We start from the raw sequence: 111902 nt of genomic DNA, 5'->3' as shown, positions 1-111902 counted from the left end.
ATGGACCACCCCGCCTGCTTGTACTGGTCCACCAGGTCCGCCGAGCGCGCGTTGCCCATGCGCACCAGGTCCGCTCGCGCCGCGTCCAGCGTCATGCCCGGCTTGAGCCGCGCCATCACGCTCAGGAAGCGGTTGCCGCGCCGGGACTCTTCCTGCTGCGCCAGCGTGGGAGCGAAGGGCAACACCGCCTCCGTGTCCTCCGGGTAGACGCCACCCGGAGGCAGCACGCCCACCACCGTGTGCGGCACACCGTCCAATCGCAACTCACGCCCCAGCACCTCCGGGTCCTTCGCGAAGTGCGTGCGCCACGCGGCGTCCGTGAGCACGACGACCTGGTCCTGGCCCGGCGTCTCCTCTTCTTGCGTGAAGCCCCGGCCGAGCACCGGCGACACGCCCAGCGTGGGCAGGAACGACGCCGTGGCGATGACGACGCGCAGGCGCCGGGGCGACTCCGCACCGGTGAGCGTCATGTCGTCGGGCCGGAAGGCCGACAGGGACGTGAAGGCCTTCGTGTGCGTGTTCAGGTCCCGGTACTCGGGGATGGAGTTCGACACCTCTTTGAGGCCGAAGGCGTCGAAGTTCGGGGCCAGCAACACCAACCGCTCCGGCTGGGTGAACGGCGGCGGTGTGAGCAGCACGCCCTTCACCACGCTGAACACGGCGCTGTTCGCGCCAATGCCAAGCGCCAGCGTCAGCACCGCCACCGCCACGAAGCCGGGGGCGTTCTTCAGGGAGCGCCACGCGTAGCGCAAGTCACCGAGCAGGTGTTCCATGGCCGTGTCCCCCGCTTCAGCGCAGCTGTTCGTCCTGCACGACACTTCCGTCGAACAGGCTCACCGTGCGCGTGGCGATGCGCGCGTGCGCAGGGTCGTGCGTCACCATGCAGATGGTGGAGCCCGCCTTGTGCAGGTCGGACAACAACTGCATCACCGCCTCGCCGTTCTTCGAGTCCAGGTTACCGGTGGGCTCGTCCGCCAGCAGGATGAGGGGGTCTCCCGCCACGGCGCGCGCCACCGCCACGCGCTGCTGCTGACCGCCGGACAGCTGCCCCGGCAGGTGCCTCGCCCGGTGCGCCATGCCCACGCGCTCCAGGGCCCGCTCCACGCGTTGCTTGCGGTCCTGCGCGGGCAGTCCCCGGTAGGTGAGCGGCAGCTCCACGTTCTCGAAGACGGTCAGGTCGCCGATGAGGTTGAAGCTCTGGAAGATGAAACCGATGTGCTGGTTGCGCACCTTCGCCCGGTCCGTGGGCGACAGCTCCAGCACGCTCCGGCCATCCAGCAGGTAGCTGCCGCGCGTGGCGGTGTCGAGCAGCCCCAGCACCGCGAGCAGCGTGGACTTGCCGGAGCCCGACGGGCCGACAATGGCCACCCATTCGTTCTGGCGGATGGTGAGCTGGATGTTGGAGAGGGCATGCGTCTCCACCTCCTCCGTCTCGAACACCTTGGTGAGCCCGTCGAGTTGGAGCAGCGCCTTGCCCGGCACCGCGCCCGGGACCACGGCCTTCGCATCGCGGTCGTTCGTCATCGTCGTCATCATCGCAGCCTCACGCGCTCCACCGCATCCCACGCGGTCATGTCCGACAGCACCACCTGATCGCCTTCTGAAAGTCCCTGCACAATCTCCACCGCGTTCACCGAGCCGCGGCCCAGCTTCACGGGGATGCGCACCGCCTCGTCGCCTCCGGGCAGCAGCCGGAAGAGCGCCAGCGTGCTCTCCGCCTGGGCTCCCGCCGGACGGCCCACGGACAGCACGTCGTCCAGCCGCTCCAGCTCCACGGTGCCCTCCACGGTGAGGTCCGGCCGGGCTCCCTTGGGCAGCACGTCCGGCAGCGACACCTCCACGCGCACCGTGCCCTGGCTGGCCGCGGGGGCCACTCGCGCCACGGTGCCCTCCACCACGCCGTTGCGCGTGTCCACCTGCGCCTTCAGGCCTGGGAGGATGTCGCGCGCCTGTGTCTCCGCGATTCTCAGCTCCGCCTTGAGCCGCTCCGGCTTCACCACCTTGGCCAGGAGCACTCCGGGCGTCACCCACTGGCCCAACTCCAGTGGCAGCTCCTGGAGCACGCCGTCCTCGCCCGCGAGCACCTTCATGGACTCCACCTGCTGACGGCGGAAGCGCGCCACGGCCTTCAGCCGCTCCACCTGCTCCTGCTGTGAAGCCAGACGCTGGCGAAGGCTCTGGGACATGACGTCCAGGCGCTGGCGCTCCAACTCCAGACGTTGGCCCGCCTCCTGCGCCTTCTCCTGCGCCTGGCGCGTCTCCAGGTCGCCGACGAAAGACTTCTCGAACAGGGCCGTATTGGCCTGGGAGCGGCGGGTGGCGTCGGCGGACTCGACGGTGAGAGTGGCCACGGTGGCCTGCTGGGACAGCCGCTGCGTCTGGAGCAGCTCGCGCAGCTCCAGGAAGTCGCCTTCGGCGCTCGCGAGCTGGCGTTCGGCCTCCAGGGCCTGGAGCTGCACGTCCGGGTTGGACAGCTCCATGAGGAGCGTGCCCGCGGTGACGGTGGCGCCGGGCTTCACGTGGATGCGCTCCACACGGCCGGCGGTGTCGGCGGTGAGCCAGCGGATGGATTCAGGCACCAGCGAGCCGGTGCCCTTCACCTGGCGCACCAGCGGGCCGCGCTTCACCGTGTCCAGCCACACCGAGGCCTTGTCCACGGTGGGCGCGGCGGGGCGCAGCCGGGACAGGCCCACCGTCACCGCCACGAGCGCGGCGAGGCCCAGGGCGGCCAGGAGATAGGGTTTGCGGCGCGGGGCTCGGGCCTTCGGGATGTCCACGCCCCGGGCCATAGCGAGCCGTGTGCCAGGGCTTCGAGCCGGTGCAAGCGCCCGGAAACACGAGAGCGGCGGAGGGGAGGCCAGCGGCGTTGACCGCTTGCGCGAAGAGCGCGTCCCAGGAACGGACACCGCGAAGAAGTGTGCTGGGGGTGAATAGAAACAGCGTCAGGCCGTCTGCTTGCTCGATTCAATTCCCACACAATTTCGAGGAACACCCCATGCGCTCCACCGCCCTGCGGACGCGCGCCGGCATCCTGCTGGCCGCCACCCTGCTGCCCTTCTCCGCCTTCGCTGATGCCCTGTACCTCCAGCTCACGGACGTGGGCAGCGAAGTGGAGACCAGCGGGCTGAACGCGAGCACCGTGGCGGAGCGCACGCGCTACGGCATCGAGGAGGCGCTGAAGAGCGCCACCACGGAAGCCATCCTGATGGACCCCCAGCACGAGGGTTCGCCGGACGTGACGGTGAGCGCGAAGGTGACGCGGGCCGGAGAGAAGTACCGGTTGACGTATCAACTGGCCACGACGCACGCGCCGGTGCTCACCAAGACGCTGTCGTACGACTTCGTCAATCCCAGCCTGAGCGACAAGGGCTCGGTGGTGATGGCGCAGGCGGTGCTGACCGAGGCCCAGAAACTGGATGCCGCGAGCCAGGAGACGCCGGTGGCGACGGGCGAGGTGCCCGCCGCGGCGGACTCGGACTCGCTGGTGTCGGAGCGTTCGAGCAACGACGCGTCCCGTTATGAGGGCATGGCCGGGGACTCGATGGGGCGCGAGACGGAGAGCCCGCAGCTGCCTCCCCGGCGCGGTGGCCGGACGAACCTGGACCTGGGCCTGGCGTTGGGCTTCAACAGCCCCTCCGGCATCTTTGGCGGTGAGCTGGAGTACCGGGTGACGCCCATCCTGGGACTCAACCTGAGCGGCGGCACGGGCGCGTGGGGCTACCGCGTGGGTCCGGTGGCGCGCCTGTATCCGCTGGGCGAGGTGCGCACGAGCCCGTTCCTGGAGGCGGGCATGAGCTTCAACATGGGCACGACGTCGACGACCACGCTCACCATCGGCGACGAGTCCGAGGTGTACACGACGGAGAAGCTGTTCACGCCGGTGGCGACGCTGGCGGTGGGTATGCGTCAGTCGATGGGCCCCATGTACCTGGGCCTGCGCGCGGGCTGGGGCTTCCGCCTGCGTGAGGACAACTGGACCACGTCGGACGGCCGCGACCCGAACCTCTTCGACGCGCTCGATATCGGCACCAGCCAGCACGGCGGATTCCTGTGCAGCGTCACGCTGGGCATGTCGATCTTCTAGCGGTGCTACGGGCGGGGCGCGGGAGCCGGTGAGCCCGCGTCCTGCAACGTCAGGCAGTGATGACCTCCAGATGTCCTGGAGCCCGGGACCGGGGCCGGTCGCGCACGACGATCTGCACATCACTGCCCAGGAGGGTCAGGAAGCGGATCAGTCGCTCCGTCGAAAAGCCCGCCATGCGTCCACGCAGCAGGGCCGAGACCTTGGGCTGATCCACTCCCAGCAGCTTCGCCGCCGCTGCCTGGGTCAACTTCTTCCTGGCAATGATGTCCGCGATCCTCGCCACGAGTTCCGCCTTGGCCAGAGCTTCCTCTGGCTGAGCGACCTCCAGGGCCCGGAAGACATTCCCACTGCTGGCCGTGAACTTCGGTCCGCTCATTCTGGGTCCCCTTTCTCTGTTCGCATCGCAAGACAGATTCAGGGGCACGCCGACCAGTTACTGGCGATCTACGTCCCGGAAACCACACTCCTGGTCTACTGCTCACCTGAGTTTACGGGTCGAGTGGTTGGGGCTGTGCGCTTGCCGCTGCTTCCTGCGGGCAGCGATCCGAAAGACTACAACTTCTTGGACTTCGACGACATGAACCGGTGGCCTGTGGGCTGGCCCTGCGAGGTCGTCGCGGCGCCCCCTGTGACAAAGTGTCCACGCCTTGGAGACCTCGTGGCGGCGGAATTACCGCAGTACACGTTCGCCCAGTACACAGCGATGTTTGAGCACGGCCCGTTCCCTCTTCAAGACAAGATGGCCCGCAGGCTTGAGGCAGCGCTGCTCTCGCAGGAAATGCGCCCGTCGGATCCTCGGCGTGCGCATGCGATTCTCGAACTGAATCGTCGCTGACACAGACTCATCATCATGTCCGGAGGATCAGGCGGCGCTACGGGTGGGGTGCTGGCGCCGGTGAGCCCGCGTCCTGCCAGGAGAGCGGCAGGAACGGGGAGGGCCCGTTGCCCAGCGCATCAAGGGACGCGCCGCCGGGTTCTCCGGGCGTGGAAGGCACACCGGCATCCTCGGGCTTCGCGACATCGGGCTGACCGTCGATGAGCCGCCGGAGGATCCGGCCATCCCGGCGGATGGCGTAGCTCGCGCCGGAGTCCAGCGCGGGATGTGCGCGGCCACAGGCCTTCGGATCTTCATCGATGCGGATGAAGATGACGTCGCCCTGCCGGACGACGCGGTACTGCTGAGATTCCCAGCGGCTTCCACACGACACGGAGGTGTCTCGCGGTGGAAGCAGGTCCCGGGCGACGACGGTGAGTGCTCGCAGCGTGTCGCCATCCAGTTCGTACACCGTGCCTTCGGTCCCCAGTGAGACAGCGGGTTGCGCGAAGAACGGCGGGAAGGCGATGGAGGGGTCCTCCTCGGAGTTCACGGGAGACGGCGCGGTGGCTCTCATGCAGCCCGCCAGCACGAGCGCGGAGGCCAGGATGGAATAGGTCTTCTTCATGAAGGCTCCTGGCGGCTACTTCTCATCGATCCGGTAGTGCGTCTCATCCTGCCAGGTGACCGTACCCAGCACTTCCTGGCGCCATCCACCGCGGACTCCACCGGTCCACTTCTTCAGTTCGCCTGTCACCGGGATGTACTGGAAGAAACCGTCACATGAGGGATGGTCCAGGTCGTCGGAGTTCGAGAAGAACGCGACGATCGAAAGGGGGACCTTCCTTCCTCCCAACTCCATGACCCATCCGTGGACGCGTCCCATGGAGGCGATCATCCGGAGGTCGCCGTCGGAGAGATGTCCCTCATAGGGATGGTTGTGCAGCGCGAAGACGTACTTGAGGCTTCCTGACGGGAACCGGGCGTCATCGACAGTCTCGGGCAGCAGGCAACTGCGTCTGAGGTCCAGGTCGTCCTGCGCTGACTGGTCCGTCAGCATGCTCATCTCGTACTTGCCGACCGGCGTGTAATACAGCCAGGCGCAGTACTCCTTCGAGATGCGCCAGCGGACATTGAAGTCCTGGGCTGCCTTGCGTCCCGCGGTCGCATGGGGCTGGGAAAGAATCACGGGACACGCGGCCATCAACGCATCGGAGAAGGTGTCGAACGGGCCGAAGCCGGGCATCGGTCCCGGAAGACTTGCCAGCCTCTCTCCAGGCCTGCCCCGGACGACACCGGGCGTGGGCTGGGGCGCGGAGCACGACAGGCTCGCGAGCAGCCCTGTCATCCACAACCATCGCCAACGCATGGACATACACCCAGAGTATCCCGTCCAGGTAGGCTCGTGCCATGCCGGCCTCCCTGCTTGAAGTGTTCCTGGACCATGCCCGTCACGAACCCTCTCGCCCGCTGCTCTCCTTCGAGGGGACCACGTACACGCGGGGACAGATGGCGGAGCGAGTTACCGCGTTTGCTCGCGGACTCAAGGCCCGAGGACTGGCTGCTGGCGACCGCGTCGCGCTCTTCCTGGAGAACAGCGACGCGTTCGTCGTCACCTGGCTGGGTGTCCAGGCCGCTGGCTGCGTCGCCGTGCTCGTCAACACCGCGTACCGCCAGGTGGAGCTCGCTCACATCCTCTCCGACGCGGAGGTGAAGGTCTGCGTCACCGGGACCTCTGGCGCCTCGGAGCTCGCGCCTCTTCGCGACCAACTCCCATCCCTGCAATGGCTCATCACCGTGGAGCCGCCCCCATCCGGGCTCCCCGCGTCCCTCCCAACCGTGGCGTTCCAGGACGTGCTCACACAGGGCGCCGCATCCACCGCGGCCCTGCCCCTGCCCCGCGCGGAGGACCTCGCCGTGCTGGGCTACACGTCCGGCACCACCGGCCGCTCCAAGGGCGCCATGCTCCAGCACCGGCAGCTGCTCTCCAACGTGCGCGCCGTCACCGAAGCCTGGCACTGGACCGACGCGGATCGGCTGCTGCTCACCCTTCCGCTCTTCCACACCCACGGCCTCATGGTGGGCCTCCACGGCACCCTCTTCACCGGAGCCAGCGCGGACCTGCGCCGCCGCTTCGTCGCTTCCGAAGCGCTCACCGCCCTCCACGATGATGCGTCCCTCACCCTCTTCTTCGGCGTGCCCACCATGTACGGCCGCCTCCTGGAGGAGTCCCGCCGCACTGGCGTGACGCCGCGCCGCTTGCGCCTGTGGGTCTCCGGCTCCGCCCCCTTGAGCCCCCAGCTGTGCCTGGACATCGAGGCGCGCTTCGGCGCTCGCATCCTGGAGCGCTACGGCATGACCGAAACGATCATGAACACCACCCAGCCCTACGACGGCGAACGCCGCCCCGGCACCGTGGGCATGCCCTTCCCCGGCCAGGAGGCCCGCGTCGTGGATGTGCGCTCCCGCCAGCCCCTGCACCGCGGCGAAACAGGCGAAATCGAAGTCCGTGGCCCCCACGTCTTCACCGGCTACTGGCGCCGCCCGGACGCCACCGCCGAAGCCTTCGACGCGGACGGCTGGTTCCGCACCGGCGACCTGGGCGAATGGGACCCGGACGGATTCCTGCGCATCACCGGCCGGGCCCGGGAGCTCATCATCAGCGGTGGCTTCAACATCTACCCCCGCGAAGTCGAAGAGGTCCTCACCGCGCACCCCGCCGTCGCCGAGGCCGCCGTCCTGGGCCTGCCCGACCCGGACTTCGGTGAGCAGGTCGTCGCCGTCATCGTCCCCCACCCCGGCGCCCCCACCGACGCCCAGGCCCTGGTGGACTGGTGCCGCGAACGGCTCGCTGCCTTCAAGAAGCCGCGCCGCGTCGTCTTCACCGACGCCCTTCCCCGCAACGCCCTCGGAAAGGTCCAGAAACACATCCTCAAGGAGCGCCTGGCCGGCGCCCAGGCCACATCCACCGCCACCTGACCAACAGAACGCACACCGTCCCCTGGCCGAACTGGCGCGCGGACCTACCTTCTCCCGCGAGAGAAAATGGAGCCACCGCCTGACGTCCGACCCCGCCCGCCTCCCGTCCAGCCCGCCCCCGGCCTCCCGGCCGACAGGGGTCCCGGGCCGGGTGCGTGCGGTGGAGGGGGCTCGCGCATGAAGCGGTTACTCATCGTGGACGACGAGTTCGCCATCGTGGAGGCGCTCGAGGACATCCTGTCCCTCGAAGGCTACGACATCGTCACCGCGTACAACGGCGACGAGGGTCTCCAGCGGCTCATGACCTCCAAGCCGGACCTGGTGCTGTTGGATTTGATGATGCCGGTGATGGACGGCGGAGAGCTGCTGCGCCGCATCCGCGCCCATCCGGACCTGTGCGACCTGCCCGTGGTGGTGATGAGCGCGGGCCGCCTCACGGACGAGGAGCGCCGCGCCAGCTCCCACTTCCTCGCCAAGCCCTTCGAGCTGGACGACCTGCTGGGCACCATCGCGAAGCAGCTGCCCGCGGACGGAGCCCTCGCCTGAAGGCTGCGATTAGCCCGGCGTCGCGCGGAAGAGGACGTCGCGGTAGTACTGCAGCTCGCTGATGCTGGAGCGCAGGTCCGCGAGCGCGGTGTGCCCACTGGGCGGCTTGCGCGGCTCCACCAGCGCCGGGTACCAGGCGCGCGTAATCACCTTGAGGCTCGTCACATCCACCATGCGGTAGTGCAGGTAGCGGTCCACCATGGGCATGTGGTCGATGAGGAAGCGCCGGTCCGTGTGGATGGAGTTGCCCGCGAGGATGCCCTCGCCCAGGTCGCAGTAGTCCGCGATGAAGGACGTCACCTCGCGCTCCACCACGCGCAGGGACGACGTGGACGCGCGCACCTTCTCCAGCAGGCCGTTCTTCGTGTGCATCTCGCGCACGACGGGCTCCATGCGCTGGAGCATCTCCTCCGGCTGCCAGACGACGCGCTCGAACTCGCCCATGGGGCGCAGGTCCGGGCCGGTGACGATGATGCCCACCTCGATGATGCCGCAGGTATTGGGGTCCAGCCCGGTCATCTCCAGGTCGAGCCATACAAAGCGGATGTCACGGGAAGCCATGTCCGGAGGGTCCTGGTCGCGAAGAGGAAGACGCCCCCTATAGCAGCCCGGAGCCCCGGCGCACCCCCTCCGTGGACGAATCGTCCCGCCGCGCCCGCCTGCCTCCCTAGAAGTCCACCAGCGCCTCGGCGGTCCACACGCCCTCCGGCCCCTGGCGCACGGACACTTCGGTGAGCGACGCGCCCGTCACCGCCACGTGCGTGCCATGGCGAGCCTGTCCCGCGCGCTCGCCAAAGCCGTGGCCGAAGAGGTTCAGCCCGTCCAGCCGCACCACGAAGCACTGGAAGCGCAGGCGCCGTCCGGCCATCGCGCCCACCACCGCCCGCAGCCAGTCCGCGAGCAGCTGGTCATGGTCCGAGGACTGGCAGTCCACCTCCAGCTCCTCGTGCGCCTCCACGCTGCGCGGGTCCGTCACCAACGCGCAGAGTCCCAGCGCCGCCATCTCGAAGGCCTGCTCCATGGAGCGGCCCACGCCCCGCACCCCGAGCAGCTCCTCGCGCGTGAAGTGCTCCCAGTGCGTCCGGGGCCTGCGGTCATCCGCATGCACGGTTTCCACATCCATACGTCCTCCTCATGTCCTCGTCGTCATCCACTTCCGTTCCCGAAGCCCGTCAGAACCACCACCCGCCCGCCACGTCCGGAGCCACGCCCTGCGGCCGGGCGGGACTGGCCTCCCGGGCGCGCGTGAGCCAGCGCCGCAGCTCGTCCTGGGTGAGCGCGGGGAAGGTGTCGTAGGCCTCGGAGACCTCGCGCAGCGTGGGGTCCAGCGTCAGCGCGTGCACCGCGTCCGCGCGGCTCCGGACGAGCTCCAGCGCGCGAGGCGTCGCCACGCCCACCGCCACGATGCGCCGGCGCACGCCCTGCTGCTTCAGCGCCAGGAGCGCCGCGGTCACCGTGGCGCCCGTCACCATCCCGTCATCCACCAGCAGCGCCGTGCAGCCGCGGATCCGCGGCGTGAGGCCGCCTCGCAGCTGCCGGGCCTGATGCTCCACGTCGTCCACCTCCTCGTGCACGAAGCGCTGGAGCGTCTCCCCGGGCAGCTTCGCCTGGCTTGCGGCCTGGGGGTCCAGGTACAGCCCGCCGCCCTCCGTCACCGCGCCCAGCATGAGGCGGCCCCCCGGCACGCGCAGCCGCCGCGCCACCCACAGGTCCAGGGGAGCCCTCAGTGCCCGGGCCACCTCGTACGCCACGCGCAGCCCGCCGCGCGTCAGCCCCAGGACGCACACGTCCCCGGAGCGGTAGGGCGCCAACACCCCCGCGAGCTTCTGCCCCGCCTCCGCCCTGTCCCGGAAACGCATCGGTCTGCCTCCACCCCCGGAAGGTGCTCTTCCCTTCGGAGTGTGTCGGCGGAGGCACGTTCAGTGGCTCTCCTGGCGGCATGCCCGGGGGGCCAGGGCACCGCGAGCACCTCCCGCGCTAGGGTGCGGCCCATGACGCCCATCGCCCTCGTCGTCGGCAGTGCCAGTCCCCACCTCGGCCGTGCGCTCGCCCAGGCGTTCGGCGCGGAGCCGGTGGGGGTGAAGCGGGAGCGCTTCCCGGATGGAGAACTGCACATCGAGGTGCCCCCGGAGGAGGTGCGCGGCCGCCGCGTCGTCATCCTCCAGTCCTCCACCCCGCCCGTGGGCGAGAACCTGATGGAGCTGCTGCTGCTCGCGGACGCGTGCTGGCGGGCGGGCGCGGCCTCGATGGAGGCGGTGATTCCCTACGTGGGCTATGCGCGCCAGGACCGGCGGGCCCGGCCGGGCGAGCCCCTGGGCGGCCGTCTGGTGGCGGACATGGTGTCCCATGGCCGCTTCACGCGCGTGTTCACCGTGGACCTGCACAACCCGGCGCTGGAGGGCTGCTTCGGCGCCCCGCTGGAGCACCTGTCCGCGCTGCCACTGCTGGCGGACGCGCTGCGCCCCCACGTCACCGACACGACCGTGGTGGTGGCGCCCGACCTGGGCGCGGTGAAGCGGGCGGAGGCGCTGGCGAAGCTGCTCGGCCGTCCGTGGGCGGTGGTGCACAAGGCGCGGCTGAGCGGCAACGACGTGGAGACGCTGGGCCTGCTGGGCCAGGTGCGCGGCATGCGCCCCATCCTGGTGGACGACATGGTGTCCACCGGCGGCACGCTGGCGGCGGCGGCGAAGGAGCTCAAGGGCGAGGGCTGCGTGGACGACTTCATCCTCGCCACCACGCACGCCCTGCTGGTGGGCCCCGCGCTGGAGCGCCTGCACGGCGTGCCGGTGAAGCGGCTGGTCAGCACGGACAGTGTGGAGCACCGGCAGGACCTGCCCTTCCCCCACCAGGTGGTGACGCTGGCCCCGCTGCTCTTGCGCGCACTGCGGCCCGACGCGCGTTAGTCTGCCCGGCCATGTCCGACACGCTTCTGACGCAGCTCGACGCCGGGGTCTTCTCCGTCACCTTCAACCGGCCGGAGAAGAAGAACGCCTTCACCCACGCCATGTACGAGGCCGCCACCGCCGCCCTCCTGGAGGCGGACCGCCGCGACGACGTCCGGGTGGTCCTCCTGTCCGGCGCGGGCGGCGCGTTCACGGCGGGCAATGACATTGGCGACTTCCTGGAGCACCCGCCCACGGGCGAGGACGCCGCGGTGTTCCAGTACCTGCGCGCCCTGGCCGGGCTCTCCAAGCCCGTGCTCGCGGCGGTGGAGGGCGCGGCGGTGGGCATTGGCACCACCATGCTCCTGCACTGCGACTACGTGGTGGCCGGGGAGAAGACGCGCTTCAACATGCCCTTCGTCAACCTGGGCCTGTGCGCGGAAGGCGCCAGCAGCCTGCTGCTGCCTCGCATGGCGGGCTTCGCGCTGGCGTCGGAGCTGCTGCTGTTCGGCGACCCGTTCGACGCGGCCACCGCGCTGCGCGCCGGCATCATCAACAAGGCCGTCCCGGAGGCGCAGCTGAAGGAAGTGGCCACCGAGCGCGCTCGCGCCCTGGCCCAGCGTCCCGCCCAGGCCCTGAAGGTGACCAAGGCGCTCATCCGCGGCCCGCTGCGTGAGCAGGTGGACGCCGCCCTGAAGCGCGAAGGCGCCGAGTTCGTCCAGCGCCTCGCCTCCGATGAAGCCAAGGAAGCCTTCATGTCCTTCATGTCGCGCGGCCGGAAGTAGTCCTTCCCGCCGCGACGCGTGCAGCACTCCCGGGTCCGCGTGCATGTCACGCGGACCCGGTGTTGTTTCAGGGACTGACTACCGCGGCGCGGGCGGCGCCTGCGGAGTCTTGGCCGGCTTGCCGGTCAGGAAGGCCCCGATGCTCGCGCCCTGGGCCTCCTTCAGCGCGATGCACTGGTCCACGATTTCCAGCACCTGCCGCAGCACGCGCTCGGAGCCGGGCACCTTGTCCACGCGCGGCTCGAAGAGGGCGGCCACCTCCTGGCGCTTGCCCGCGTCGCAGTAGCCGGCGCCCATGTACGGCAGCCGCGAGCCCATGCCCTCCGGCAGCAGGCCCGGCTTGTCGTCGGTGCCCACCAGCGTGTCGAAGTTCGTCTTCAGGAACTCCACCGCGGTGTCCCGGGTGCGGGGGTCCCGGGACGCGCCCATCAGGAGCCACAGGTTCTCACGCATGTCCTGCTTCGGGTCGAGCAGCAGCTCCAGGTTCGCCTTCACCAGCTTCGGGTCCGTGGCGTGACTCAGGCCGCCCAGCAACTGCTGACGCTGGTAGCGGCTCGTCTCACCGCGCAGGGCCTCCATCAGCTTCGTGTGCAGGGCCGCGTCCCCGTGCTCCACCGCGATGGCGAGCACCGCGCCCACGACGTCCGGCGCCACCGCCTTGCGGTCCTTGAGCCACTGGTCCGCCAGCGTGCGCGCTTCGGCGATGAGCTTCGGGTCGTCGCCCTCGTTGCCGGCGAGCTCCAGCAGGCGCGGACGCAGCAGGCGCAGGTCCTCGCTCTCACCGGCGCGCGGCTTGAAGCCCAGCTTGCGCGCGCGCGGCCCGAAGGTGTCTCGGACGTAGCGGGCGCGGTCCGCGTTCTGCGCCTCCGGGAGCAGCCGCGACGACACCAGGTCCATCAGCTCCAGGCCCGCCTCCAGCACCTGCCGGTCCGGGTCCTCCGCCACGCCGGTGAGCAGCGGCAGCGCGTCCGCCGCGGGCATGAGCCCCGCCTTCGCCAGCGCCAGCGAGTCACTCAGCAGCACCACCCGCTCCGCGCGCGACAGCTTCGACAGGCCGGACTTCATCAGCTTCGCGTGCGCATCACCCGCCAGGCGCATGCGGTAGTAGCCCGAGCCGTCCGCGTTGGGGAACACCCACGCCGGGCATGCCTTCGCCTCCGTCAGGGCGATCTCCGCCTTCTCCTCCGTCATCAGCGTGCACGCGGTGGCGTCCTTGCCCGCGCCCGGGTACTTCACGCACACCGGCACCTTCCACGACTGCGCCTCCGGGGCCTTGGAGCCCAGGCGCATGTAGCGCTGCTGGGTGAGGGCCACGCGCGGCTTGCCGCCGTCGCACAGCAGGGTCGCGGTGATGAAGGGCGCGCCCGTCTGGTCCAGGAAGCTGTTCATCACCTGGGACACGTCCTTGCCGGACTCGGCGGACAGCGCGTCCAGGAAGTCCTTCGCGGTGGCGTTCTTCCCCGCGTGCGCGCGGATGTAGCGCTGGATGCCCTTCTGGAAGACGTCGCGGCCCAGCCACGTCTCCGCCATGGCCAGCACAGCGCTGCCCTTGCCGTAGGTGATGCCGTCGAAGGCGTTCTGGATGTCACCCGCGTTCTGGATGGGCTGGCGGATGAAGCGCGCGGCGACGAGGCTGTCCGCGTCCAGCGCGTCGTTGCGGGACTGCACGCGCTCGACCGGCGCATCCCACGTGGGCTGGTACGTCTCCACGATGCGCGGGGTCATCCACGAGGCGAAGGACTCGTTGAGCCACAGGTCGTCCCACCACGCCAGGGTGACCAGGTCGCCGAACCACTGGTGCGCCAGCTCGTGCACCTGCACGTTCGCGAACGCGCGCTGGCGCCACACGGCGTCCTCCTCCGGCTTCGCCAGCGCGAGGCGCGAGTTGAACGTCACGAGGCCCGGGTTCTCCATGGCGCCGCCCATCAGCGGCACCGCGAGCACGTCCAGCTTCTCGTACGCGTACGGGATGCCGAAGTACGCCTCCAGGCGCTCCAGGATTTCCGGCGTCACCTTCGCGGCCCACGCGCCTTCGCTCGCCCGGCCACGCGGCGTGATGATGCGCGTCTTCACCTGCTTCTGCCCCGCGTCGCGCGCGGGCAGGAAGTCGAACGGGCCCACGCCGAAGGCGATGAGGTAGCTGGGCAGGGGCTGCGTGGGGGCGAAGCGGTAGATGTGCCAGCCGTCCGCGCCCTTCTCGTCCGCGAGCTGCGGCGTGTTGGTGACGGCCACGTTGCCTTCCGGCACGTGGAAGGTGAGCTGCCACGGCACCTTGAAGCCGGGCTCGTCGAAGGACGGGAAGGCGCGGCGCGCGCCCAGCGGCTCGAACTGCGTGTAGATGTACCAGTCGCCGCCCTCGTTGACGCGGAAGGCGCCGGACGTCTCACGCTCGGACGCGGTGCCCGTGTACGTGAGGTGCAGCTTCGCGCCGCCCACGGCCAGCGGCTTCGCCAGCGTCAGGCCGAGGAAGTCCTCGCCGGAGGAGGAGGCCTTGAGCGTCTGCGTGACGCCGCCCTGCTCCAGCGTGGCCTCCTTCACGATGAGGCCCTTGCCGTGCATCCAGATGACGTTGGTGGCCTTGGCCACCTCCAGCATGACGTCGACGGTGCCTTCGAAGGACTCGGCCTTCGGATCCATCTTCAAGACGATGGCGTACTTCGTGGGCCGCACGTCCTCGGGCAGCCGCAGCGTGGGAGGCGTGGGCGCTGTGGCCGCCTGGATGGCGGGCGGCGTTTCAACAGCACCGGGAGCGGGAGCGTTACCCTGTCGGGCACCGCATGCCGCAAGGAAGGTTACGGTGGCCAGGGCCACCGGACGGAGCAGGTTGGGCATGGCCGCGCAGTGTGGACCAGAGCAGCCTGGCAAGGTAGCGACGAGCAAGCGGTGCGTGGCCTTGCTGTCAGGTCGTGTTCGCGATGGAGTGCGCCGCTGTGTCCGCTCCCCTTTCATCGCATCCGCTGCCATCGCAAACGAACACCCCCCCCGAGGGGAAAAGGCCGCCGGAGCACCTGCGCCGCATCATCGGCTCGCCGCCGGGCCCCCTCGTGGCCTTCCTGACGCGAGGCGTCTGGGCGTTGCTCACCGCGTTGTCACCGAAAGCGCGGGATGCGCTCGCACGCTTCGTGGCGAACCTGGCCTACACGCTGGGCATCCGCCGCAAGGTGGCGCTGGACAACCTGGCGCACGCCATGCCGGAGAAGAGTGAAGCCGAGCGCCACGACATCGCGCGGGGTGCGTACCTCACCATGGCGCGCGTGGTGGTGGAGTCGCTGCCTTCCGGCGACAGGATGACGTCGGACTGGGACCAGCAAGGCATCGAGGGCGAGGAGGCGTGGGCGGCGCTCAAGGCGCACGTGGCCACGGGCAAGGGCGCGCTGCTGGTGACGGCGCACTTCGGCAACTGGGAGCTGGTGGGCCAGATGCTGATCCGCTGGGGCATCCCGCTCAACGCGCTGGTGCGTCCGCTCAAGGGCGCGCTGAACACGCGCATCGCGGTGAACCGGTTGGGCGCGGGCGCGGGGCTCATCTATCCGAAGGGCGCGATTCAAGAGATTACGGAAGCGGTGAACCGCGGCGAGTCCGCGTACATGCTGCTGGACCAGGCGCTGCCCGCGAAGTCCGCGGTGTTCGTGCCCTTCTTCGGCCGGCTCGCGTCCACGACGCCCGCGATGGCGGTGGCCGCCGAACGCACGGGCGTGCCGGTGTTCGTGGTGATGGGCGTGCGGCCTCCCGGCCCTGGCGCGCGCTACAAGCTGGAGGTGGAGGGCCCCATCCTCCCGCCGCAGCCCGGCGAGTGCGCGGACCCCATCACCGAGCACACCGCGCGAGTCACCGCGGCGATGGAGCGCGCCATCCGCCGGCATCCGGAGCAGTGGCTGTGGCTGCACCGCCGCTGGAAGGTGCAGCCCCCGGAGCTCGTGACGGCGCCGTCGCCCGGCCTCACCGAGGGCCCGCCGCAGAAGTAGCCCGCAGCGCCAGGGCGTGGTCCGCCATGCGTGATGCCGGTGGCCCTCCCGGCTCCACCGAGCGCGAGGAGGCACCAGCGGTGCGACCCGGTAGGCCTCGTTACTCCACGACGACGCGGCGCAGGTGCGCGCCCAGGCGTGTCACCAGCTCGTAGTGAATGGTCTGCGCCCAGCCGGACAGGGACTCGGCGGACACGGACTCTTCTCCATCGCGGCCCAGGAGCGTGGCCGTCACCGGGCGCTCATCGGTCGTGGCGCGCGTCACGTCCACCATCAGGTGGTTCATCATCACGCGGCCCAGCACCGCGCACCGCCGCCCGTTCACCAGCACGTGCGCCTTGCCGGACGCGAGGCGCGGATAGCCGTCGTAGTAGCCCACCGGCAATACAGCGATGCGCGTGGGCTCCGGGCAGCGGTACGTGCAGCCGTAGCCCACGTACGCGCCCGCGGGCAGCCACTTCACCACCTGGCTCTTGCACCGCCACGACAGCACCGGCTTGAGCACCGGCAGCTCGCCCAACACCAACCGCGCGGACAGCCGTGTCTCCGGTGAGGGCCACAAGCCGTACAGCGAGATGCCCACGCGCGCCGCCTCGAAGCGCGCCCGGGGCAGCACCAGCGCCGCGGCGCTCGCGGCGATGTGCCGCTGCAACGGCTTCGCGGGCTTCAGCTGCGCGGTCAGGTGTCCCAGCGCGGTCTCGAACGCGTCCAACTGCGCCAGCGCATACGCCTGCTCCGTCACGTCCTCCGTGTTGGCGAAGTGGCTGAGCACGCCCACCGGTTCGAACACGTCCGGCGCGTCCGCGAGGAACTGCGTCTCGCGCGGCAGCTGATCCAACGTGAAGCCTTCGCGGCCCAGGCCCGTGTCGATGTGCACGTGCACGCGCAGGGGACGCGGCAGCTTCGCGGCGCGCAGGACCGGCACCGCGTCCGCCCAGGAGTGGTCCGCCACCACCGCGTCGATGCCCTCGCGAGCCAGCACGACAGCCTCTTCCGGGGCCACCGCGCCCAGCACCACCACCTGCCGCGCGGGCAGGCTGTGCGTGGACTCGTGCGTGCGAACCGTGAGCGCGTCCTGCGGCGCGATGAAGTAGAGGACGTCCACGCCCTCGTGCACCAACGGCAGCACCTGGGCCAGGCCGTGGCCGTAGGCGTTGCCCTTGAGCACCGCGCCCAGCGCTCGGGGTGTGGGGCCGGTGGACTCCAGCGCGCGGAACGCCGCCACGTTGTGCCTGAGGTGGGACGCGCTCACCTCCAACCACGAGGAGTACACCGCGTCACCAGGCCCGACTCCGAGCCCCACACCGACTTCTTCCACGTTCACACCTCCGCACCAGCCCACGTCCCGGATGGCTCTACCAGCAAAGCGCAGGCCATGGGCGGCCGTGGCCGGAGGGCCACGGAGGGTGGGACGCTGGCTGGATGCCACTCGGGCGGACGAGGGTGGAGAGGGGGCGCCCCGCACGGCCAGGGGGGCGTGTTCGGGTGGACACGCGCGGCGCGGAGCGTGTCCCGGGGGACACCTGACAGGTGGGAGCCTCTGCGCGACATGTCGGGTGACACCGCGTCGCGACAGGGGCCGGTGGTAGTGTCCTCTGCCGTGGCCGCACCTGAATTGCCCTTAGCCCAGGCTTTCATGACCGCCCGGGGAAAGACGGAGCCGGCAGGCGCCCTCTCCGTCCTCCAGGAGCGGCTGGCCCTGGCCCTGGACGCGGCCCGGCAGTCGTGGCCGGACATCCCCCTGGAAGGGTCGCGCTTCGCGGCGCATCTGGCGCGGCTGGTGCCCGCGGACGGCCACGAGGACGCCTGGGGCAAGCTGCACATGGCGGACGTGTACCTGGCCCGGGCGGCGGCGGATGGCCTGCCCTCGGCGCTGGCCACGTTCGAGGAGCGCCTGATGCCGGAGGTGGACGCGGCGGTGGCGCGGCTGAGGCTGCCCCCGGCCGGGCTGGATGAAGTCCGTCAGGCGCTGCGGCAGCGGATGCTGGTGGGCAGCGCGGAGGCTCCGGCGCGGCTGGCGGCGTACCCGGGCACGGGGCCACTGGCGGGCTGGGTGCGCGCGGCGGCGCTGTGGCTGGCGCTGGACTGGCAGCGGCAGCGCTCGGGGCAGGCGCAGTCGGAGGACGGCGACCTGTCCATGCTGGTGGCGCCGGGGGACGATCCGGAGCTGGCGTACCTCAAGCAGACGTACCGCGCGGAGTTCAGCGCGTCGTTCCAGGCGGCGCTGGCGGCCCTGTCCGCGCGGCAGCGCAACTTCCTGCGGCTGAAGTACCTGGACGGGCTGGGCATCGACCAACTGGGAGCGTTGTACGGAGTGCACCGCTCCACCGCGGCGCGGTGGGTGGTGGGCGCGCAGGAGGAGCTGCTGGACGGAACCAGGCAGCGGCTGACGGAGCGGCTGCGGCTGACGCGCTCCCAGTTGGACAGCGTGCTGCGGCTCATCTCCAGCCAGCTGGACGTGAGCCTGAGCCGACTGTTGCGCACGCCCTCCGAGTAACGCGGCGCGCGAGGCCCCGTCCCCCGGCGAGCCCCCCGAGAATCCCGGCAGGGCATTCGCGGATGGTGCGTTAAAGAGAGAGGAGGATGCGAACGCTCTTCATCGGAGATGTGCACGGCTGTTCCAGTGAGCTGGACGCGCTCCTGAAGGCGTGTGACTGGCAGCCCGGCGACCGGGTGGTGTTGGTGGGCGACCTGGTGGCGAAGGGGCCGGACTCCGCGGGCGTGGTGCGGCGGGCGCGCGAGCACGGCTTCCATGCGGTGAAGGGCAACCACGACGCGCACGTGCTGCGCTGGCACGGCGGCTACGCGTCCAAGGGCAAGAAGCTCAAGCCGGAGCACCGGCAGGTGCTGGACACGCTGAGCGCCGCGGACTGGGCCTGGATGGAGCGGCTGCCCTCCTACTTGCGCCTCCCGGATCTGAACGCGCTGGCGGTGCACGCGGGGCTGGTGCCGGGGGTGCCGCTCGAGGAGCAGAAGGAAGAGTTCCTCTTCAACCTGCGCAGCATCGCGGCGGACGGGACGCCGTCGAAGCGGCTGGAGGCGGGCGAGCCGTGGGGCAGCCTGTGGCAGGGCCCGGAGCTGGTCATCTTCGGCCACGACGCCATGCGCGGCCTGCAGAAGCACCCCTTCGCGGTGGGCCTGGACTCCGGCTGCGTCTACGGCGGCAAGCTCACCGCGTACGTCCTGCCGGAGGGGAAGTTCTACTCCGTGCCCGCGGCCCGCGCGTACATGACGCTGTAGGCTTCAGGGTCGAGCGTCCTTCACCATCGACGACACGAGCTCGAACATCTTCGGCTCCAAGTGCGCCCCGGCTCGTCTTCCAGCGCTCCAACGCCACCGCCACGCGAAGTCGTAGCAGGGTGAGGCGCTTGATCCGGGATGGAGGAACTCCGTCCGGTCCCCACCATGTGGGCCACGAGTGTCTTCCGCTCGCACCCGGGGCTCTGCCATATTCCTTTGAGGTCATCTTTTTCCGGGTGGAGTTCAACATGGTCCGCACCTCGAGCCTCGTCAGCGCCCTGCTCCTCGTCAGCGCCTGCCAGAAGCCCCCGGAGGCCTCCCCGGCCGTGCCTGCCGCCGTGCCAATGGCCGCGCCGGTGAAGGTGGCGCCGTTCTCACTGTCGGTGCTTCAGGACGCGGCGCCGTCGGGCTGTACCTGGCTGCGGCTGGAGTCAGACGGCAGACGCAGGGCGCTCGTCACGGTGGACGCGGCGTGTGACGGGTTGCAGCTCGCGTGGAGCCCGGACGGCAAGCACGCGGCCGTGCGCGACCCGGCAGGCAGCGCGCGAGGGCCCGGGCGCGTGTGGACGGTGGACCTGACGTCCGGGCAGGGCTCGGCGCAGCTGCTACCGGAGGAGGGGCTGACGGGCGCGGTGGGGTTCGATTCGGTGGGGCGGCTGGTGGCGTTGACCGCGCACACGGGCGAGCTGGTGAGGCGCGACGACGTCTTCCTCTTCGAAGGCCGGCGCATCCCCATCCCGGAGCTGGACGAGGGCGCGGGGCTCGCGCACGCGTACCGGCTGGATGCGGGGGCGTGGAAGCGCATCGAGACGGTGGCCACGCGAGGTGACGCGGACGCCGTGTTCGCACTCGCCACCACGGAGATGCTGGTGTCCTCCACGGTGGCCGGGGACCTGGACGCGCTGATGGCGCAGGGATTGGACGAGGGCAGTCAGGACGCGGTCCGGCTCGACGCGGTGGTGTCGGACCGGGGGCACGACGTGTTCGGCGGCTGGGCGCGCGTGGAGTCGCGCGGCGGCCCGCTGTTCGCGTGGCAGACCGCGGGCGAGCAGACCGCGCTGATGATGCCGGTGCGCTGGGAGGCGGAGGACGGCCACCTGGGCGAACCCGAGGGACTCGCCCTGCACGCCCGGAGCCCCGTGCGGGCGATGGCGCGCGGGGACCTGCTGATGCTCGCGGGCGAGACGCAGGCGCGGGTCTACGACCTGGGCTCGCGGCGCCTGGCGGCGTCCTTCGACGGCATCCGGAGCGCGCGCTTCTGGCCGGAGCCGAACTCGCTGGTGCCGCACGGTGCCACGGCGGCGACCGGGCAGCGGTAGTCGCGCGAGCCGCGCCTCAGAACTGGCCCGTGCTCTTCAAGGCCGCGAACATGATGGCGCCGTAGACGCCGCCGCAGAGGCAGCAGGAGAGCACTGGCACCAGGAGCGCGCCCGCGAGCGCCGTGCCCCAGCTGGTGCGGTGCAGCGTGCGGTAGGTGAAGGCGCGCAGGCCCATGGCCCAGAAGGGCGCGGCGTACACGGCGACGAAGGGAATCACGCCGACGATGTACGGCGCCTGGGAGATGGCGTGCGCGCGCATGGTCACGGAGAAGCCGCGCTCCACGCCGCCCATGCGGAGGATGAGGTGGTCCAGGCCCGCGTTCGCCAGGGTCATGCCGGTGCTGAACACGGGCATGAGCACGGTCCAGGCCGCCATGACCACCGTCATCCACAGCTTCAAGTCCTTCGGATCCGCGCCGCTCTTCTCCGTCTCGGGGATGAACCCCAGGATGATGCCGATGAGCGCGGTGTAGACGATGCCCGTCGACAGGAAGCCGGCGATCGCCGACAGCATCACGAAGGTCATGGAACTGCTCACGGGCGCGTCGGGGTTGACGCCCCGGAGGGTCTCCGTGGGCCGCATCAACATGCCGAAGCACGTCCGCCAGAACGCCTTGAGCGTCCCCAGCTCCGCGCGCTGGTCCCAGGGTAGCTGGCCCAGGGGTTCACGTTCGAGGCAGGTGGCGCAGACGGTGCCCTCCGGTCCCTGGCGCAGGCAGCGGGCACAGGCGAACGCGCCACAGCGCGGGCACGTGGCCACGCCGAGCCACTCGGGGTGCACTGCGCAGACAGGGTCGGCGCCGCCGGGAGCCGGGGCCACCAGCAGCGAGGCCCCGCACCGCGCGCACGTTTCAGCGCCGGGGGTGAAGGGGGCCTGACAGGAAGGACAGGAAGGCGTCATCGCCGCGCATCCTCGCACGGCCCGGGTCCCGTCACGCACGCGGCCGATGGAGAGGAGCCCCCGGCCGCAGCCGTCCAAAACCTGTCCGACAGTCGGACAAGTTTCCGCGGTCCGGTTGGCGAGGAGGCTCCCGGGCCACTCGGGTCCAAAAGCTGTCCGACTGTCGGACAGGTTTTCGCGGTCCGCCGCCACCGGGGAGGCACCCCAGGGTTCTCACCTTCTCAGTCCGAGGGACAGCATCCAGGTCCGAGAGACTCGGGAGGCGTGCCTTCCCGGGATGCCCGGTCTGCGGGCGCTACGGCTCCGGCGATGACTCCGGATCCACCGGCACCGTGGGGGACGTGCTCCCAGCCTTGTCCTGCGATGGCGCGCTCCCCGCCGGGGCCACGACGCCCTGCGACTTCGGAGCCCGGGCCTCCTGCGCGGCCCGGACCTGACGGGCTCGCTTCGCCTGGGCCAGCGCCGCCTTCGCCGCGCCCGCGTCGCCCAGGGCACGCTCGCGCTTCGCCAGCGCCTCCCACAGCTCCGGTGCGTCCGGATGCAGCGTCACCGCCGCTCGCAACAGGCCCCTCGCCACCTTCGGTGACCGCGTGTCCAACAGCCGCTTCAGGAAGCCCGAGGGCGACAGCACCAGCGACCCCTCCGGCGTCTCGAATGCCTCACGCACGTGGGGAATCGCCTCCTGCTCCCGGTCCGCCTCCAGCAACCCCACCGCCTCCGCCAGGTGCGCGTCCATCGACTCCGGTTGCAGCTCCGTCGCGCGCTCCAACCAGCGCATCCGGTCCACCGGCTTCCGCTTCGCGCGATCCGCCAGCGTCAGCAGCTCATCCGTGTAGTCGGGCCGCACCGCGGGGGCGCGCACCGCCGCCTCCTTCAGCGACGGCCACAGCCGCTCCGGATCCTTCATCGCCTCCAGGCGCGAGCGCTTCAACGCCGGCACCTCCGCGCGCTTCCACCCCGCGACAAAGCGCGCCACGTCGCTCCGCACGGACGAACTGAAGCGCTCCGTCTCCGGACACTTCAGCGTCTCGCACGCCGTCAGGTAGTCCGCGAAGAAGCCCGCCGCACCCTGAGTCCGATACGAGCGCAGCCGCTCCGCGCCCATCGCCCGCTCCACCGTGGCCGCCATGTGCGCACCCACGCGGATGAAGAGCGACTCGGCGCGAGGCTCGTGCGCGCCGCGGATCCGCTCCATCGCGCCCCGGCCGTCCCGGGCAATCGCGCCCCGTTCGAAGAGCGAGGACACCTTCGCGAACGCCGCCGCCAGGTCCGTCTCCGGCGTCAGCGTGCCCGGCCCGCGCGTAGCCCAGTCGTGGTACGCGAGCCCGTAGCTCGCCAGCCGCCCCATGCCCTCGTAGACCACCGCGTCCACGGGGTCCGTGAAGTGACCGCCCCGGCCCGGCGCGCCCTCGTCCAGCACCGTCTCCATCAACCGGATGGACAGCCGGCGCAGCCGCTTCGCCTCGTCCTCCACGTTGGTGGCGAGCGCGATGGCCGTGTCCTCCGCCGGCAACAGCACCAGCAGCGTCGTCGTCTCCGGCTGCCCGCCCGCGTGCGCGACGATGTAGTGGCCTCGCAGCGGATAGGTCGCGAAGCCCATGCCGTAGTCGGTGATGTGCCCGTCGCGCGTCACCATCGTCGCCTGCATGCGGCCCATCGTCTCGCGCGTCACCAGCTTGTGGTCCAGCACCGCGCGAGCGAAGCCCAGCAGGTCCTCCACCGTCGCGCGCGTGCCTCCGCCACCGAAGCGGCTGGTGACGTCCAGGAAGCGCGAAGGCTTCAGCGTGGCGCCCGAGACGCGGTAGCCCACCGCCTGCTGCGCGTCGCGCGTGCTGATGTCATCCACGTCCGCGTGGCTCATGTTCGCGGGGCCGAAGACGTGGTCGCGCAGGTACTCGCGGTAGGGCTGGCCGGAGGCCGTCTCCACCGCCGCGCCCAGCAGGTTGAAGCCCCACGTCGTGTACAGGTAGCGCGTGCCCGGCTCCGACACGAGCGGCCGGTCCGCGAACAGCCCAATGGCCTCCTTCGTCGTCACCGGCTTCGTGTTGTTGCCGGCGCGCGGGCTGTCATAGGTGGGCACTCCGCCCAGGTGGCCCAACAGCTGCCGCACCGTCACCGGCCACTGCTTCACCGGGTACTCGGGCACCAGCGAGTGGATGTCCGCGTCCAGGTCCAGCTTGCCCGCCTGCGCCAGCTGCATCACGGCCACCGCCGTGAACGACTTGGTGATGGACGCCATGCGGTACGTGGTGCGCACCGTGGCCGGCAGCTTCTTCGCCACGTCGCGATAGCCGTAGCCGTTCATCCACCGCAGGCCGCCCCGCATCACGCCCACGGACAGGCCCGCGGTGGGACCCTGCTTCAGGTCCGCGCGCACCAGCGCGTCCAGCGCGCGCTGCACCTCCGGCGGGAACTCGGAGGCCTTCGCGTCCGGCTCCGGCGCGACCTTCGCACTCGACTCCGGTGGAGACGCGGGCTTCTCACCAGACGCGGACGGCGCGGCATCCTGCTTCGGCGCGGCGGCGGATGCCTGCGCCACGGACGAAGGTGTCTCGCCAGCCGAGGCAGGCGCCTGCGCCACGAGCGCGGGCTTCGCAACGGACGCGGCGGACGTCGGCTTCGCGACGGGCGCACCCGCGAACGAGGGCCCTGCCTCCAGCAACAAACACAGCGCGACGAAGAGCCGCTTCATGGCACCGCCTCCGCGGTCTGGCTGCTCGCACCGGTGTCCGATGCCTCTTCACGCGAGGTCGTGAGCGCCGGCGCCGGCACCGCGCCCTCGTTCACCCAGCCCGCGAGCAGCGCGTCCGAGACCAGCTGCCCCAGCATGTCCAGGCCATGACCGCGCGGATGCACCAGGTCCTCGTGCATGAACCCCGCCTGGTTGAACCGCGCGAGCGAACCCGCGCCGCCCATCGCCGTGTAGAGGTCGAAGAAGCCGCAGCCTTCGGCGAGCGCCACCTCGCGCTCGGCCTGGATGGCGGCCTCCAGGAACGGCCGCTGCGTCAGCGGCTTGCCCTTCGCGTGCGCGTCCTGCACCGCGTCCATGGGGCCCACCACCAGGCACGCACTGCCCGGCGCGGCGGCGCGGGTGCGGCGCAACAGCGCGGTCAGGTCCTGGCGCACGGTGGTCAGGTCCGTGCGCTTCCACTCCAGGCGCTTGGACTCATTGCCGCCCAGGAAGAAGAGCAGCAGCTTCGGGTCGCGCTGACCCAACTGCGCCTTCAGCGCGTCCTCTTCCAGCCGGCCATACAGCGTGGCATCCGCGGACGGCACGCCCAACATGTCCAGCACGATGCCGGGCGCGTCCCTCTGGAGCACCACCCCCTGCACGATGGCGCCCTTGCCCTCCGCGGTGACGTCCAGCCACTTCGCGCCCGCGGGCAGGTCGAAGGACGTGGTGCGGCTGGCCCCGTCCTCCTGGGGCTCCGTGCGCGTCAGCACCGTACCGTCCACGGACACGACGAGGCGGCCCGCGCCCTTCACGTCCTTCCACCACAGCGTCCCGCGCGGCTCGCCTTCCAGCTTGAAGCGGCCCCGAGCGCGGTTCTCGGTGGCCAGGTGGTACACGCCGGTGATGCCAAACGGGTGCGGCGGCGCCTTGAGCTCGCCCAGCGTGCGCGGCTCCCAGCCGTTGCTCACGGCGGCCGTGCGCCCTCGTCCGCCGTAGGGAGCCATGCGGTCCACCAGCAGCACGCCCCGGCCCGCGCCGCCGAAGCCCGCCGCGAACTCCTCGCGGACCACGTCCACGATGCGGTCCCCCGCGATGAGCGAATTGCCAAACGCGGCGATGACGGTGGGCGTCGTCCCCGGCGTCTGCACGAGCCCATCCAACGCGGTGAAGAACGGCGTCAGCGCGGACCGCGCGCAGCCTGCGTCATCCTTCTCCAGACAGGGGTCCTCCACCCTGCCGCCTCGAGCCTGAAGCCGCGTGGCCAGCGCATGCAGGTGTCCGGCGCGCTCGGTGGTGGGCGGCAGCGCGCGAAACGCGGAGCGCGCCACAGGCCGCGCCTTGACTGGCGCCTGCGCGGGCAGGTTCGCGGAAGCAGGCACCACCTGCGAAGAACCCGCGCCCGTCGCCGCGGACTCGGAGCCAGCGGAAGGTTGCGCCTCCACGGATGCGGGCCGCGCGGCACCGGACTCCGGCGGCGACACGGAGTCCGTCGCAGGATTCGTCGTCAGGGGGAAACGGTGAGGAGGTGTGCGGGACTCGCACCCGGGGAGCAGAGCCCCCGCCAGGACAGCGAGCAACCCCGCCCGCCGGAGCCCGCGCGAGACATCGAGAACCGTCATGTGGCCCGCGAGCGTAGACGAAAGCCTGGGGACACGCATGTTCTGGACCCCACGCTCGGCCGCCTCGCGAGCCGCCCCGGCGTGGCATCCCGGACATCTCATCCGTCCTGGACCGCACGTCCGGCCCAGGCTTCCTCGGGGAAGAACCGGTTTCCCGTACGCCCACGCGAATGCAGGGTCCGGCCGCGAACATGTTCCCTTCACATGGCGCGGCGCGCCCCCAAATTATCCGCCGCGAATATGGCGAAGAACCGGCTCACAACGTGGACGAAACTCCACCGGCGATTTGGCGAGCATGTGCGCCGCATGCGCAACAGCCGCTCGCTCACGCAGGAATCGCTCGCCGAACGCAGTGACCTGTCGGTGGATGCCATCCGCCGCATCGAGCGGGGTGCGTTCTCTCCGTCGCTCGACACGCTGGGCAAGTTGTCCGTGGGGTTGGAGGTGTCCCTCAAGACGCTCTTCCACTCCTTCGACCTGGAGCGCACCGACGGCGTGGCGGAGATCTGTGACTTCCTCGCGTGCCGCTCCGGCTCCGAGCTGAAGCTCGCCTGGCGCGTGCTCCAGGCCATGTTCGACGAGCACTGAAGCGCGGCCCCGCTACCGGTCGCACCCGGCAGATGTTCCCTGTCACTCCACGCGTGATTGCCCTATGCGTCGGGCCCCATGAGCCGCGCGCCCCCCACCCTCCTCCTCGTCGAGGACGACAGAGACCTGCGCGACGCGCTCGTGGAGATCCTCCTCGCCGAAGGGCACACCGTCGCCGCCGCGGAGAACGGTGACGAGGCCCTCGCGTGGCTGGAAGCGCACCCGTGCCCCGCGCTGGTGCTGGTGGACATGTGGACGCCGCACAAGGACAGCTGGCGGCTCCTGGACACGCTGCACCGAGTGCCCCGCTTCGCGGACCTCCCCGTCATGGCCATCAGCTCCGGCGAGGAGCGCCACCCCGCCATCCGCGAGGTGCTCTCCAAGCCCTTCGACCGCGAGGCCCTGCTCGCCGGAGTGCGCCGCTTCGTGCACCCGCTGCACTGAACGTGAGGCCTTCAGCCGCCGGTCGTCCGCTGCCCCAGCTTGCCCACCACGGCCGGGTCCAGACGGAACGAATCGAAGAAGCGGTCCGCGTCCTGGGGCGCGCGTCCCTCCGGGTGCAGCAGGAGCTGCTGGTACAGGCGCGGGCCCACCATGAAGAAGCGGCCCCGCAGGCGGCGCGGACCGGACAGTCCCCCCACCTCCTGGCCCGGGAAGCCGCCCTCCATCTCCAGCGTCTTCGCGGTGATGGCCGTCGCCCCCAGGGCCTCCAGCGCGCCCTGGCTGGCCCGGTCCACCACGTCGCGCGGGCTCACCTGCGCCACCGCCGCGAGCGGAAAGTCCGTATAGGAGACGTAGTAGGCGGTGTCCTCCTGCGTGCGCGCGGCAATGAACGTGTGCAGCGTCACCTCGCCCACGTCCGTGGGCTGCACTCGCCGCTCCTCGGTGACGGGGCCGGGGAACGTCACGCTGAAGCCACCCTCCTGGGACTGGACGACGGAGGACGGCGCCTCCCGCACGGGCTCTGCGGGGGACACGGGGGGCTCGGTCTGCGTGCGCCCCGCGCACCCTCCCAGCACCAGCAGGGCGGCGGCCAGCGGCACGGCCCGGTAGGACTGCTTCATCATCCAGACGGCTCCTGACATGGGGCCGCAAGGTACGCCCTGCCTCGCCGGAGCGCATCCCTCCGCTTCAACCGGGCCCGCTTCAGGCAACGGTTTCCCCGGCCTTCAGTGCACCGCGCCGGAGTCCTCGCCAGAGCCCTCCTTGGAGGGCGCCTCTTCGTCGGAGGGCGCGGGCAGCCTCGGCGGGCCGGCGGACACCCGGGCCAGGTGGACGCGGAACACGGAGCCCTGGCCGGGCTGGCTCTCCACCTCGATGCGGCCGCCGTGCGCCTCGATGATCCGCCGCGACACCGACAGCCCCAGTCCCACTCCTGGTGCGCGCTGCTTCGCGTTGCCCGCGCGCTGGAACGGGATGAAGAGCCCCTGGAGCTCCTCCAGCGACATGCCGATGCCCTGGTCCGCCACGGCCAGCACCACGTGGTCGCCGTCCCCGTGCACGGACACCTCCACGCGGCTGCCGGAAGGGGAATACTTGAGCGCGTTGCTCACCAGGTTGTTCAGCACCTGCTCCAACCGGGAGGGGTCCGCGCGCACCAGCACCGCGGCGTCCGGCACCACCAGCTCCAGCGTGTGTCCGGACTCGCTGGACTGGTACAGCTCCACCACGGAGCGCGCCAGCTCGCGCGTGTCGCGCACCTCCGGCTGAAGCTCCAGCTTGCCGGCTTCGATGCGAGTCGCGTCCAGCAGGTCCCCCACCATCCGGTCCAGGCGCGCCACCTGCCTTCGCACCAGCGACAGCGTGCGCTGCATCCGCTCCGGGGTGACCTCTCCGCGGTTCGTCAGCGCCGTGGACAGCTTCAGCGCGGACAGGGGGTTGCGCAGGTCGTGCGCCACGCCCGCCAGGAACGCCAGCTGCTGCTCCTGCTGGTGGGTCAGGCTGTCCGCCATCTCGTTGAAGGTGCGGGCCATGTCGCGGATCTCCAACGGGCCCTCTTCGGGCGCGCGCAGGTGCCGCCCGCCCTGGCCGAAGCCAGCCATCGCGCTGCGCAGCGCCGTCACCGGGCGCAGCGCGAAGCGCCTCAGCCAGAAGACCACCAGGCCCAGCGTCGCCAGGAGCAGCAGGCCCAGCACCAGCCCCAGCACGTCGGCCATCTCGCTCCAGCGCGCCGCGCTCTGCCGGGCCGTCTGCGCCTGGTCCACGTTGATCTCGATGAGGCGCTCCAGCGAGCGCAGCGCCGCGTCCAGCGAGACCATCGCCGACGCGTCGTGCTGGGCCGGGCTCACCCCAGGACCGAGCGGCGCATGCTGCGCGGCCAGGTAGGCGAAGACCTGCTGCTGCACCTCCGCCACCGTCTGGCGCTCCTCCTGGGTGGACGCGATGGCGTGCATCTCCAGCAGCTGGCGGCGCAGGTCGGCCTCCAGCTGGGGCGGCGAGCGCCCGCGCGACGGGTCCGCCACCATGGGAGCACCCGGCGACGTCAGCAGTCGCGAGTGGACGAGCAGGTCCACCTCCAGCTCCTCGGCCTGCCGGACGCCTTCCACGGATTCACTCAGCGTGGAAGCCATGCGCTCCAGCGCGGTCGTCAGCACCACGAGCAGGGTGGCGGACACCACGGTGAGCAGGACCAACCCACCCACCACGGTGGAAAAAAACGCGCGCAGGCTCATCGCCGCCTCCTTACGAACCGCCGGCCGGAGTCCCGCTTCGTCATGGTCGCGCATCCTCCCTCCGGGCCGCGCCAACCCAGGTGGTCGCCGACCTCTTCCCAAGGAAAGCAACAAGCGTCCGATATCGTGGATTCGCGCACGGGATGCTGGCAGGTCGCCCCCGGACAGGGCCCCCAAAAGGAGCCGGCCTCCCGAGGCCCGGCCATGTTAGTCAGCACGGACACGCGGCTCGATGCGCCCTCCCCCGGACTCCGGGCGCCCGCCCTGCTTGAAGAGGTCACCCGATGGATCTGCTCGCCCCACCGGCCCGCACCCTGAACTTCGATGCCTTCTGGCGCTGGCTCCAGGAGCACACCAACTGCATCCTGCGGTGTGGCTCCCCCGACATGACGCTGTTCGACCATGACGACTTCCACTGGATGCTGATGGAAGAGGAGCGCCAGCACGTCCTCCAGCTCATCAAGGGCAAGTCCCTGGTGGGCGAGATGGTGATGGTGGGCCGCGAGGTCTCCGAGGTCTCCGTCTCCCCGGATCCGGACGCGGATCCGCAGGCGGGCCACTTCCTGGTGGAGCTGATGGGCGGCCCCAAGGAAGACCCTCAGGTGATGTACCACTTCGTCATGGCCCACGGCATCGAGCCGGCCGCCGGCCACCAGGGCTTCAAGCACTAACGCGCGACGCGCTCGATGGCCTCCACCGCCGCGTGGACGCCGTTGAGCCAGTCCGTGGGGCGAGCGTCGTGCCACCCCGGTTGCAGGAGCAGGGACGCGACCTTCGCCTCCAGCTCCACCACGTCCCCCACCCGCTCCGCCTCCGTCAGTCGCAGGGCCTGCCGGTCATAGAGCCGGGGCCAGGCCCAGGCCACCAGCGGAGTCCCGGTGGCCCGGGCCTCCTGCACGGTGTTGTAGCCGCCCGCCCCCACCAGCACGTCCACGCCCCGCATCACCGCGAGCGCCGGCCAGACCGTCAGCCCGGACGCGTGGTCCGTGGGGACGAGCCACATCACCGCCGCCTGTCCGGCCAGCAACGCACGCAGCCGGCTCACGGTCTCCCCGGCCTCCGCCACCTCCTCCGGGCGGCCACAGCCCATCACCGCGACCACGGGCCGAGAGTCCCCGTCATCCAGGCCCAGCCGCCGCCGGGCCTCCTCGCGAGACAGCAGCGCGTCCGCGTCCAACAGCAGCCACGGCGCCGTCCGCACCGCGCGCGGGTGGTGCGCGAAGGGCGCGTCCTCACCGGGCACGACGAGCAGGTCGAACGCGTCCGCGGCGTGGGCCACGTCGAAGCCCTCCACGTAGACGGGGTTCAGGTCGCGGTGCACCAGCACGCGCGGCGCGCGCACCGTGGGCAGCAGCGCCACCAGCTCCCCGGCCAATCCCCGGGGAAACGTATCCACCACCAGCACGTCCGGCGTGGACTCCGCGAGCCACGCGCCCACCGCCGCCACGGTGGCGGCCTTGTCCAGCCGCGAGTCCACGCGGTGCACGGTGGCGCCGGGGCCCAGCCACGACTCCAGGGGCAGGCCGGGGGCGAACGGGCTGTTGGTGAGGATGTCCACCTGGTGCCCACGGGCCACGGCCACACGGGCCAGGGCCGCGGCGCGCGTCAGGTGCCCCAGACCTCCGCCGAGCGCGTAGAGGCGCCAGTGCTGATGTCGCGCGGCCATGCTCAGCTCCCGCCCATGTCCTCCTCGAAGGAGGCGTCGTCCTCGCGCCGGACGCTCTCGCCGTCGGCCTCGGTGAAGTCGTTGGGGTCGCTGCCCGAGGACGACGAGCCGGAGCCACGCCACGCGTCGCGGCCGTAGTAGCCGTAGTCCTCGTAGTAGTAGCTGGGGTCGTCGTCGCGGGAGGTGTCGGACGGGTCGCGGTTCTCGTCGCCGTTGTCGGCGGCGCGCGCGCACGCCACGCAGACCGCCTCCCCGCCGTCGATGGTGCGCATGTGCATCAGACAGATGGGCTTCTGACAGCGCATGCACTGCGTGGTCGCCCCCCGCTCACACGGGTGGGAGAAGAGGAAGCCGGAGGTCTCCAGGCACTGCTCTGCGGAAGCGAAGGAAGGGGACATGGCTTGGAAGGCTCAGGGCGACGCGGGGTTCTGGATGCGGAAGAGCAAGGCCATGCGCAGGGGCAGGTCCAGCGAGTCGAAGCCCAGGCACGCGGCGGCCTCCGGTGACACCGGCTGCTTGGTGGCGAGCACCGTCTTGCCGGACGGGTCGCGCAGGGACAGCTTGCCGTCGCGCACCTTCACGTGGATCGCCTCCGCGCCGGAAGCGCCCTTCACGGACGCGCCGCCGCCGTCGGCGGTCACGCTGTAGAGCAGCATGCCCTGGTCATCCGTGAGCACCCACCCGGAGCCCTCGCGCGTCAGCGTGTAGCGCACCGCCGAGCGCGCGGCGTCCTTCACCTGGAACGCGTCCGGGCCGCCCGTGACGTAGGCCAGCACCGCGTCGTCCGGACCGGACACCTTGAGCTCGCCGCCCTTCCACTTGTAGCGGGCGACCTCCTTGTCCGCGCCGTCGACGAGCTTCGCGCCGTCGTCCTTGGCCTTGAGCGAGAAGCGCTCGCGGTCGTCTCCGTCCTTGAACTTGAGCTTGGCACCCGCCTCATGCGGCTCGGCAGCGGAAGCGGCGCCGTTGGCGGGAATCGCCTGGGTGGGCTGCGCGCTGGAGGCGGGGGCACTTCCCTGCTGGCACGCCGACACCCCGAGTACTCCCAGGCCCACGAGAAACAGGACACGAAGCTTCACGGCGTGGACCTCATCTTCCCGGGCTGGCCCTGGGAGCTGGAGTGGTTGAGAACCTGGTGGAGGCTCGAGAGCATCATCGTCACGGTGTGCGATGCGTCCGGCTTGCGGGCGCTCGCCTTCTGGGCCTTGCCCGGGAGCAGGTCGGACGGCTCCGGGGCACGGGCTTGGGCCACCCAGCCCTCTTTCAGCAGGACCCGCAGCTCCATCCGGTCCTCGGCCACGCGCAGCTGCTGCAGCGTGGCACCGGGGGGCAGTTGCACGACGCCCCGCACGCGGCCTTCCATGGCCGAGAGCCCGGGGTGGCGCTCCGGCTTCACGCGCAGCGCCACTTGGATGAGGCTGCTCTCGGTCCGCTTGCTCTGGTGCTTCACCTTGCGCGGAGTGATCTTCGTGCGCTTGAGCATGCGTACCTGATCCACCATGGACACGTTCAGGTGCGTGCCGTCCGCGAACCGGCCCTGCAACGACAGCCATGGGTCGGCGAAGTCCTCGCGGGTCCCGTCGCCGTGCTTCCCCTGGTGGACGCTCTTGCCGAAAGCCAGGGGGGACGAGAGGTCCAGCGTCACCTCCACGGGCCCGGCATCCAGCAGGTCCAACCGGAAGCGCTGGAGCAGCGTGGCCAACAGCAGGCGGCGCTGCTCCTTGTCCGGCTCCACGGACCGCGTCGCGGGCCAGAATGACGCCCCCATTGGGGAATCAAACCCCGCCCCCAACCAGGACGCGATGACCACCATGGCTCCGCCGAGCCCCATGAAAAAAGAGAGCATGAGCAGCAGGCCGAAGAACCCGCTCCGCTGGTCCAGCGGCAGGAGCCAGAGGGCCCCGATGCACACGCCGGTGGCGAGGAGCAGTCCCTTGCCAAGACGCCTCATCCCGTCCCTCTCGCTTCTGGCGGGCGCGGGCTTCACTTCCGGGGCGCGCTTGGACTGCGGGGCCAGGGCCTGCAGGTCCTCCAGCACCTCCGCCACGGTCGCGCGCCGCTGGTAGACCCGGGTCTTCTGGAAGGCTTCGAGGTCGAGCGGCACGGGAGGGAAGCCTTGTTCAGCGGGAGCTGGCCGCGAGCGTAGGAGGCGCCCCCTGACAGGTCAAACCGCCTCCTGCCGGCGCGTGGCGCCCAGGACCTGGTAGAGGCTCAGGAGCATCATCGTCGCGGTGCGCGACGCGTCCGCCATCGCGTGACCATCGGACGGCTCCGAGGCATCGCGAGCCCGGGCCACCCAGTCCTCGTTCATCAGGACGCGCAGCTCCAGCCGGTCCTCGGACACGCGCACCCGCTTCAACCGGGCTCCGGGGGGCAGCCGCACGGCCCCCTGTAAGCGTTCTTCCATGTCCGCGAGCCCGGGGTGGCGCTCCGGCTTCACGCCCAGCGCCACGGTCATCAGGCTGGCGCCGCTGCGCTTGCGCTGGGTCTTCACCTTGAGCGGCAGCGTCTTCGTGCGCTCAAGCATCCGCACCTCATCCACCACGGTCAGCTGCAGCCGGGTGCCGTCCGCGAACCGGCCCTGCAATGACAACCACGGGTCGCTGAAGTCCTCGCGGTCCCACGTGCCGTGCTTCCCCGCGTGGACGCGCTTGCGCGGGTCCATGGGCAAGGTCAGGTCCAACGTCACGTCCACGGGCGCGTCCTGGACCAGGTCCACCTGGAAGCGCTTCAGCAGCGTGGTCAGCAACAGGCGGCGCTGCTCCTTGTACGGAGCCACGAACCGCTCCTCTGGCTCGGATGACGACATCCGGTCGGATGAATCCCGCGGAGCCGTCCAGGATGCGCCGAGCATGAGCAGGCCTCCGACAAACGACCCGAAGCACAGGAGGAGCAACAGGGAGGAAGGCCCCTCCAGCGTCCGCTCGTGTTCCGACGACAGGAGCCAGAAGGAGACAAAGCTCACCGCGGAGACGAGGAGCAGTCCCCATCCGAGCCCCGAGGTGTTCACCGTCGGGATGTCGGAGGGCTCGGGCTGCGCTTTCGAGACGCGCTGGGGCCGCGAATCCATGGCACGCAGGTCCTCCAGCACCTCCGCCACGGTCGCCCGCGCTTGATAGACCTGGGTCTTCTGGAAGGCTTCGAGGTCGAGCGGCACGGGGAGGAAGACCTTGCTCAGCGGGAGCCGCGAGCGAGCGGCTGTTTGCGACCCGGTGACGGGGCCTGCCGGTGCGTGGCGCCCAGCACCTGGTAGAGGCTCAAGAGCATCATCGTCACGACGCGCGAAGCGTCATTCGGAGGGAGGACGATGAGTTCGCTGGGAGAGGTGGGCTTCGTCCTCCGCACCACCCAGTCCCGCCCGTCCCGCCCCAGCAGGGCGCGCATCGCCACGCGGTCCTGGGTCACGTCCAGCCGCGACAGCATGACCTCCTGGGGCAACCGCACGGCCTTCTTCGCGTTCGCGGCCTGGGACGCCAGTCCGGGGAAGCGCTCCGGCTTCACGCGCAGCCCCACTTGGAGCAGCGTCTTGCCCTTGCGCTTGGTCTTGAGCTTCATCTTGCCGCTGCTGCCGCGGCCGTAGCGCTTGCGCTTCTGGAAGTGCTCCACGACGGACAGGTGCAGGTGCGTGCCGTCCGCGAAGCGGCCATGCAGGGACAGCCATGCGTCCGTGAAGTCCTCGCAGTCCCACCGTCCCCGCTTGAGCTTGCCCACGCACTTGCGCGCGTCATCCTCCGGCGCCAGGTCCAGCTTCACGTCCACCGGCGCGTTCGCGTCCAGGTCCACCTGGAACCGCTGGAGCAGCGTGGACACCAGCCCGTAGCGCCGGTTCTCCAGGTCCGTGTGCTTCGAGCGCGTCCAGAGGATGACGAGCACGATGCTCGTCGCGAAAAGCGCGGCGGACAGCAGCCACTGCGACAGGATGAGGAACGAGATGCTGAGGCACACGCAGACGAAGGAGCCGATCCCCATCAAGATCCGCCTCCGCTCCGCCCACGCGTCCAGTTCCCCCAGCGTCTTCAGGTCCGCCAGCACCTCCGCCACCGGGGCGCTGGCTTCATAGACATACGTCTTCTTGAATTCGGAGGTGTCGAGCGCCACGGTGGAGAGCCTTGTTCAGCGAAGACGAGCTGGGGAGCGTAGCAGGTCAAGCCGGCTTGCGGCGTCCGCGCGCGGCCTGCAGCTTCGCGCGCCGGCGGGTGTAGCCCAGCACCTGGTAGATGCTCAGGAGCATCATCGTCGCGGTGCGGGACGCGTCGTCCTTCTCCAGCGCACGCTTCCAGAAGGCGGGGGCCTCCGGCTCACCCGGCTCACCCGGCCGCGCCACCCATTCGTCGGACAGCCGGGCGCGCAGGGACAGCCGGCCCGCGGCGACGCGCACCCGCTCCAATTCGACCTTCCGGGGCAGGCGCGTTGCGGCGGTGGCGCGGACCTTGAGCCGCTCCAGTCCCGGGTAGCGCTCCGGCTTCACGCGCACGGACACCTCCAGCCGCGCGAAGCCCTTGCGCTTGGTCTTCGTCTTCGTCTTGCCGCTGGCGCTCGTCTTGGAGCGCTCGCGCTTCTGGAGCCGCTCCACCATGCGGATCCGCACGAAGGCGCCGTCCGCCAACCGCGTCTCCAGCGTGAACCACGGGTCGACGAAGAAGTCCGTGTTCCACCAACCCACCATGTCCTGATTCACGCGCTTGTCGAGCACGTCCGGCGGACGCAGGTCCAGCTTGAGCCGCACCGGCGCGTCCGGGGCCAGGTCCATCTCCAGACGCTGGAGCAGCACCTGGGCCAGGCCGTAGCGCCGGTTGTCCAGGTCGCGCGGCTTGAGGGCGTAACGCCACAGGAAGAGGAGGAGCCCCACGACGAGCAGCGCCACGCCCACCCCGCCCGTGACCTGGAGGAGCTGGGCGCCCGCCTCGGTGAGCTCATGCCTCTCCATGGTGCCCACCCACGAGATGTAGGTCAGGACGGCCATCCCCCCGCCCGAAATCACGGTGCACCCCCCGGACCACGCCAGCGCACGCCGCTGCCCTTCCGCGCGGGCGTCCAGATGGGCAAGGACCTCCATGTCCTCGAGCAGGTCCGGCACCGGCGCGCGGGACTGGTAACGGAAGAGTTCGTGGAAGCGGCTGACGTTGACCGCCAAGGCGGTGGACTCCCTGCGATGCCCGTCGGGCGGACCCGAGCGCCAGCGTAGGGGCCTCCGGGCCGTCCCACCAGGGGTGAACCGCCGGCCATGCAGGCAAGCCGAGCGCCGGGAAGGCGGGGACGTTAGGTAGGATGGGCGGCCCCAACGGCATGGAGCGCGAGGTGGACCGTGGATGAAGTGAGCCGGAGGGCAGCGCTGAAGCTCATCGCGGCGGCGGGTGTCACCACCGTCGCGGGGTGTTCACGCGGCTCGGGAAAGGCAGAGGAGTCGAAGATGAGTCAGCAAGCGCAGCAACCGGAAGCCGTGGTCCGCGTGGATCCGCTCGGGCCGTCCCCCACCCCGTGGCGGACGCCGGATCCGTTCCTCTTCTGCGTGCACCATGACGACCGCTACCCCCAGGGCAACGAGAAGCTGGGGCCGCAGGCGTCGCTCGCGGGCCGGGACATCGGCCAGGACTTCGCGGGGCGGGACGGCTGGAACATGTACCACGGCACTGTGGTGCCGGGCTTCCCGCAGCACCCGCACCGGGGCTTCGAGACGGTGACCATCGTGCGCAACGGGCTGCTGGACCACTCGGACTCGCTGGGCGCGGCGGCGCGCTTCGGCGGGGGCGACGTGCAGTGGCTCACCGCGGGCGGCGGCATCAACCACTCGGAGATGTTCCCGCTGCTCAAGCAGGACCAGGGCAACCACATCGAGCTGTTTCAAATCTGGCTCAACCTGCCGCGCGCCAACAAGATGGTGCCCGCGCACTTCTCCATGTTGTGGAACAACGTCATCCCGCGCCACGTGGCGAAGGACGACGCGGGCCGCGCCACGAACATCACCGTGGTGGCGGGCAACCTGGGTGACATCCAGGCGCCTCCGTCACCGCCCAAGTCCTGGGCCGCGAACGCGGACGCGGACGTGGCCATCTGGACGCTGAAGATGGAGCCGGGCGCGCGCTGGACGCTGCCGGCGGCGAAGCGTGGCACGAACCGGATGCTCTACTTCTTCCTGGGCTCGCGAATGACCGTGGGCGGCCGGGCGGTGCCGGCGCGCAACGCCATCGAGCTGCGCGCGGACGTGGACGTGGTGCTGGAGAACGGCCCGGAGACGGCGGAGCTGCTGCTGCTCCAGGGGCGGCCCATTGGCGAGCCGGTCGTGCAGTACGGCCCGTTCGTGATGAATTCGCGGCAGGAGATTCAGCAGGCCTTCGCGGACTACCAGCGCACGGGCTTCGGCGGCTGGCCCTGGCCCAGCCACGACCCGGTGCACGCGCGAGAGGAAGGCCGCTTCGCGCGGCACGCGGACGGCAACGTGGAGCGGCCGGCCTGATCAAGGCTTCTTCGCGTCGGCGCCCTCCCACTCGAAGCTCAGGGAGGGCGCCTTGGCGCTCTTGGCGTCCTTCATGAGGAAGCCCTCCTGGCGCGTGCGGGCGCGCTCCAGGGCGGGCTTCAGCGCTTCGGGGATGGGCAGCAGCACGCCCACCACGAACATGTTTCCGCGGCAGGACTCGTTGTCGTAGGCGAACGCGATGCGCACGGCGACCTTGTCGCCTTCGACGTGGTGGAAGGCGACCGAGCGCTTCACGTTGTCCAGGCCGGAGGAGTTGAAGCCCACGCAGTCCTCGCCGGGCTTCAGGATCTCCATCAGGCCCGCCACGGTCTTCGCGTCGTTGAAGGCCTTCGCGTCGTCGATGTGCTCCTTCACGAAGCTGTCGGCCTTGAGTGCCTGGAGGACGTCCTTCTCCGGGAACACGTCCAGCAGGTTGAAGGCGCCGTGCTCCTTCGTCACGTCCCAGGTGACGTAGCCGGAGTGCGCGTATGGGTGGGCACCGCCGGTGTAGCCGGAGCTGGACTCCTCGTAGCTCGCCCAGGGCCCCACGACCGACAGCACCTTGAAGGAGTGGTAGGCCTCCCAGTCGGACATGTCCCGGGTCTCCTCCGGGTCGGGTTTCAGGTCCTCCAGGAAGCCCTTCTTGCGGGACAGGAGGCCGAAGACCTCCTTGCCACCGCGCAGGGCGCGCAGGTCCTTCGAGGACATCTCGAACGTCACATCGGAGCCAGTGACCTTCCACGTGAGCGGCTGGGACTTGGGAGCGGGCGCGGCCGTGAACAGCGCCACCATCACCACGGAGCTCATGAGCATGCGCGCCATCCTGCCCGAACTCCGGACCGCCCGGTTTGCCGCCGGCCCGCCGTCGCGGTAGCACCCTTCCGTGGCCTCCTCTGGAATCGTCTACGCGTCCTTCGACCGCTTCCCCGCGCCCAAGGGCGCCGCCGTGCACATCCGCGCCTTCGTGGAGGCACTGGGCGCCGCGTTCGGCCCGGTGGACCTCGTGGCCATCGGCGATGCGCCGGGCGCTCCCCCGCCTGCCCTGGGTCCCCACATCGCCTACCACCCGCTGGGTGCCCGCGGGAAAGACCTGGTCGCCCAGGCGCTGACGTTCCGCTCGCACCTGGGTGCGTGGTGGCGGGGTCGGCCGCGCGCGAAGGTCGTCCACGTCCGCTCCATCTTCGAGGGCTACCCCATCGCCCGGCGCAAGGCCGACCTCACCGACGCGCTCGTCTACGAGGTCAACGGACTGCCCTCCATCGAGCTCAAGTACCACCACCCCGATGTCTCCGATGACATGGAGCTGATGCGCAAGCTCCTCGCGCAGGAAGAGGCCTGCCTCCAGGCCGCGGACCTCCTCGTCACGCCCAGCGCCGTCACCGCCGAGCACCTGCTCTCACGCGGCGCGGATCCGAAGCGCCTGCGCGTCATCCCCAACGGAGTGGACCTGGACGTGTTCCCCTACGCGCCCCCACGCCCCCCCGAAGCGGGCCGCCCCGTGCGCATGCTCTACAGCGGCACCATGACCGCGTGGCAGGGCGTGCACCACGCCATCGAGGCCTGCCGCATCCTGCGCCGCGACCTGCCCGTGACCCTCACCCTCGTGGGCCCTCTGCGCAAGCACGCGCGCCGCGCCCTCCTGGACCGGTGCGGAGACCTCGTGCTCCAGGGCGCCGTTGAAATCCTCGAACCCCTGCCCCAGGAAGAGCTCGCCCGGCTGCACCACGCCTGCGACATCGTGCTCGTGCCGCTGCCCGTGAACGACCGCAACTGCGTGCAGGGCTGCTGCCCCCTGAAGCTCATCGAAGCCATGGCCACCGGCACGCCCGTCGTCGTCAGCGACCTGCCCGTGGTGCGCGCGCTCGCGGAGGCCACCGAGGCCTACCGCGTCCGCCCCGGCTCGCCCAAGGCCATCGCCGAGGCCGTGAAGGACCTCATCGCCAATCCCGCCCTCGTCGCCGCCATGAGCGCCAACGCCCGAGCCCGCGTGGAGCGCGACTTCCCGTGGGGCCGCGCGCAGGAGGCGCTCGTGAACGCCTACTCGGACGACCTGGGCATCGCGCGAGTCAGCACGCGAGACAACACCGCCGCCTCCGCGTCCGCCTGAAAGCCCGCCTCGATTCGCGCGCGCGCCGCGGCCCCCAGCGCCGCGCGCTTCGCCTCGGGCATGCCCAGCACGTCCAGGCACGCCTGCCCCAGGTGGTTGAGCAGCGCCTTCTCCACGATGAAGCCATTCACCCCGGACTCCACCGCCTCCGGGATGCCGCCCGCGTCGCTGGCGATGACCGGCCGCGCGCACGCCATCGCCTCCAGCAGCGCGTTGGGCATGCCCTCCCACAGCGACGGCTGCAGATACACGTCACACAGCCGCAGGTGCTCCGCGATGAGCTCCGGGGACTCCAGCGCGCCGGAGATGATGATGCGCGCCGCGTCCTCCGGATGCTCCGCCCGGTAGGCCACCAGGTGCTCCGCGTCCCGGGCGCGCACCTCGCCAATCACCAGCAGGCACGCGGGCCGCACGCGCCGCACCTCCGTGAGCGCGGACAAGAGGAACGGCAGCCCCTTCTTGTGGCGCAGCTCCCCAGAGAAGCCGAGCACCGCCTCGCCCGGCTGGATGCCCAATCGCTCGCGCAGGGCCGCGTCCGCTGGGCCCGGTGAGAACAGCGCCGTGTCCACCGCGTTGGGGATGACCTCCACGCCCGGGTCGCGGCCCAGCAGCATCGCCATCTTCCGGCCCAGGTCCGCGGACGCGGCGGTGAGCACGTCCGCCCGCTGAATCGTCCAGAGCAGGCGGGCGAAGTCCCCCGGCGGGAACATCAGCTGATCCACGTCATTGCCCCGCGCGCTGAGGATGGACCGCAGCCCCGCGCTCTGCGCGAACACCACCGCGAGGAAGCCCGGCGGGTACAGGTAGTGCCCCCACACCAGGTCATACTTCCGCCGCGAGTGCAGGTGGCCGAGCACATCGAGCGTGTGCTGCATGGACAGGTCCGCGCTGCCGAACAACCCCAGCCGGTGCAGCGTGACGCCCTTCGCGAACGGCGACACGTCCCCCGCGTCCGGCACCGTCTCCAGTGCTCCCGGCTGCGCCGTGCGGGTCCAGGCCACCACGTCCACGCGTGCGCCCAGCCGCACGAGCGAGCCCGCGGTGCGCGCCCCGCTGCGCGCGAGCCCTCCGATGTCAGGGGGAAAGCGCTCGGCGAGGAGGAGGACGCGGGGACCGGAAGCCATGCCCTCAATCTACCCGTCCGCACGCGCCGGCGAGCGGGGAACCGCGAGGGATGAAAGCCAGAAGGCGTCCCGTTGCAACGCGCAATCCATGACGCAACCCCCGCCTGAAACCCTCGCCCCGGACGCCGCCCCCTCCACCTCTGGAGCCAGGGGCCTCCTTGCCTCCCTGTGGCTGGCGGTGAAGGGCACCACCGAGGACCTGGCCACCGGGCCCGTGGATCGCGCCTTCCTGCTGCTGTCCGTGCCCATGGTGCTGGAGATGGTGATGGAGTCCGTCTTCGCCCTGGTGGACGTGCTCTTCGTGTCGCGCCTGGGCGCGGACGCCATCGCCACCGTGGGCCTCACCGAATCCATGCTCACGCTCCTCCAGACCCTGCCGCTGGGTCTGTCCATCGGCGCCACCGCGCTCATCGCGCGCCGCATCGGTCAGAAGGATCCGGAGCGCGCCGCGAGCACCGCGGTGCAGGCCCTGGGCCTGGGACTCGCGCTGGCCGTGCCGTTGGCGTTCGCGGGCAGCTACTTCGCGCGTCCGCTGCTCATGGCCCTGGGTGCCGCGCCCGGCGTGGTCGAGCACGGCGCGGGCTACACGCGGCTGATGCTGGCCAGCTATCCCATCATCATGCTGCTGTTCCTCATCAGCGCCATCCTGCGCGGCGCGGGGGACGCGGCCACGTCCATGCGCGCGCTGTGGCTGGCCAACTCCGTGAACATCGTGCTCGCGCCGCTGTTCATCTTCGGCCTGGGCCCCGTGCCCGCGCTGGGCGTCACCGGCGCCGCGCTGGCCACCACCGTGGGCCGCTCCACTGGCGTGCTGTATCAGGTGTATCGCCTGCTCAAGGGCAGCGGGCGTCTGGAATTGCGCCGCCGCCACCTGCGCGTGGAGGCGTCCACGCTGCGCTCGCTGCTGAAGCTGTCGGGAGGCGCCACGCTCCAGTCGCTGTTGGGCATGTCCAGCTGGCTGGTGCTGATGCGCATCGTGGCCACCTTCGGCAGCACCGCGCTCGCGGGCTACACGCTGGCCATGCGCATCCTGCTCTTCGCGCAGCAGCCGTCATGGGGCCTGTCCCACGCAGCGGGCACGCTGGTGGGCCAGAGCCTGGGCGCGGGCGACACCGACCGCGCGGAGCGGGCCGCGTGGCGCGCCAGCTTCTACACGCTCGCGTTCCTGGGCGTGGTGGCGGTGGGCTTCCTCCTCTTCGCGGAGCCCCTCATCCACCGCTTCACCACCGAGCCTGAGGTGGGCCTGCACGCCGTGCGCTGCCTGCGCATCGTCAGCTGCAGCCTGGCCCTCTACGCCTTCGTCACCGTGCTGCCCCACGCCTTCAACGGCGCGGGCGACACCACCACCCCCACCGTGGTGAATGCCCTCTTCTCCTGGGGCCTCCAGCTGCCGCTCGCGTGGGTCCTCTCCCATCCGCTGGGCCTGGGACCTTCGGGCGCTTTCATCGCCATCGCCGTCACCTACGGAGCGCTCGGACTGGCCAGCGCCGCACTCTTCCGGCGCGGTGGGTGGAAGCTGCGGCACGTCTGAGACCGTCCTCCATCAGCCGACAGTGGCCACGGCCCAGGGGCTGAGTTGAAAGCCTCCAGGCATGTGGAGACCTTCCCGAAACTCTCACGGCGAATGGGCACCTCCGGTGCCTCCAACCTCGGGGGCGCCAGTCACCCCGAGGCGCTTCCGAAGTGTCGCCGCGAGAGCACGGGGCACAACGGCGGGGAGGGGCTTCACACATGGCGGGCAACGAGCGGTTGGGCGTGGCGGTGGTGGGACTGGGCGGCGCGGTGGCGACCACGGCGGTAGCGGGCATGGAGCTCCTGCGCCGGGGAAGGGTGGACACGCGAGGCCTGCCATTGGCGAATGCGACGGGCCTGGGGCTGGTGGAGTACGGCGAGCTGACCTTCGGCGGCTGGGACCTGTTCGAGGACGACCTGGCGCACGCGGCGCGCAACCACGCGGTGCTGACGGAGGCGCAGCTGGAGGCGGTGGCGCCCACGCTGGGCCGCATGCGGCCGTGGCCCGCGGCCTCCAACGCGAAGTTCTGCAAGAACGTCGTCGGCACCGCGGAGAAGAAGGCGCGAACCCTGCGCGAACAGGTGAGGGCCATCCGCGACGACCTGGCCCGCTTCAAGCAACGTGAGCAGTTGGAGCGCGTGGTGGTGGTGAACCTGGCCTCCACGGAGAAGGCCGTGGACCTCACCCGTCCGGAGTTCGCCACGCCGGAGGCCTTCGAGAAGGCCCTGGACGCGAACGATCCGGAGATCGGCCCCGCGATGCTCTACGCGTACGCGGCCATCGTGGACGGCATCCCGTTCGCCAACTTCACGCCCAGCGTCGCCGCGGACGTGCCCGCGCTGCTCCTGCTGGCGAAGCGCACCGGCGCGCCCGTCGCGGGCAAGGACGGCAAGACGGGGCAGACGCTGCTCAAGACGGTGCTCGCGCCCGCGCTGCGCGACCGCGCGCTGCACGTGGACGGCTGGTACTCCACCAACATCCTGGGCAACCGCGACGGAGAGGCCCTCAACGACCCGGCGTCGAAGCAGAACAAGCTCGACACCAAGGGCGCCGCGCTGGACAGCATCCTTGGCTACAAGGTCCAGGACCACGTCGTTCAAATCCAGTACTACCGCCCGCGAGGGGACAACAAGGAGGCCTGGGACAACATCGACGTGACGGGCTTCCTGGGGCAGCCCATGCAGTTGAAGCTGAACTTCCTCTGCAAGGACTCCATCCTCGCCGCGCCGCTCGTCGTGGAGCTGGCGCGCACGCTGGACCTGGCGAAGCGCCGGGGCGAGTGCGGCGTCATCGACGCGCTAGGCTGTTTCTTCAAGGCCCCCATGTCGCAAGACGGCGAGCCCGTGGAGCACGCCATGGCGGAGCAGCAGCGCCGCTTGATGGCGTGGCTGGGCAAGGGGCGCGCGCAGCAGGTGGAGCGCCTTCCGGAACGCATCAGGGGTTGAGCCATGAACGCACCCGCGCGTGACACGGCGTCCCCTGGCCGTTTGGCGGAGCTCCGTCCGCTCCTGTCGGAGCTGATGGACCTCAAGCGCATCCGCACCCCGGACCATCCAGACGGTCTGGCGGCGCACGGTTTCCGCCGGGCCTGGGCCGCGCTGGCCTCCGGCATGGACCCACGCATCGTGGCGCTGCAGGAGACGGCGCGCGCGTTGGCGGCGGTGCGGCTGGGCGGCCTGGACATGGACGTCCTCCAGCGGGCGGGGCTGTCCTCGCTGGACGCGACGCGGGTGCTGCACCGGGGCCTGGAAGCGGTGACCGGGCCGCTGGCCCCCGGCCTGCGGGAGCGGTTGTCCGTGGCGCTCTCGCAGACACCGGAGGAGGCGTGTCACATGCCGCCGCCCCTGTTCGTGGACCGGCTGGTGCGCCAACCCCGCGCCGGGGCCACATTCCCCGGTCGGCCGCGCATCCTCGTGTCACCGCAGGAGGGCCACGCGGACCACTGCTACGCGGTGGCGGTGGGCGCGGTGCTCGTCGCGCCCTGCTTCAGCGCGTCCCCTGCCCTGCCCTTCGTGGCGGGGCTCTCGCACCACCTCTTCAACGCGCTGCTGCCGGACGCGGGCTTCTGCGGGGAGGCGCTGCTGGGGGACCTGCTGGAGCCCGTCATGAAGCGCCTCACGGAGAAGGCCCTGTCGTCGCTGCCGGAGCGGCTGGCCGGTGTCGTGCGGCAGTCGCTGGCGCTCACCGGCAACGTGGACTCGGCGGAGGCGCGCGCCTTCAACGCCGCGGACGCGCTGGACCGGGTGCTGGAGCTGGAGGCCCACGCCCGAGCGGCGGGCTTCACCTTGCGACAGGCGATGGAGGACCTGGAGCTGATCCACCCCGGCCCGCTCCAGACGTTCGGCAACGGCGTCCTGCGCGACGCGGCGGTGTGGCCATGAGCCAGCGGCGGTTCCTGAACCTTCCCAACAGGCGGTGACCATGTTCGAGGCGAAGCCGAGGCCCCGGAGGCTGGGCTGGGCGGTGGTGGGCTGTGGCTGGGTGGCACGGGACTACGTCATCCCGGCGCTCCAGGGCGCGAGCAACGCGCGGCTGGTGGCCCTGTGCGACGCGAACGCGGAGGCGCTGATGCGCATCCCGGCGGACGACGTGAATCGCTACACCGACCTGGGGTCGGTGCTGGCGGACAAGGACGTGCAGGCCGTCTACATCGCCACGCCCAACCACCTGCACGCGGCGATGACGGAGGCATGCGCGGCGGCGGGCAAGCACGTGCTGTGCGAGAAGCCCATGGCCGTCACGCCGCGCGACGGCCTGCGCATGGTGTCCGCGTGCCAGCGCGCGGGCGTGCACTACGCCACCGCGTTCGACCAGCGCCACCACGCGGCGCACCGCAAGCTGCGCATGCTGGTGAAGGAGGGCGTGCTGGGCACCATCACCCAGGCGCGCATCCACTACGCCTGCTGGCTGCCCGAGGACTGGACGCCGGACAACTGGCGCATCGACCCGGAGCAGGCCGGCGGCGGCGCGATGATCGACCTGGCGCCACACGGCCTGGACCTGCTGGAGGTGGTGCTGGGCGATGAGTGGGAATCGCTCACCGCCATGACGCAGCGGCGCGTGCACTGCTACGCCGTGGACGACGGCGCGGTGCTGATGGGCCAGTTCAAGAGCGGCGCGCTGGGCCTGTTGCAGGTGGCCTACAACTGCCCGGACGCGTACCCCCGGCGCACGCTGGAACTCATCGGCACCCGCGCGCGAGCGCTGGCCTACAAGACGATGGGCCAGACACCCGGCGGCTCCCTGTCGCTCATCGACGCGAAGACGGGAGAGGAGACGTGGGTCCCCCTGTCGCCGGAAGAGGACCGGAGTCCCTTCCTCCACCAGGTGGAGGTCTTCTCCACGTGCGTGCTGGAGGGCCGTCCACAGCCGTTCGCGCCAGAGCGCGATGTGCGGTTGGTGGGGCTGCTGACGCAGGCGACGCAGTCCGGAAAGGCGTTTCCGCCATGCCACTGACCCGCTACGCCTGCACCCACTGCGGCACATGGCAGCCGGGCTTCCCGAGCGAGCGGCCCACGGGCTGTCCCACCTGCGTGGACGTGCGCAACGCGCTGCCGCGCGACGGCTGGGACTTCCAGACGGCGGGCCAGGTGTCGGAGCGGCTCAGCACGCGCTGGGAGGAGGCGCTGCCCGGCATCTGGGGCTTCACCTGCACGCCGCCCTTCGGCCTGGGCTCCACGGGGTGGCTGTTGCGCAGGCCCGAGGGCAACGTCGGCTTCGAGGGCGCGCCCTGGTACTCGCGGCCCGCGCTGGAGTTCATCGAGGTGATGGGCGGCCTCCAGGTGCTGTCCGCGTCGCACCCGCACGGCTTCGGAGCGCTGTGGCAGTTGCAGGAGCACTTCGACCCGCTGCTCGTGCTGCACCGGGACGCGGTGCGATACAGCAAGGCCTTCCAGGTGCGCTGGCCGGTGGATGACGAGCACGAGCTGGCGCCGGGCCTGACGTTGCATTGCGTGGGCGGCCACTACGAGGGCCAGACGGTGCTGTACGACGCGCGCACCCGTTCGCTGTTCTGCGGCGACGCGCTGAAGGTGGACCTGGACGCGCGAGGCAGACCCACGGGCCTGTCGTGTCACAAGGGCTTCCACTACGCGATTCCGCTGAGCCACGGCGAGCTGCGCCGCTACCGCGCGGTGCTCAAGCAGCTCCCGTTCGAGAACATCTTCACCCCGTTCGAGTTCGCGCGAGATGTCACCCGCGAGCACGCGCTGGCGCTGTTCGACCGGCTGCTCTCGGGCATGCCGCACACCCGTCCCCTGCCCTTGGAGGAACTGTCATGAGCATTGCCCGAGCCCTGGATGCGTATCACCACGCCATGTCCACCGGCGCCCTGCAGATGTTCCGCATCGACCCCATCGACCGGCTGGGAATTCCTGTGGCCTCCGCCAGTCTGGCGCTGGGAGGCGGTTCGAGCGCGGTGCTGCACGGCAACGGCTATGGCCGCACGGACGAAGAGGCGCGGGTGGGCGCGCTGGGCGAGCTGGTGGAGGAGACCTTCTGTGAGCTCGCGATGCACCGAATGCCGCGCGTGCACGGCAGCTACGAGGCGCTGGTGCGCGCGCGAGGCCCCACCGCGGTGGCGGATCCGCTCACCCTGGGGCTGCCCGCGGGCAGTCCGTATCAACCGGACCTGCCGCTCGTCTGGGTGGAGATGCAGCGGCTGTCCACGGGGGAGCGGGTGCTGGTGCCGGAGGAGTACGTCGCCATCCACCCTGGGCAATTGCAGGGGAGAACACCTCTCATTACGCCCATCACCAACGGCCAGGGCGCGGGGCTGACGCGGCCCCAGGCGCTGGCGCACGGCCTGCTGGAGCTCATCCAGCGCGACGGCAACGGGCTGATGTACCGCGCCATGGACCAGGGCGTGGAGCTGGACCTGGAGGGCACGGACCTGGCGCCGGACGTGCGCGAGCTGTTGGAGCTCTACCGCCGCGCGGGCGTGGAGGTGATGGCGAAGCTGGCCAGCACGGACTTCGGCCTGGTGAACCTGTACGTGGTGGGCCGCGACCTGTCCGTGGGGGACCAGCCGCTGATGGTGACGGCGTGCGGAGAAGCGGCCGACCCGGACCGGGACCGGGCGCTGCGCAAGGCGCTGCTGGAGTACGCCTGTTCGCGCGCGCGCAAGGCGTTCATGCACGGGCCGCTGAGCCACGTGGCCCGGGTGGCACCGCCGGAATACATGGACCGCTTCGTGCCGAAGGTGGACCTGGACGCGGAGGAGCCGCGCGCGCTGAACGCGATGGTGGAGTGGGCGAGGCTGCCAGCCTCGGCGCTGCGAGAGCTGACGGCGTGCACGCTGATGGTCCGCCAGAAGGTGCGCTTCGAGGACCTGCCCCGTTCGCCCACCGTGGAGGACCCCTCGCTGCGATGCGACCACGTGGTGAGGCAGCTGCACGCGGAGGGCTTCGACATCCTGGTCGCGGACCTGTCGCCGCCGGGCCGCCAGGTGCACGTGGTGAAGGCGCTGGTGCCGGGCCTGGAGGTGGAGACGATGACGTACAACCGCCTGGGCGAGCGCAACGTGGCGCGGCTCCTGGAGCGCAGGGACCCGCTGGTGGGCCTGGGAGCACCGCCGTCGGGCGCGCAGCCGGTGCGGCTGACACCGGAGGCCGAGTCGCGGCTGGGAGGCCCCGTCTGGTTCAACGTGCGGCTGGCGGAGGCGCGAGTGGGGCGGATGTACGCGCTCTACCGGGAACCGGACCGCCACGCGGTGCCGGCGGTGCTCGCGAGCCGCCGCTTCGGGGGGCAGTGAGCCATGGCCCTGCGCTTCGCGTACAACACCAACGGCGTATCGAACCACCGCTTCGAGGACGCACTGGGCCTCATCGCGGACAGTGGCTACGACGGCGTGGCACTGACGCTGGACCACCACCACTTCGACCCGTTCGCGCCGGACTTCGAGCGGCGCACGGAACAGCTCGCCACTCGGCTGGAGCGGCTGGGCCTGGGGCTGGTGGTGGAGACGGGGGCGCGCTTCCTGCTGGACCCTCGGAGGAAGCACGAGCCCACGCTCATCACACCGGACGCGCAAGGCCGTGCGCGGCGGCTGGAGTTCCTGAAGCGCGCGGTGGACGTGTGCGGGACGTGCCGGGGGGAAGCGGTGTCCTTCTGGGCGGGAGTGCCACGTCCCGGAGTGACGGAGAAGGCCGCGTGGCCGTGGCTGGTGGACGGCGTGGCACGGCTGGCGGAGTACGCGGCGGCACGCGGCGTGGTGCTGGCGGTGGAGCCGGAGCCAGGGATGCTGGTGGAGACGGTGGACGATTGGCGCCAGTTGGAGACGCGGGTGCCCGGCGTGCGTCTGGCATTGGACGTGGGGCACCTGCTGGTGACGCAGGAGCGGACGCCCACGGAAGCGGTGCGCGAGTTCGCGCAGGTGCTGGGCACGGTGGCGCTGGAGGACATGAAGCGCGGCGTGCATGAGCACCTGCCCTTTGGCGAAGGGGACGTGGACGTGCCGTCGGTGCTGCGCGAGCTGACACGCGCGGGCTGCGACCGGCTGGTGTGCGTGGAGCTGTCGCGGGACGCGCACCGGGCGCACGAGCTGGTGCCCTGGGCGCTGGAATGGTTGAGGAAGCGCCTGCCGACGGGCGCGGAGGTGGCGGCATGAACACCGTGAACGGGCTGCGAATCTGTTTCATCTCCCGGCGCTTCTTCCCGGCCATCTCAGGGATGAGCGTCTATGCGCTGAACCTGGTGCGGGAGCTGGTGGCGTGCGGGCACGACGTGACGATGGTGAGCCAGTACCGCAGCGACGCGGCAGGCATGGCGGTGTACGGGGGCGGGCCGCCACCGGGAATCCCAGGCGCGCACGTGCTGGGCTGCGAGTCGGTGGGCGAGCAGCGCATCAACCAGGGCCAGCCGGCGAGCTTCGAGCATGACCTGGAGGTGATGGTGAACACGGTGGTGCGCGAGCACCGTCGCCGTCCGTTCGACCTCATCCATGCGCAGTACGGCTATCCATGCGGCCTGGCTGCGCTGCAAGCGGCGAGGCTCCTGGGATTGCCCAACGTCGTCTCCATCCAGGGTGGAGATGGGCACTGGGTGGGGACCTGCTGCGGGACGCACAAGCAGGCGATGCTCGCGGTGCTGGGCCACGCGGGGGCGCTGCTGATTGGGAGCAGGTCCTTCGCGCAAGAGGTGAGCGAGAACCACGGGACGCCGCTGGAGCGGTTCACCATCGTCCCCGGCGCCACGGACACGCTGCGCTTCCATCCGAGGAGTGAGTCGGCGGTGGGCGAAACGCGGGACGTGCCGGTGTGGCTGTACCACGGCCGGGTGGACGCTCGGAAAGGGGTGATGGAGCTGCTGGATGCCGTGCGGCGGCTGGTGGCGGACGGGCGGAGGTTCAAGCTGCGGGTGTCTGGGATTGGACCGGACCTGGAGGCGGTGCGAGCGAAGGTGGAGACAGAGGGGCTCCACGGCGTGGTGGAGCTCACGGGGGCATCCCTCTACGCGAAGGCGCCTGACCTGTACCGGAGCGCGGACCTGTTCGTGTCGCCCACCTATTCAGAGGGGTTCTCCAACACGCTGTTGGAGGCGATGGCGTCCGGGCTGCCCATCGTGTCGACGCGAGCGGTGGGGGTGGTGGACTGCCTGGAGGACGGGCGGGACGCACTGCTGGTGCCGCCAAAGGACAGCGCCGCGCTGGCGGAGGCGATGGGCCGGATGATGGACGACGCGCCGTTGCGCAAGCGGCTGGCGGCGACGGCGCTGCGCGAGGTGCGGGAGTTGTACTCGTGGCGTGCGGTGGGGCGGAGGATTCAAGGCGTCTACAGGAACCTGACAGGCACGCGGCCGGACACGCGGTGGACGCACCTCTACGACCCGGCGATGACGGAGGAGCGCGCGGACCACACGTGCCGCTTCCGGGCGGAGCCGCACCTCCTATGAGCACGGCCCTGTTCGTGTCGCCGCACCTGGACGACGTGGCCTTCTCCTGTGGAGGCACGTTGGCGGCGCTGAAGGCGAAGGGGTGGACGGTGGCGCTCGTCACCGTCTTCACGAAGTCGGTGCCGGGGCCGAAGGGCTTCGCCCTGCAATGTCAGACATCAAAGGGACTGGGGCCGGATGTGGACTACATGGCCCTGCGGAGGAAAGAGGACCGCGCCTTCGCGGTCTGCATGGGCGTGGACCAGGTGCGCTGGGGGGACCTGGAGGAAGCGCCGCACCGGGGCTACGCAAGCCCGGAAGCGCTGTTCCAGCCACCTCGAGCGGACGACGTCATCGAAGCGAAGGTGGCGAAGTGTCTGAAGCCGGTGTTGTGGGACCTGAAGCCGGACCGCGTCTTCGTGCCCCAGGCCCTGGGAAGCCACGTGGACCACGTGCACGTGGTGCGAGCCGTGAAGGGACTGGGCATCCCAACGAACCGGATCCTCTACTACCGGGACACCCCGTACGCCGTGCGCCAACCGAAGGCCCACCCCGACGCCGCCGTGCCCCACGGGTTGCATCCCCTCGCAGTGGACATCACGGAGCACCTGCCGAAGAAGGTGGAGGGCTGCGTCCGCTACGGCACGCAGCTGGGCTTCCAGTTCGGCGGAGTGGACGGCCTGGCGCGGACGCTCACGACGTTCCACCGGATGGAAGCGCAGACACGCGGTCAGTCCGGGGCGGCGGAGGTGTTCCTGACGGAGTCATCACAAGGCGCGCAGTAGACCGGCTGCATCGAGAACCTGGTGCACCTCCGTGGCCAGCCGGACGTGTTCCGGGTTCGTCACCGTGAACCGCTCCTCCGTGAGGATCACCAGGGTCCCCAGGTCCTCCACGGGCTCGACGTGCACCGTGGCGGGGAGCGGAGGAACCTCTCCCCACTGCCGGGAGAAGTAGGTCATCCAGCCCACGAAGGTGCCTACGTCTCCCGAGGAAGGAGACACCTTGTCCCGATACTCCTGGGATGCAACGACGCCCCACGTCGGCTCCCAACAGCGCACCACGGAACGGAGCACTTCGCGCAGGAGCGGTGCGGTCAGGACGCGCCCTGCCACCTCACCACGGCGAGAAGGACTGACCAAGCATATCGACGTCGGCACATCATCCGCGGAACCGCAGTAACCATCGACCAGAGTTGTCTCATCCGGATGGGTTCCCGCCCACAGCCAGTAGCGAAAGGCGTCACCCAGCCGGTTCTTCTTCCGAGCGAACAGACTCAGGAAGTTTGCACGGTCCGTCGAGAACGTCCGTGCACTCGCATCCTTGAACGTGCGTCCGGCCTCGTGCCATCTCTGCCACTCGGGCTCAAGGCGGCCCAGTGCATCGAACAGGTTTGATGCTCGAGTGGCACAGGACTCCGCATCCTCGGATCGGCCCAGCCAGTAAGCGCCTACGTAGTAGTCATCGGTCATTCGATCGGTACAGCTCTTTTCTCTGGGGAGAGGAAGCGTACTTCCACTCCGACGCGGCGGTCTTTGAATAGGAGACGCAGTGCATCCGCGAATTTCTCCTCCGCGACCACCCATCGAACGCGCAGTCCTCCAGCGACCCTCAGCTGCCGCTGAGCTTGATCAGCCAGGGCGTCCGCATTTTTGAAGAACTCTTTTGCCCTCAGATCGGAACCAAAGAACTGCTCGTAGCCAGGTCCCTTGGCTTCCAGCAGAACAGGCTCCTCCAGATCGAAGCCGTCAAAGTCGACCTCTTCGTCCCCCTTCTTGACCCGATACGCGGAGCCCTTCGGTGCTCCGGTCACCTGGGCCTGATAGTCGCGGGCGCGATTGGACATCGACTCATTCACCTGCACCCACTTGCCCGGCCCACCTGCTGGCGGCATCCCTCCGGTGCTGCTCGTAGGAGGCGGGCCCATCGAGGCCATGGCCACCGCCGTGGACGCGAGCGTCACCTCCACTACGCCGTCCACCACCGCCACCGCGCTCACGTCCAGCACGCGTGCCGGGTTGAAGCCCGCCTGTGTCGAGCCCAACCGCACTGCGTCCGGAAAGCGCGGCATCAACGAGAGCGCCGATGACAGCCCCACCGTCACGCCGTGACTCACCAGCATCGTCACCGCGAGCACGAAGACGCGCGCCACCTCCGGCCCCAGTGCCTGCGCGAAGACTTCCGCCGCCTCCTCCAACTCCTGGAACGTCTGCGCCCGGTCCGTCGCCGCCTTCAGCGCACCGCACGCCCGCACCACCGTGAGGAACGACTGCACGCCCACGTACGCCAGGAACACGGCGGCAATCACCGCCGCGGCCTTGGTGAACACAGGCTCCGGCGCCGCCGCCAACACCACCCAGGACGCAATCGCGCCCGACACCACGGACACGAAGAACTCTGGGTTCAGCGTGTCCTGCAGCGCCGTGCCAATGCTCGCGCGCAACGGGTCCAGCGACATGCCCACCGCGAGCGTCAGCCGGTCCAACTCACCGAAGCCCGCACCGTCCTCCAGCAAGGACAGACAATCCCCTGGAGCCTCATGCGCCCGGCACCACCGCCCATACCCGTCCCGCAGCATGAACCCGAATCCCAGGTCCAGCTGCGCCCCCTTCTTCGCGACCGCGCGCACCACCCTCGGTGTCCGCACCGTCAGTGGCACCTCCAGCACCAGCCGTGTCAGCGCCTCCTCGAACTCCCGAGCGCTGACCGGCACACGGCGGTCCCACGTGCCCGGGGCGTATGTCCGGGTCTCCCGTTCCGTGCGCAGCCGCACCGTGGGTCCACTGGCGCAGCCCGCCCAGAACACCAGCAGCATCAGCCAGCAGCCAGCCCGTCCCCACGGTTTCGTGCCCAAGTGGCGTCTCCAACCCACGACGTGTCGTCTAGACTGTTCCGAGGACCGCGAATGTCTCCCAGGTCCCCGGAGCACGAATCATGACGTCCATCTCGGATGAAACCCACCAATGCATCACCGACCTCTGCGCCCAGGGAGACACCGCGGCGGGAGAGGACGACTTCGAGCAGGCCCTGAAACACTTCAAGGCCGCCCTCGCCCTGATTCCGGAACCCACCCGCGACCATCAGCAGAACACCTGGGTGCGCGCCGCCATCGGCGACATGTACTTCCAGCTCGAACGCTTCGAGGACTGCCGCGAGCACTTCCGCGAAGCCGTCCACTCGCCGGGAGGGCTCGGCAATCCCTTCATCCACCTGCGGCTCGGCCAGTGCGCCCTGGAGCTGGGAGACGAAACCCGCGCGGCCGACGAGCTGGCTCGCGCCTTCATGGGCGGAGGCGAGGAGCTCTTCGAAGGCGACGACGCGAAGTACCTGGAGTTCATCCAGTCCCGCCTGCAACCGCCCCAGGACGCCTGAGGGCTCCGGGGACCCGAGCGCCGGGCTCCCTGCTCGACCTGGCGCCTCACGCACGCGGGGCATGCACACCCTGAGGCGTGAACCCGCTCCCGCGAGGAGGCGCCCATGACACGCCAGCAGCCGAGCACCGTCCGTCCCTTCTTCCCGGAAGGCTTCCGCGAAGGCGACGAGGACGTCAACGGCACGCGGATCCACTTCGTCATCGGCGGCAAGGGCAGCCCCGTCGTGCTGCTGCACGGCTACACGCAGACGCACCTCATGTGGTGGCGCCTGGCGCCGGAGCTCGCGAAGGAGCACACCGTGCTCATCCCGGACCTGCGAGGCGCGGGTGCTTCCGCCGCACCCGCGGAGGGCTATGACAAGGAGACGATGGCCCGCGACATGCGCGCGCTGGTGAAGAAGCTCGGCTTCGACAAGGTCTCCGTCGTGGGCCACGACATCGGACTGATGGTCGCTTACGCCTACGCCGCCCGGTTCCCCGGCGAGGTCGAACGCCTGGCCCTCCTGGACGCGTTCCTGCCGGGCATCGAGCCCTGGTCCGACCAGGTCATGAAGAGCCTGGACGTGTGGCACTTCACCTTCAACGGCCCCACCGCGGAGAAGCTGGTGCAGGGGCGTGAGCGCATCTACTTCGACCATTTCTGGACCGACTTCGCCGCCAATCCCCAGGCCGTCGGCGAAGCGGAACGGCAGGCGTACACGGAGGCCTACGCTGCCCCGGGCCGGCTCCACTCGACGTGGAGCTACTTCCAGGCGTTGGACCAGGACAAGAAGGCCTTCCGGGAGCTGGCCCGGAACAAGCTCCCCATGCCCGTGATGGTCATTGGCGGTGACAAGTCCATGGGCGAGCCGCTCGTCGCGCAGGCGCGTGCAGTGGCAACCCAGGTCGAGCCCCACATCCTCCGGGACACCGGCCACTGGGTGACTGAGGAGCGGCCAGCGGAGGTCCGCGAGTTGCTCGGAGACTTCCTCCGGGCGTGACGCCTGGCCTTCCGCGCCCGCTAGGCTCCGAAGCCGCCCAGCGCCGTGCGGCTGAAGCTGGCCGCGCCCTGGCTGACGCGCACGGCGGACTGGCTGAACACCTGGAACGCGGCGCGGATCTCCTGGGCGCTCTGCCCCGGCGTGAGAATCCACCGGTCCGAGATGCCCATCTCCTGGAACACGCGCCGGAAGTCCGTCACCCCATCGTCGATGCCCATCGCCGCGACGATGTGGTTCTCCACCCGGTGCAGGTCCTTCACCAGCGCAGCCACGTCCTTCGCCCGCGCCTTCTGGGAACCCTGGTCCGCGCCGTCCGTAATGAGCAGCGTCACCGTGCGCACCGGCACTCCGTTGCCGCTGAACTCCTGCGCCTTCGCCAGCACCGTGCCCAGCAGCACCACCGCCTGGTCGTACAGCGGCGTCCCCTGGTCCGCCGAGTAGTTCTTCGAGTGCATCCGCACCACGTCCTCCAGCGGCCGGAACGGATTGAGCACGTGTCCGTTCAGGTAGCGCGTGTGGAACAGCACGCCGTCCTTCTGCTGACTCGCCAGCAGCGCATCCAGCACCAGGTTGTGCCCATCACACACCGTCTTCTCGTGCCCCGAGTGCGCGATGCTCCCGGAGTCATCCGGCATCACCGTCACCAGCACCACCTCGCTCGCCTGCACGTCGTCCACGTGGATGCCCAGGCCCGCTTGGATCTGCGCCCCCAGGTCCACCACCGTGAGCGTCTGCAACCCCGCGGGGCTGAGGATGCCCTCCGCGTGCGCGTCCTCGAAGAGCTTCGTGACACCCGTCCCGTTCGCCTTGCTCATGTCCGTGTCTCCCTTCGTGTGAGTGCCAATTCCAGACGTCACGCCAGGTGCAGGTCCGGCCAGCTCGCCAGCGGGTCCGTCGACTTCACCAGGTGCATGCCCGCGTCCGCGAAGCGCTTGAGCGCCGCTTCCGCCTGCGGCGTGAAGTCCGCCGCGAAGCCGCCCTTGCCGTCCGGCACCGTCACCGACGACATGCAGTCCGTCAGCAGATACACCTTGCGAGCCAGCGCCGCGTCCTGCGCGACAATCTCCCCCAACAGGTCATCGATGCTGCTCTTCACGCAGTGGCTGGCCGCCTGTCCGCCAATCACCACCGCGTCCGACGTGAGCAGCGTCTTCAGGAACTGCGTGTTGCGCTGAGCGAGCGGCTGGCCGTCATGCCGCATCAGCACCTCCGGCCGCAGCACCGAGTAGTTCTCCGTCAGCGGATTGCCCCCCTTCACCTCCGCCCACGACTGCACGCCGCGCGCGTACGAGTGGAACAGCCGCGCCTCCTGCACCACGCCCGACAGCGCGTGCCCGTCGCTGCCCAGCAGGCAGTGCGGTGGCCACAGGTAGAGCGTGTACTTCCCCGCGCGCTCCAGCTCCTCGCAGTAGAACTTCACCTGCTTGAGCAGCCACGGGTAGTTGCCGCCGCACAGCCACTTCGCCACCGCGGGGTTCGGCCTCGCCTGGCCGCGTTCAATCTGCTCGCGAGTCACCTCGCGGTACGGCTGGAGCGGCTGGTCGTCCTGGTCCACCCAGAACGACGGGAAGAAGATCTGGAAGGCGAAGTGCGTATCCAGCGTCGCGGTGACGTTCGTCAGCGTCCCCAGGTTCCGGTAGATGAACTCCGCGATGCGGCGGTTGTCGTCGATGGCGCCCCGCCCGCTGCGCCCCGCCACGTACAGCGAGCCATCCGGGAAGCAGAAGTCCTTCTGCACGTCGATGAGCAACAGGTGCAGGTTGAAGCGGTCCGTGGCCGCCGCCGTCACGCCCTGCGCCACCTTCCACGCTCCGGCGTCACGCTGGAGCTTCCCGGCGTTCGCGCCGTAGCCGTACTCCGCCGCGTGGTTCGAATTGTAGAACCCGGGCAGCGGCAGTTCCTTCGCGCTCGTCTTCTTCATGTCCATCCCCCTGTGTGTGTTTCACTTCATCCGCAGCAAGGTGAGGTCCTGGGCCCCCACCACCGTCAATCCCTCTCGCGACAGCAGGAGCTCGCGCCCCGCGTCCACGAATGGCTCCGCGTCCGGGAATTCGCGCACCGCCACCAACTGGCCCTGCTGGAGCTCCACGCGCGTCAGCCCGGCGTCCGTGGCGCAGAAGAGCGCGCCCCCCACGGCGCACTTTCCACGCAGCGTCCCCAGCCACGAGCCATCCCCCGCGTCAGCCCGGGCGCTCGCGCGCACCGTGCCATCCGAGCCCAGCAACACCGCGTGATGCACCGTGCGGCCGTTGGACTCCTCCGCGAGCAGCAGCCACACCGAGTCCGCGTCGAACACGGCCTCGGCGTCCAGCAACTGCCCTGACGGCCACGGCAGCGCGAGCCCGTCCCGCAGGCCCTTGCGCTCCACGTTGAACAAGAACGCTCCCCGCAGCCCCGCCGCGCGGTGGAACCCCAGGCCGAACCGGGGTCCCACGAACAGCCGCGTCTGCCCCTGCAAGACGTCCCCCCAACGCTCGGCCCCATACACGCCGTCCCGCCACAGCCCGCCGCCCGCCGCCCAGAACCGGTGTCTGGCATTGGCCGCGAACACCGGCCGGTTCTCACAGACATCCACGCCCAGGAACTCCTGCTCCCGGCCCGGCGTGAACACCGCCACGCGTCCCCTCTGCCCCAGCAGCGTCACGTCCCCCTGCACCGCCCAGCGCAGCGTCGGGTCCAGCGCGCCACGCATCACCGTGCGCCCGTCCTCGCGCCGGTACGCGCCGTCCGCGTGGTAGACGAAGCGCACCACTCCGTCCTCCGCGCTCGCGTGCACCATCACGCCGCGAGTCGTGAACGTCCGCTTCGCCGTCACCTGTCCGCGCACCGCCGACACCGGCGTGGCCGCCACCGTCGCGTGCGGCTGACACGTGGGACACGCGGCCCGCGCGTGCTCCAGGCCACACGACGCGCACACCGTGAAGCGAAGTCCCTCCAGCACCGGCAGCGGGAATGCGCCACGCCGGTCCTCCACGAACACCTGGTGGAACAGGTGCAGCAGGTCATCCGGCAGCGACGCCCGAGGCAGCGCGGGCTTGGGGTACTGCACGTCCGGATGGAACACGGTGACGCGCTGGAGCAGCCGTCCCACCGCGTTCAACCGAGCCGCCTGCGTCTTCGGTTTGTGGATGCCGCCCTGCGGCCCCACGCACAGCAGCGACTGCATCACGGTGACGGCGAAGGCATACCAATCACTCTCCACCGTCGCCGGCCGCGCGGGCGTCAGCGTCTGCGCGCTCGAGTCCAACCGCAGCGGGTCCAGGAACTTCTCCGTGAACACCGGACACAGATAGGGACCGAACTGGAAGCTGTCCGCGTCGATGAAGTACGCGTCCGTGCCCACCGTCAGCACGTTCAAGTCATTGAAATCCCCCACCACCACACTGGCCGAGTGCACCGCCGCCAGCACCCGGTGCAGCCCCGCCAGCACCGTCACCGCGTCCGCGGCCTTGCCTCCCGCGCGCCGGAACGAGGGCTCGCTCCACCGGCGCAGCGGCTCCACGCCGTCCAGTTTGCGCATCGCATAGCCCAGCACCTCCGCGCCCTTCTTGTCCGTGGCCAGGGCCTGCGGCGTCACCACTCGCGCAGGAAGGCCCGAGGGAAATGCGCGCAGCTTGCGCTGGTGCTCCACGAGCCGGGCCTTCGCCGCGGCCTGCTCGGGCAACAGGCCCAGGTAGTCCGGGTGCTCGGGCTGCTTGAAGACCTTGAGCGCGCGGCCATCGCCCAGGTCATACACATCCGCCTCGCCGCCCTTGCCCAGCGCCTGCTGCGGATCCAACCGGACCTTCTTTCCCTCCAGCCAGACGTCCATGGCCTCACGCCCTCCCCATCCGGCGGCGCAGCACCACCAGCGTGGTGTCGTCCGTCAGCAACCCCGGCGTGCGCAGCAGCCGCCGCTCCGCGAAGTCCGCGCGCACTGACTCGCGGTTGAGCTGCGCCAGCCGCCGTCGCACCGCGTCCGGGTTCGTGAAGTAGCGGTCCTCCGTCCAGAAGCGCGACAGCGGACCCACCGCTTCATCGCGCTCCGGCAGCCGCGCCTGCGAAAGGTCCAGCAGGTCCCCCACCCCGTCCGTGCCCACCAGCAGCGCGTGCACGTCCTCCGTGGGCACCAGCGCTCGGCGCTCCAGCCGCACGTCCTCGCCGCGCAACAGCGCATACGCGAGATACGGCGGCGCGTTGCCCGGGAACGGCCCCAGCGCGTGCACCTCGCCGTTGAGCATCCACACCCCGTCCCCCGACGAGAAGACGAGCGTGTGAGCCGGCGTCATCACCGCCCCCACCAGCGTGAAGAGCAGGTCCCCCAGCACGTCCCGCCCCAGCGTGGACGCCAGGCCCTCCATCAGCTCCAGCAGGTCCGCGCGCAGCCCCGTCAGGAAGTCCGCGCCGTCCACGGTCTCACCGCGCGCCAGCCTCGCCTGCGCCGCCTGCGCCAGCCGCCGCACGCCCAGCTGCGCCCCCAACTCACTGCACGGCTGGCTGCCACACCCGTCCGCCACCACCACCACCAGCCCGTGCTCACTCTCCCGGACACAGGCGGCGTCCTGGTTGTTGCGTCCCGAGCGCGCGTGCTCCCGCCCCTGCACCGAACCCACCGCGACATCGAAGGGCAGCGTGGACATGGCTCTCCCGTGGCCCTCGAAGGGCACGCACGACCCGGAACCTGCTGGCGAGTGGACGGCCCCACGCCGTCCGACTTCGTGTATCTACGACACCAACATAGTGTGCATATGACACGAAGTCAAGGCGACGTGGGACAACCTGTCAGCGGGCGCCGATGGGTGTGACGGGAGGTGGGTGTGTTCAGAGCTCGAAGTTGAAGCCGGCCTTCTCGAGCTGTTTGTACTTCTTGTGGTCGAACCGGTAGAGGCGCGCGGCGCGGTGGGAGACGTCCTGCTCCACCTCGTCCAGCTCCTCCAGCAGGTCCATGGCGAGGATCTTCTTGCGGAAGTTGCGCTTGTCGAGCTCGCGCTCCAGCACCGTTTCGTACAGCCGCTGGAGCTGCGACAGCGTGAACTTGGGCGGCAGCAGTTCGAACCCGATGGGCTGGTAGCGCACCTTGCCCTTGAGCCGTTGCAGCGCGGTGGACAGCACCTCCGCGTGGTCGAACGCGAGCTTCGGCGTATCCCAGACGGAGAACCACGCCGCCTCACGCGCGTCGGTGGACGCCTGGAGGTGGTGCTGGGACAGCTTCACCAGCGCGAAGTACGCCACGGTGATGACGCGGCCCCGAGGGTCGCGGTCCGGAGAACCGAACGTGTAGAGCTGCTCCAGGTGGCTGGTGCGCAGGCCTGCTTCTTCCTCCAGCTCACGGCGCGCGGCGTCCTCCAGGGACTCGTCCATCCGCACGAAGCCGCCGGGCAGCGCCCACCGGCCCTGGTACGGCTCCACACCGCGCTGGATGAGCAGCACCTTGAGGTCTTCTTCGTCCAACCCGAAGACGACGCAGTCCACCGTCACCGCAGGGCGCGGGTACTCATAGGTGTGGCTCACGGGGAAACCCTCCGGCCGGCATCGTGTCCAGAGGACACGGTGCCGGCAAGCGCCATCATGCGCTCATCGGAAGGGACAGCGGGCTAGACCGCGACGAGCCGGCCCAGGCGGCGCCAGTCGACCAGGTTGACGTTCTCCTCCGCCAGGTCGAACTCCAGCGAGCGGCGCATGCCCAGCACGTCGCCGCCCATCTGGAAGGGCACCTCGCGGTCGAAGTCCATCCGCAGACGCTCCACGAAGAAGTCGTGCATGCGCGGCATGGGGTGCTCGCCGCGCCATAGGCGGAACATGTTGCGCGTGGCCTCCATCACGCCCGCGCCGTACACGCGCACGGACAGCCGGTGCGGCACCGCCTGCGCGAACGGGAACGCCTTGAAGCCGAAGCCCCACTCCGGCGTCGTCGCCGCGCCCGCCACGCCCGCGGGGCCCTGGTACAAGAGCTGCCCCTCGCCGGCGTTGGGCAGCGGCCGCACCGCGCCCGTCGCGTCGATGGTCAGCGCGGACGCGCCCAGGTTGTAGACGGAGACGTTCGGGTTGCCCTCGCCGAACAGGTGGCGCGGCACCGTGCGCGTGAACATGGCGCCCAGATAGCCGCGCAGGCCGGCCTGCGACTTCTTCAGCGGACCGGCGGCGGCGAGCTGGTTCTTGAAGTCCTGAATCATCTCCGCGTCCCAGCCCGTGCCAGCGAAGGGCGCCACCCGGCCCTCCACCCGCACCAGCGAGAAGGGACGCAGGGGAGGCAGGCGCTCGCCGTACGCGGCGATCTGCTTCAGGGCCACATGGGGACGCGGCGCCCCCGTGACGCGGGCCCAGGCGTTGCCCGTGCCCAGCGGCAGCACGCCAATGGCCGGCAGGGCCACGCCCTGGGAGCGCAGCTCGTTGAGCAGGCCCGTGATGGTGCCGTCGCCTCCGCCCGCGAGCAGCAGGCTGGGCGGGTCGTGCCGGAGCTGGTCCACCCACTCCCGGGCTTCCTCCAGGGAACGGGTCAGGGCCACCCGGGCCCGGGGGAGCAGGTCTCTGACGAGCCCGCCCATCCCTTCGGACCCTTTACGCGCGCGCAGATTGACGAGGACGGCGATGTTCATGGCGGGCGTGACTCTTCCCCAGTTCATGTCATGGCCCCGTCACGAAAAGAGCCCCGGCATGGGGACTCCCCCGGAAACATGGGCATCACACCCCCAGGGCGTGGGCCAGCCGTGCTTCCAGGTGCCGCTCGGCCGCACGCCGGCGCAGCGTCACCGCCGCGGCGGCCAGCCCTCCGGCCACCAACAGACGATGCAGCCATTGTTTTCCGGTGCCGTGGTAACCGCCCGAGGCCGTGTCCCCCTCCTCCATGGGCTGGAAGATGTTGCCGGGGGTGGGGCCCTGCCGCTCGTCCTGGAAGTGCAGCGCATCCGTGCCGGCCCGCATGGTGCGCTCGTACGTGCGAGGGAACAGGCCATGCATCGCCGCGAAGCTCTTCCCCGCGGGGCCGACAATCACCTCGTCCTGGGGGTGGCGCAGCACGCGGAGGATGGTGCGGGCCACGCGCTCCGGCGTGTAGACGGGCTCCACGGGGCGGATGCGCCAGCCGGTGTAGTTGGCGGTGTGGCGCCACAGGGGCGTGTCGATGGCAGCGGGCATCACCGTGCACACGTCGATGCCCGTGCCCATCAGCTCCTGGCGCAGCGACGCGGAGAAGCCGCGCACCGCGAACTTGGAGGCCACGTAGGCGCTCAGGTACGGCGCGGGCACGGTGCCAAAGGTGGAGGACACGTTGACGAGCGTCCCGTAGCCCTGGCGGCGGAACCGGGCCAGCGCCGCGCGCGCGCCGCTCACCGTGCCGAAGAAGTTGGTCTCCATGAGCTGGCGGAACGCCTCGTCCGGCGTCTCCTCCAGGCTGCCCAGCATGTAGACGCCCGCGTTGTTCACCCAGCCGTCGAAGTGGCCGAAGGCCTCCACCGCGGCCTCCGCCAGGTGCTTCACGGCCTCCGCGTCCGCCACGTCCGTGGGGACCACCAGCGCCTGGACGCCGTGGGACTCGCACTCGGCCGCCAGCTCCTCCAGGGGGTCCTCCCGGCGCGCGGCGAGCACGACGTGGGCGCCCTTCTTCGCCAGGAGCAGCGCGGTGGCCCGGCCAATGCCGCTGGAGGCGCCCGTGATGACGATGACCTTCTTCTTCCAGATGCGATCCATGAAGTGGGGTCCTTGTGGCGGGCCCGGCGGCCCGAGCATTCGAAAGGGTTCGTGGACGGAAAGGTGGGGATGACGCTTGGCGTCGCCCCCGGGACACCGGTGACTCACCCGGGGGGCAGCCAGCGAGGCAGGGGGCCCGGAATCCGGACGGGGGTCCACGTGCGGGACCGGGAGGCAGGCGCCAGGGGTCGCTGGCCTGGAGGGTGGACAGTCCGGTAGAGGACGGAACGCGGCCTGCATCGCCGGTCCGGCCATCCCTTCCACACCCACGTGACCATGCCCTTCCGTCCGAAGCCGTCCGCCTTCGCGCTGATGTTGTGCCTGCTGTGCGCCACCGCCTCGGGAGCCGCGCCCCACCGGCTGGTGGTCTCCAGCGGCGACTGCCGGGACGCGGAGCTGAGCGGCCAGTCCAAGGCGTTCTACGACTCCCTCCGCGCCCGCCCCGAACAACACGTGTTGAGCGCGCCCGAGTTCGCCGAGCGCCTCTTCCCCGACTCCTCGCGCTCCTTCGAGGACCTCCAGCGCCAGCTGGATGCCGCGCAGGACCAGTTCTACGAGGGCCGCAACGCCCGCGCGATCCAGCTCCTGGACGACGCCCTGAGCGACATCCGCCGCCTGCCGCCGGGCGCGCCGCGCTGGAAGCTCTTCGCCCACGCGCAGCTGCTGCACGGACTCAACCACCGGGCGATGGGGAAGACGAAGGACAGCGACGCGGCCTTCCTCCAGGTGCTGCGCCTCCAGCCGAAGTACCAGTTGGATCCGGACCAGTACGCCCCCTCCATCCGGCAGGCCTTCGAGAAGCTGCGCCGCGACCTGGCCAAGACGCAGAAGGTGAAGCTGTCCCTGAAGTCCACGCTGCCCGCGGCGGACGTGTACCTGGAGGGCCTGAGCGTGGGGCAGACGCCGCTCACGGTGGAGCTGCCCGCCGGCGCGTACGAGCTGACGATGGTGAAGGGGGACGCGGTGAGCTTCCCCCGGCAGGTGCAGGCGCAGGGCGCGGACACGCCGCTCCTGGTGGACCTGGCCTACGAGGGGTCCGTGACGGCCGCGCCCTTCCCGTGCCTCGCCGCCGCGGACGGCAACGAGGAGCGCACCTGGAGCCACGCGGTGCGCCTGGGCGGCACGCTGGGCGTGGAGGAGGTCATCGTCGTGCGTCTGGAGCGCCCGAGCAGCGGGCCCAAGTGGTTCGCCGCCACGGTGCTCAACGTCGACGGCGGGCAGAAGCTGCGCGAGGGCGGATTCAAGACGCAGGGCCTGGACGCGCCCGGTGAGGCGCTCTCCGCGCTGGTGGACTTCGTCACCACCGGGCGCTCGCCCTCCAACCTCGTGGTGATGAACAACGCCAACGGCAAGGCGCCCTGGGACGCGAGCAGCGCGCGGGGCACGGCCAGCGCCTCCGGCACGGGTGCGGACCTCACCGCGCCCAACCTGCTGTCGGAGGACGTCTCCAGCGAAGCCGCCCCCAGCACGGGCCTGCGCACGGCGTCGTATGTGACGGTGGGCGCGGGCGTGGCGGCTTTGGGTGGCGCGGGCGTGGTGCGGCTGTTGGCACAGAAGGACCTGAACGGCCTGGAGGAGCGCCGCGCGGCCAACGGCGGCCAGCTGGTGAGCACGGATGCGCGGGCCGTCGCGCTGCGCGACTCGCTGGTGGGCAAGAGCCACGTCATGACGGGGTTGCTCGTGGGCGGCGGCGCGGCGGTCGTCACCGGGGCGGTGCTCTTCCTCGTGTCCTCCCCCGCGAAGCCCGCGCCCGTGACGCTGGGAGTGACCGCGGACGAGACGGGCGCTGCGGCGAGCGTGTCCGGAACGTTCTGAGCGGACGGTCCTGGCCGGAGGTTCCTGGATGGGAAGCGCCGGGCGCGTAGAGTCGCGCCCCATGCGCGCTTCCCTCCTGCTGTTGCTGCTCACGGCGAGCACCGCCCTCGCCGCGCCCCGGACGTTCCGCGTCGACTACTTCCACACCGGCAACGCCACCGAGGAGCGATTCAGCCTGGAGCGGCTGGTGGTGGAGCCCCTGCCCTGGCCGGGCCACCCGGCGCGGGCCATCGACGAGACGAACCTGGGCAAGTACCTCTTCGAGGTGCGGGACCGGCGGACAAACCGGCTCCTGTTCTCGCGCGGCTTCGCCTCCATCTTCGGCGAGTGGGAGCTGACGGACGAGGCGAAGCAGGCCCACCGCACCTTCAGTGAGTCGCTGCGCTTCCCCGCGCCGGACAGCCCCGTCCAGGTCATCCTGAAGAAGCGCGACGCGCAGAACGCCTTCCGCGAAATCTGGTCGCTGGTAGTGGATCCGAAGGACCCCTTCGTGGATCCGTCCTCGCCGCCCGCGCCGGGCCCGCTGCTGAAGCTGCTGGAGAACGGGCCGCCGCAGGACAAGGTGGACTTCCTCATCATGGGGGACGGCTACACGGAGGCGGAGCGCGCCAAGTTCGAGAAGGACGCGCGCAAGCTGGTGGAGATCCTCTTCAGCTATTCCCCCTTCAAGGAGCGCAAGGCGGACTTCAACGTCTGGGGGCTGATGCCCAAGGCGGCCGAGTCCGGCATCTCCCGGCCCTCCACCGGCGTCCACCGCCGCCCGCCCCTGGGCTCCACCTACGACGCCTTTGGCGCCGAGCGTTACATCCTCACCTTCGACAACGCCGCGCTGCGTGACACCGCCGCCTTCGCGCCCTACGAGTTCGTGGAGATCCTCTCCAACGGCAACACCTACGGCGGCGGAGGCATCTACGGCCTCTTCAGCACCGTGGCCGCCGACAGCCTCTGGGCCCCCTACGTCTTCGTCCACGAGTTCGGCCACCACTTCGCGGGGCTGGCGGACGAGTACTACACCTCCGCCCCCGTCTACGGCTCCGCGCCCTCGGAGCGAGTGGAGCCCTGGGAGAAGAACGTCACCGCGCTCCACGACCCCGCCCAGCTCAAGTGGAAGGACCTGGTGGCGCCGGGGACCCCGCTGCCCACGCCCTGGAATCAGCCCGCCTATGACGCGCACGCACTCCAGGTGCAGCAACGCCGGCAGAAGATTCGCGCGGAGCGCAAACCCGAGTCGGAGATGGACGCGCTCTTCGTGGCGCAGCGGGACTGGGAGGAGAAGTTCCTGGGCACGCAGAAGCTCTCCGGGAAGGTGGGCGCCTTCGAGGGCGCGCACTACGAGGCGAAGGGCTACTTCCGGCCGCAGATGGACTGCATGATGTTCACCCGGGACCGGGTGCCCTTTTGCGCGGTGTGCCAGCGCGGCATCAGCGAGGTCATCGACCTGTACGCGGGCCCAACGTCCGCCCCTGCACGGAAGAGTCCCTGACTTTCTTTGAATCCCAGGCCCCTGGGCGTCCTTTCGAGTGACAGGGACGTGGCAGGTGGTTGGGCAAATGGACGCCCCTCTGTTTTCGGGTGTAAGGGGGACCGCACCTGCAATCTGGACACCCCTGGAGGCATTTCCATGCTGAAGCAGAGCTTGAAGCGGAGCTGGCTGCCGGCGCTCGTGACCACCGTGTTCGTCACGGTCGGCACGGGTTGCGGCGACGAGTGTGTCGATCAGTTCGACTGTCGTGACAAGGGCGCGCCTCCCGCGGGCCAGGCGTACACCTGCGTGGAGAACAAGTGCGAGCTGCGCACGCTGAACCTTCCTCCGGAAGAGGACGCCGGCACTGAGACGGACGCCGGCACCACGGCGGACGCGGGCACCGACGCCGGCACTGAGACGGACGCCGGCACCACGACGGACGGCGGCACGGGTGGCCCCCAGGCGTGCACCCCGGCCTGCGCCCTGACCGATTCCTGCGACATCGCGACGAACACCTGCACGCCCTCCAGCGTCACCACGCCTCCGGCGGATACGAGCGCGCAGATCGCCGCGTTCATCGCGGCCCCGGCGGGCGCGCTGACCACGCCGCAGCTCGTGAGCGGCGCGTTCGTGACCTTCGTCAAGCCCGCGGTGACGGGCAGCGCGGCCACGGAGGCCTCCGGCTTCTTCCTGCAGGCCGAGGCCAACGGCCCGGCGATGTTCGTGCGCGACACCGCGTCCACCACGGCGGTCGCCGTGGGTGACCGCGTGACGCTGAACGTCACGGAGAAGGAGATCATCAGCGGTCTCAACGTGGCGAAGACCGTCACGGACCTGACCGTGGTGAGCAAGAACCACGGCGTGTGGAACCTGGACACCGCGACGCCCGCGGGCCTGAAGGTGGACGCGAACGCCGTCAGCTCCTTCGAGGACGCTGGCACGACCGGCGTCTACGAGAGCCGTCTGGTCACCGTGTCCGGCAAGCTGGAGGCGGGCGCTGGCAGCGGCGCGGCCTTCACCGCCTTCCCGCTTATCACCACGGGTGAGCCGTCCCCCAGCCCCCTGCGCCTGCGCGTGCCCACCACCCTGTCCACGGACCTGGACCTGGCCACGGGCTGCGACGTGACCGTGCCCACCGGCGTGGTCTGGCGCTTCACCGCCCAGCCGCAGGTGTCCGTGTTCGCGCCGGAGCAGCTCACCATCACCTCCTGCCCCGCGCCGAAGCTCACCGAGGCGCGCCCGCTGAGCGGCACGGAAGTGCGGCTGACGTTCGACCGGAAGCTCGACGCGGCCACCGTGGAGGCGGCGGACTTCGGCATCACGCCGACCGTGGCCGTCTCCGCGGCGACGACGACGGGCAACCAGGTCTCTCTGACCACGGCGGACCTGACGGGTGGCACGCAGTACACGGTGACCGTGAACGGCGAGGTGAAGGACCTGGCCGGCAAGGCCCTGGACGCGGCCGCCAAGACCGCGACCTTCACCGGCCTGACGCCTCCTCCGACGGGCCCGTCGCTGGTCATCAATGAGATCGACTACGACAACGTGGGCACCGACAACGCGGAGTTCCTGGAGATCTTCAACCGCGGCACCGCGGCGGCGGACCTGACCAACGTCGAACTGCTGTTCGTGAACGGTGATTCCACCGCCAATCCGCGCATCGAGTACCTGCGCTTCGAGCTGAAGAACACCAAGGACGCGGCTGGCAACGCGGTCACGTCGCTGCCCGCGGGTGGCTACATCGTCGCGGCGCCTGAGTCGTTCTTCGCCACGGCGAACCTGCCGGCGGGCACGCTGCGGCTGATCCTCAAGACGACCTCCGGCGCGAGCACCGACATCATCCAGAACGGCACCGGTGACGGTGTGGGCCTGCTCGACACCGTGACGGGCACGCTTCTCGACAGCGTCTTCTACGAGACGGCGGCCAGCAACCCCCAGAACCCCACGTTTACCATCAAGGTCTCCGATACCGTGGGTAACAAGTCGCTGAACTTCGAGGAGGGCGCGCGCACCGTCGCCTCTGACTCGAACACCGCCGCGGGCTCCCTGCAGCGGAGCCCGAACGGCAACGACACGAACAACAACAACGCGGACTTCGCGTTCGTGACCACCCTGACCCCGGGCGCTCCGACGCCGTAGTCGCCGCGTCTGACACATTGCAGTAACCCAGGGCCGCGTTCCCCCACCGGGGAGCGCGGCCCTTCTTCTTGGATGACGGGGGGATGTGCGACTCTTGGGAGCATGGGGATGCACCGCCCGTCATCGCGATGGGCCGTGGTCCCTTTCCGGTGTCTGGACCGGATGGCTTCCATGTCCCTCCCTCGCATCGTCGCGCCCCTGCTCGCCCTGCTGCTCGCCGCGTGTCCCGGCTCCACACCTTCGACGCCGGTCGAGCCTTCCGACAGCGGAGTGAAAGCCGACGGCGGCGCGTCCGATGGTGGGGGTAACCAGGCCGATGGCGGCGAGCAGGTCGACGGCGGCGAGTCTGTCGATGGAGGTGGGCCTGGCGACGCGGGTGAACCCGACGATGCCGGCGCCTCCGGCGATGGCGGCTCGTCAGATGACGCCGGTGTGCTGAACGATGGCGGCTCGTCGGGTGACGGCGGTGTGCTGAACGATGGCGGCTCGTCTTCCGATGGCGGCGATGCGGGAGAGCCGGATGCAGGCATTCCGGCGCTCACGGTGACGTCCCTGGGGCTCGGGGATGGACGCGTGGGGCAGCCCTATGCCTTCAACCTCACCGCCTCTGGCGGGCGGGCACCGCTCACCTGGAGCTTCACCGGCACGCTGGCCGCGGGGCTCACCCTCTCCACGGACGGCGCCGTGTCAGGCACGCCCACCGCCGCGGGCTCGACGCTCTTCACCGCCACGGTCCGCGACGCGGAGGGCCAGACCGCGTCCGCACGGCTGATCGTGATGGTGCAGCCGCCCCTCACGCTGTTCACCGTGGGCCACTGGAACCTGGAGTGGTTCGGCGCACCCAACCAGGGCCCGGCCAACTCCACCTCCGACGGCGGCATGACCGACGACCTCCAGGTCGCGGGGGCGACGAGTGTCATCCGCGGCGCGGAGGCCCACGTCTGGGGCCTGGTGGAGATGGTGGACACCGTGGACTTCAACACGCTCCTGTCGGGGCTGCCCGGCAACTACAGGGGCTTCCTCGCCAACAACACCACCTACGTCCTCAGCGGCACGTCGACGTACTCCGCGGGCGAGCAGAAGCCCGGCATCGTCTACGACAGCTCGCTCACCTACCGCAGCGCCCAGATCATCCTCACCGCGCAGGCCGCCGACTTCGGCGGACGCCCGCCGCTGCGCGTGGACTTCACCACCCGCATCCACGGCGAGGACGCGCCGCTGGTCGTCATCGTCACGCACATGAAGGCCTTCGAGGACATGACGTCCTACGGCCAGCGCCAGCGCTCCTCGACCGCCCTCAAGAGCTACCTGGACCAGTGGCTGCCCGAGGCGCGCGTGCTCGTCATCGGCGACTGGAACGATGACCTGGACCACTCCATCTCCACGCAGAACGGCGTCGCGCTGCCCACGCCCTACGCGAACTTCCTGGACGACCCCACGCACTACACCTTCCTCACGAAGGTGCTGACCGACGCCACCATCCGCACCACCACGGAGTACAACGACGTCATCGACCACACGCTCGTCACCGACGAGGTCGCCGTGGACGCGGTGCCCGGTGGCGTCCAGGTGCTCCGGCCCGACGCGACCATTCCGGACTACGCCCGCACCGTCAGCGACCACTACCCCGTCATCACCCGCTACGACCTGAGCGGCGTTCCCGGTCCGCGCGTGCGCGTCACCGCGCCCCTGGACGGCACGTTCGTCGTGGGCACCCCGCTGACGGTCACGTGGCGCTCGGCGGGGGTGAGCACCGTGCGCATCGAGGCCACCTACGACAGCGGCGACCAGTGGTTCGTCGTGGCCCCTTCCGTGAGCGCGAGCGCGGGCACCTTCACGTGGACCGTTCCGGACGAGGAGAGCGACCTGGTGCGCATGCGCGTGGTGGACACGGCCAACGCGTCGCGCTTCGACATGACCCCCGGCCGCATCTATTTCACGCGCACGGCGCCGCGCGTGATCATCAACGAGCTGCTCGCCAACGAGCCCGCGCTCCCCGGCGGCACCGCGCACGAGTTCGTGGAGCTCTACAACACGGGGACCGCCCCACTGGACCTGTCCGGCTGGACCCTGTGGGACGCCCTGAACCCGCAGCACGTCTTCGCCGCGGGCACGGTGCTGCAACCGGGCCGGCCCCTGGTCGTCTTCGGTGGGCCCGCGGGCTTCCCGGCCGGTACGCCCGACACCGTCGCGGCCTCCAGCGGGTCGCTGAGCCTCAACAACACGTCGGACAGCGTACAGCTCAAGCGCCCGGATGGCGGCGTCGTGGACCGCGTCGAGTACTTCAGCACCGTGGACGCGGTGTCCATCAACCGCTCCCCGGACCTGTCGCCGGACGCGGGCTTCGTGCTGCACACCACGCTGACGCCCGGGCTGCAGTCCTCGCCGGGCCGACGCGCGGACGGAGGCTCATTCTAGTCAGCGCAGCGGCGGGGCCTGGGGGTCGGGCCCGGGCTCCGGCTCCGCGGGCACCGCCTCCACGTCCCGGGCGATCCACTCCTGGCCATGGTCCTCGTAGGTGACGCGGATCTCATCGCCCTCGGACATGTCGTGCAGCTGCACGTTCTCGTCGACGCGCTTGAGCCGCGTGGCCTCGTCCACGAAGACCTCCTGCTCCTGGCCTTGGCCGTCCACGAAGAGCAGCTCGTCGTCGCCCACCCAGGACACGCGGCCCGCGGCCCAGCCCATGGGCCGCGGCTGCTGACCGGAGCCGCCCGTCCCTTCTGGAGCCGAAGCGGGGGCCGGCTCGCCCTTCACCTCCGAGCCCGCAGTCTTCAGAGCCTTGGGATCCACGGCCTCCTTGGACGCCATCAGCCCGCGCAGCACCTCCGAACGTCCCTCGCGGTGCTTCGCGGAAGGGCCGTCTTGCCCCGGCTCGCCGCCGTGGCACGCCGACAGCCCCCCGAGTCCCACCAGGCCCAGCATCAGCAGGCCCGCCGTCCCGCGCATTCTCCGCATTGGCCACGTCCTCCCGTGTCGTGCGAAGGAGCCCGCTTCCCGACGGAGTCCCGTCCATGGCGCGCGAGCCCGCTCTCCCCCGGTAAAGATGGGGACACCCTGCCCCGCCGGGAACCACGACCGTGTGGGGCTGGGCCTGGCTGCCTGGGACGCTCTCCTCCCTGGCCGAAGGGCGGGCGGGCATGCGCCGCCTCGCGCCCTGGCCCAGGGCCTTCCGGAAGCAGCGCCTATGCGGCTAGGAGCCAGTCGCGCACCGCGAGGAAGCGGGCCGTGGGTGCCGCGGCCCTGCGCCACGCGACATAGAGCGTTCCCCGAGGCTTCCGCGCGGAGCGTCGGCCCAGCTCTGGCGTGAGCGTCACGACCCGCTTCTCGCGCACAGCGGGCGCCACCAGGTAGTCGGGCAACACCGACAGCCCCACGCCCGCCTCCACCAGGGCCAGCATCTCGTCCAGGTTCGCGACGCGGCACACCACCTGCGCCGGCAGGGGCTCTTTCAGTCCGAAGGTGGCGCGCCACCACGGCGCCAGCATGGCCAGGTCCGCATCGAAGGCGATGAACCGGTGCGCACCGAAGTCGCGTGCCCCGCGCGGCGTTCCCCAGCGCTTCAGATACGACGGCGCGCCCACGGCGACGAACTCCTCCTGGGCCACCGGTCGGACCTCCAGTCCCGGAGCGTCCGGCAACAGTCCGATGATGCCCAGGTCCAACGCGCCATCCAGCAACAGCCGTGACACGCGGCTGGGCACGTCGAAGCGCACGTCCAGCCGCAGCTCCGGGTGTCGCGCCAGCAGGCCCGGCATACGGGGCCGGAGCCAGTACCGGAAGAAGGGCCAGGGACCGCCCAGGGACACCTCGCCACGCACCGCGCGCTGGGCTTCGGAGGCCGCCTCCAACGCCGCGTCCACCGCGGGCAGGTGTTCGCCCAGCCGCGAGACAAGGGCGGCGCCCGCCGGAGTGAGCCGGGCCCGGCGACCCACCCGTTCGAACAGCGCCACGCCCACGTGCCGCTCCAGGGCCTTGAGCTGCTGACCCACGGCGGAGGCGGTGATGCCCAGGCGCGTGGCGGCGGCCGCGTGCGTGCCCGCCCGGCTGACCTCCCACAGCGTCCAGAGCGCTTCGTGATTGCCAAGCATGGCTTCAGTTTATGTGAAGTGGCTCTCGGTTTTATTGGGGACAGCCGGGACGTATTTCATCGCCCATCGCCCCACGGAATGGGGCTCGAAGGAGGACGTCCCATGGAAGCGCTCACCGCAGTGAAGGTGCTGCTCATCGTCACCAGCCACTCGCAGTTCGGGAACACCGGAGAGAAGACGGGCTTCTGGTTGGAGGAGCTCGCCGCGCCGTACGAGCAGTTCACCAAGGCCGGGGCCCAGGTGGACATCGCGTCGCCGCTGGGCGGCAAGGCGCCCGTGGATCCTCGCAGCGAGAAGGAGCAGACGGAGGACACGCGCGCCTTCCTCGCGGACGCAGAGGCGACGAAGAAGCTGGCGAACACGAAGGTGCTCGCCCAGGTGAAGGACACCTACGACGCGTACTTCGTGGTGGGCGGGCACGGCGTGATGTGGGACCTGTCGCAGCACGTGCCAGCGCACCAACTGCTGTCCGCGGGCTACGCGCGGGGCGCGGTGGTGGCGGCGGTCTGCCACGGCCCGGCGGCATTGGTGGGCGTGAAGGGACCGGATGGCAAGCCGCTGGTGGCGGGCAAGCGCGTGGCGGCCTTCAGCAACGCGGAGGAGCAGGCGGCGAAGTTCGACGCCATCGTCCCCTTCCCGCTGGAGACCCGGATGCGTGAGCTGGGCGCGCGCTACGAGTCAGGCCCGTTGTGGAAGAGCTTCACGGTGCGCGACGGGCGGCTCGTCACGGGACAGAACCCGGCGTCCTCCGCCGCCACCGCGCAGGAGGTCCTGAAGGTCCTGGCCGAGAAGAAGCAGGCCCCGGCCACCAAGGGCTGACGTCCGCTGCCGTCAGCCGAACTGGAAGCCGGAGATGCGCGTCCCCATCATGGATCCGGACCAGGCGGTGGTGCCCCGGTCCTCACCGGCGGCACCGGCGACGACCATCAAGGGGAGCAGGTGCTCCTCGCGAGGATGGGCGAGCCGTGCGTAGGGGGCCTGCATCCACTGCGTGAGCTTCGCGTCACGCACGTCCGCGGGAGAGGTGGCGGCGTCCTGGACCCACGCGTCGAACTTCGCGGAGACCTCGTGCGCGCGAGGGTCTCCGAAGGCGCGCAGGTTGTGGAACGTCATCCCGCTGCCGATGATGAACACGCCCTCGTCGCGGAGCGGCGCGAGCGCCCGGCCCATGGCCAGGTGCTCCGCCGGATCCAGCCCCTGCTTCAGCGAGAGTTGAACGCAGGGGATGTCCGCCTCCGGGTACGTCAGCTTCAGCGGGATGAAAGTGCCGTGGTCGTAGCCGCGCGCCGGGTCCTCCGACGTGGAGAAGCCCGCGGTGGAGAGCAATTCGCGCACGCGCGCGGCGAGCCGTGGGTTGCCCGGCGCCGGCCAGGGAATGCGGTACGACTCCGGCGGGAAGCCGTAATAGTCATACAGGATGGGTGGCGCGGCGGACGTCATCACCGTGGCCACGGGCTCCTCCCAGTGGGCGGAGATGACGAGCAACGCCTTGGGTGGCGTCGCGAGCTGCTGGCCCACCTGACGCAGGTAGGTCGCGAGCGCCTGGAGCTCCGCTTTCGGAAGGCCCATCTCCACGAAGGGCCAGGGGCCACCGCCGTGCGGGATGAAGACGACGGGCAGGCGCGAGGAGGGATGGGACGGGTCGGTCGGCATGGGGGGCCTCTCGGTGCCATTCAACTCCACGGGTGGGCCGGCGCGCCAACGCACTCCGGGTGGACCCCTGCGTCCGCTTGAGACACGACGTCTTCTGCTATGAACCCGCGCTGGGGGACGGATGGGTGGTCCCGTCGCGAAGGGGGTTGAATGAAGAGCATCATCGGTTGGGCGCTCGCCGCGTTCGGCGTCTTTGGCATTGGCCTGGAGATCGACAAACTGATCGAAGGCAAGGCGGAACACACGATCGCGGGGTTCATCCTCGGCGCCGTCTTCGTCCTCGGAGGCCTGGCGCTCGTCCGCTCCGCGCGGCGCGCGAAGCTGCCGCCCGAATTGAGGGATGCGCCAGTCGTGATGCGGCCCTCGCTGGACTCCCGCGACGTCGAGCGCGCCGTGCTCACCTGCGCGAAGGAGCACGGGGGCCGCGTCACCATCGCCGAGGTGGCGGCGAGCAGTCAGCTCTCGTTCACCGAAGCCAAGGAGGTGCTCGAAGGCTTGTCCCGCGCGGGCGCCTGCACCGTGGACGTCACGGAGAACGGTGCGTTCATCTACGAGTTCAGCGGCTTGATGCCGCGCGAAACGGCTCCCGCGGCGCTCAGGTCCTGAGGCCTGTGACGGGTCAGGCTTCGTCGTCGGGCAGGAGCGTGCGGAGCAGTTCATCGTCCGGCCCGAGAGGACGCCACCCGAGCGGCGGTGGATTGGCGAAGAGCACATCGCCGGCCTGGTCAACGCGCTCCTGATGGGTTTCCGGAGTGAAGGAGTACCAACCGGCGAGCGCGCGGGCGACCTTGAAGCGGTTCGCGTCATCCATCTCGGCCGGCCAGCCATCCGGGAGATGCTCGCTCAGTTCACGCACAAGCTGTCCGCGCACCAGGCGCGTGACCCGGTGGGTGCGCTCTGCTTCAGCGACCAGCCCACTAAACACCTGCACTCCGGCGACGTCATCCGGTCCGAGTTCATTGGCCAGTGCCACCAGCGATGCGCTGGGACGCGCCTCCGCGAAGGCTGTCAGCGACTCGTAACCGCGCTCCCGGACGCGTTCATACAGGCGGGCCTTCCAGTTTCCCTGCCATGAACGTCCATCGGTCATCGGCTGCTCCCCTTGGTGAATCTCACCGGGATCTCATAGACCTGCATCCGCGCCGCGACGATGTCCAGGACCTCATTGCGCGTCAACGCCCGACCGATCCGGGCTTCGACCCTCCTCAGCTCCCCCATGATCATCCGGTTCCACTCACCGGGCCAAGTGCGTCCCAATCGCCAGTCGCCACCGCCGTGAATGGCCTCGTGGTTGGCCCGCTCCATCCGCACGCAGAACTGGTCGATGTCCATGTCGCCCTTGAAGCCGCGCCGTTCGAACCATTCACGGTGCTCTTGCGGTAGTACGTGGTGCTTCGGGGCATTGGACATGCCCGCCCCAGCCCTGCCGGTTTGATGCATGGCACGAACCTCGGGGCTGTCTCCCAGTGCTTCGCGCACGCCCTTGGGCAGGTCCCGAGGCGCCTGCGCCATCAGCACCTGTCCGCCGTGGATGAGGACGGCGGAGCTGACGGCGGGAACGGAGATGACGCCCGCCCGTACCAGCCTTCGCATCATCTCCACCCACTCGGCGGAGACCACCAGCCGAGAGCCCGTCATGACTCCGCCTGAGCTCATCACGAAGCCCACGCCCACTGTCGTGGGCGCTGAGGGCGGCAGCCGTGGCAGCGACACCTTCAGCGTGGAAATCATGGCGAGCATCTCCACCGCCCGCACTGCCGCGATGACCTGCCCACCGAGCTTCATGCTCGCGCGGGCGTCCCGATGAATCGCATCGAACTCACGGGTCAGCCTCCCCATCAACTCGGGCATCGCAACCGCATCCACCCGCTCCGAGTCCTGGGAGGCGAGGTCCGCCAGCGCGGGCTCCATCAACTCCTGCACGCGGTGCAGGTCGACGAAGAGTTCCTCGACGCTGCACGTCGGACAGTTCCGAAGCACCGCATCCGCGAGATGAAGGAAGTCCACCCAGGTGGCCATCAGGAGGGTCCCGAACAGGGCCGCCTGGAGCTTCGGCCCCGTCATGCGCAGGAGGCCCTGCTCCATGTCCGAGTCCTCCACCTCCGAAGCCACGCGGGTCAGCGCGGTGGCGCTTTCAAGCGCACCCTTCATCCACTTCACCTGACTGGAGCCATGGTCGAGGTAGCGGGTGAAGACGCCTTTGAGGCTCCATCCCACGAGGGGCGAAGGGCGGTCCGTCAACTTGGAGAGCGCGGCTTCAACGCCGCCCAGGGAGGCCTTCACGTCGGCAATGCCCTCAAGGACTGCCTCACGCGTGGTCGCATCGTCACCTGCGCCCTGGCGGCGCGGCAGCCGTTGCTCTGGCCCAGCGAGGGCGGGGGTCCCACTCGGCGAGTAGCTAAAGGTCCGCGGATGCGGCGCGGAGGCACATCCCGTGGCCACCAGCATCACGGCCAGCACCAGCAACGTCATTCGCATACGCGCCTCCCAGGAATGCCCTAGCGAGGGCAGCAAAGGATACGCGTCTGACGTTCAGCCTGACCGGCCGCGCTTCATGACGAGGAGGTGCGGCCAGTGCGCCAGGCCCGGGTGTGAGCACGCCGGCGCTCAGTGCCTGTGGCGGTGATGCAGGTCGGACACGTGCGGATGGTCGTGCGTGAGCGGCGCGTGATGGTGGGGATGGCTGTGGGGCTCGGCGGCGGGCATCCCTGGCGGATGCGGGTGCTGATGATGGGCGTCGTGGACGTGCAGGTGCTCATGCTCCAGCGTCGCGTGCGTGTGCTCGTGGCCATGCCGCTCCCGCAGCAACAACATGACTCCCGTGGCCATCAAGCCCCCCGCCACCAGGTCCAGCGCCCTCAAGCGCTCCCCGAGCAGCGGCACCGACACCAGCGCTCCCACGAAGGGCGCCGTGGCGAAGTAGGCGGCTTCTCGCGCCGCCCCCAGCAACCGCAGCGCATAGGCATCCAGGACGATGGACAACCCATAGCTGGCGAAGCCCAACACCAGGGCACCGCCCAGCACCGCCGCACCAGGAAGGGGATGCCCCAGCATCCACGCGAGCACCAGCGTGCAGGTCCCCGAACCCAGGGCCTTGATGCGCACGAGCGCGAGCGGATCCTTGAGCGACAACCGCTGCGTGAGGTTGTTGTCCACTGCCCATGCCAGGCATGCACCGGCCAGCGCGAGCATGCCCATCAGGTCGCCTCGCAGTTCCCCCTCCTGGAAGCCCAGGACCGCCGCGCCCGCCATGATGAAGCCCGCGGCCAGGGCGCCTGAGCGCCCCAGGTGCTCGCCGAAGACCCACAGCGCCAGCAGGATGGTGAACGGCCCTTCCAGGTTCAGCAGCAGCGACGCCGCCACGCCTGACATGCGTTGCAGGCCCAGCAGCATCAACACCGGCCCCAGGATGCCACCGCAGAGAATGACGCCGGCCAGCAGGGGGACGTCCCGGCGGCCGATGCTCGCCTCCGCCGCCTTCACGCCGGGCCCCCGCATGCGGCGGAGGAGCTCCAACACGGACAGCCCCAGCCCTCCACCCAGGTAGAGCAGCGAGGCCAGCAGCAGGGGCGTGCTGGAGGGCAACAGCAACTTCGACACCGGCGCGCTCACACCGAAGAGCGCCGCGGCGGACAGCCCCAACACGGCGCCCTTCACTCGGGGGGAGAACGGCACGGGCACCTCCTGCGTCCCAGGGTCTGAAAGCGCCACAAGGGTACATGACAGCCGGGGGCGGCCTCTCACCGCCCCAGCTTGAGGGTCACGGTCGCTGTGTCTTCCACCGTCCCCTTCAGCGTGAAGCGCAGCTCCCAGACACCGGGCATGAAGAGGTCCGTATCGGAGACCTCGAAGGTCCCAGGGTCTCGCGCGGTGACGCGGGGGACCTCGGAGATGCCGTGGTTCATGGCCGGCATCCAGGGTTGGACGGACAGCACGACCCCAGGCACCGGCTTTCCCGATGCGGCGTCGGTGATTCTCACCTGGAATGTCTGAACGCCTCTTCGGAGCGGTGTCATCGAAGAGAGGACCTCGACGCGGAGTCGACCGGATGCGCTGGCCACTGTTCCTACAGTGGCGGCCGCGCTCACCTGTCCCGCATCTGGAGTGGCGGAGGGCGTCGCGCCCAGCAACAGCATTCCCATCAGCAGTGCCTTCATCATCCTTGCCGTGTAGCGGAAGAAGCCCGCCTGGGTTCTGCGACAAGGTGTCGCATCGCGCATGCGGTCCGGATGCGAGAGGGTGCGCCATCATGTCCGCCCTTCCCTCCTCTTCCGCGCAGCCCCGTTCGTGGGTGTTCGTGGTGCTCGGAGCCATAGGGCTGACCTTGTCCGCGCTGGCATGCGCGGCGCTCATGGTGGTGCTGGACTTCGCCTGGTCGGAGGCGCCCCCTTCGAACGCCTCGTGGGAGCTGGAGGTGCCGCCACCTGTGTATGGCCCGCTGCCCTCGCTCACCCTTCGCGATGAGCGGGGCCAGCCGCTGGAGCCCGGGCAGCTTCAGGGACAGCTCACCCTGATCCAATTCACGCTTGCTCCCCTCCTGCGACAGGTCCAGGAGCGACTGGAGGCTGACGGCGTCCCGCTCCGGGTCGTCATCGCGACGTCGCGCGACTCCACGGTGCTCCACCCGGATTGGCAGCCGCTGCGGGACAGCGGACGCCTCCTGTTGCTGGTGGATCAACGCCTCCAGGTCCGGGGCGTCTACGACTCGAGCCAGACCCCATCCACCTCCGAACGCGTCATCACGGACGCGCGCTGTCTGCGCTCCTGCCCCCCGCTATGAAGCCCACATCCCTATTCTTGCTCGCCGGTGCAGGGGTCATCGCGTTGCTGTCCGTCGCGTGGCCCCACGTTCAACGCGAACGCGCGCGCGTCGCCGCGGAGAACCTGCCCCTGTACGGGCCGCTCCCGCGCTTCGAATTGACCGCCCAGACGGGACGTCCCTTCTCCGACGCCGACATGCGCGGCCATCTCTACGTCGCGGACTTCTTCTTCACCCGCTGCCCCACCGTGTGCCCGCTGCTCACGGAGAAGATGCTGCGGGTGCAGCGACAGGCCCGGGAGCAGGGATTGGATGTGCGCTTCGCTTCATTCAGCGTGGACCCGCGCCATGACACGCCGGAACGGCTGACCGCCTATGCGCGCGACCACCGCATCGACACGTCCAACTGGACGCTGTTGACGGGCCCGCTGGACCAGGTGGAGACGACGGTCCTGGAGGGCTTCCGGGTGATGATGGGCCGCGACGCCGACGCGGGTGAGGACGACTTCTTCAGCGTCTTCCACGGAGAGCACTTCGTGCTCATCGACGCACAGGGACAGCTGCGCGGCTACTACCGGGTCACCGAGGGAGAGGGCGGATTGGAAGCCCTGCTCCGGGACGCCGCGCTGCTGGCCCAGGCCCCGGAGCAACAACAAGGAACTCAGGAAATCCGGAGCGTCCGGTGAGTAGACTCGCGCGGCCGTCCATCCCCGACCCGGAGAACAGAGTGTCGCACCCCACGATCCGCACCATCCTCGGCGCATCCGCCCCGGACTCGCTTGACCCCTTCAGCACCGCATTGCTGGTGATCGACTTCCAGGAAGAATACTTCAGCGGAAAGCTGCCCATTCCGGATGGGACGCGCGCCCTGAACAACGCCAAGCGACTCATCGCTTTCGCGGATCGGCACAAGCTGCCGGTCTTCCACGTGTGGCACGTGAGCCCGTCCGGCGCTCCCCTCTTCGCCCACGACAGCGCGACGGCCTTCTGCCACAAGGACATCCAGCCGGCCGCCCATCACAAGGTCGTCAAGAAGAACCAGATCAGCGTGTTCCAGGGCACGGAACTCCATCACGAGCTGCAGATCTCCCGAATCAAGACGCTGATCATCTCCGGCCTGATGACCCACGCCTGCGTGTCCGGCGCGGCGCGTGACGCGGTTCCCCTCGGCTACAACGTCATCGTGGCGGACGATGCCTCGGCCACCCGGGACATCGAGGCGCCCGGCGGCGGCACCATTGCGCATGATGTGCTGCACAAGTCCGCGCTGGTGACCATCGCCGACACCTTTGGCGCCGTCATGGGCACCAACGCCATCGTGAACTTGAGCGTCCGCTGACGTGAAGGAAATCAGCGGGCTCACCGCACAAGACGAGCCCGCTGACTTCACGACCCGTTTCCCGCTGTCAGTCATGGCAAATGACACATTGCTGAGCGGGATTGGTCATCATCGATCCGTCAGGGTTGAGCGGCCAGGAAGGAAGGCCCGGGCGCCATTTCTGGGTTTCCCAAATGAACAGGTCGAGTAAATTGATGACGTTGTCGTTATTCCAGTCGTACACCGGGAGAGTGTTGTGATCCGCGCCCGCCCACGCCACCGATGCGGCGAGCAACGAAGCGGCAACGGCAACAGTCAGCTTTTTTCTCATGAGACCCAAATTCGAGTTTATCTATAAAAAGCAGCCCTAGCTGCATATCGAGACCAATCCCCTAGAGAGAAGAACCTGCCGCGTCCCCTTGACTTTAAATCTACCTAGGTAGAGTTAGAGGCATGCCGCGAACCCGCGCGTTGTCGAATCACGCCCGCTCCGTTCTTGCCGCACTGCTGGATGCCGGCGCGGACTGGTCGCACGGGTATGAGCTGTGCCGCATCGCGGACGTGAAGTCGGGCACGCTCTATCCGCTGCTGATCCGCCTCGAAGCCCAGGGCTATCTCGAAGCCGAGTGGCAGCAGCCGGCGGAGGGAGGGCGGCCGCCAAGGCACGCCTATCGCCTGACCCAGACCGGGGTCCAGCTCGCGCGCGACAATCCGCCAGACCGCAAGGTGGCTGCTCGCTCCGTCCTTCGCGGGGCAACGACATGAGCGTCCGAGTCCAACGACTTGTGGCGGACCTGCTGTGCCGCGCCCTGCAGTCCCTCCTTCCACCACCGATGCGTGACTGGGGGCTGGCCATCCGCTACGAGGTCGCGGAAATCCCCGACGACACCCAGGCCCTGTCGTTCGCGCTTGCGAGCTTCCGCGGCCTGGCGCCGCGTGCCATCGGCTTGCTCCTGATGCAGCCCTTCGGCGCGCTGCACAGCCCGCGTGCCGTCGGTGCGCTCTGCGCGGCGGGTTCGGTCGCCATGGGGCTCGTCTACATGACGCTTGCAGGCGCGCCCGTCGGATACCTCGGCATCAACGCTGGCGCGCTCGTCCTCGGTCTTGTCCTGCTGGCCCTCGTCAGCCGCATTCCGGGGGCGGGCGGGCGATTGTCCGGAGCCCTGATTCTCGGCCTCTCGGTCCTGCTGCTCGCCACGGCATTCGTCGGCCTCCGCGTCGAGGGAGCAGCTCGCTGGGTCAAGCTCGGCGGAGTGAGCGTACAACCGAGCCTGGTCCTTCTGCCGCTCATGCTCGCCGGATTCTCCCGGACGCGCACCCCGCTTGCGACGACAGGGATCATCGTTGCCGCTGTGGCAATGGCGCTCCAGCCCGACCGTGCGATGGCGGCCATGATGACAGCGACGCTGGCGACCGTCGCGGTGACGCGCGCGGACCGGCCGGCGTATCTGGCATTCACGGCCAGCCTCCTGGCGTTGGTGGTGACGCTGCTGCGCCCCGACGCGCTTCCCGCCGCACCCTTCGTCGATCAGGTCCTCTTTTCGTCCTTCCAGGTCCATGCCCTTGCCGGGCTGGCCGTCGTGGCCGGCTCGGTCATGCTGCTTGTCCCTGTGCTGTTCGGTGGGTCCTGTGACGGGGACAGCCGCGCGACCTACCTCGCCTTCGGGGCTGCGTGGCTTGCGGCGACCGTTGCCGCCGCGTTTGGCAATCATCCGACCCCGGTCGTGGGCTACGGCGGCAGCGCGATCCTCGGCTACGTCCTGAGCCTTTCGACCCTGCCGAGGCCGCGGGCTTCGCGCGACATCCCTTCAAGAATCGCACTCGCCCAGCCATGACCATGCCTCGCCCTGGACGGCGGGTTCGATACCTGCTGCCTGTTGTATTGCTTGCTTTCGTGCTCTGGTTCACGTGGACGCGAATCACGCGCAGCCGCGGCGACCAGAGGGCTTCGTTCACGCCCGCGAGTCAGCAGTGCGACGCGCAAGGGCCCCTGCGTTACTGCATCAACAGGGCCGCCGGGGGCACCAACGGTGACATCGTCTATCACCACCATGGGCGCAGTCTCGACGAGACGGTCTGGAACGACGACACCTACTTCACCGGCATGCTGCAGGCGCAATGGCAAGCCGATGGAGCCCTACCGCCCACGGTCGTGACCGTCTCCTACGGCTCGACCTGGCTCCTGACTCCGAAGGGCCAGCAGGAGGACAGCGGACTGCTCGATGATTTCATGGCCCGTCTGCCTGCGATTGAGGCGAAGGTGGGCCGCCCCCGGCGGCGGATGCTGCTGGGGGAGTCGATGGGTGGGCTCAACGTCCTGGTCGCGGGCCTTTCCCATCCGGCGCAGTTCGCCAAGGTCGCGGCGCTCTGCCCGGGCGTCTACACCGACACCCCGTTCTCCTCCTTTGACACGATCCAGGCCTCGATGGAGCGCACCGGGGCCGATCCCAAGATCGTGTTCGGAGTCTGGCGGATGGCGCGTCAGTACGTGGCCGATGAAGCCGAATGGCGCCGCGTCTCGCCCCTGCACCTGGTCGAGCAAGCGGGGCCGGACCATCCGGAGCTCTATCTCTCCTGCGGCCTCTACGATGCCTACGGCAACTACGAAGGCACCGAGCGCCTCGCCAACCTTGCCCGTCAGCGAGGCGTCAGGACCGAGTGGCACCCGCTCTATGGCGGCCACTGCGCGTCAGACGTGTCTTCGCTGGCCGACTTCCTCGTGAAGTGACAGTCAGGACCGCGGCGGCGAACGGCGCCTACTGGTTCGCGAGTGAGGGAGCCAGAAGCGACGTGCAGTTCCACGGGCTTGCCGGTTGCGGACTGGGCGAGTGTCACCCGCCGCTGCACCAACTCACGCCCTCGTGAGGGCTCCTGAGCCGTGACGTTCATGCCCAGAAGAAGAAGGGATAGCAGCAGCAACGGACGGAAAACCAGGAGCACCGGCAGGCAACCTCCGAGAAAACGGCGCTGACCGTAACAGGTGCCGTGGGGTCGCAGATCTCCGCGCTGCCTTCGCACGCGGTCGTTTCGGCAAGGAATCAGGGAGTACGCCGCACATAACGAGCCCCCGCATTCTTTTGAAATTCTTTCGAGCGAGTGGGATTGCCAGGTGCTGACGCTGGCGCCTACTGGAGGGCCGCACGTGGCCAGGCTGAGTCACGCAGGGTCTAGGGCCCACAACCCGTCCTGCCAATTCCGCAAGGTCTGCTGGGCACCCAGGGCTGCCAGACCTTGGCCCTTTGCTGCATCCTCCAGAAGCGCAGTGGCTTCTGCGGTCTTGTGCCGGAGCAGGAAAGCAGCAGCAGTGACCCTGACATCCATACGCGCGTGAGAAAAAAGCGCAGCCAGTGCATCGCGGCCGGCGTCGCCCTTCTCACGCAACGCCATGAACGCGGCAAGCGCCTTTTCGGCGTGCTTATTGCCCGCCCTTGCATCTCCTCGGACGATGCAGTCCGTCTGCGCCGCGATGTTCTGGGCGAATGCCTCTACGAGTTTCTCAAGCGACATCACCAGACCCCATTTTTCACATTCTCCATGGCCCGAAGGTCGAAGTCGCGTTGAGCGTCGAAGGACTGCGTGCTCAACCATTCTCGCACTGTCTTGAAGGAGCTGGTGATGTCGAAGCGCTTCGAGGAGAACAGAGCGCTGACCCCAGAATGAAGCTCCTTGTCGAGCGGGATGACGTTCTCCCGGTTGTGGAGAGCCTGGGGTCCGAAGCGAGACGCGTTCCCCTCCGTCTGCTCCACGATGTGCTGCCACTCCTTGCCGTTCCTTGCGGATCCCATGGCCCGCTTGAAGGACTTGAAGGACGAATAGCCCTTCGGCCCACTCGACGGCGAGGATCCCTGCGCATCTGCGCCCCCTCCGCCCCCCGAGCCCGCTGCGTCATCAACTCGCTGGAGGATGATGGCCTCCCCAGGGCCACCGCTGAGTACCGCCGCCGCACGCCCTGCTGGCACCGCGACGCGCTCCAACGCCAGCGCGCCCTGCGCCGACAGTGAAAGCACCGGCACCGAGACTTCCGCCCCCAGCGCCATCCCCTTCAATTTCCGCGTCGTGGCCGAGGCTGCACCCCAGGTGACGAGCATTCCCGTCGTCAGTCGCGACACTTCGCGGATCTGCTCGCCACGGGTCATGGACTGGAAGCGCTGCCAGTACGCGGCGATGAAGCGATGAGGGCCGCCACGCCCGCTGGCAGGTGGCTCAGCGCCGCGATGCTGTCCACGGGACGCGTGAGCACCTGGCCCAACGCGTGGTCCAGCTCCACGAAGGCGTCCTCGGCTCCGTCCAGGGTGCGGCTGATGACGTCAGCGTCGTCGTACACCTCGGCCAGGGGGTGCCAGTCCGAGACCTGGAGCTTCGCATCCATGACGCGGAAGACACCGCCCTTGGCGCTGTAGAAGCGCCCCAGTTCGAAGCCATTCGCCCGGAAGGCTCCGTCCCTCCACTCGACGGGCGCCACCTTCTGTTGGGTGCGACCCGTGAGTGCCCATGCGAGGTAGCCATCCGGTCGCAACACCGCGACCTGCTCCCGAGCGAGTCGCTCCACCCGGCGCAGCAACTCCTCCCGCGAAGTCCCGCCTCGCTCCAGCACCTCTCGCAACAGGAAGCCCGCCACCATTCGGGGCGGCAGCGTGTCCAGCGTGACGGGCTTGCGCAGGAGGACTCCCAGCAGCCGCACGGATTCCGTGGGCGTGAGCGTGCTGTCCCACAGGGGCTGCTCGTCCCGTGCGCCCAGCCCCGCGTCCGTCAGCAGTCGCTCCCAGGCATCCGTGCGCACGCCGGAGCTGGCGATGGCGCGGTCGGCATTCGTTCCTGGAGTTCGCTCCCTCGCGGACTCCCGGGGCGAGTAGCGCAGGGCCCTGCTGGAGACAGCCGGCGCGCAGCCCGTGAAGAGCATGACCGCGCAACACAACAAGACACCTGTACGCATGGATTCACTCCAAGCCGGGACGCGGCTTGGAGTGTCTCGCATTCAGTCGGGACCGAGGACTACCAGCTCCGTTCAGGCTTCTTCGTCGGGGAGGAGCGTCCGGAGAAGCTCGTCGTCGGGGCCGAGCGGGCACCATCCAGCAGGGGGAGGGTTCGCGCGAAGTGCCGCCCTCGCCAATCTGGCCCGCTCCTTATGGGTTTCTGGGGTGTATGCGGACCACGAGCCGAGTGCCTTGGCTACTTTGAATAGGTTCTCGTCATCCAGCACGGCCGGCCAACCGTTGGGAAGGCTCTGAGACAAGAGGCGCACTAGAACATCACGAACGAAGCGCGTGACCCGCTTTTGCTGTTCCGCCTCTGCGAGCAACCCGCTCAACACCTGCACCGCAGCAACGTCATCGTGGCCAAGTTCGTCAGCCAGTGCGTACAGCGGGACAGCTGGGCGCGCATCAGCGAAGGCAGTCAGCGAATCGTAGCCCCGCGCACGGACTCGTTCGTACAGGCGTGCTTTGATGTTGCCCCGCCAAGCGTCTCCACCGCTCATCGTCTTTTCCACGGCGTGAAATTCATCGGGATCCGGTAGTCCTTCATTCGATCCGCAACGATGTCCAGGACTGCATTCCTCGTCAACATGCGTCCAGCTTCGGTCTCGGCATCGCGCAGCGCCTCCATGATCAGCCGATTCCATTCACCGGGCCATGTACGCCCCAGCTTCCAGTTCCCCCCACCGTGAATGGCCTCGTGGTGGGCCTGCTCCATCCGGACGCAAAACTGATCGATGTCCATGTCGCCCTTGAAGCCGCGTTGCACGAACCACTCGCGGTGCTCCTGCGGCAGCACGTGGTGCTTCGGGGCGTCCGACATGCCCGCCCCCGCTCTGCCCGTCACCTGCATGCCGCGCACCTCGGGGCTGTCCCCCAGCGCTTCGCTCACGCCCTTGGGCAAGTCCTGGTGAGCCTGGGCCATCGTGACCTGTCCGCCCTGAATGAGGACGGCCGCGCCGACGGCAGGCACGGAGATGACGCCCGCCTGCACGAGCCTTCGCATCATCTCCACCCACTCGGCGGAGACCACCAGCCGCGCGCCCACCATGACGCCACCTGAACTCATCACGAGGCCCACGCCCAGTGTCATCGGGGCCGAAGGCGGCACGCGTGGCATGGCCATCTTCATCGTGGAGATCATCGTGACCATCTCCACCGCCTGCATCGCCGCGATGACCTGCCCGCCAAGCCTCATGGTCTCGCGAGTCTCCCGCTGGAGCATGTCGAATTCACGCGTCAGCTTCCCCATTAGCTCGGGCATCGCGGTGGTCGCCGCCTCCACCCGCTCCGGGTCCAGTGAGGCGAGGTCCGTCAGCGTGGGTTCCATCAGTCCCTGCACGCGATGAAGGTCCACGAAGAGTTTCTCGGCGCTGCACATCGGACAGTTTCTGAGAATGGCGTCAGCGAGGTGGAGGAAGTCCACCCAGGTGGCCAGCAGGAGCGTTCCGAATTGGGCCGCCTGGAGTTTCGGCCCCGTCATGCGAAGCAAGCCCAGCTCCATGTCCGTGTCGCCTACTTCCGAGCCCGCTTCCGTCAACGCGGTGGCGCTTCCAAGCACTCCATGAAGCCACGTCACCTGCTTGGAGCCCTGGTCGAGATAGCGCGTGAAGACGCCGGTGAGGCTCCAGCCCCAAAGGTCTGGAGGACGTGCCGCCAGCTTTGTGAACGCGGCCTCGACGCTGCGGAGGGAGCCCTTCACGTCTTTCGTCGCGTCGAGGACTGCCTGCCGCGTCGATGCAGCGCTCCGGGCCCCGCCCCCAACAGCGCCCTCCCTGCTGACGTCTCCCACGGCTGTCACGTCGTCACGCGGCTGCTGGCGGCGCAGGAGCCGCTGCTCGGGGCCGGAGAGGGCACGCGGGAGAGAGTTCCAGGCGCGCGGGGGCTCATTGTTCGGGGCCTCCACCCACACGGGCGGGGAGTCCTCTCGCGGCGCGTAGCTCAAGCTTCGGCCACGCTCAGGCACCTGCGACACGGAGGCGCATCCCGTGGCCAGCAGCACCAGGGCCAGCAAGAGGGCGTCAGCGCGCATTGTCCACCCCCAGGCCCACCGAGGCGAACGCCCCCGGCCGCAGCGCCCCCTCCAGCGTGGGGAACAGCAGCGTGCCGCCCGTCCCCACCGCGTAGAGCTTCCCGCCCAGCAATCGCCAGCGGGCTTCGGCGGCCCCCAGGTAGCGCGCCCCGGGCTGCCCCAAGCCCACTCCGAGCCCCTTCAACGCCACTTCGAGGCTGCGCGCGAAGAGCTGCACCGCCACGCGCCCGTCCACGTCGAAGCGGCCCCAGTTGAAGGCCTCTACCCCCAGCGACAGCTTCAGGTGCTTGGAGAGGCCGCCGTAGCGGACCGCGTCCCAGCCCACCTCCGCCTCGCCATAGGCGGAAGTCCCGCCCGGGAAGTGGGCCTCCGCCAGTGGCGCGCCCTCCGGCCCCGCCGCGTGGAAGCGCGCCAACTCGTAGTCCGGGCCGAAGTATCCCTGTCGGAAGCCACCATGCTGCCTGCGCACCTCCAGCCGCAGCCGCATGTCCAGCGTGGGTGTCACCGCATCCGCGCCCGCGCCCACCACCGCCCCCCATGCGCCGCCCGCACCGGGCCGTCCTCCCCAACCGGCAAGCAGGTGAGCCTCGAAGCCCGGCCGCACCACCACCACGGCGGTTCCGTCCAGATGCGCCAGCGTCACCGGAGGCGCGCGACCTCCGGCCTTCCCCCAGTCATGCACAGCAGAGAAGGCCAGCGTGTAGCGGCCCTGCGCGCGGGGCTGGCCGAAGAGGACGTGCTCCAGGTCCAGTGCGACTTCCGCGCCCATGAGGCGCGCGCCCAGCACGTCCGAAGCGAAGGCCTGCGTGTAGAGAGGCCCCAGCGTGCCGGTGAGGAAGCCTCCCGCAGGGTGGTAGTCGGGATTGCTTCGGTTGGAATATCGCCGCACGAGGTGCGCGGACAGCAGGCTGTAGGACTCCAGCGCGCCGAACCAGACGCCCACGGGCGCGTTGTTCGAGCCCAGCTTGAGTCCTCGCACCACCTGCCCGAAGTCAGAGAGGCTGTCCCAGTCCTCGCGCCGCACGAGGCCCGTGCCGCCCCACGCTCGCAATCTGACCGGTGCGCCGAGGTTGAGCCCGAACTCCGGGCCGCCATCCAGGATGAGCGTGGGCTCCAGTTGGACGAAGCCTTCGGTCTCACCGCCACTTGAGCGCGGAAGGAACGCGAACGGCGCCACTTCCAACCGTACCAGTGAAGACCAGGAGCGGAGTGGCGCCTTGGAGACCGAAGCCTCGGAGTCAGGCGAAGCCATGGCAGCGCCTCGCATGGACAGGAGCCCCAGCCACAGCACCGCCCACCAGCGGTCGACCATCGCTCGCGCCTCCTGACTGCACTCCGATGTGGCGTGCAGCACCCCGTCATATCCGCCGAGTCCGACAAGTCGGCCGGACATGGACGGTGCATGTCCCCGAGGGCATGGAGGGAAGCAAGAGTCGCAAGGGCGGCCGCGAGCACGGGGGGTCCTGCCCACGTCCGGGGTTGAGGCCCTCAAGGAACGCCGGCACCTGCGCGGGGCCTACGTGTTCTGTCAGGAAGAAGGACAGCCGCTCACCGATGGGCTGATGCGGCGACCGCTGGAGCGCTGCCTGCCGCGGGCGACCATCACCCACGCACAGGGCAGCATCGGCTGGCATGACCTCCGCCACACCTACGACAGCCACCTCGCCATGCGCGGTGTCCCGCGCAAGCTCAACCAGGAGCTGATGCGCCACGCCACCATCGAACTGACGATGGGGTACGCCCATCTCTCCCCGGAAACGAAGGAGCGCGCCGTCCAACAGCTCGACGCGCCCACTTCACAGAATCACGCCGCTCTGGCATGGCCGCGACAGAGGGGCACAGCGGTAGCTACTGGATCGCGAAGATGAGCGTCACCTTCGCCTGCACCGTCTGCTCTTCCGGCTGGATGGGCGTGGTGGGCGCGGCTCGTGATTCCGCCATGTCCATGGCGAAGGTGGCCGGGTACAGACGCGGAGCTTCCGTCACCGTGCTCGCATCCAGCACCGCGCCCAGCTTCACGTTCAGCGACGCGGCCAGTACCTCCGCGGACTTGCGCGCTCGCGCCACTGCCTGCCGCAGCGCTTCGCCCTGCACCGCGTCCTCGCGGCTCAGCCCGAAACGCACCGAGTCCACCCGGTTCGCTCCCGCCGCCAACGCCTTGTCCAACAGGCTCCCCACCTTGGACAGGTCCGTCACGTGGACGCTCACCAGGTTGCTCACCCGGTAGCCCTTGAGCTTCGGCTCACCGCCCTGCGGCGGCGGCGGCATGTACTCCGGATAGACGTTGTAGTTGCGCGTCTGCAAATCCCGCTTCGCGATGCCCGCGCCCGTCAGCGCCGCGAGCACCTTCTCCATCCGCTTCGCGTTCTCCTCGCCCGCGGCCTTCGCGTTCTGCGCGGACGTCTCCACCGCCACGTCGATGAAGGCCTCGTCGGGCTGGGCCTTCACCTCGCCCGTGCCCTCCACGCGCAGCGTGCGCACCTGCGGATCCACCGGCGGCCGGGGCTGCGGGGAACCGGCCGGGCCCTGCACCTGCGCCGCGGCCGTGAAGCCCGCGAGCACCACCAGTGTCGTCAACATCCTGCGAACAGCGGACATGGCGCCTCCTTCCCAAGGCGGGAGAACCTTCGCGCTTCCTGCGCGAAAGCCTCTCATGCCCCTTCGGACGCCCCAGCCCCAGCGGACATTCACCGGACCCGAGGCGTCCTGCGCCGGACGCTCGCTCAGTGCAGCGACTCACCCGCCTGGTCCACCGACATCATGGACTCCAACGGCTTTCGCAGCCGACGTGGCGCGGACTTGCGCACCTGCGTGACGGCCTTGCGACGCGCGACGCGCAGCGCGTCCCGGCCCATGTCCATCACCGCCGCCACCGCGCCCGTCAGCAGGTTGCCCGGCGGCGTGTCCGGCGCGGCGGGATGCGGGTGCGTGGGCGCGCCCTTCTTCGCCAGCACCAGCGCCTCGCCCACCTGCCGCAGTTCCTGCGGCTTGAAGGCCTTCTTTACCTCCGGAAAGAGGTACTGCTCCTCCTCCGTGACGTGCGCGCGCACGTTCTCCATCAACACGTGCACCTTCGCGTCGAAGCGCTCGGACTCCGGCGGCAGCGTGTCCAGCTCCGACAGCACCCACTTCACCACGTGGTGCTCCTCCAACGCTCGCAGCACGTCCGGCGACAGGTCCTCCGAACGCGCGCGCACCGCCGGGTAGAAGACCTGCTCTTCAATAGCGGCGTGGATGGACAGCTCGCGCACCATCTCGTCCACCAGCTTGCGCTTGTGCGCCAGCGCGTGGTCGCCCGCCTTCTCGAACTTGCGGAACAGCTGCTCCACCGTCTTGTGGTCCGCCTTCAGCAACATGATGGCATCCATGGGCCGTCTCCCTTCCGTCGAATCGGGGGGCCGCGCCTCCCCCATCGCGAAGCCGCTCGGGCCCGGTCAGGCCCTGGCGCAGCGCGGCACGGGGTGAAGGGTGGGGATGGATTCACGGCCGCGCCTACCCCCGTCCCCCTGGCCGCCGTGTCCGGACGGAGGGCAGCCGGGCGGCATGCCCCTTCTGTCCGGTATCGGTCGGAAAACCGCACCCGGCCCCACTCCCCGGGCGGCCCGGGAATGCACACCGTGCGCGGCCAGATCGGTCTCGCGCGGGCGGCGGGCAAGGGAACAGGGGCAATACCGTGACGACGAACACGCTGCGCCTCCGGGTGGCACGCATCACTCGTGAAGCGGAGGGCATCCAGTCCTACGAGCTCGTCTCCCAGGACGGCAGCCCCCTGCCCGAGTTCGAAGCCGGCGCGCACCTGGACGTGCAGGTGCCGGGCCTCAACGGCATGCGCCAGTACTCGCTCTGCAACGACCCGAGCGAGACGCACCGCTACGTCATCGCCGTGCAGCGCGACGCCAACGGCCGAGGTGGCTCCAAGGCGATGCACGAGAACGTCCACGAGGGCGACGTGCTCACCGTGAGCGAGCCCCTCAACGACTTCCCCCTCCTGTACGGGCGCAGCTACGTGCTCATCGCGGGCGGCATCGGCATCACGCCGCTCTTGGCCATGGCGCGCCTGCTGGAGCGCACGGGCGCGGAGTGGGTGCTGCACTACTGCACGCGCGAAGCGGACCGCACCGCCTTCCTGGAACTGTTGTCCACGCCGTCCTTCGCGGGCCGCGTGCATGTGCACCACGACGGGGGCGACCCCTCCAAGGGGCTGGACGTGCGGGCGCTGCTCGCGACGCGCGGCCCGGGCACCCGGCTGTACTGCTGCGGTCCGGCGGGCCTGATGAAGGCCGTGCGCGAGGCGGCCACGCTGCACAAGTGGCCCTGGGAGAAGGTCCACTTCGAGGCCTTCACCGCGGAGGGCACGTCCGCCACCCACGCGACCCCGGAGGAGGACTTCGAGGTGTCGCTCAAGAGCACCGGCCAGGTGCTGCGCGTGCCGGCCGGCAAGAGCGTGCTCAACGTGCTGCGCACCCACGGCGTGAAGGTGGAGAGCGACTGTGAGGCGGGCTCCTGCGGCACCTGCGTCACCCGCGTGTGCGAGGGCACTCCGGACCACCGTGACACGTTCTTCCAGCAAGAGCCCGCGGGAAATGCGCGAATGCTGGTCTGCGTATCACGTGCCCGGTCCAAGCGGCTGGTGCTGGATCTGTAGTGACACCCCCGGGCCCGACGTTTTGAAGCGCGCCTGTACGCGGCGGGCCGCCTATGCTCGCGCCCCGCTCGTACACGAGAGAGGCTGATGAGCGACGGGACGTTGTTCTCCATGGACACTCCGCCCACCGAGGCCCGGTTCCAGAACCGGCTCTGGGTGGCGGATGCATTGGACCTCACGGGCGCGGCGCTCGTGGGTTGGGGGGCGGTGCGCGCGGCGGAGTGGGTGTCCACGCCAGCGCTGCTGGGGTTCGCCATGGGGGTCGCCTGGGTGGTGCTGTCCTGCGTGGGCGGGCTGACGGGGCTCAGCCCGGGCCGTCACGCCCTGGGACTGAAGCTGGAGCGCGCGGAAGGACGGGCGCCCGGCCTGGGCGCGGGGCTGTTGCGCTCGCTCACCGCGCCGGTGGAGCTGCTGCTGCAGGTGGTGCTGCAACACCGGCCGCTGGATGCGCAGCTGGGCGTGCACGCGGTTGTGATTCCGGGCGGGATTCGTGGCTGGGCGCGGAGCCTGCCGCTGCCGCTCGTGGGGCTGGTGGTGCTGGCGGGCGCGGTGTGGAGCATCGTCACTCCCACGCGCCAGGAGATGCTCCAGTACCTGGACCGCACGCTGACCGGGTGGCACTGCTGCCACGGCACGCGCGAGGCCACCTGGCAGTGCCGCACGTCCCTGTCCCGCGCGGTGCGCAACGCGAACGGCGGCGACACGGAGGTCTCGGAGTTCCTGCGCAACGAGTGCCCCGTGGCCGCCACGCGGCTGGGGCCCTGAGACGTCACGCGAGCCGACGGAGGCTCGCGTCCTGGCGCTTCAGCGCTTGCGCAGCGCGAAGGTGTCCTCGCCCTCGTCGCAGTTCACCCACACGGCCTTATCCGGCACGGCGGGCAGCTTCTCGCTCACCTTGAAGTAGCGCTCCTCCACCTTGACCGTGTGCGTCTGGTAGGGCTCCAGCCGCGCCATCCGCGCCCCCCTCCGTCCGCTCAGGACGATGGCGCAGTTGTGCCAGGTCCGGGTGTCGGAGCTGATCACATAGAGAGTGCTGTTGAAGCTGCTCCCCAGGATGCCGTCGATCTCCGCGGTCCCCAGGAGACGGGAGCGCTCCACGGGCTTCGGCTCGGGCGGCGCGGCCTGCGGGGACTCGGCCACGGGCGTGGGCAGCGCCGGCCCTGACGGGCGCATGGCCATCAGCAGGAAGCGCGGCTCCTTCGCCGCGTCCGCCTCCGCGTCCAGTCGCAGGGTCATGCGCTCGCGGCTCGGGTGGATGGTCACCACGGTCGCCGTCCCCAGCACCGGACGCTTGCGGGTCCCCTTCTGGACGGGGCCCACCACCTTGAACACCGTGCCCGCGTTGATGCCGGACGGCACCGTCGCGTTCACCACGCGCTGGCCGCCGCCGGTCTCGCCAATCTTCGCCACGGCCATGCCCGCGGGCACCAGCTCGACCTGAGGCTGCGCGGGCCGCTTCGGTCCAGGGACGGGCTTCACCTCGGACGGAGCCTTCACCACCGGCGCGGGCTTCACCTCCGGCTCCCCCGCGCCCGCCACCACGCCCGCGTCCACCGCTGCCTCGGGAGGGGGCTCCTCGGGCGGAGTCACCGCGGGGAGCGGCTCCTCCACCTTCGGGGGCGCGGCGGCCACCACCGGCTCGGACGGCGGAAGCGTCTGGGGTGCCACGGGCTGCTCGGCCGTATTCGGGCGCAGCACGTAGGCGGTGATGCCCACGGAGGCGCCCACCAGCAGCAGCGCCGCCACGGCGATCCGCGCCACCGGCCTGCGAGACTCGGTCTGCGCCGGCAGCTGTCCGGACGTGCCCGCCAACCCGGCGCCCTGGGACGGCGCGGCGGCCAGGTGCACCGCCGTCGCACCCAGCGCGGCCGCGTCCACCTCGTCGGTGCTCCGCGCCACGCCACCGGAACCCGTCGTGCTCCGCGCCACGCCACCGGAGCCCGACGTGCTCCGCACGCCTCCCGAACCCGACGTGGGCAGGGCCACACCGCCTGAGCCCGATGTGCTCGGCGCCACGCCGCCAGAGCCCGAGGGATGGGACACGAACGTGCCCCCCGGCCCGAGCCCCGGCCCGTCCACGTCGATGCGCCCGGTGTTGGGCCTGTTCCCGGTGGACTCCTCGCCGGTCCCCGGCGCCGTGGCCTGGACATCCGCCGAGCCACTCCCGGAACCGCCGTACAGCCCCGTGCCCGAACCGCCCCGGGGCGCGGGCGACGGAGTTCTCCGCTCCCCGTGCACGCTGGACGTCAGCTTGCGCTGCTCGGCGAAGGCCTCCGGGCAGAGCGCGCGTACGAACTCGCCCGCCTCCTCCGCTCCAATGGGATTCCCCGAACGCAGCAGCTCCGCGTTGAGCGCCCGCGCGAACTCATCCGCCCGCGAGTACCGGTCCGTCGGCGACGGTGCCAGCGCGCGGCGCAGCACCGCCTCCAGCGACGGCTCCACGTCCGGACGGAAGTCCGCCAGCGGCGGCACCACCGGATGCGACATCGCCGCCATCATCTCGCCCACGGTGCCGTGGGGAACCAGCCCACGGCCCGCCAGCATCTCCCACACCACCACCGCGCAGGAGTAGATGTCGCTGCGATGGTCCAGCGGCTCGGCGCGGACCTGCTCCGGGGACATGTAGCCCAGCTTCCCCATCACCGTGGACGGCAGCGTGTACTTGCTGCGCGCGGTGGACTTCGCGAGGCCGAAGTCGATGACCTTCACCTCGCCCTCGTACGACACCATCACGTTGTGCGGGGACACGTCGCGGTGGACGATGCCCAGGGGCTCGCCGTCCGTGCCCGTCTTGCGGTGCGCGTACCCCAGGCCTTCCGCCATGCGCTGGCCGATGTAGAGCGCCACCGGCGCCGGCACCGCCCGCCCCTGCACCCGGGCCTGCTCCAGCAGATAGCCCAGGTCCACGCCCGCCACGTACTCCAGGGCCATGTAGTAGGTGCCGTCCGCCTCGCCCATGTCGTACACCTGGGCGATGGAGGAGTGGACGAGGTGCACCAGCACCTTGGCCTCGTGGTGGAACCGGTCCAGGAACTGCCGGTCCTTCACCAGCCCCGGCAGGATGGTCTTCACGATGCAGGGCTTTTCGAAGCCCGCCGCCCCGGACAGCTTCGCCAGGTACACCTCTCCCATGCCGCCCTGGCCCAGGAGGTGGACGAGCTCGTAGCGCCCGAAGAAACGGGGGGACTCTGTGGGTGCGGTGCTCATGGCTTCGGCTCCGGAGCGCAGCATGGACTCCCCCATGGAATCAAGCCGCGCACGTCGCGCCACCCCTCCTTGCCAGCCTTCGGACACCCCCGGCGCGAAAAAGAGAAAGTCCCGGGGCCAACGGAATTCCCGAGCCTGTGTTCCGACTGACAACAGGTCTGTTGTGCACCCGCGCACGTCCGGGATGCACCCGGGGCCTGGAGACGATGCGAGTCAGCCTGGGGATGCGTTCCCTCATCGCAGCACGCCGCTTCCTTCCTCTGTGAGGGGGGCGGGCACCTCCCGGTCCTCCGCCATGTAGGGGGACCGCCCTCAGGAGGGGCGTCCTGCTTGGAAGGAGTCGCATCATGAGGCTTTGGACATTCGTCGGATTGCTGGCGCTGGCCGCATGTGCGCCGGAGTCGTCCCCTCGCACCTCCGCGCAGGGCCAGGTGTGCCCGGGTGTCGTCGCAGGAGGGATGACGGTCCGCCAGGGGCTGGATGGAAACCTGCCCTCCCGGGTGCAGGAGGACGGGCGCGAGCCGGTCATCATCCGCTTCCGCCGGGGAGACCGCACCCAGGCCTCGGGCGTCACGGCGTCCGGCGCCAGCTTCACGGCGAGCACCGGCGCGAAGGTGGGCGCCGTCTACCGCAACATCCCCGCGGTGGCCGCGCGCGTGTCGCCCCAGGAGCGGCTCCTGCTGGAGCGCAGCCCCCTGGTGGAGAGCATCGAGGCGGACCAGATCTGGTCCGCCCTGGGCCTGACGCCCGGGCTGCTCGCGCCGCTGCCGCGCCAGGTGACGGCCGTCACGCCCATGCCGGGGGACGAGTACACCGAGGGCCTGAACCTGGTGCAGGCCCCGGACGTGTGGGACGCGGACCGGGACGGCGTGCTGGACGTGGGCGCGCCCACGGGCGAGGGCGTGCGGGTGTGCGTCATCGACAGCGGCCTGGACATGGACCACCCGGAGTTCCAGGGCGCGGTGGCGGGAAGCCACGACTTCCTGGATGAAGACGACGACGCCAATGACCGCGGCCCCCAGGGCCAGTGGGGCCAGGGCCACGGCACGCACGTGGCGGGCATCATCGCGGCGCGCATGGGCCAGGGCGGCGACACCGGTCCCCGAGGCGCGCCGGGCGGCATGGTGGGCGTGGCGCCCCACGCGTCGCTGCTCATCGCCCGCGTGCTGGACCTGTCCGGGCAGACGCAGATGAGCGTGGTCCTCTCCGCCATGGAGTGGTGCGAGTCCCAGGGCGCGCGCGTCGTGTCGCTGTCGCTGGGCGGTGGCAACCCCACGCGCAGCACGGTGGAGGCGTTCCGCGCGCTGGCGGATCACGGCCTGCTGGTGGTGGCGGCCGCGGGCAACCAGGGCGGCCCGGTGCTGTACCCCGCGTCCGACCCGTCCGTGCTCGCGGTGGGCGCGGTGGACGCGAACGAGCGGCGCGCGAGCTTCTCCAACATGGGCGCGGACCTCTCGCTGGTAGCGCCCGGCGTGGACGTGCTGTCCACCTTCCCTCGGGGCCTGGGCGCCTCCGCGGAGATGTCCCTGGATGACACGTCCCCCATGTCGCGCTCGCTGCTGTACTCGCCCACGGGTGACACCGCGGGGCGGCTGGTGGACTGCGGCCTGGGGGATTCGCTGGCCGCGTGTCTGGGCGCCACCTGTGACGGCTTCGTCGCCTACGTGCGGCCGGGCGCGGTGCCGGTGTCGGAGGCCATGGCCAACGTGATGATGCAGGGCGCGCGCGCCGTCGTCTTCGGCTCCGACGACGCCCCCGCGGGCGGCGCGGTGGACATCCTCTCCCTGCCCCGCATCGGCCGCTGGGCCCCCGCCGTCAGCGTCAACCAGGCCGCCAGCACCGTGCTGCGCGAACGGCTGGGCGCGGACGCGCGGCTGTCGCTGATTCCGGTGGACTACACCCACGTCTCCGGCACCTCCATGGCCGCGCCCTACGTGAGCGGCGTGGCCGCGCTGCTCTGGAGCGCCCGGCCGGAGCTCACGCCACAACAGGTGCGCGACGCCATGGAGTCCTCCGCGCGCGACCTGGGCATCGGGGGCCAGGACCCCGTGTTCGGCCACGGCCTGGTGCGCGCGCGAGACGCCCTGCACCGGCTGCCGTGACGCACTCACTTCTCAATTCATGGGAGACGTAAGCAGCGCATCACGGACGCGGAGCGTGGCTGTTGGGGAACCAAAAAACGCTCCGCGTGATGAAATCGAGAATGCGCTGCTGCGTGGAATGAATGCGCGCCGGAATTGTACGTGGCGCGCGCCAATGGCTGCCGGGAAGGCGGCCAACCCGGCGCGAAAAACATCTCATTCTTGAATTGAGGATATCCATGTTTCGAATTGCTGTTGCCGCCCTCGTCGTTGCCGCCACGGGTTGCGCCTCTTCGAGCGGCGCGGCGGCCTCGGGTCGTGCGGGCAACGCCACGGTCACGGGCAGCGTCGCGTACCCCGCGAGCGGCCTGCAGGGTGATCCGTGCACGTCGGTCGGGGTGAAGGTGACGGAGGGTGACGCCGTGGCCCTGGGCCGGGGCGAGGTGAAGCAGAGCCGCAACAACCGTTGCAGCTACAACGTCAGCGCGCTGCCGGAGGACAAGGAGCTGAACGTGGAGCTGGTGCTGGACGCGGGCCTCAAGTGCGCCAACGGCGCGGCGCCCACGGTCAGCCCGGGCCCCACGAAGATGAAGATCGCCAAGTACTCGGCGCCGGTGGTGAGCTTCAAGCTGGCCTGCGAGTAGCGCTCCCGAAGTCCCGTTGAAGTGCTTCACGCCGTGAAGGCCGGGGTGAGCCCGCGAAAGGGGTCCCCGGCCTTCGTGCGTGGATGGCCGCATGCCCGGCGGGGGGACAGGAACCATTGATTGCTGAACACAAGGGCGCGAAGCTGCCTCGGCCCATGACTGGTTTCCGTCCGCGTACCGCCGTGCTCGCCCTGGCCCTGCTAGGGGCGGGTTGCGAATCCGAAGTGCCCTTTCCGACCGAAGACGAGCTGGACCAGCTAAGCGCCCTGCACACGCAGAGCGTGAAGCCGGAGGCGGACCCCACCAACAAGTGGGCGGACAACGCGGACGCGGCCTCACTGGGGCAGCGGCTGTTCGAGGACCCCAAGCTGTCGCGCTGCGGGACGGTGTCCTGCAAGAGCTGCCACGCGGGTGAGTCCTACACGGTGGAGACGGCGACGGCGGAGGGCTGCGGAGGCCACCAGTCCGAGCGCAACCCGCCCAGCCTGTTGAACGTGGGCTACAGCCGCTGGTTCATGTGGGACGGACGGGCGGACCGGCTCTGGTCGCAGGCGGTGCTGCCGCTGACGAACCCCATCGAGATGGACTCGGACGCGACGGTGGTGCGCACGCGGCTGTCCGAGGAGCCCACGTACACGGCGGGGTACACGCAGCTGTTCGGCAAGGCGCCCGCGGACGAGTCGGACCCGGACCGGCTGATGGCGAACCTGGGCAAGGTGCTGGCGGCGTACCAGCGCACGCTCAACCGCACCGACGCGCCCTTCGACGCGGACGTGCGGCGCTTCCTGCAGGCGGTGGAGGCGGGCACGCAGGAGAAGGACCCGGCGTACCTGGGCCTGAAGACGTTCGTGCGCAAGGGCCAGTGCGTGGTGTGCCACAAGGGCCGCTCGCTGTCGGACGACAAGTTCCACAACCTGGGGTTGAAGGACACGGGCGCGGGGCGGCGCGGGCAGGCGGACGTGGTGGACACGCTGGTGTCCTGGCCGCTCAACGCCGCGGGCCCCTACAGCGACGCGCCGTCGGGCATCGACGCGGCGCGGTTGCCCACGCTGAAGGCGCAGGCGCAGAGCAAGCCCACGGAGGTGGAGGGCGCGTTCCGCACGCCCACGCTGCGCAACGTGGCGCTGAGCGCGCCGTACATGCACACCGGCGCGGAGAAGACGCTGGAGGACGTCATCGACTTCTACAACGAGGGCGGCGACGCGGCCGGCACCTTCGTCGGCGTGCGCACGGAGACCATCGTCAAGCTGGACCTGAGCAGCGAGGAGAAGCAGGCGCTGGTGACGCTGCTCAAGTCCATGACGGGCGCGGCGAAGTAGGCCTTTAGCGCACCAGGTGGAAGGACGTCTGACGCTGGAAGGCCCAGTGCACGGCGCCTTGCGAGTCCACGACGACGTCCTCCTCCTGGGCGGAGCGCACGGGCTGGTCCTTCCACTCCGGCACGGGGCTCGTCGCCTGCAGCTCGATGGAGAACCACGAGTCCGGCATCACCTTGTGCTCGCCGTTGCCGGGCACGCCCTCCTGCCGGTCCCACATGCCAATCATGGGGCCGGCGCCGTGGCCGTGCAGGCCAATGGGGTGTGAGTACACGCTGCCGTTGATGCCCTCCGACTTCATGCGCGCGAGCGAGGCGCGCAGGACCTCGTTGCCGGTGCGGCCCGGCTTGATTTCACCGGTGACGATATCCTGGAGCCGGTTGGACGCCTTGAGCGCGGCCCTGAGACCTTCGGGGGCGTCCGTCTCGCCGTCGCGCAGCACGTAGCCCATGTGTTGGGTGTCGGTGTTGAGGCGGAGCGCGGTGACGCCGAAGTCGCAGTGGAGCACGTCGCCGCGCTGGATGACGGGGTTGTCGCCCAGCTGTTCGTCGGTGGCGCCCTGGCGCTGCACGTCCACGTCCGGCTGGAACCAGGTGTCCAGGCCTTCGTCGGCCAGGCGCTGGCGCATCCACCACTCCACGTCCTGGGTGGTGGTGGTGCCGGGGGTGATGACGGCGTTGGAGAAGGCGGTCTGGATGAGGTTCCAGGCGTACTTCTGGAGGTCGGCGTAGAAGCGGACCTCGTCGGCGCTGCGCCAGCCGAGCACGTCCAGGGGCAGGCCGCCGGCGGGCTTGAGGCGCTTCGTCCAGGTGGGGCCCAGGGCCTGGGCCATGCCTTCGTATTCGCCGTGGGTGAGGCCGTCCGCGAAGGCGATGGCGGGGGACACGTCGATGGCGATGGAGTCCGGCTTGCGCTCCTCCACGACCTGCTTGAGGAGCAGCCACTGTTCGGGGCCCAGGAGCTCCGCGGCGCGCTGCGAGCCGCCACGGTCGACCATCATGGGAGCGCGGCGGGCTTCATAGAGGCCGCCCTGGGTGCTGCCGCCGAGCGCCAGCCGCTCCACGCCCTTGTCCGCGCCGCAGTCGAAGAAGACGTAGATGGTGCGGCGGCGGGCGGCGAAGGTGGTGGGAGAGACGAGCGCCTTGAAGACGGGGTCCTCGTTGTACTCGCGCATGGGGACGACCCACATGCGCACGCCGTACTTGCGCATGAGCTGGGGCACGCCGGTCTCCAGCCGTTCCTTGAGCCACGCCTGCTGACGCACGGACTGTTCGCGCAGCGTGCCGAAGGGGCGCACCGGCGCGGCGGGAGCAGCCGGAGCGGCGACGGGAGCGGCCGGAGCGGCGGCAACCGGAGCCTCGGGCTTCGAGGGGGCGGCGGGCGCGGTGGCGCAGGCGGAGGAACAGACGAGCGGGACGACGAGCAGGTGTTTCCAGGAGCGCATGGGCGCGCAGTCTGTCACGCGCCCTGTCGCGCCGCGCGGCGCAAAAGGCCTCCAGGAGCCGCCGTTGTCAGCCATTCGAGGAAAAGCCAGACACACTGTCCTGGCTTCACTTCGAATCCGTGGAGCCTGGAGGTGTGGCGCGAGGACTGACCTTGCGCAGCTCGTGGAAGTGCTCGCGAACGAACCGCGCCGCGTTGAGCAGGGCATCCACAGGACCGACGCCCACCATGCTGACGGTGATGGGCACCGTGTGGCCGATGATCAGCGGGCAGTACCAATCTCCGTTGGCATCCTGGGGGATGGGCGCGGGCCGGCCCAGGGTGACGCGGGAGACGTGCTGGTGTCCGTGGTCATCCTCGAAGGACCAGTAGTCGTCGGCCACGGGGTCGCTGATGGACGCGAGGTGCGGAGGGCCAGAGTTCATGGACAGCTCCTTACCCTTCATCCGGAGGGCAGGCGGTGGAATGCGAAACGCAGGCGTTGATGCGCGAGCACATACCCTTGCATGCCGCCTTCGAGCCTTGGACAACGGACCAGCAGAGCTGCCGCTGCCAGGTCTCGGCGAGGCCCCGGCAGTATGACTCCAGGGCCGCGCCTCCCGCGTCGCAGGCCTTGAAGCAGGAGTCCAGATCGAACGTTCCGGGCGTGGACGCAGGCGGAGGAGCGCAGCCTTCGGGGTTCAGCGCGCAGAAGCTTCCGGGTCCTCGCGCATGATCCGCTCGAAGCTCGGTAGGAGGTGCGGAGGCGCATCCCCCGCCAAGGAACATCACGAACACCAAGAGGCCGGGAGTGATGTCGATCATTCCACGGGGCATGCGGCATCGTCCCACTCTCCCGTGAAGTCAGCACCACCCACCAGTCCGAGCCATCTGTCTCACTACGAACAAGACTACTCTTCCGGCATGACCTGGGCCACGGCGGGAGCGGGGACGTATTCCTCGCTCGTGGCCAGGGTGCCCAGTTCGTTCACTCCGCCCACCACCAGCACCGTGCCCCGGCGCAGCCACAGCGCGCCGGCTTCGCCTCGCGGCTCATGCAGCGTGGGCGCCTGCGTCCAGAGGCTCTTCGCCGGGTCGAAGCGCTCCGCGGAGTCCAGCGTGCCTCTTGAGGAGTGCTCACCGCCCACCACCAGCACCGCGCCCTCCGCGGTCAGCAGCGCCGCGTGATGCTCGCGCGGCACCGCCGGGGCCTCCACCAGCTCCCAGGCGTTGCGCTCCGGCACGTACACCTCCGCCGTCCTCGCCGCCTGCGTCGTGGTGCCTCCCACCACCAGCACGCGCCCGTCCGGGAGCAGCGTCACGGTGTGCCCCAGCCGGTGCGTTCCCGCCGCGCCGCCCACCGCTCCCGCCTTCTCCCAGTGGCCCGTCGCCGGGTCATACAGCTCCGACTGCAGGCCGCTCGCGAAGAGCACCTTGCCCGTGCGCAGCACCACCGCCGTCCCCGCGCCGCCTCGCGCGTACGCGGGCGCCTCCGCCGCGCTCCACGTCGCCGTCACCGGATCGAACAGCTCCGCCGAACGCACCGGCCGCAGGTCCACGTCCGTGCCTCCCGCCACCAGCACGCGCCCGTCCGGCAACACCACCACCGCCGGGTCGTTGCGCGCCTCGCTCATGGGCGACGCTTGCGTCCACACGCCCGTGTCCGGCGCGTACAGCTCCGCGCTCGCCAGCGCGCCCACCGTCACGCCGTTGGAGCCGCCCACCACCAGCACGCGCCCATCCAGCAGCCGCACCGCCGCGTGGTTGCGCCGCGCCGTGCGCAGCGCTCCCGTGGACCGCCAGTGCCCCGTTTCCGGGTCGAAGACCTCGCAGCTGCCCAGCGTGCGGTTGCCGTCATGCCCTCCCGCCGCGAGCACCCGCCCGTCGTCCAACGCGAGGTAGGGCAACAGCCGCCTCGGCGTGGACAACACGCCCGGCACTGGCGCCTCCACGCCGCCCGCATCGGCGCGCGGCGCGGGCCCGCACGCGAACACCACTCCCAACCACAGCATCGTGACGCAAGAAGTCGAAAACCGTCGCATGGCCCCACCGGGACGTCGGGTCGAGGGGTCCGTTTAACCCGCCGGTCTGACACCCAGGCTCACTCGAGACCCTGTGATTCCAGGCCCTTGCCCTGCCCTCCGGGTTGGAAATCCCGAAGTCCCGGAGGCGCGCCGGGCCTTACCGCATCAGTGCCTCATGGGACCCACGGGGTCGTTCGCGGGCTCCGCTTCCAGGCCCTCGCTGTGGCGCGGCGGCAGGGCTCCGCCGTCGTCGTCCTCCTCCAGCGTGAGCTGCGAGTGGTCCGCCGGCTTGAGCAGGACTTCATCCCCGCTCACGGCCTCCACATCGCTGTACTCGACCAGGTAGTCGCGCCGGGGAATGGGCACCAACCCCTGCTCCAGCTCGAAGTGCGTGTCGCCCACACCCGCCACCCGGCCCAGCTGCTGTCCGTCGGCGGTGCACACCGACATGCCTTCGCGCACCTCTCCCGCGTGAATCATCGCGTCGCTCCTCGCGCTCATGGGGTCCTCACCAAGAGTGGGGTCGCTCCCGCCGCCGTGCGCGATGTGACAGGCAGCCCGGTGGGCCCTCGGGCCGCCTTCTTCCACGCCTGTGTGCCTGCCCTGCGCGCGGCCCCGTCGCGCGGTGCCTAACGTTGCCTCAAGGAGGCCCCCATGCTGCTGGAACTGTCGAACGACGAATCGCGCGTGCTGAAGGACGCCGTGGATTCCGCACTGAACACGCTGCTGGATGAAATCGCCCACGCGGATCAACGCGAGCACAAGGAAGCGCTGCACCAGCGCTACGACCGGCTCGCCGCCCTCCAGCGCCGGCTGGAACCCGTCGTGGAGAGCGAACAGGTCTACGCCTGACTCATCACACCGCGAGCCCCGTCTTCGCGTCGAACCGGCGCAGGTAGCGCGCGTCGTGGCGCAGCCACACCGTGTCTCCGCTCGCGGCGCGGAAGTCCCCGGGCGCCCGCGCCACCAGGCGCTCGCCGCCTGTCTCCACCGTCACCCAGACCTCCGCGCCCATGGGCTCCACCAGGTACACGCGCCCCTCGCGCGCGCCCTCCGGCATGGCGCCCTGCCCTACCTGCAGGTGCTCCGGCCTCAGGCCCAGCACCGCGTCACCTTCGGACAGGCCCAGCGTCTGGGGCTTCACCAGGTTGATGCGCGGCGAGCCGAAGAAGCCCGCCACGAAGAGGTTCGCCGGCGCGTCGTACAGCTCGCGCGGCGGGGCCACCTGCTGCACCTCGCCCTGGCTCATCACCACCACGCGGTCCGACAGCGTCATCGCCTCCGCTTGGTCGTGCGTGACGTAGATGAACGTGGCCTTCAGCTGTTCGTGCAGCTTCTTGATTTCGCCGCGCATCTGCGTGCGCAGCGCCGCGTCCAGGTTGGACAGGGGCTCGTCGAAGAGGAACACCTTGGGCCTGCGCACCAACGCGCGCCCCAGCGCCACCCGCTGCCGCTGCCCACCCGACAGCTCCTTCGGCCGGCGCGCCAGCAGCGCCTCCAGCCCCAGCACGCCGGACACCTCGCGCACGCGCGCGTCGACGTCCTTCGCCCCCATCCCCGCCACCTTCAGCGGGAACGCCAGGTTCCCCGCCACGTCCAGGTGCGGATAGAGCGCGTAGCTCTGGAACACCATCGCGATGTCCCGCTCGCGCGGCGACAGGCCGTTCACCAGCTGCCCGTCGATGCGCAGCTCTCCGCCCGACAGCTCCTCCAGCCCGGCGATGAGGTTCAACGTCGTGGACTTGCCGCACCCGGACGGGCCCACCAGCGACACGAACTCGCCGTCCGCGATGTCCAGCGTCACGCCCTTCACCGCCGCCACCCCACCCCGGTACACCTTGCGCACGCCCTGCAGGGACACCGTCGCCAAGGCTCCGCTCCTCCACTCAGGGCCACGCCCCGCGAAAGGCCCCAGCATCGCCGCTCGCGTCCGCCCGCGAAGCCCCATCCCCACGTGCCCCGTCACATCCCCTACGTGTCGGGTTTTCCATGGCGGGCGGTTTGTTACAGGTTCAACAGTTCTCTACACTCCGCCGGGAACGCCGTCCGCCGGAGCGCCCGCCCCATGCCCTTCATCTTCCGTGGTCAGAACCTGGACGCCATCCTGGGCGACCCGCTCAACGCGGCCAACAGCCTGTTCAGCATCATGAACGCGGCGGAGCCGGAGCTGCTGCAGGGGCTGCGGACACACTGGACGAAGCATGTCAGCACCGTGACCGCCTTCCAGGGGTGGCGGCCCGCGCTGAAGGCCTTCTCCGACATCACGGGCTTCTGGGGCAACACGTACAGCGACCACCGGCTCGCGAAGGTGCTCTATGACCACGACGCCACTGCGACCGCGGCGGTGACGGGCGCGCAGTCCGCCGCGCAGTTCCTCCGCGACTTCGAGGCCGCGCGAGACGAGGCCTTCTACGTCTTCTTCCAGGCCACGTCCGTGAACCAGCTGGCGGGCGTGTCCTTCAAGGCCACGTACTACCACAAGGACGTGTCCGCGCTGTTCGAGCAGCGGCGGCACAGCAAGATCAAGGCCGTCGTGTCCCGCCGGGTCATCGAGACGGCGCAGATCATGCTGCGCATCCTCTACGGCAACATGAACATGGGCTGGGGCAGCATCTACAGCACGCGCACCCTGGCCACGACGCTGCTACTGGCGCAGATGCACAACGTCGCGCTGAGCCACTACCAGTCCCATCACACGGGGCGGGACCGTTGCTACAACCAGAGCGCGGTCGCGTTCACGCTGCTGACGTTCTCCCACGTCGTCGCGCAGGCGTGGGTGAACAAGGGCTACGAGTACAACGAGCAGCGCTGGTACTCCTTCTGGAAGCTGCTGGGCTCGCTGCTGGGCGTGGACACGCGCCTCATGGCGGACGACCACACGGAGGCCGCCACGCTGTGGAACCTCTTCTTCGCCCGGGGCGAGTGCTTCGGAGGCCCGAGCGCGCCCGCCCCCACGGTCATGGACCCCGACCGCATCGATGACGAGCTGTGGAACGGCTACTCCGTGCAGCCGGAGGCGAACCTGCTCCAGTGGGTGCCCGCCTTCATCGTCACCCAGCTGCGCAACAGCCTGCGCTGGGGCAAGTACCTCACCGGCCTCTGAGTCAGCGCTCCACCGTCACGCCCTTCCAGAAGGCCACGTAGCCCTGGATGTTGGACGCGGCCGGCTTGGGCTCCGGGTAGTACCAGGCCGCGTCGGCGTTCGTCTTCCCGTCCACCTCCACCGAGTAGTAGCTCGCCTCGCCCTTCCAGGGGCAAGTGGTGTGCGTGGCGCTGGGCTTGAAGTGCTCGCGCGCCAGGCTGTCGGGCGGGAAGTAGATGTTGCCCTCCACCGTCTCGTAGGTGTCGCTCTTCGCGAGCACCGTGCCGTTCCATTTCGCGACTGGCATGGGGAAACCCTCCTGGAGTGCTGGTTAACGGCGAGTCAACCCGCGTGCGCGGCCTGGTTGGACGCGTGCTGCGTGAGGAAGGGGGCGAGCTCCGCGTTGACGAGCGCCGGCTCCTCCACGGAGGACGAATGGCCTCCGCGCGACAGGCGCACCAGATGGGAGCCGGGAATGAGCGAGTGGATGCGCTCCGATTTGGCGGGCACTGTCGCACGGTCCTCGTCCCCCACGATGACGAGCGTGGGCGTGCGGATGCGCGGCAGCTCCTCCGTGATGGCCTTGCGTTTGATGACGCCGTTGACGGCGCGGTAGATGTCGCGGCGGTTGCCTGTCAGGCGCGTTCGCCACAGCGCCCGCTCCTCCGCGCGGCCCGGGTCGGAGAGGAACGACGCGCCGAACATGATGCGCATCACCGCGGTCGCGACGGGGGCCAGGCCCACGTAGCGGGCGACGAGGTTGAGCGCGGTGTAGCGCGGCACGTTGGCGATGGGCTCGGGGTCCGCGGACGTCTCCAGGAGCACCAGCGAGCGCAGCAGGTCCGGCCGGCGCGCCGCGAGCCGCATGCCCACGAAGCCGCCCATGGACAGGCCCACGAAGTGGACGGGCGCCACGCCCAGGGACTCGATGAGCGCCACCGCGTCCGCGTACACCGTCTCCACGTCGATGGCGGACTCGGGCGGCACGTCGCTCTGGCCCTGACCCCGGTGGTCATACGAGATGCAGCGGAAGCGGCCGCGCAGGGCCTCCACCTGTGGGTCGAACAGCCGGGTGCTCCAGAGGAGCCCGTGGCTGAAGAGCACCACGTCTCCGGAACCGCCAGTGTCCTCGTAGTACAGCCGGGTTCCATTCACGGACCGCATGGGCATGGGCACGGCCTCCCTTCGCTCAAGTGGGGGACCCTAATCCAGGGCTCGCCAGGACCGCAGCCCTCCCTGGGAGGTCATTGTCCACTGGAGGAGAAGGGCTTGCGCGGAGCGCCGCTTGTGCGGCCCGGCGCTTGGGAGGAGCATGGGCGGCACCTTCCGGATGCGCTCCTCTCGCCCTGTCCTTGTCGCCCTCGCGGTGGTGGTCCTCGCGGCGGGCCTGTTCTTCTTCCTGCGCTCTTCGTCCGCGCCCACGCCCTCCGTGTCCCCACCGGTGACACAGGCGCCGACTCCGGCTCCGGAGACCCCGCTGGACGCGGGCAGTGTGGCCGCGCCCGTGCCGGTGAAGACGGTGGAGGCGCCGCCCGCGAAGCCGAATCACTTCGTGGGCTCGCAGGTGTGCGCGGACTGCCACGAGGAGCAGCACACGGGCTGGAAGCACGACTGGCACGCTCGGGCGCTGTCTCCGGCGACGAAGCCGTACGTGGTGGGCACGTTCACGGCGGGCACGCACTTCAAGGGCGAGTCCAGCGAGGCGTGGATGCGCCGCGACGGGAGCCAGTACCTGATGCGCACCAAGGGCGCGGACGGGAACCTGGGCGAGTGGCCGGTGCAGTGGGTGGTGGGCGGCAAGCGGATGCAGGACCCCATCACGCTGTTGCCGGACGGCCGCTGGCAGGTGATGCCGGTGTACTTCCACGTCACGGGCAAGAGCGAGTGGGTGGACTACTCGGAGAAGAAGCAGGGGGCGCTGTCGCCGGACCACCCGTTCTTCTGGACGAACTTCCGCCGCAGCGCGCAGCACGCCTGCCTGGACTGCCACGTGACGGGGCTGGACGCGCGCTATGACCGGGCGAGCCACCAGTGGGAGACGAAGTTCGCGGACGCGGGCGTCGCGTGCGAGTCCTGCCACGGGCCCGGCGGGCAGCACGCGGAGTCGCAGGCGCCGGCGGACATCATCCAGCCGGCGAAGCTGTCGAAGGAGGAGGGCTTCGCGGTGTGCGCGCAGTGCCACGGGCCGCGCCGCACGCTGTTCCCCATGCTGGACGCGAAGCACCACTTCCTGCCCGGCCAGCGCTACGACGCGAGCTATCAGCCCATGGTGCTGCTGGTGGGCAACGACCGCTCCGGGGACTTCTTCGCGGACGGGCGGCCCAGCACCTCCAGCTTCGAGTACCAGGCGCTCATCCAGTCCCAGTGCCACCTGAAGGGCGGGGCCACCTGCCTGACGTGCCACACGGCGCCGCACGACGCGAACGCGCCCAACGAGGTGCGCAAGCAGAAGCCGGTGGCGGCGCGCACATCGGTGAACGCGTCAACGTGCCAGGGCTGTCATCAGGAGGTGGTGGCGCAGGGAGAGCAGCACACGCACCACAAGGCAGCAGCGGCGCAGGACTGCCTGGCGTGTCACATGCCGCCGGTGGTGTCGGGCGTGTTGGACCACTTCGCGGACCACGCGCTGGACGTGCCGGCGCCCCAGAACACGGCGCGCCACGACATCCCCAACGCGTGCAACACCTGCCATGAGAAGAAGACGCCGGACGCGATGCAGGACGCCCTGGTGAAGTGGTGGCCGAAGGCGGAGGCGCGGCAGCAGCGGCGGCTGCGGCTGGCGGACGCGTTCGACGAGAAGACGGCGGCACAGAGCCGTGGGGCGCTGGAGGCGGTGCTGGCGGACACGGCGGAGGCGGGCACGCTGCGAGGCGCGGCGGCGAAGTTCCTGGCGCGCCGGTTCAAGCACGACGCGGTGCCGGCGCTGCGAGCGGCGTTGAAGGGGACGACGGACAGCACGTTGCGCTCGGACATCATCGACGGGCTGGGCGCGGCGAACGCGCGCGAGGCGACGGACGACCTGGCGTCGCTGCTCAAGGACGGCTCGCTGTGGGTGCGGCAGGGCGCGGCGTTGACGCTGGCGGCGTTCGGAGACGCGAGGGGAATGCCGGCGTTGCAGGCGCTGGCGACGGAGCCGGAGACCCGCGGCCTGGTGCAGCCGCACGTGATGCTGGGGCAGTTGGCCATGCGCCGCAGGGACGTGGCCACGGCGACGCGTGAGTTCGAACAGGCACTGGACCTGCAGCCCTACAACGCGGACGTGCTGGTGCGGCTGGCGGACCTCTACGTGGTGCAGGGCAACCCGGCGAAGGGCCGTGAGCGGCTGGAGGAAGCGCTTCGGTTCGATCCGCAGAACAAGTCCGCGAAGCAGCGGCTGGGCATGTTGCCGCAGTGAGGATGCGCAGCATGAATGTGGCGTGGCGCGCGTTTCCGGCGGCGTTGCTCCTGGCGGGCTGCCTGCGGTCCACGCCCACGCGTGATGCGTGGACGAATGACACGTCCATCGAGTTCCCACGGTTCTTCGAGCAGCCTGCCGTGGAAGCGAGCGCGGAGAGAGGCGCGGTCGAACTGAGCGGCACCGTCCTGTATGCGCTCGACGTCGCCGCCGCCGATTTCCTGGGCCCACAAGATGCCAACACGCCCTGCGTCGACCGGCGCGAGTCACACCGGTACAGGGTCATGCAGCGGCAAGGCATCCTCTTCGTCCGGATCGATGAGGATCCCCGGGCCTGTGGACTGACTGTTCCCGCGCTGCATTCGGGCGCGCAGTACGCGGTCGGGAGCGATGGCCGGATCCTCCGCCGCCTTCGGGATGGCGAGCCGGATGAATCGATGGCGCCCACGGATGCAGGGCCCGGCATCCTGGTTCCCACTTCGGAGGTCGGCCGGTCCTTCGATCCACCCGATGGCTCCGTGCCCCTGCCGTTCATCCAGACGCCCGGCCTGGATGCGGGAACCGGAGAACGTCATGGCCCATGACCTGCACCAACTCCTGGAAGAGGTCACGGACGAGGCGTCCTTCCTGCGCTTCATCCAGGCGATGAGCGAGGACTTCGAGGAGGACCGCGCGGAGGCTGCCCGTCGGCCTCCTGCTCCGCACGCACCGAGCCCCCTCGGCTGGGAGAACGGCACCATCGGGGCGTTCCTCGAACGAGGCGCCTCCTGGGGCGAGGACACCCAGGACCGAGACCGCTCGCCCAATCCCTGGCACCGGTGCGCGAGCATCCTGTTCGCGGGCAAGTTCTACGAGTGACAGAGGCCCTCCTGGCCTGACTGTCATCCCTTGCAGCGGCACCCGTACCTGGACCGCCTCAGTGCTGCACGGCGAGGATGCGTCGTCCCTTCACGTCCACGGCATAGGTCGCTCCCATGTCCATGATGGCTCCCTGCTTCTCGCAGAGCTGAGGCTTGAGCGTGATCTGCACGAAGGTCACGCCCTCCGGGCCAGGTGCCGCGCTGACGTCGTAGGACTCGCGCTGATAGAGACAGCGCTCCTCCTCTGTGGCCCCTTCGTGGGGCTTCAGGTCCAGAGGCCGGAAATCATCCAGAGCCAGTTGCATGGCTGTCACCATGCCGCCCGCCAGCGTCTGCGCATCTTCGGGCAGGTCCAGTGGGAACTGGACGCGGGCCGCCTCTTCCAATGGAGCATGCGGAGGGCGCGACGAGCGCGCGAAGAGCGCACACGCGGGGAGCAGGCACAGGGCCAGGAGCCATCCTGATTTCGGGAGACCCTTACGTCCACCGGATGCTGGTCTTAGGAGGTGCATGAGCGTGGGTGTCACTCCGTAACGGCGGTCATCAGACCTGTGGCTTTGTGCTCTGGCTTGACGATACCGATGAGCGCCCAGCTTTTCCCGCGCCGTTCATAGACTTCTCCGGGTCTGGCTTCACCGATATACGGGACCAGCTTCATCACCCGGCAGGCCGTGTCGAACTGGAGCCGGATGGAGTAACGCTGACGCGCCTCGGCCCGGTCCGGCCTGGACATGCGCGAGTTGGCCCAGGGGTGGCTGTGGTAGTCCGCCTGGATTTTCACCGCGCCTCGTGAGTCCCGAACAAAGTTCGGCTGCTTACAGCTCTTCTGTTGCTCAGGAGTCGCTTTCAGAAGAGGTCCAAGCGGAGATGGCATGCTCGCCGAGTAGGCACCGTCTCCCACGGAGTAGAGGACGCCGCAGTATTCCTGTCCATACTCACGCCCCTGGGCACGCGGCAGCTCCATGACAGCCGGGCAGAGCTGATCAATGACCGCATCGATGTCGGCGGAGGGTTGGATGGCAGCCCAGGGGCCTCGCACCCATACGGCACCATTCACGAGTCCGTAGTCGCGATCCTCGACCAGAACGGGGCTGGCTCCCACGCAGGACACGAACCAGAGCCCTGTCGCAGCAGCCCACAGGACCAATCTCCCGCAAAATGGCATTAAACCAGAATACCACATAATCAAACGCTCACTCCACTGGATCGTGCCACGGTCCATGCTCCGGCCGCCGTGACCGCAGTGGTGTGCTGAACGCCCGCCCTCCCTTGAAGACAGACGCCCGCTCGGCGCTCGCGACGCACGTTGGCTCTTCACTTGCCCCAGCCAGCGTCAGGACGCGCCATGTCTCCACGAGCCCCTCCACCTTGACTGCCCTTGCGTCCGTAAGGGCAATCCCAGACCTCCCGCTCATGGCCCGAGGTCTGTTCATCGATTGCTGAGCACTTCCTCGCCCTGCTGTGTTGTCCACTGGAGCGCCGGGGGGCGCGAACCGTGGCCGGGGGCTGGCTTCGCCCCTACCTGGGGAGCATCCCTTTATGAACGCGCTCGTGTTCGCAGCCCTGCTGGTTCCCACCGGAATCCCCGGTGAGGCGCCAGCACAGCACGGCTCCGGACCCCTCCGTCCCGTCCTCGCGCAATACACCGCGCCACCGCAGCGCGCTCCACCCGCGCCCCCGCCGCCCACGCCTTCCGTCGCGACACCGAACACCCAGGCGCCGAACGCCCCGGTCCTGAATCTTCCCGAGCAGCCTCCGGCCGCGCCGAGTGCCCCGGCTCCGAACACACCCGCGCGGACACCGGCCGCGCCAAACGCACGGACTCCCGCGCGGCAGCCCGACCGGACCCGCACGCCCGCGTCCCAGAACCCGGACGACGTCCCCGAAGTGCCACCGCCGTTCCAGGCGAACGTGTCGGATCCGTTGCTCACGCCCGCGCCCGCCGCGCCCCTCCAACTCCAGTCCTGGAACGAAGCGCTCACGCTCCTGCGCCAGCGCTCCCCTGACCTCCAGGCAGCGCTGGGCCAGATTGAAGTCGCCGCGGGTACGTGGCGCATCGCGCTCGCCAACCTGCTGCCCTCCGTCTCCGGCAACCTGATCGCCCAATACAACGTCCTCAACCCGGGCATCGTCGCCTTCGGCGGCGGCACGGGCGGCGCGGTGACGGGCGGCGGGGGCTTCACGCCCACGGAGTTGCTGGGCGTGGGCACCCTCACCGCCAACGTGCCCGTGGTGGACCTGGCCAGCCTCTACGCCCTGGGCAGCGCCAAGGAGTCGCGGCGCACCGCCAACCTGTCGCTCGCGGAGACGCGCCGGCAGCTCACCCGCGGCCTCGCGCAGGCGCTCGTCTCCGTGTCCTCCACGGAGCGCCTGGCGGAGGTCAACCGCGTCAACCTGCGCACCTCGCTGGAGCGGCTGGCCCTGGCGCAGCGCCGCTTCGAGCTGGGCGCGGGCACCCGACTGGACGTCGTCCGCGTAGAGCAGGACGCGCAAATCGCCCGCCGCAACGTCGTCACCGGCGACGAGGACCTGCGCAAGGCGCGCGAGTCCCTGGGCCTGGCCCTGGGCACCCCGTCCGCCGTGGGCCTCAAGCCGGGCCTGGAGCTGACCACGCTGCTCCAAGGCGCGAAGGCCACCTGCCGCACGCTGGAGGAGCTGGAGAACCGCCCGGACATCGCCGCCGCCCGCTCGCGCCAGGTGGTGGCCGAGCGCGCCATCGGCGAGGTGTATCGCCAGTACGCGCCCACCCTGGACCTCACCAGCAGCACCACCGCGCTCACCGTCAACCCGGGCTTCGCGGAGGTGCCCATCTGGAACGTCGGCGCCAGCCTGGTGCTGCCCTTCTGGGATGGCGGCGCGCGCGAGGGCCGCCTGCGCCAGGCCCGCGGCCAGTTGGAACAGGCCCGCGCGGAGGTCACCGGCCGCGAGCGCAACATCGTCATCGAAGTGACTCAGGCGAAGCGCGCCGTGCAGGTGACCCAGGAGACGCGCGACCTGGCGGACCGCCAGCGGAAACTCGCGGAAGAGAATGACCGGCTCACCCGCCGCAGCTTCGAGGTGGGCACCGGAACGAGCCTCGAGCTGGTGGACGCGGCCGGGGCCCTGCGGCAGGCCGAACTGGAGCTCGTCATCCGCGACTTCCAGTACCGCCAGGCCGTGGTGG

General features: G+C 70.0%; 109 protein-coding genes and 1 pseudogene (2 of these 110 running past the window's edge). 50 read left to right on the top strand and 60 right to left on the bottom strand.

From position 1 onward, the window contains the following. The 3 genes in view from D7Y04_RS00805 to D7Y04_RS00795 are tightly spaced (at most 16 nt apart) and all read right to left on the bottom strand, a layout consistent with a single transcriptional unit that may run on beyond the window. A protein-coding gene (locus D7Y04_RS00805) for an ABC transporter permease (protein WP_121758025.1) crosses the window boundary here: on the bottom strand, positions 1 to 773 show its beginning. It extends 1648 nt beyond the left edge of the window; only the first 773 of its 2421 coding nucleotides appear in the window; it begins with the start codon at positions 771 to 773; its stop codon lies beyond the left edge, outside the window. Positions 774 to 789: 16 nt separating this feature from the next. After that, entirely contained in the window at positions 790 to 1533 is a 744-nt protein-coding gene (locus D7Y04_RS00800; protein ID WP_370457097.1) for an ABC transporter ATP-binding protein, read from the bottom strand. Continuing rightward, positions 1533 to 2777, bottom strand: coding sequence for an HlyD family secretion protein (locus tag D7Y04_RS00795; protein WP_121759224.1), 1245 nt, complete (start codon positions 2775 to 2777; stop codon positions 1533 to 1535). The genes D7Y04_RS00800 and D7Y04_RS00795 overlap by 1 nt, the downstream gene beginning before the upstream one ends. Before the next feature lie 218 nt (positions 2778 to 2995). Here D7Y04_RS00795 and D7Y04_RS00790 point away from each other — a divergent pair, with 218 nt between their 5' ends. After that, positions 2996 to 4084, top strand: coding sequence for a hypothetical protein (locus tag D7Y04_RS00790; protein WP_121758024.1), 1089 nt, complete (start codon positions 2996 to 2998; stop codon positions 4082 to 4084). Positions 4085 to 4133: 49 nt separating this feature from the next. On the opposite strand, the gene D7Y04_RS00785 is transcribed toward D7Y04_RS00790, so the two are convergent. Continuing rightward, the gene (locus tag D7Y04_RS00785) at positions 4134 to 4460 is read right to left on the bottom strand and encodes a helix-turn-helix domain-containing protein (RefSeq protein WP_120598784.1); all 327 of its coding nucleotides are present in this window, start codon (positions 4458 to 4460) and stop codon (positions 4134 to 4136) included. Between the two features lie 141 nt (positions 4461 to 4601). On the opposite strand from D7Y04_RS00785, the gene D7Y04_RS00780 reads away from it, so the two are divergent. Further along, positions 4602 to 4919: a hypothetical protein gene (locus tag D7Y04_RS00780; RefSeq protein WP_147477016.1), complete on the top strand. Its 318-nt coding sequence runs from the start codon at positions 4602 to 4604 to the stop codon at positions 4917 to 4919. A 37-nt stretch (positions 4920 to 4956) separates the two neighbouring features. Here the strand turns inward: D7Y04_RS00780 and D7Y04_RS00775 are convergent, their stop codons facing one another. Together D7Y04_RS00775 and D7Y04_RS00770 are read right to left on the bottom strand one after the other, a co-directional pair. After that, entirely contained in the window at positions 4957 to 5526 is a 570-nt protein-coding gene (locus tag D7Y04_RS00775) for a hypothetical protein (RefSeq protein ID WP_121758022.1), read from the bottom strand. A gap of 15 nt (positions 5527 to 5541) precedes the next feature. Continuing rightward, the gene (locus D7Y04_RS00770; protein ID WP_120598787.1) at positions 5542 to 6144 is read right to left on the bottom strand and encodes a hypothetical protein; all 603 of its coding nucleotides are present in this window, start codon (positions 6142 to 6144) and stop codon (positions 5542 to 5544) included. Between the two features lie 164 nt (positions 6145 to 6308). Between D7Y04_RS00770 and D7Y04_RS00765 the strand changes: the two genes are divergently transcribed. Both D7Y04_RS00765 and D7Y04_RS00760 read left to right on the top strand, forming a co-directional pair. Further along, on the top strand, positions 6309 to 7877 hold the full coding sequence (locus D7Y04_RS00765; protein ID WP_121758021.1) for an AMP-binding protein: 1569 nt from the start codon (positions 6309 to 6311) through the stop codon (positions 7875 to 7877). A gap of 177 nt (positions 7878 to 8054) precedes the next feature. Further along, entirely contained in the window at positions 8055 to 8423 is a 369-nt protein-coding gene (locus tag D7Y04_RS00760; RefSeq protein ID WP_120579016.1) for a response regulator, read from the top strand. Positions 8424 to 8432: 9 nt separating this feature from the next. Here the strand turns inward: D7Y04_RS00760 and orn are convergent, their stop codons facing one another. The 3 genes from orn to D7Y04_RS00745 form a co-directional block, all read right to left on the bottom strand. Further along, entirely contained in the window at positions 8433 to 8984 is a 552-nt protein-coding gene (gene orn, locus D7Y04_RS00755) for an oligoribonuclease (protein WP_120579015.1), read from the bottom strand. A gap of 106 nt (positions 8985 to 9090) precedes the next feature. After that, positions 9091 to 9546 carry an archease gene (locus tag D7Y04_RS00750; protein ID WP_121758020.1) on the bottom strand — a complete coding sequence of 152 codons (456 nt, stop codon included), beginning with the start codon at positions 9544 to 9546 and terminating at the stop codon, positions 9091 to 9093. A gap of 49 nt (positions 9547 to 9595) precedes the next feature. Beyond that, positions 9596 to 10282, bottom strand: coding sequence for a phosphoribosyltransferase (locus D7Y04_RS00745; protein ID WP_120596964.1), 687 nt, complete (start codon positions 10280 to 10282; stop codon positions 9596 to 9598). Positions 10283 to 10405: 123 nt separating this feature from the next. On the opposite strand from D7Y04_RS00745, the gene D7Y04_RS00740 reads away from it, so the two are divergent. Both D7Y04_RS00740 and D7Y04_RS00735 read left to right on the top strand, forming a co-directional pair. After that, complete coding sequence (locus D7Y04_RS00740) at positions 10406 to 11326, top strand: ribose-phosphate pyrophosphokinase (RefSeq protein WP_120579012.1); 921 nt, start codon at positions 10406 to 10408, stop codon at positions 11324 to 11326. Between the two features lie 11 nt (positions 11327 to 11337). Beyond that, on the top strand, positions 11338 to 12090 hold the full coding sequence (locus D7Y04_RS00735; RefSeq protein WP_120596963.1) for an enoyl-CoA hydratase: 753 nt from the start codon (positions 11338 to 11340) through the stop codon (positions 12088 to 12090). Between the two features lie 78 nt (positions 12091 to 12168). On the opposite strand, the gene D7Y04_RS00730 is transcribed toward D7Y04_RS00735, so the two are convergent. Then, positions 12169 to 14922 (bottom strand): M1 family metallopeptidase, encoded by a 2754-nt coding sequence (locus D7Y04_RS00730; RefSeq protein ID WP_121758019.1) that lies wholly within the window; start codon positions 14920 to 14922, stop codon positions 12169 to 12171. Between the two features lie 212 nt (positions 14923 to 15134). On the opposite strand from D7Y04_RS00730, the gene D7Y04_RS00725 reads away from it, so the two are divergent. Then, entirely contained in the window at positions 15135 to 16055 is a 921-nt protein-coding gene (locus tag D7Y04_RS00725; protein WP_370457076.1) for a lysophospholipid acyltransferase family protein, read from the top strand. 100 nt (positions 16056 to 16155) lie between these two features. Here D7Y04_RS00725 and alr read toward each other — a convergent pair whose 3' ends face one another. After that, positions 16156 to 17373 (bottom strand): alanine racemase, encoded by a 1218-nt coding sequence (gene alr / locus D7Y04_RS00720; protein ID WP_199749587.1) that lies wholly within the window; start codon positions 17371 to 17373, stop codon positions 16156 to 16158. Positions 17374 to 17691: 318 nt separating this feature from the next. On the opposite strand from alr, the gene D7Y04_RS00715 reads away from it, so the two are divergent. From D7Y04_RS00715 to D7Y04_RS00705, 3 genes are all read left to right on the top strand, one after another. Further along, positions 17692 to 18552 (top strand): sigma-70 family RNA polymerase sigma factor, encoded by an 861-nt coding sequence (locus D7Y04_RS00715; RefSeq protein ID WP_120596960.1) that lies wholly within the window; start codon positions 17692 to 17694, stop codon positions 18550 to 18552. 86 nt (positions 18553 to 18638) lie between these two features. After that, complete coding sequence (locus D7Y04_RS00710; RefSeq protein ID WP_121758018.1) at positions 18639 to 19295, top strand: metallophosphoesterase; 657 nt, start codon at positions 18639 to 18641, stop codon at positions 19293 to 19295. A 248-nt stretch (positions 19296 to 19543) separates the two neighbouring features. Further along, the gene (locus D7Y04_RS00705) at positions 19544 to 20614 is read left to right on the top strand and encodes a hypothetical protein (RefSeq protein ID WP_147477015.1); all 1071 of its coding nucleotides are present in this window, start codon (positions 19544 to 19546) and stop codon (positions 20612 to 20614) included. A gap of 16 nt (positions 20615 to 20630) precedes the next feature. Here D7Y04_RS00705 and D7Y04_RS00700 read toward each other — a convergent pair whose 3' ends face one another. From D7Y04_RS00700 to D7Y04_RS00690, 3 genes are all read right to left on the bottom strand, one after another. Then, the gene (locus tag D7Y04_RS00700) at positions 20631 to 21515 is read right to left on the bottom strand and encodes a zinc ribbon domain-containing protein (protein WP_147454629.1); all 885 of its coding nucleotides are present in this window, start codon (positions 21513 to 21515) and stop codon (positions 20631 to 20633) included. A gap of 295 nt (positions 21516 to 21810) precedes the next feature. Beyond that, positions 21811 to 24207: a serine hydrolase domain-containing protein gene (locus tag D7Y04_RS00695; RefSeq protein WP_121758016.1), complete on the bottom strand. Its 2397-nt coding sequence runs from the start codon at positions 24205 to 24207 to the stop codon at positions 21811 to 21813. Next, complete coding sequence (locus D7Y04_RS00690) at positions 24204 to 25670, bottom strand: GDSL-type esterase/lipase family protein (RefSeq protein ID WP_233601206.1); 1467 nt, start codon at positions 25668 to 25670, stop codon at positions 24204 to 24206. The genes D7Y04_RS00695 and D7Y04_RS00690 overlap by 4 nt, the downstream gene beginning before the upstream one ends. Before the next feature lie 444 nt (positions 25671 to 26114). On the opposite strand from D7Y04_RS00690, the gene D7Y04_RS00685 reads away from it, so the two are divergent. Continuing rightward, positions 26115 to 26396, top strand: coding sequence for a helix-turn-helix domain-containing protein (locus D7Y04_RS00685; protein WP_233601205.1), 282 nt, complete (start codon positions 26115 to 26117; stop codon positions 26394 to 26396). 78 nt (positions 26397 to 26474) lie between these two features. Further along, the gene (locus tag D7Y04_RS00680) at positions 26475 to 26840 is read left to right on the top strand and encodes a response regulator (protein WP_121758013.1); all 366 of its coding nucleotides are present in this window, start codon (positions 26475 to 26477) and stop codon (positions 26838 to 26840) included. 11 nt (positions 26841 to 26851) lie between these two features. On the opposite strand, the gene D7Y04_RS00675 is transcribed toward D7Y04_RS00680, so the two are convergent. Both D7Y04_RS00675 and D7Y04_RS00670 read right to left on the bottom strand, forming a co-directional pair. After that, on the bottom strand, positions 26852 to 27463 hold the full coding sequence (locus D7Y04_RS00675) for a hypothetical protein (RefSeq protein WP_233601204.1): 612 nt from the start codon (positions 27461 to 27463) through the stop codon (positions 26852 to 26854). A 102-nt stretch (positions 27464 to 27565) separates the two neighbouring features. Beyond that, a complete protein-coding gene (locus D7Y04_RS00670) occupies positions 27566 to 29068 on the bottom strand; it encodes a HAMP domain-containing sensor histidine kinase (RefSeq protein ID WP_120596952.1) in 1503 nt (500 codons plus the stop codon). Between the two features lie 284 nt (positions 29069 to 29352). Here D7Y04_RS00670 and D7Y04_RS00665 point away from each other — a divergent pair, with 284 nt between their 5' ends. After that, the gene (locus D7Y04_RS00665; protein WP_120578999.1) at positions 29353 to 29739 is read left to right on the top strand and encodes a serine/threonine protein kinase; all 387 of its coding nucleotides are present in this window, start codon (positions 29353 to 29355) and stop codon (positions 29737 to 29739) included. Here D7Y04_RS00665 and D7Y04_RS00660 read toward each other — a convergent pair. The 7 genes from D7Y04_RS00660 to D7Y04_RS00630 are packed head-to-tail and all read right to left on the bottom strand — an operon-like array spanning position 29736 to position 35868. Next, complete coding sequence (locus tag D7Y04_RS00660) at positions 29736 to 30734, bottom strand: hypothetical protein (protein ID WP_121758012.1); 999 nt, start codon at positions 30732 to 30734, stop codon at positions 29736 to 29738. The two genes, D7Y04_RS00665 and D7Y04_RS00660, sit on opposite strands and share 4 nt — an antisense overlap. Positions 30735 to 30736: 2 nt before the next feature. Further along, positions 30737 to 31132 carry a hypothetical protein gene (locus tag D7Y04_RS00655; RefSeq protein WP_120596950.1) on the bottom strand — a complete coding sequence of 132 codons (396 nt, stop codon included), beginning with the start codon at positions 31130 to 31132 and terminating at the stop codon, positions 30737 to 30739. 12 nt (positions 31133 to 31144) lie between these two features. Then, entirely contained in the window at positions 31145 to 31813 is a 669-nt protein-coding gene (locus D7Y04_RS00650; RefSeq protein ID WP_121758011.1) for a hypothetical protein, read from the bottom strand. Further along, a complete protein-coding gene (locus D7Y04_RS00645) occupies positions 31810 to 32838 on the bottom strand; it encodes a hypothetical protein (protein ID WP_121758010.1) in 1029 nt (342 codons plus the stop codon). The genes D7Y04_RS00650 and D7Y04_RS00645 overlap by 4 nt, the downstream gene beginning before the upstream one ends. 60 nt (positions 32839 to 32898) lie before the next feature. Then, positions 32899 to 33891, bottom strand: coding sequence for a hypothetical protein (locus D7Y04_RS00640; protein WP_121758009.1), 993 nt, complete (start codon positions 33889 to 33891; stop codon positions 32899 to 32901). Positions 33892 to 33908: 17 nt separating this feature from the next. Further along, positions 33909 to 34832 carry a hypothetical protein gene (locus D7Y04_RS00635; protein WP_121758008.1) on the bottom strand — a complete coding sequence of 308 codons (924 nt, stop codon included), beginning with the start codon at positions 34830 to 34832 and terminating at the stop codon, positions 33909 to 33911. Positions 34833 to 34878: 46 nt separating this feature from the next. Continuing rightward, complete coding sequence (locus D7Y04_RS00630; protein ID WP_121758007.1) at positions 34879 to 35868, bottom strand: hypothetical protein; 990 nt, start codon at positions 35866 to 35868, stop codon at positions 34879 to 34881. A 276-nt stretch (positions 35869 to 36144) separates the two neighbouring features. Here D7Y04_RS00630 and D7Y04_RS00625 point away from each other — a divergent pair, with 276 nt between their 5' ends. Continuing rightward, positions 36145 to 37188: a pirin family protein gene (locus tag D7Y04_RS00625; RefSeq protein ID WP_121758006.1), complete on the top strand. Its 1044-nt coding sequence runs from the start codon at positions 36145 to 36147 to the stop codon at positions 37186 to 37188. On the opposite strand, the gene D7Y04_RS00620 is transcribed toward D7Y04_RS00625, so the two are convergent. Beyond that, entirely contained in the window at positions 37189 to 38001 is an 813-nt protein-coding gene (locus D7Y04_RS00620) for a hypothetical protein (RefSeq protein ID WP_233601203.1), read from the bottom strand. It lies immediately after the preceding gene. A gap of 70 nt (positions 38002 to 38071) precedes the next feature. Here D7Y04_RS00620 and D7Y04_RS00615 point away from each other — a divergent pair, with 70 nt between their 5' ends. Then, positions 38072 to 39295 carry a glycosyltransferase family 4 protein gene (locus tag D7Y04_RS00615; RefSeq protein ID WP_121758005.1) on the top strand — a complete coding sequence of 408 codons (1224 nt, stop codon included), beginning with the start codon at positions 38072 to 38074 and terminating at the stop codon, positions 39293 to 39295. On the opposite strand, the gene D7Y04_RS00610 is transcribed toward D7Y04_RS00615, so the two are convergent. Next, the gene (locus tag D7Y04_RS00610) at positions 39226 to 40419 is read right to left on the bottom strand and encodes a glycosyltransferase (RefSeq protein WP_120597661.1); all 1194 of its coding nucleotides are present in this window, start codon (positions 40417 to 40419) and stop codon (positions 39226 to 39228) included. The genes D7Y04_RS00615 and D7Y04_RS00610 overlap by 70 nt on opposite strands. Before the next feature lie 88 nt (positions 40420 to 40507). Here D7Y04_RS00610 and D7Y04_RS00605 point away from each other — a divergent pair, with 88 nt between their 5' ends. From D7Y04_RS00605 to D7Y04_RS00565, 9 genes are all read left to right on the top strand, one after another. Beyond that, on the top strand, positions 40508 to 41950 hold the full coding sequence (locus D7Y04_RS00605) for an MATE family efflux transporter (RefSeq protein WP_121758004.1): 1443 nt from the start codon (positions 40508 to 40510) through the stop codon (positions 41948 to 41950). Positions 41951 to 42150: 200 nt separating this feature from the next. Continuing rightward, positions 42151 to 43377 carry an inositol-3-phosphate synthase gene (locus D7Y04_RS00600; protein WP_121758003.1) on the top strand — a complete coding sequence of 409 codons (1227 nt, stop codon included), beginning with the start codon at positions 42151 to 42153 and terminating at the stop codon, positions 43375 to 43377. 3 nt (positions 43378 to 43380) lie between these two features. After that, complete coding sequence (locus D7Y04_RS00595; protein WP_121758002.1) at positions 43381 to 44313, top strand: hypothetical protein; 933 nt, start codon at positions 43381 to 43383, stop codon at positions 44311 to 44313. 40 nt (positions 44314 to 44353) lie between these two features. Next, entirely contained in the window at positions 44354 to 45388 is a 1035-nt protein-coding gene (locus tag D7Y04_RS00590; RefSeq protein WP_120597657.1) for a Gfo/Idh/MocA family protein, read from the top strand. Continuing rightward, entirely contained in the window at positions 45379 to 46212 is an 834-nt protein-coding gene (locus D7Y04_RS00585; protein WP_121758001.1) for a hypothetical protein, read from the top strand. Before D7Y04_RS00590 ends, D7Y04_RS00585 begins: the two co-directional genes overlap by 10 nt. Continuing rightward, entirely contained in the window at positions 46209 to 47684 is a 1476-nt protein-coding gene (locus D7Y04_RS00580; protein WP_121758000.1) for a YcaO-like family protein, read from the top strand. Before D7Y04_RS00585 ends, D7Y04_RS00580 begins: the two co-directional genes overlap by 4 nt. A 3-nt stretch (positions 47685 to 47687) precedes the next feature. Continuing rightward, on the top strand, positions 47688 to 48539 hold the full coding sequence (locus tag D7Y04_RS00575) for a sugar phosphate isomerase/epimerase (RefSeq protein WP_121757999.1): 852 nt from the start codon (positions 47688 to 47690) through the stop codon (positions 48537 to 48539). Beyond that, a complete protein-coding gene (locus D7Y04_RS00570) occupies positions 48536 to 49822 on the top strand; it encodes a glycosyltransferase family 4 protein (RefSeq protein ID WP_121757998.1) in 1287 nt (428 codons plus the stop codon). Before D7Y04_RS00575 ends, D7Y04_RS00570 begins: the two co-directional genes overlap by 4 nt. Further along, positions 49819 to 50586, top strand: a complete 768-nt coding sequence (locus tag D7Y04_RS00565) for a PIG-L deacetylase family protein (RefSeq protein WP_121757997.1) — start codon at positions 49819 to 49821, stop codon at positions 50584 to 50586. Before D7Y04_RS00570 ends, D7Y04_RS00565 begins: the two co-directional genes overlap by 4 nt. Here the strand turns inward: D7Y04_RS00565 and D7Y04_RS00560 are convergent. Together D7Y04_RS00560 and D7Y04_RS00555 are read right to left on the bottom strand one after the other, a co-directional pair. Further along, complete coding sequence (locus D7Y04_RS00560) at positions 50569 to 51273, bottom strand: immunity 52 family protein (RefSeq protein WP_121757996.1); 705 nt, start codon at positions 51271 to 51273, stop codon at positions 50569 to 50571. The two genes, D7Y04_RS00565 and D7Y04_RS00560, sit on opposite strands and share 18 nt — an antisense overlap. After that, positions 51270 to 52655, bottom strand: a complete 1386-nt coding sequence (locus D7Y04_RS00555; RefSeq protein ID WP_233601202.1) for a restriction endonuclease fold toxin 5 domain-containing protein — start codon at positions 52653 to 52655, stop codon at positions 51270 to 51272. The genes D7Y04_RS00560 and D7Y04_RS00555 overlap by 4 nt, the downstream gene beginning before the upstream one ends. Before the next feature lie 80 nt (positions 52656 to 52735). Between D7Y04_RS00555 and D7Y04_RS00550 the strand changes: the two genes are divergently transcribed. Together D7Y04_RS00550 and D7Y04_RS00545 are read left to right on the top strand one after the other, a co-directional pair. Continuing rightward, complete coding sequence (locus tag D7Y04_RS00550; RefSeq protein WP_121757994.1) at positions 52736 to 53173, top strand: lipopolysaccharide assembly protein LapB; 438 nt, start codon at positions 52736 to 52738, stop codon at positions 53171 to 53173. Between the two features lie 105 nt (positions 53174 to 53278). Then, positions 53279 to 54154, top strand: coding sequence for an alpha/beta fold hydrolase (locus tag D7Y04_RS00545; protein ID WP_121757993.1), 876 nt, complete (start codon positions 53279 to 53281; stop codon positions 54152 to 54154). Between the two features lie 20 nt (positions 54155 to 54174). Here the strand turns inward: D7Y04_RS00545 and D7Y04_RS00540 are convergent, their stop codons facing one another. The 7 genes from D7Y04_RS00540 to D7Y04_RS00510 form a co-directional block, all read right to left on the bottom strand. After that, complete coding sequence (locus D7Y04_RS00540) at positions 54175 to 54969, bottom strand: hypothetical protein (protein WP_120597646.1); 795 nt, start codon at positions 54967 to 54969, stop codon at positions 54175 to 54177. Positions 54970 to 55007: 38 nt separating this feature from the next. Continuing rightward, the gene (locus D7Y04_RS00535; RefSeq protein WP_121759222.1) at positions 55008 to 56075 is read right to left on the bottom strand and encodes a nicotinamidase; all 1068 of its coding nucleotides are present in this window, start codon (positions 56073 to 56075) and stop codon (positions 55008 to 55010) included. 21 nt (positions 56076 to 56096) lie between these two features. Beyond that, complete coding sequence (locus tag D7Y04_RS00530; RefSeq protein ID WP_121757992.1) at positions 56097 to 57965, bottom strand: hypothetical protein; 1869 nt, start codon at positions 57963 to 57965, stop codon at positions 56097 to 56099. Positions 57966 to 57969: 4 nt separating this feature from the next. Further along, positions 57970 to 58773, bottom strand: a complete 804-nt coding sequence (locus tag D7Y04_RS00525) for a protein phosphatase 2C domain-containing protein (protein ID WP_120596866.1) — start codon at positions 58771 to 58773, stop codon at positions 57970 to 57972. Positions 58774 to 58954: 181 nt separating this feature from the next. Then, a complete protein-coding gene (locus tag D7Y04_RS00520) occupies positions 58955 to 59644 on the bottom strand; it encodes an NUDIX domain-containing protein (protein ID WP_120596867.1) in 690 nt (229 codons plus the stop codon). A gap of 83 nt (positions 59645 to 59727) precedes the next feature. Beyond that, positions 59728 to 60729 carry a diacylglycerol kinase family protein gene (locus tag D7Y04_RS00515; protein ID WP_120596868.1) on the bottom strand — a complete coding sequence of 334 codons (1002 nt, stop codon included), beginning with the start codon at positions 60727 to 60729 and terminating at the stop codon, positions 59728 to 59730. Positions 60730 to 60814: 85 nt separating this feature from the next. Beyond that, on the bottom strand, positions 60815 to 61819 hold the full coding sequence (locus tag D7Y04_RS00510; protein ID WP_121757991.1) for an SDR family oxidoreductase: 1005 nt from the start codon (positions 61817 to 61819) through the stop codon (positions 60815 to 60817). Between the two features lie 276 nt (positions 61820 to 62095). Between D7Y04_RS00510 and D7Y04_RS00505 the strand changes: the two genes are divergently transcribed. From D7Y04_RS00505 to D7Y04_RS00490, 4 genes are all read left to right on the top strand, one after another. Beyond that, positions 62096 to 63634 carry a PEGA domain-containing protein gene (locus D7Y04_RS00505; protein ID WP_121757990.1) on the top strand — a complete coding sequence of 513 codons (1539 nt, stop codon included), beginning with the start codon at positions 62096 to 62098 and terminating at the stop codon, positions 63632 to 63634. Positions 63635 to 63695: 61 nt separating this feature from the next. Next, positions 63696 to 65117 (top strand): IgA Peptidase M64, encoded by a 1422-nt coding sequence (locus D7Y04_RS00500; protein WP_121757989.1) that lies wholly within the window; start codon positions 63696 to 63698, stop codon positions 65115 to 65117. Positions 65118 to 65255: 138 nt separating this feature from the next. Further along, positions 65256 to 67238, top strand: a complete 1983-nt coding sequence (locus tag D7Y04_RS00495) for a lamin tail domain-containing protein (RefSeq protein ID WP_121757988.1) — start codon at positions 65256 to 65258, stop codon at positions 67236 to 67238. Between the two features lie 171 nt (positions 67239 to 67409). Beyond that, positions 67410 to 69656, top strand: coding sequence for a lamin tail domain-containing protein (locus D7Y04_RS00490; RefSeq protein WP_233601201.1), 2247 nt, complete (start codon positions 67410 to 67412; stop codon positions 69654 to 69656). Here D7Y04_RS00490 and D7Y04_RS00485 read toward each other — a convergent pair whose 3' ends face one another. Further along, positions 69657 to 70196 (bottom strand): hypothetical protein, encoded by a 540-nt coding sequence (locus D7Y04_RS00485; protein ID WP_147477014.1) that lies wholly within the window; start codon positions 70194 to 70196, stop codon positions 69657 to 69659. Between the two features lie 227 nt (positions 70197 to 70423). Next, the gene (locus D7Y04_RS00480; protein ID WP_121757986.1) at positions 70424 to 71329 is read right to left on the bottom strand and encodes a LysR family transcriptional regulator; all 906 of its coding nucleotides are present in this window, start codon (positions 71327 to 71329) and stop codon (positions 70424 to 70426) included. A gap of 102 nt (positions 71330 to 71431) precedes the next feature. Between D7Y04_RS00480 and D7Y04_RS00475 the strand changes: the two genes are divergently transcribed. After that, positions 71432 to 72148, top strand: coding sequence for a type 1 glutamine amidotransferase domain-containing protein (locus D7Y04_RS00475; RefSeq protein ID WP_120596875.1), 717 nt, complete (start codon positions 71432 to 71434; stop codon positions 72146 to 72148). A gap of 12 nt (positions 72149 to 72160) precedes the next feature. On the opposite strand, the gene D7Y04_RS00470 is transcribed toward D7Y04_RS00475, so the two are convergent. Beyond that, on the bottom strand, positions 72161 to 72982 hold the full coding sequence (locus tag D7Y04_RS00470) for a class III extradiol ring-cleavage dioxygenase (protein ID WP_121757985.1): 822 nt from the start codon (positions 72980 to 72982) through the stop codon (positions 72161 to 72163). Between the two features lie 150 nt (positions 72983 to 73132). On the opposite strand from D7Y04_RS00470, the gene D7Y04_RS00465 reads away from it, so the two are divergent. Then, positions 73133 to 73588, top strand: coding sequence for a hypothetical protein (locus D7Y04_RS00465; protein ID WP_120596877.1), 456 nt, complete (start codon positions 73133 to 73135; stop codon positions 73586 to 73588). Positions 73589 to 73601: 13 nt separating this feature from the next. Here D7Y04_RS00465 and D7Y04_RS00460 read toward each other — a convergent pair whose 3' ends face one another. The 4 genes from D7Y04_RS00460 to D7Y04_RS00445 form a co-directional block, all read right to left on the bottom strand. Beyond that, the gene (locus tag D7Y04_RS00460; protein ID WP_121757984.1) at positions 73602 to 74072 is read right to left on the bottom strand and encodes an NUDIX hydrolase; all 471 of its coding nucleotides are present in this window, start codon (positions 74070 to 74072) and stop codon (positions 73602 to 73604) included. Next, entirely contained in the window at positions 74069 to 75460 is a 1392-nt protein-coding gene (locus tag D7Y04_RS00455; RefSeq protein ID WP_121757983.1) for a DUF2380 domain-containing protein, read from the bottom strand. The genes D7Y04_RS00460 and D7Y04_RS00455 overlap by 4 nt, the downstream gene beginning before the upstream one ends. A gap of 129 nt (positions 75461 to 75589) precedes the next feature. Then, complete coding sequence (locus D7Y04_RS00450) at positions 75590 to 76657, bottom strand: DMT family transporter (protein WP_121757982.1); 1068 nt, start codon at positions 76655 to 76657, stop codon at positions 75590 to 75592. 65 nt (positions 76658 to 76722) lie between these two features. Continuing rightward, entirely contained in the window at positions 76723 to 77118 is a 396-nt protein-coding gene (locus tag D7Y04_RS00445; RefSeq protein ID WP_255428406.1) for a FixH family protein, read from the bottom strand. A 113-nt stretch (positions 77119 to 77231) separates the two neighbouring features. Between D7Y04_RS00445 and D7Y04_RS00440 the strand changes: the two genes are divergently transcribed. Genes D7Y04_RS00440 through D7Y04_RS00430 form a run of 3 tightly spaced genes read left to right on the top strand, consistent with a single transcriptional unit; the run spans position 77232 to position 79080 of the window. Next, a complete protein-coding gene (locus tag D7Y04_RS00440; RefSeq protein ID WP_120596879.1) occupies positions 77232 to 77762 on the top strand; it encodes a hypothetical protein in 531 nt (176 codons plus the stop codon). A gap of 17 nt (positions 77763 to 77779) precedes the next feature. After that, positions 77780 to 78427 carry an SCO family protein gene (locus D7Y04_RS00435; RefSeq protein ID WP_233601199.1) on the top strand — a complete coding sequence of 216 codons (648 nt, stop codon included), beginning with the start codon at positions 77780 to 77782 and terminating at the stop codon, positions 78425 to 78427. Between the two features lie 41 nt (positions 78428 to 78468). Further along, a complete protein-coding gene (locus tag D7Y04_RS00430) occupies positions 78469 to 79080 on the top strand; it encodes a cysteine hydrolase family protein (protein ID WP_120596881.1) in 612 nt (203 codons plus the stop codon). Between the two features lie 67 nt (positions 79081 to 79147). On the opposite strand, the gene D7Y04_RS43925 is transcribed toward D7Y04_RS00430, so the two are convergent. Continuing rightward, entirely contained in the window at positions 79148 to 79390 is a 243-nt protein-coding gene (locus tag D7Y04_RS43925) for a hypothetical protein (protein ID WP_147477013.1), read from the bottom strand. 122 nt (positions 79391 to 79512) lie between these two features. On the opposite strand from D7Y04_RS43925, the gene D7Y04_RS00425 reads away from it, so the two are divergent. Genes D7Y04_RS00425 through D7Y04_RS00415 form a run of 3 tightly spaced genes read left to right on the top strand, consistent with a single transcriptional unit; the run spans position 79513 to position 81787 of the window. Then, a complete protein-coding gene (locus D7Y04_RS00425; RefSeq protein WP_121757980.1) occupies positions 79513 to 79824 on the top strand; it encodes a PadR family transcriptional regulator in 312 nt (103 codons plus the stop codon). A 20-nt stretch (positions 79825 to 79844) separates the two neighbouring features. After that, positions 79845 to 80894, top strand: a complete 1050-nt coding sequence (locus tag D7Y04_RS00420) for an FtsW/RodA/SpoVE family cell cycle protein (protein ID WP_158627436.1) — start codon at positions 79845 to 79847, stop codon at positions 80892 to 80894. Beyond that, on the top strand, positions 80891 to 81787 hold the full coding sequence (locus D7Y04_RS00415) for an alpha/beta hydrolase-fold protein (RefSeq protein WP_120596884.1): 897 nt from the start codon (positions 80891 to 80893) through the stop codon (positions 81785 to 81787). Before D7Y04_RS00420 ends, D7Y04_RS00415 begins: the two co-directional genes overlap by 4 nt. Positions 81788 to 82215: 428 nt before the next feature. Here the strand turns inward: D7Y04_RS00415 and D7Y04_RS00405 are convergent, their stop codons facing one another. From D7Y04_RS00405 to D7Y04_RS44340, 6 genes are all read right to left on the bottom strand, one after another. Beyond that, positions 82216 to 82566: a DUF2019 domain-containing protein gene (locus D7Y04_RS00405; protein WP_120596886.1), complete on the bottom strand. Its 351-nt coding sequence runs from the start codon at positions 82564 to 82566 to the stop codon at positions 82216 to 82218. Next, on the bottom strand, positions 82566 to 83096 hold the full coding sequence (locus D7Y04_RS46480; protein WP_120596887.1) for a hypothetical protein: 531 nt from the start codon (positions 83094 to 83096) through the stop codon (positions 82566 to 82568). Before D7Y04_RS46480 ends, D7Y04_RS00405 begins: the two co-directional genes overlap by 1 nt. A 95-nt stretch (positions 83097 to 83191) precedes the next feature. Then, positions 83192 to 83992 carry a hypothetical protein gene (locus tag D7Y04_RS00395; protein WP_147454624.1) on the bottom strand — a complete coding sequence of 267 codons (801 nt, stop codon included), beginning with the start codon at positions 83990 to 83992 and terminating at the stop codon, positions 83192 to 83194. A 72-nt stretch (positions 83993 to 84064) separates the two neighbouring features. Then, positions 84065 to 84535, bottom strand: coding sequence for an NUDIX hydrolase (locus D7Y04_RS00390; RefSeq protein WP_120596889.1), 471 nt, complete (start codon positions 84533 to 84535; stop codon positions 84065 to 84067). Further along, a complete protein-coding gene (locus D7Y04_RS00385) occupies positions 84532 to 85734 on the bottom strand; it encodes a DUF2380 domain-containing protein (RefSeq protein WP_233601198.1) in 1203 nt (400 codons plus the stop codon). Before D7Y04_RS00385 ends, D7Y04_RS00390 begins: the two co-directional genes overlap by 4 nt. 319 nt (positions 85735 to 86053) lie before the next feature. After that, entirely contained in the window at positions 86054 to 87376 is a 1323-nt protein-coding gene (locus D7Y04_RS44340; protein WP_121757977.1) for a hypothetical protein, read from the bottom strand. Positions 87377 to 87527: 151 nt separating this feature from the next. Between D7Y04_RS44340 and D7Y04_RS00375 the strand changes: the two are divergent. Beyond that, a pseudogene (locus D7Y04_RS00375) lies at positions 87528 to 87932 on the top strand (tyrosine-type recombinase/integrase); the annotation flags it as partial. Here D7Y04_RS00375 and D7Y04_RS00370 read toward each other — a convergent pair. Continuing rightward, a complete protein-coding gene (locus tag D7Y04_RS00370) occupies positions 87913 to 88662 on the bottom strand; it encodes an SIMPL domain-containing protein (protein WP_121757975.1) in 750 nt (249 codons plus the stop codon). The pseudogene D7Y04_RS00375 and the gene D7Y04_RS00370 overlap by 20 nt on opposite strands. 125 nt (positions 88663 to 88787) lie before the next feature. Beyond that, positions 88788 to 89432: a hemerythrin domain-containing protein gene (locus tag D7Y04_RS00365; protein ID WP_120594303.1), complete on the bottom strand. Its 645-nt coding sequence runs from the start codon at positions 89430 to 89432 to the stop codon at positions 88788 to 88790. A gap of 305 nt (positions 89433 to 89737) precedes the next feature. On the opposite strand from D7Y04_RS00365, the gene D7Y04_RS00360 reads away from it, so the two are divergent. Continuing rightward, positions 89738 to 90709, top strand: coding sequence for a PDR/VanB family oxidoreductase (locus tag D7Y04_RS00360; protein WP_120594304.1), 972 nt, complete (start codon positions 89738 to 89740; stop codon positions 90707 to 90709). A gap of 87 nt (positions 90710 to 90796) precedes the next feature. Beyond that, entirely contained in the window at positions 90797 to 91474 is a 678-nt protein-coding gene (locus tag D7Y04_RS00355) for an RDD family protein (RefSeq protein ID WP_120594305.1), read from the top strand. Between the two features lie 39 nt (positions 91475 to 91513). Here D7Y04_RS00355 and D7Y04_RS00350 read toward each other — a convergent pair whose 3' ends face one another. After that, positions 91514 to 93916 (bottom strand): serine/threonine-protein kinase, encoded by a 2403-nt coding sequence (locus D7Y04_RS00350; protein ID WP_121759219.1) that lies wholly within the window; start codon positions 93914 to 93916, stop codon positions 91514 to 91516. Between the two features lie 347 nt (positions 93917 to 94263). Here D7Y04_RS00350 and D7Y04_RS00345 point away from each other — a divergent pair, with 347 nt between their 5' ends. From D7Y04_RS00345 to D7Y04_RS00335, 3 genes are all read left to right on the top strand, one after another. Continuing rightward, positions 94264 to 96018, top strand: a complete 1755-nt coding sequence (locus D7Y04_RS00345; protein ID WP_121757974.1) for a S8 family serine peptidase — start codon at positions 94264 to 94266, stop codon at positions 96016 to 96018. A 218-nt stretch (positions 96019 to 96236) separates the two neighbouring features. Next, positions 96237 to 96641 (top strand): hypothetical protein, encoded by a 405-nt coding sequence (locus D7Y04_RS00340; protein ID WP_121757973.1) that lies wholly within the window; start codon positions 96237 to 96239, stop codon positions 96639 to 96641. A gap of 155 nt (positions 96642 to 96796) precedes the next feature. Beyond that, positions 96797 to 97960 carry a cytochrome-c peroxidase gene (locus tag D7Y04_RS00335; protein WP_120594337.1) on the top strand — a complete coding sequence of 388 codons (1164 nt, stop codon included), beginning with the start codon at positions 96797 to 96799 and terminating at the stop codon, positions 97958 to 97960. A gap of 4 nt (positions 97961 to 97964) precedes the next feature. Here the strand turns inward: D7Y04_RS00335 and D7Y04_RS00330 are convergent, their stop codons facing one another. The 4 genes from D7Y04_RS00330 to D7Y04_RS00320 all read right to left on the bottom strand — a co-directional run bounded on the left by D7Y04_RS00330 (position 97965) and on the right by D7Y04_RS00320 (position 101904). Beyond that, positions 97965 to 99401: a M24 family metallopeptidase gene (locus D7Y04_RS00330; protein WP_121759218.1), complete on the bottom strand. Its 1437-nt coding sequence runs from the start codon at positions 99399 to 99401 to the stop codon at positions 97965 to 97967. Positions 99402 to 99507: 106 nt separating this feature from the next. Beyond that, on the bottom strand, positions 99508 to 99825 hold the full coding sequence (locus tag D7Y04_RS44335) for a hypothetical protein (protein ID WP_158627435.1): 318 nt from the start codon (positions 99823 to 99825) through the stop codon (positions 99508 to 99510). 465 nt (positions 99826 to 100290) lie between these two features. Continuing rightward, positions 100291 to 101391: a kelch repeat-containing protein gene (locus tag D7Y04_RS00325; protein ID WP_199749586.1), complete on the bottom strand. Its 1101-nt coding sequence runs from the start codon at positions 101389 to 101391 to the stop codon at positions 100291 to 100293. A gap of 177 nt (positions 101392 to 101568) precedes the next feature. Next, positions 101569 to 101904: a DUF2171 domain-containing protein gene (locus D7Y04_RS00320; protein WP_233601196.1), complete on the bottom strand. Its 336-nt coding sequence runs from the start codon at positions 101902 to 101904 to the stop codon at positions 101569 to 101571. Positions 101905 to 102057: 153 nt separating this feature from the next. Between D7Y04_RS00320 and D7Y04_RS00315 the strand changes: the two genes are divergently transcribed. Continuing rightward, positions 102058 to 102255 (top strand): hypothetical protein, encoded by a 198-nt coding sequence (locus tag D7Y04_RS00315; protein WP_121757970.1) that lies wholly within the window; start codon positions 102058 to 102060, stop codon positions 102253 to 102255. 4 nt (positions 102256 to 102259) lie between these two features. Here the strand turns inward: D7Y04_RS00315 and D7Y04_RS00310 are convergent, their stop codons facing one another. Continuing rightward, complete coding sequence (locus D7Y04_RS00310) at positions 102260 to 103273, bottom strand: ABC transporter ATP-binding protein (RefSeq protein WP_121757969.1); 1014 nt, start codon at positions 103271 to 103273, stop codon at positions 102260 to 102262. A gap of 195 nt (positions 103274 to 103468) precedes the next feature. Between D7Y04_RS00310 and D7Y04_RS00305 the strand changes: the two genes are divergently transcribed. Further along, a complete protein-coding gene (locus D7Y04_RS00305) occupies positions 103469 to 104506 on the top strand; it encodes an oxygenase MpaB family protein (protein WP_121757968.1) in 1038 nt (345 codons plus the stop codon). 1 nt (position 104507) lies between these two features. Here the strand turns inward: D7Y04_RS00305 and D7Y04_RS00300 are convergent, their stop codons facing one another. Next, positions 104508 to 104792, bottom strand: a complete 285-nt coding sequence (locus tag D7Y04_RS00300; protein ID WP_121757967.1) for a DUF427 domain-containing protein — start codon at positions 104790 to 104792, stop codon at positions 104508 to 104510. A 35-nt stretch (positions 104793 to 104827) separates the two neighbouring features. After that, positions 104828 to 105655, bottom strand: a complete 828-nt coding sequence (locus D7Y04_RS00295; RefSeq protein ID WP_121757966.1) for an alpha/beta fold hydrolase — start codon at positions 105653 to 105655, stop codon at positions 104828 to 104830. Between the two features lie 142 nt (positions 105656 to 105797). On the opposite strand from D7Y04_RS00295, the gene D7Y04_RS00290 reads away from it, so the two are divergent. From D7Y04_RS00290 to D7Y04_RS00280, 3 genes are read left to right on the top strand one after another with little or no spacing between them, the layout of a single operon-like run. Then, complete coding sequence (locus D7Y04_RS00290; protein ID WP_121757965.1) at positions 105798 to 107879, top strand: HEAT repeat domain-containing protein; 2082 nt, start codon at positions 105798 to 105800, stop codon at positions 107877 to 107879. 17 nt (positions 107880 to 107896) lie between these two features. After that, on the top strand, positions 107897 to 108463 hold the full coding sequence (locus tag D7Y04_RS00285) for a hypothetical protein (RefSeq protein ID WP_158627434.1): 567 nt from the start codon (positions 107897 to 107899) through the stop codon (positions 108461 to 108463). Then, the gene (locus D7Y04_RS00280) at positions 108453 to 108737 is read left to right on the top strand and encodes a hypothetical protein (RefSeq protein WP_120594318.1); all 285 of its coding nucleotides are present in this window, start codon (positions 108453 to 108455) and stop codon (positions 108735 to 108737) included. Before D7Y04_RS00285 ends, D7Y04_RS00280 begins: the two co-directional genes overlap by 11 nt. A gap of 58 nt (positions 108738 to 108795) precedes the next feature. Here D7Y04_RS00280 and D7Y04_RS46680 read toward each other — a convergent pair whose 3' ends face one another. Both D7Y04_RS46680 and D7Y04_RS00270 read right to left on the bottom strand, forming a co-directional pair. Further along, on the bottom strand, positions 108796 to 109044 hold the full coding sequence (locus tag D7Y04_RS46680) for a hypothetical protein (RefSeq protein ID WP_366934479.1): 249 nt from the start codon (positions 109042 to 109044) through the stop codon (positions 108796 to 108798). A 218-nt stretch (positions 109045 to 109262) separates the two neighbouring features. Then, positions 109263 to 109961, bottom strand: a complete 699-nt coding sequence (locus D7Y04_RS00270; RefSeq protein WP_233601195.1) for a hypothetical protein — start codon at positions 109959 to 109961, stop codon at positions 109263 to 109265. Positions 109962 to 110626: 665 nt separating this feature from the next. Here D7Y04_RS00270 and D7Y04_RS00265 point away from each other — a divergent pair. Continuing rightward, positions 110627 to 111902 carry the 5' portion of a TolC family protein gene (locus tag D7Y04_RS00265; RefSeq protein WP_120594320.1) on the top strand. Its footprint extends 35 nt past the window's final position, so the window shows 1276 of its 1311 coding nt (coding positions 1-1276); it begins with the start codon at positions 110627 to 110629; its stop codon lies off the right edge, out of view.

The organism is Corallococcus sp. AB038B, assembly GCF_003668955.1.
GTDB lineage: Bacteria > Myxococcota > Myxococcia > Myxococcales > Myxococcaceae > Corallococcus > Corallococcus exiguus.
The sequence above is the reverse complement of the archived record's forward strand: the minus strand, read 5'-3'. Positions and strand labels throughout refer to the sequence as shown.

Coding starts and splice junctions, on each gene's coding strand:
- D7Y04_RS00800 (WP_370457097.1), bottom strand. CDS start 1,533: ATGACGACGATGACGAACGACCGCGATGCGAAGGCCGTGGTCCCGGGC.
- D7Y04_RS00790 (WP_121758024.1), top strand. CDS start 2,996: ATGCGCTCCACCGCCCTGCGGACGCGCGCCGGCATCCTGCTGGCCGCC.
- D7Y04_RS00785 (WP_120598784.1), bottom strand. CDS start 4,460: ATGAGCGGACCGAAGTTCACGGCCAGCAGTGGGAATGTCTTCCGGGCC.
- D7Y04_RS00775 (WP_121758022.1), bottom strand. CDS start 5,526: ATGAAGAAGACCTATTCCATCCTGGCCTCCGCGCTCGTGCTGGCGGGC.
- D7Y04_RS00770 (WP_120598787.1), bottom strand. CDS start 6,144: ATGCCCGGCTTCGGCCCGTTCGACACCTTCTCCGATGCGTTGATGGCC.
- D7Y04_RS00765 (WP_121758021.1), top strand. CDS start 6,309: ATGCCGGCCTCCCTGCTTGAAGTGTTCCTGGACCATGCCCGTCACGAA.
- D7Y04_RS00760 (WP_120579016.1), top strand. CDS start 8,055: ATGAAGCGGTTACTCATCGTGGACGACGAGTTCGCCATCGTGGAGGCG.
- orn (WP_120579015.1), bottom strand. CDS start 8,984: ATGGCTTCCCGTGACATCCGCTTTGTATGGCTCGACCTGGAGATGACC.
- D7Y04_RS00750 (WP_121758020.1), bottom strand. CDS start 9,546: ATGGATGTGGAAACCGTGCATGCGGATGACCGCAGGCCCCGGACGCAC.
- D7Y04_RS00745 (WP_120596964.1), bottom strand. CDS start 10,282: ATGCGTTTCCGGGACAGGGCGGAGGCGGGGCAGAAGCTCGCGGGGGTG.
- D7Y04_RS00735 (WP_120596963.1), top strand. CDS start 11,338: ATGTCCGACACGCTTCTGACGCAGCTCGACGCCGGGGTCTTCTCCGTC.
- D7Y04_RS00730 (WP_121758019.1), bottom strand. CDS start 14,922: ATGCCCAACCTGCTCCGTCCGGTGGCCCTGGCCACCGTAACCTTCCTT.
- D7Y04_RS00715 (WP_120596960.1), top strand. CDS start 17,692: ATGACCGCCCGGGGAAAGACGGAGCCGGCAGGCGCCCTCTCCGTCCTC.
- D7Y04_RS00710 (WP_121758018.1), top strand. CDS start 18,639: ATGCGAACGCTCTTCATCGGAGATGTGCACGGCTGTTCCAGTGAGCTG.
- D7Y04_RS00705 (WP_147477015.1), top strand. CDS start 19,544: ATGGTCCGCACCTCGAGCCTCGTCAGCGCCCTGCTCCTCGTCAGCGCC.
- D7Y04_RS00700 (WP_147454629.1), bottom strand. CDS start 21,515: ATGACGCCTTCCTGTCCTTCCTGTCAGGCCCCCTTCACCCCCGGCGCT.
- D7Y04_RS00695 (WP_121758016.1), bottom strand. CDS start 24,207: ATGAAGCGGCTCTTCGTCGCGCTGTGTTTGTTGCTGGAGGCAGGGCCC.
- D7Y04_RS00685 (WP_233601205.1), top strand. CDS start 26,115: ATGCGCAACAGCCGCTCGCTCACGCAGGAATCGCTCGCCGAACGCAGT.
- D7Y04_RS00680 (WP_121758013.1), top strand. CDS start 26,475: ATGAGCCGCGCGCCCCCCACCCTCCTCCTCGTCGAGGACGACAGAGAC.
- D7Y04_RS00675 (WP_233601204.1), bottom strand. CDS start 27,463: ATGATGAAGCAGTCCTACCGGGCCGTGCCGCTGGCCGCCGCCCTGCTG.
- D7Y04_RS00670 (WP_120596952.1), bottom strand. CDS start 29,068: ATGAGCCTGCGCGCGTTTTTTTCCACCGTGGTGGGTGGGTTGGTCCTG.
- D7Y04_RS00665 (WP_120578999.1), top strand. CDS start 29,353: ATGGATCTGCTCGCCCCACCGGCCCGCACCCTGAACTTCGATGCCTTC.
- D7Y04_RS00660 (WP_121758012.1), bottom strand. CDS start 30,734: ATGGCCGCGCGACATCAGCACTGGCGCCTCTACGCGCTCGGCGGAGGT.
- D7Y04_RS00655 (WP_120596950.1), bottom strand. CDS start 31,132: ATGTCCCCTTCCTTCGCTTCCGCAGAGCAGTGCCTGGAGACCTCCGGC.
- D7Y04_RS00625 (WP_121758006.1), top strand. CDS start 36,145: ATGAGTCAGCAAGCGCAGCAACCGGAAGCCGTGGTCCGCGTGGATCCG.
- D7Y04_RS00620 (WP_233601203.1), bottom strand. CDS start 38,001: ATGCTCATGAGCTCCGTGGTGATGGTGGCGCTGTTCACGGCCGCGCCC.
- D7Y04_RS00610 (WP_120597661.1), bottom strand. CDS start 40,419: ATGGCTTCCGGTCCCCGCGTCCTCCTCCTCGCCGAGCGCTTTCCCCCT.
- D7Y04_RS00605 (WP_121758004.1), top strand. CDS start 40,508: ATGACGCAACCCCCGCCTGAAACCCTCGCCCCGGACGCCGCCCCCTCC.
- D7Y04_RS00600 (WP_121758003.1), top strand. CDS start 42,151: ATGGCGGGCAACGAGCGGTTGGGCGTGGCGGTGGTGGGACTGGGCGGC.
- D7Y04_RS00595 (WP_121758002.1), top strand. CDS start 43,381: ATGAACGCACCCGCGCGTGACACGGCGTCCCCTGGCCGTTTGGCGGAG.
- D7Y04_RS00590 (WP_120597657.1), top strand. CDS start 44,354: ATGTTCGAGGCGAAGCCGAGGCCCCGGAGGCTGGGCTGGGCGGTGGTG.
- D7Y04_RS00585 (WP_121758001.1), top strand. CDS start 45,379: ATGCCACTGACCCGCTACGCCTGCACCCACTGCGGCACATGGCAGCCG.
- D7Y04_RS00580 (WP_121758000.1), top strand. CDS start 46,209: ATGAGCATTGCCCGAGCCCTGGATGCGTATCACCACGCCATGTCCACC.
- D7Y04_RS00575 (WP_121757999.1), top strand. CDS start 47,688: ATGGCCCTGCGCTTCGCGTACAACACCAACGGCGTATCGAACCACCGC.
- D7Y04_RS00570 (WP_121757998.1), top strand. CDS start 48,536: ATGAACACCGTGAACGGGCTGCGAATCTGTTTCATCTCCCGGCGCTTC.
- D7Y04_RS00565 (WP_121757997.1), top strand. CDS start 49,819: ATGAGCACGGCCCTGTTCGTGTCGCCGCACCTGGACGACGTGGCCTTC.
- D7Y04_RS00560 (WP_121757996.1), bottom strand. CDS start 51,273: ATGACCGATGACTACTACGTAGGCGCTTACTGGCTGGGCCGATCCGAG.
- D7Y04_RS00550 (WP_121757994.1), top strand. CDS start 52,736: ATGACGTCCATCTCGGATGAAACCCACCAATGCATCACCGACCTCTGC.
- D7Y04_RS00545 (WP_121757993.1), top strand. CDS start 53,279: ATGACACGCCAGCAGCCGAGCACCGTCCGTCCCTTCTTCCCGGAAGGC.
- D7Y04_RS00540 (WP_120597646.1), bottom strand. CDS start 54,969: ATGAGCAAGGCGAACGGGACGGGTGTCACGAAGCTCTTCGAGGACGCG.
- D7Y04_RS00535 (WP_121759222.1), bottom strand. CDS start 56,075: ATGAAGAAGACGAGCGCGAAGGAACTGCCGCTGCCCGGGTTCTACAAT.
- D7Y04_RS00530 (WP_121757992.1), bottom strand. CDS start 57,965: ATGGACGTCTGGCTGGAGGGAAAGAAGGTCCGGTTGGATCCGCAGCAG.
- D7Y04_RS00525 (WP_120596866.1), bottom strand. CDS start 58,773: ATGTCCACGCTGCCCTTCGATGTCGCGGTGGGTTCGGTGCAGGGGCGG.
- D7Y04_RS00515 (WP_120596868.1), bottom strand. CDS start 60,729: ATGAACATCGCCGTCCTCGTCAATCTGCGCGCGCGTAAAGGGTCCGAA.
- D7Y04_RS00510 (WP_121757991.1), bottom strand. CDS start 61,819: ATGGATCGCATCTGGAAGAAGAAGGTCATCGTCATCACGGGCGCCTCC.
- D7Y04_RS00505 (WP_121757990.1), top strand. CDS start 62,096: ATGCCCTTCCGTCCGAAGCCGTCCGCCTTCGCGCTGATGTTGTGCCTG.
- D7Y04_RS00500 (WP_121757989.1), top strand. CDS start 63,696: ATGCGCGCTTCCCTCCTGCTGTTGCTGCTCACGGCGAGCACCGCCCTC.
- D7Y04_RS00495 (WP_121757988.1), top strand. CDS start 65,256: ATGCTGAAGCAGAGCTTGAAGCGGAGCTGGCTGCCGGCGCTCGTGACC.
- D7Y04_RS00490 (WP_233601201.1), top strand. CDS start 67,410: ATGTCCCTCCCTCGCATCGTCGCGCCCCTGCTCGCCCTGCTGCTCGCC.
- D7Y04_RS00485 (WP_147477014.1), bottom strand. CDS start 70,196: ATGCGGAGAATGCGCGGGACGGCGGGCCTGCTGATGCTGGGCCTGGTG.
- D7Y04_RS00480 (WP_121757986.1), bottom strand. CDS start 71,329: ATGCTTGGCAATCACGAAGCGCTCTGGACGCTGTGGGAGGTCAGCCGG.
- D7Y04_RS00475 (WP_120596875.1), top strand. CDS start 71,432: ATGGAAGCGCTCACCGCAGTGAAGGTGCTGCTCATCGTCACCAGCCAC.
- D7Y04_RS00470 (WP_121757985.1), bottom strand. CDS start 72,982: ATGCCGACCGACCCGTCCCATCCCTCCTCGCGCCTGCCCGTCGTCTTC.
- D7Y04_RS00465 (WP_120596877.1), top strand. CDS start 73,133: ATGAAGAGCATCATCGGTTGGGCGCTCGCCGCGTTCGGCGTCTTTGGC.
- D7Y04_RS00460 (WP_121757984.1), bottom strand. CDS start 74,072: ATGACCGATGGACGTTCATGGCAGGGAAACTGGAAGGCCCGCCTGTAT.
- D7Y04_RS00455 (WP_121757983.1), bottom strand. CDS start 75,460: ATGCGAATGACGTTGCTGGTGCTGGCCGTGATGCTGGTGGCCACGGGA.
- D7Y04_RS00445 (WP_255428406.1), bottom strand. CDS start 77,118: ATGCTGTTGCTGGGCGCGACGCCCTCCGCCACTCCAGATGCGGGACAG.
- D7Y04_RS00440 (WP_120596879.1), top strand. CDS start 77,232: ATGTCCGCCCTTCCCTCCTCTTCCGCGCAGCCCCGTTCGTGGGTGTTC.
- D7Y04_RS43925 (WP_147477013.1), bottom strand. CDS start 79,390: ATGAGAAAAAAGCTGACTGTTGCCGTTGCCGCTTCGTTGCTCGCCGCA.
- D7Y04_RS00425 (WP_121757980.1), top strand. CDS start 79,513: ATGCCGCGAACCCGCGCGTTGTCGAATCACGCCCGCTCCGTTCTTGCC.
- D7Y04_RS00415 (WP_120596884.1), top strand. CDS start 80,891: ATGACCATGCCTCGCCCTGGACGGCGGGTTCGATACCTGCTGCCTGTT.
- D7Y04_RS00405 (WP_120596886.1), bottom strand. CDS start 82,566: ATGTCGCTTGAGAAACTCGTAGAGGCATTCGCCCAGAACATCGCGGCG.
- D7Y04_RS46480 (WP_120596887.1), bottom strand. CDS start 83,096: ATGGCGCTGGGGGCGGAAGTCTCGGTGCCGGTGCTTTCACTGTCGGCG.
- D7Y04_RS00395 (WP_147454624.1), bottom strand. CDS start 83,992: ATGCGTACAGGTGTCTTGTTGTGTTGCGCGGTCATGCTCTTCACGGGC.
- D7Y04_RS00390 (WP_120596889.1), bottom strand. CDS start 84,535: ATGAGCGGTGGAGACGCTTGGCGGGGCAACATCAAAGCACGCCTGTAC.
- D7Y04_RS44340 (WP_121757977.1), bottom strand. CDS start 87,376: ATGGTCGACCGCTGGTGGGCGGTGCTGTGGCTGGGGCTCCTGTCCATG.
- D7Y04_RS00370 (WP_121757975.1), bottom strand. CDS start 88,662: ATGTCCGCTGTTCGCAGGATGTTGACGACACTGGTGGTGCTCGCGGGC.
- D7Y04_RS00365 (WP_120594303.1), bottom strand. CDS start 89,432: ATGGATGCCATCATGTTGCTGAAGGCGGACCACAAGACGGTGGAGCAG.
- D7Y04_RS00355 (WP_120594305.1), top strand. CDS start 90,797: ATGAGCGACGGGACGTTGTTCTCCATGGACACTCCGCCCACCGAGGCC.
- D7Y04_RS00350 (WP_121759219.1), bottom strand. CDS start 93,916: ATGAGCACCGCACCCACAGAGTCCCCCCGTTTCTTCGGGCGCTACGAG.
- D7Y04_RS00345 (WP_121757974.1), top strand. CDS start 94,264: ATGAGGCTTTGGACATTCGTCGGATTGCTGGCGCTGGCCGCATGTGCG.
- D7Y04_RS00340 (WP_121757973.1), top strand. CDS start 96,237: ATGTTTCGAATTGCTGTTGCCGCCCTCGTCGTTGCCGCCACGGGTTGC.
- D7Y04_RS00335 (WP_120594337.1), top strand. CDS start 96,797: ATGACTGGTTTCCGTCCGCGTACCGCCGTGCTCGCCCTGGCCCTGCTA.
- D7Y04_RS00330 (WP_121759218.1), bottom strand. CDS start 99,401: ATGCGCTCCTGGAAACACCTGCTCGTCGTCCCGCTCGTCTGTTCCTCC.
- D7Y04_RS44335 (WP_158627435.1), bottom strand. CDS start 99,825: ATGAACTCTGGCCCTCCGCACCTCGCGTCCATCAGCGACCCCGTGGCC.
- D7Y04_RS00325 (WP_199749586.1), bottom strand. CDS start 101,391: ATGCTGTGGTTGGGAGTGGTGTTCGCGTGCGGGCCCGCGCCGCGCGCC.
- D7Y04_RS00320 (WP_233601196.1), bottom strand. CDS start 101,904: ATGAGCGCGAGGAGCGACGCGATGATTCACGCGGGAGAGGTGCGCGAA.
- D7Y04_RS00315 (WP_121757970.1), top strand. CDS start 102,058: ATGCTGCTGGAACTGTCGAACGACGAATCGCGCGTGCTGAAGGACGCC.
- D7Y04_RS00305 (WP_121757968.1), top strand. CDS start 103,469: ATGCCCTTCATCTTCCGTGGTCAGAACCTGGACGCCATCCTGGGCGAC.
- D7Y04_RS00300 (WP_121757967.1), bottom strand. CDS start 104,792: ATGCCAGTCGCGAAATGGAACGGCACGGTGCTCGCGAAGAGCGACACC.
- D7Y04_RS00295 (WP_121757966.1), bottom strand. CDS start 105,655: ATGCCCATGCGGTCCGTGAATGGAACCCGGCTGTACTACGAGGACACT.
- D7Y04_RS00290 (WP_121757965.1), top strand. CDS start 105,798: ATGGGCGGCACCTTCCGGATGCGCTCCTCTCGCCCTGTCCTTGTCGCC.
- D7Y04_RS00280 (WP_120594318.1), top strand. CDS start 108,453: ATGGCCCATGACCTGCACCAACTCCTGGAAGAGGTCACGGACGAGGCG.
- D7Y04_RS46680 (WP_366934479.1), bottom strand. CDS start 109,044: ATGCAACTGGCTCTGGATGATTTCCGGCCTCTGGACCTGAAGCCCCAC.
- D7Y04_RS00270 (WP_233601195.1), bottom strand. CDS start 109,961: ATGGACCGTGGCACGATCCAGTGGAGTGAGCGTTTGATTATGTGGTAT.